The 114,001-nt window shown below is 47.8% G+C and carries 121 protein-coding genes, 1 riboswitch and 1 other annotated feature (2 of these 123 only partly in view); of the genes, 86 read left to right on the top strand and 35 right to left on the bottom strand.

All coding sequences use genetic code 11. The annotated features are described in order from the left end of the window. The 8 genes from AF331_RS08960 to AF331_RS08925 all read left to right on the top strand — a co-directional run. Window positions 1-336: the 3' end of a carbohydrate ABC transporter permease gene (locus AF331_RS08960; protein WP_048004562.1), read on the top strand. Its footprint begins 492 nt before the window's first position; only the last 336 of its 828 coding nucleotides appear in the window; its start codon lies beyond the left edge, outside the window; its stop codon occupies window positions 334-336. A 72-nt stretch (window positions 337-408) separates the two neighbouring features. Further along, the gene (locus AF331_RS08955) at window positions 409-1,677 is read left to right on the top strand and encodes an ABC transporter substrate-binding protein (protein ID WP_053427709.1); all 1,269 of its coding nucleotides are present in this window, start codon (window positions 409-411) and stop codon (window positions 1,675-1,677) included. Window positions 1,678-1,825: 148 nt separating this feature from the next. Beyond that, window positions 1,826-3,622, top strand: a complete 1,797-nt coding sequence (locus AF331_RS08950) for a cache domain-containing sensor histidine kinase (RefSeq protein ID WP_053427708.1) — start codon at window positions 1,826-1,828, stop codon at window positions 3,620-3,622. Then, the gene (locus tag AF331_RS08945; RefSeq protein ID WP_053427707.1) at window positions 3,600-5,177 is read left to right on the top strand and encodes a response regulator transcription factor; all 1,578 of its coding nucleotides are present in this window, start codon (window positions 3,600-3,602) and stop codon (window positions 5,175-5,177) included. The genes AF331_RS08950 and AF331_RS08945 overlap by 23 nt, the downstream gene beginning before the upstream one ends. After that, a complete protein-coding gene (locus AF331_RS08940; RefSeq protein WP_053427706.1) occupies window positions 5,174-5,905 on the top strand; it encodes a ThuA domain-containing protein in 732 nt (243 codons plus the stop codon). The genes AF331_RS08945 and AF331_RS08940 overlap by 4 nt, the downstream gene beginning before the upstream one ends. Beyond that, window positions 5,902-6,924 (top strand): Gfo/Idh/MocA family protein, encoded by a 1,023-nt coding sequence (locus AF331_RS08935; protein WP_053427705.1) that lies wholly within the window; start codon window positions 5,902-5,904, stop codon window positions 6,922-6,924. The genes AF331_RS08940 and AF331_RS08935 overlap by 4 nt, the downstream gene beginning before the upstream one ends. 17 nt (window positions 6,925-6,941) lie before the next feature. Then, window positions 6,942-7,982 carry a Gfo/Idh/MocA family protein gene (locus AF331_RS08930; RefSeq protein WP_053427704.1) on the top strand — a complete coding sequence of 347 codons (1,041 nt, stop codon included), beginning with the start codon at window positions 6,942-6,944 and terminating at the stop codon, window positions 7,980-7,982. Between the two features lie 12 nt (window positions 7,983-7,994). Continuing rightward, entirely contained in the window at window positions 7,995-8,963 is a 969-nt protein-coding gene (locus AF331_RS08925; RefSeq protein ID WP_053427703.1) for a sugar phosphate isomerase/epimerase family protein, read from the top strand. Window positions 8,964-9,416: 453 nt separating this feature from the next. Here AF331_RS08925 and AF331_RS08915 read toward each other — a convergent pair whose 3' ends face one another. Next, entirely contained in the window at window positions 9,417-10,094 is a 678-nt protein-coding gene (locus AF331_RS08915) for a B3/B4 domain-containing protein (RefSeq protein WP_053427701.1), read from the bottom strand. An 83-nt stretch (window positions 10,095-10,177) separates the two neighbouring features. On the opposite strand from AF331_RS08915, the gene queG reads away from it, so the two are divergent. From queG to AF331_RS08860, 13 genes are all read left to right on the top strand, one after another. After that, window positions 10,178-11,311, top strand: coding sequence for a tRNA epoxyqueuosine(34) reductase QueG (gene queG / locus AF331_RS08910; RefSeq protein ID WP_053427700.1), 1,134 nt, complete (start codon window positions 10,178-10,180; stop codon window positions 11,309-11,311). Window positions 11,312-11,381: 70 nt separating this feature from the next. Continuing rightward, a complete protein-coding gene (locus AF331_RS08905; protein ID WP_053427699.1) occupies window positions 11,382-12,245 on the top strand; it encodes an amidase domain-containing protein in 864 nt (287 codons plus the stop codon). 60 nt (window positions 12,246-12,305) lie between these two features. Further along, a complete protein-coding gene (trmL, locus tag AF331_RS08900) occupies window positions 12,306-12,779 on the top strand; it encodes a tRNA (uridine(34)/cytosine(34)/5-carboxymethylaminomethyluridine(34)-2'-O)-methyltransferase TrmL (protein ID WP_053427698.1) in 474 nt (157 codons plus the stop codon). 87 nt (window positions 12,780-12,866) lie between these two features. Beyond that, window positions 12,867-13,616, top strand: a complete 750-nt coding sequence (gene nfsA, locus AF331_RS08895; RefSeq protein ID WP_053427697.1) for an oxygen-insensitive NADPH nitroreductase — start codon at window positions 12,867-12,869, stop codon at window positions 13,614-13,616. Window positions 13,617-13,945: 329 nt separating this feature from the next. Continuing rightward, a complete protein-coding gene (locus tag AF331_RS08890; RefSeq protein ID WP_048004489.1) occupies window positions 13,946-15,841 on the top strand; it encodes a PrkA family serine protein kinase in 1,896 nt (631 codons plus the stop codon). A 109-nt stretch (window positions 15,842-15,950) separates the two neighbouring features. Then, window positions 15,951-16,118: a hypothetical protein gene (locus AF331_RS22745; protein WP_162838956.1), complete on the top strand. Its 168-nt coding sequence runs from the start codon at window positions 15,951-15,953 to the stop codon at window positions 16,116-16,118. Between the two features lie 63 nt (window positions 16,119-16,181). After that, the gene (locus AF331_RS22350) at window positions 16,182-16,352 is read left to right on the top strand and encodes a hypothetical protein (RefSeq protein ID WP_156183351.1); all 171 of its coding nucleotides are present in this window, start codon (window positions 16,182-16,184) and stop codon (window positions 16,350-16,352) included. A 415-nt stretch (window positions 16,353-16,767) separates the two neighbouring features. Further along, window positions 16,768-17,928, top strand: a complete 1,161-nt coding sequence (gene yhbH, locus AF331_RS08885; RefSeq protein WP_370296723.1) for a sporulation protein YhbH — start codon at window positions 16,768-16,770, stop codon at window positions 17,926-17,928. Between the two features lie 166 nt (window positions 17,929-18,094). Further along, a complete protein-coding gene (locus AF331_RS08880) occupies window positions 18,095-18,580 on the top strand; it encodes an STAS domain-containing protein (RefSeq protein WP_053427696.1) in 486 nt (161 codons plus the stop codon). A gap of 86 nt (window positions 18,581-18,666) precedes the next feature. Continuing rightward, complete coding sequence (locus AF331_RS08875) at window positions 18,667-19,398, top strand: alpha/beta fold hydrolase (RefSeq protein ID WP_053427695.1); 732 nt, start codon at window positions 18,667-18,669, stop codon at window positions 19,396-19,398. 87 nt (window positions 19,399-19,485) lie between these two features. Beyond that, the gene (locus AF331_RS08870) at window positions 19,486-20,505 is read left to right on the top strand and encodes a phosphotransferase enzyme family protein (RefSeq protein WP_053427694.1); all 1,020 of its coding nucleotides are present in this window, start codon (window positions 19,486-19,488) and stop codon (window positions 20,503-20,505) included. Between the two features lie 186 nt (window positions 20,506-20,691). Beyond that, complete coding sequence (proC, locus tag AF331_RS08865; RefSeq protein WP_053427693.1) at window positions 20,692-21,504, top strand: pyrroline-5-carboxylate reductase; 813 nt, start codon at window positions 20,692-20,694, stop codon at window positions 21,502-21,504. A 2-nt stretch (window positions 21,505-21,506) separates the two neighbouring features. Then, the gene (locus AF331_RS08860; RefSeq protein ID WP_053427692.1) at window positions 21,507-22,025 is read left to right on the top strand and encodes an NAD(P)H-dependent oxidoreductase; all 519 of its coding nucleotides are present in this window, start codon (window positions 21,507-21,509) and stop codon (window positions 22,023-22,025) included. Between the two features lie 37 nt (window positions 22,026-22,062). Here AF331_RS08860 and AF331_RS08855 read toward each other — a convergent pair whose 3' ends face one another. The 3 genes from AF331_RS08855 to AF331_RS08845 all read right to left on the bottom strand — a co-directional run bounded on the left by AF331_RS08855 (window position 22,063) and on the right by AF331_RS08845 (window position 24,147). Beyond that, window positions 22,063-22,683, bottom strand: a complete 621-nt coding sequence (locus AF331_RS08855; protein ID WP_053427691.1) for an SIMPL domain-containing protein — start codon at window positions 22,681-22,683, stop codon at window positions 22,063-22,065. 16 nt (window positions 22,684-22,699) lie between these two features. Beyond that, the gene (locus AF331_RS08850) at window positions 22,700-23,137 is read right to left on the bottom strand and encodes a hypothetical protein (RefSeq protein WP_053427690.1); all 438 of its coding nucleotides are present in this window, start codon (window positions 23,135-23,137) and stop codon (window positions 22,700-22,702) included. Window positions 23,138-23,199: 62 nt separating this feature from the next. After that, complete coding sequence (locus AF331_RS08845) at window positions 23,200-24,147, bottom strand: L-lactate dehydrogenase (protein ID WP_053427689.1); 948 nt, start codon at window positions 24,145-24,147, stop codon at window positions 23,200-23,202. Between the two features lie 176 nt (window positions 24,148-24,323). On the opposite strand from AF331_RS08845, the gene AF331_RS08840 reads away from it, so the two are divergent. Then, window positions 24,324-24,863 carry a GNAT family N-acetyltransferase gene (locus AF331_RS08840; protein ID WP_053427688.1) on the top strand — a complete coding sequence of 180 codons (540 nt, stop codon included), beginning with the start codon at window positions 24,324-24,326 and terminating at the stop codon, window positions 24,861-24,863. 15 nt (window positions 24,864-24,878) lie between these two features. Next, window positions 24,879-25,358, top strand: a complete 480-nt coding sequence (locus tag AF331_RS08835; protein WP_053427687.1) for a tetratricopeptide repeat protein — start codon at window positions 24,879-24,881, stop codon at window positions 25,356-25,358. Between the two features lie 53 nt (window positions 25,359-25,411). Here the strand turns inward: AF331_RS08835 and AF331_RS08830 are convergent, their stop codons facing one another. Continuing rightward, on the bottom strand, window positions 25,412-26,713 hold the full coding sequence (locus tag AF331_RS08830) for an NCS2 family permease (RefSeq protein ID WP_053427686.1): 1,302 nt from the start codon (window positions 26,711-26,713) through the stop codon (window positions 25,412-25,414). A gap of 844 nt (window positions 26,714-27,557) precedes the next feature. Further along, the gene (locus AF331_RS08820) at window positions 27,558-27,995 is read right to left on the bottom strand and encodes an Lrp/AsnC family transcriptional regulator (RefSeq protein ID WP_053427684.1); all 438 of its coding nucleotides are present in this window, start codon (window positions 27,993-27,995) and stop codon (window positions 27,558-27,560) included. Window positions 27,996-28,116: 121 nt separating this feature from the next. Between AF331_RS08820 and AF331_RS08815 the strand changes: the two genes are divergently transcribed. The 7 genes from AF331_RS08815 (at window position 28,117) to cydC (ending at window position 36,436) form a co-directional block, all read left to right on the top strand. Then, a complete protein-coding gene (locus tag AF331_RS08815) occupies window positions 28,117-28,533 on the top strand; it encodes a carboxymuconolactone decarboxylase family protein (protein ID WP_053427683.1) in 417 nt (138 codons plus the stop codon). 47 nt (window positions 28,534-28,580) lie between these two features. Next, window positions 28,581-28,786, top strand: a binding site (T-box leader). A gap of 57 nt (window positions 28,787-28,843) precedes the next feature. Continuing rightward, window positions 28,844-30,085, top strand: coding sequence for a tyrosine--tRNA ligase (tyrS, locus tag AF331_RS08810; protein ID WP_053427682.1), 1,242 nt, complete (start codon window positions 28,844-28,846; stop codon window positions 30,083-30,085). After that, the gene (locus tag AF331_RS08805) at window positions 30,082-30,882 is read left to right on the top strand and encodes a MerR family transcriptional regulator (protein ID WP_053427681.1); all 801 of its coding nucleotides are present in this window, start codon (window positions 30,082-30,084) and stop codon (window positions 30,880-30,882) included. Before tyrS ends, AF331_RS08805 begins: the two co-directional genes overlap by 4 nt. 71 nt (window positions 30,883-30,953) lie before the next feature. Beyond that, window positions 30,954-32,156, top strand: a complete 1,203-nt coding sequence (locus tag AF331_RS08800) for a multidrug effflux MFS transporter (RefSeq protein WP_152915559.1) — start codon at window positions 30,954-30,956, stop codon at window positions 32,154-32,156. A 136-nt stretch (window positions 32,157-32,292) separates the two neighbouring features. Further along, a complete protein-coding gene (locus AF331_RS08795) occupies window positions 32,293-32,817 on the top strand; it encodes a DinB family protein (protein WP_235576339.1) in 525 nt (174 codons plus the stop codon). A 233-nt stretch (window positions 32,818-33,050) separates the two neighbouring features. Beyond that, window positions 33,051-34,736: a thiol reductant ABC exporter subunit CydD gene (gene cydD, locus AF331_RS08790; RefSeq protein ID WP_235576338.1), complete on the top strand. Its 1,686-nt coding sequence runs from the start codon at window positions 33,051-33,053 to the stop codon at window positions 34,734-34,736. Continuing rightward, window positions 34,733-36,436, top strand: a complete 1,704-nt coding sequence (gene cydC / locus AF331_RS08785) for a thiol reductant ABC exporter subunit CydC (protein ID WP_053427678.1) — start codon at window positions 34,733-34,735, stop codon at window positions 36,434-36,436. Before cydD ends, cydC begins: the two co-directional genes overlap by 4 nt. 101 nt (window positions 36,437-36,537) lie before the next feature. Here the strand turns inward: cydC and AF331_RS08780 are convergent, their stop codons facing one another. After that, on the bottom strand, window positions 36,538-37,149 hold the full coding sequence (locus AF331_RS08780) for a nitroreductase family protein (protein WP_053427677.1): 612 nt from the start codon (window positions 37,147-37,149) through the stop codon (window positions 36,538-36,540). A gap of 304 nt (window positions 37,150-37,453) precedes the next feature. On the opposite strand from AF331_RS08780, the gene AF331_RS08775 reads away from it, so the two are divergent. The 4 genes from AF331_RS08775 (at window position 37,454) to AF331_RS08760 (ending at window position 41,022) form a co-directional block, all read left to right on the top strand. Then, window positions 37,454-38,407: a LacI family DNA-binding transcriptional regulator gene (locus tag AF331_RS08775; protein WP_053427676.1), complete on the top strand. Its 954-nt coding sequence runs from the start codon at window positions 37,454-37,456 to the stop codon at window positions 38,405-38,407. A 66-nt stretch (window positions 38,408-38,473) separates the two neighbouring features. Then, complete coding sequence (locus AF331_RS08770) at window positions 38,474-38,671, top strand: hypothetical protein (RefSeq protein WP_053427675.1); 198 nt, start codon at window positions 38,474-38,476, stop codon at window positions 38,669-38,671. 66 nt (window positions 38,672-38,737) lie between these two features. Next, window positions 38,738-39,661 carry an ATP-grasp domain-containing protein gene (locus tag AF331_RS08765; RefSeq protein WP_053427674.1) on the top strand — a complete coding sequence of 308 codons (924 nt, stop codon included), beginning with the start codon at window positions 38,738-38,740 and terminating at the stop codon, window positions 39,659-39,661. Between the two features lie 113 nt (window positions 39,662-39,774). Then, a complete protein-coding gene (locus AF331_RS08760; protein ID WP_053427673.1) occupies window positions 39,775-41,022 on the top strand; it encodes an ATP-binding protein in 1,248 nt (415 codons plus the stop codon). Window positions 41,023-41,051: 29 nt separating this feature from the next. Here AF331_RS08760 and AF331_RS08755 read toward each other — a convergent pair whose 3' ends face one another. After that, window positions 41,052-41,675 (bottom strand): HAD-IA family hydrolase, encoded by a 624-nt coding sequence (locus AF331_RS08755; protein ID WP_053427672.1) that lies wholly within the window; start codon window positions 41,673-41,675, stop codon window positions 41,052-41,054. A gap of 241 nt (window positions 41,676-41,916) precedes the next feature. Between AF331_RS08755 and helD the strand changes: the two genes are divergently transcribed. Continuing rightward, window positions 41,917-44,175, top strand: coding sequence for an RNA polymerase recycling motor HelD (gene helD, locus AF331_RS08750; protein ID WP_053427671.1), 2,259 nt, complete (start codon window positions 41,917-41,919; stop codon window positions 44,173-44,175). A 67-nt stretch (window positions 44,176-44,242) separates the two neighbouring features. Continuing rightward, complete coding sequence (locus AF331_RS08745) at window positions 44,243-45,073, top strand: aldo/keto reductase (protein ID WP_053427670.1); 831 nt, start codon at window positions 44,243-44,245, stop codon at window positions 45,071-45,073. Window positions 45,074-45,311: 238 nt separating this feature from the next. Here AF331_RS08745 and AF331_RS08740 read toward each other — a convergent pair whose 3' ends face one another. Next, window positions 45,312-46,208: an RluA family pseudouridine synthase gene (locus tag AF331_RS08740; RefSeq protein WP_053427669.1), complete on the bottom strand. Its 897-nt coding sequence runs from the start codon at window positions 46,206-46,208 to the stop codon at window positions 45,312-45,314. Between the two features lie 179 nt (window positions 46,209-46,387). Between AF331_RS08740 and AF331_RS08735 the strand changes: the two genes are divergently transcribed. Then, a complete protein-coding gene (locus AF331_RS08735; RefSeq protein WP_053427668.1) occupies window positions 46,388-46,783 on the top strand; it encodes a YhcU family protein in 396 nt (131 codons plus the stop codon). 150 nt (window positions 46,784-46,933) lie between these two features. Here the strand turns inward: AF331_RS08735 and AF331_RS08730 are convergent, their stop codons facing one another. Both AF331_RS08730 and AF331_RS08725 read right to left on the bottom strand, forming a co-directional pair. Beyond that, window positions 46,934-47,404, bottom strand: coding sequence for a thioredoxin family protein (locus AF331_RS08730; protein WP_053427667.1), 471 nt, complete (start codon window positions 47,402-47,404; stop codon window positions 46,934-46,936). Beyond that, a complete protein-coding gene (locus tag AF331_RS08725) occupies window positions 47,405-47,830 on the bottom strand; it encodes a disulfide formation protein C (protein WP_053427666.1) in 426 nt (141 codons plus the stop codon). It abuts the gene before it with no gap. 247 nt (window positions 47,831-48,077) lie between these two features. Here AF331_RS08725 and AF331_RS08720 point away from each other — a divergent pair, with 247 nt between their 5' ends. The 5 genes from AF331_RS08720 (at window position 48,078) to AF331_RS08700 (ending at window position 54,023) form a co-directional block, all read left to right on the top strand. Next, the gene (locus AF331_RS08720) at window positions 48,078-49,619 is read left to right on the top strand and encodes a bifunctional GNAT family N-acetyltransferase/carbon-nitrogen hydrolase family protein (protein ID WP_053427665.1); all 1,542 of its coding nucleotides are present in this window, start codon (window positions 48,078-48,080) and stop codon (window positions 49,617-49,619) included. 224 nt (window positions 49,620-49,843) lie between these two features. Beyond that, window positions 49,844-51,595 (top strand): phospho-sugar mutase, encoded by a 1,752-nt coding sequence (locus tag AF331_RS08715; RefSeq protein WP_053427664.1) that lies wholly within the window; start codon window positions 49,844-49,846, stop codon window positions 51,593-51,595. 118 nt (window positions 51,596-51,713) lie between these two features. After that, window positions 51,714-52,823, top strand: a complete 1,110-nt coding sequence (locus AF331_RS08710; RefSeq protein WP_053427663.1) for a GAF domain-containing sensor histidine kinase — start codon at window positions 51,714-51,716, stop codon at window positions 52,821-52,823. 13 nt (window positions 52,824-52,836) lie between these two features. Further along, window positions 52,837-53,478 (top strand): response regulator, encoded by a 642-nt coding sequence (locus AF331_RS08705; RefSeq protein ID WP_053427662.1) that lies wholly within the window; start codon window positions 52,837-52,839, stop codon window positions 53,476-53,478. Between the two features lie 2 nt (window positions 53,479-53,480). After that, a complete protein-coding gene (locus AF331_RS08700; RefSeq protein ID WP_053427844.1) occupies window positions 53,481-54,023 on the top strand; it encodes an NADPH-dependent FMN reductase in 543 nt (180 codons plus the stop codon). A gap of 48 nt (window positions 54,024-54,071) precedes the next feature. Here AF331_RS08700 and AF331_RS08695 read toward each other — a convergent pair whose 3' ends face one another. Continuing rightward, entirely contained in the window at window positions 54,072-54,326 is a 255-nt protein-coding gene (locus AF331_RS08695; RefSeq protein WP_053427661.1) for a YhdB family protein, read from the bottom strand. A 166-nt stretch (window positions 54,327-54,492) separates the two neighbouring features. Between AF331_RS08695 and AF331_RS08690 the strand changes: the two genes are divergently transcribed. The 3 genes from AF331_RS08690 to AF331_RS08680 all read left to right on the top strand — a co-directional run bounded on the left by AF331_RS08690 (window position 54,493) and on the right by AF331_RS08680 (window position 57,695). Beyond that, on the top strand, window positions 54,493-54,792 hold the full coding sequence (locus AF331_RS08690; RefSeq protein WP_053427660.1) for a DUF3889 domain-containing protein: 300 nt from the start codon (window positions 54,493-54,495) through the stop codon (window positions 54,790-54,792). 183 nt (window positions 54,793-54,975) lie between these two features. Beyond that, window positions 54,976-56,154, top strand: coding sequence for an MFS transporter (locus AF331_RS08685; RefSeq protein ID WP_053427659.1), 1,179 nt, complete (start codon window positions 54,976-54,978; stop codon window positions 56,152-56,154). Window positions 56,155-56,282: 128 nt separating this feature from the next. Further along, window positions 56,283-57,695, top strand: a complete 1,413-nt coding sequence (locus AF331_RS08680; protein ID WP_053427658.1) for a SpoVR family protein — start codon at window positions 56,283-56,285, stop codon at window positions 57,693-57,695. 39 nt (window positions 57,696-57,734) lie between these two features. Here AF331_RS08680 and AF331_RS22345 read toward each other — a convergent pair whose 3' ends face one another. Further along, window positions 57,735-57,911 carry a hypothetical protein gene (locus tag AF331_RS22345; RefSeq protein WP_160316503.1) on the bottom strand — a complete coding sequence of 59 codons (177 nt, stop codon included), beginning with the start codon at window positions 57,909-57,911 and terminating at the stop codon, window positions 57,735-57,737. 156 nt (window positions 57,912-58,067) lie between these two features. Here AF331_RS22345 and AF331_RS08675 point away from each other — a divergent pair, with 156 nt between their 5' ends. Beyond that, window positions 58,068-58,412: a hypothetical protein gene (locus AF331_RS08675; protein ID WP_053427657.1), complete on the top strand. Its 345-nt coding sequence runs from the start codon at window positions 58,068-58,070 to the stop codon at window positions 58,410-58,412. 139 nt (window positions 58,413-58,551) lie between these two features. Further along, entirely contained in the window at window positions 58,552-58,734 is a 183-nt protein-coding gene (locus AF331_RS08670) for a Fur-regulated basic protein FbpA (protein ID WP_053427656.1), read from the top strand. Window positions 58,735-59,190: 456 nt separating this feature from the next. Here the strand turns inward: AF331_RS08670 and AF331_RS08665 are convergent, their stop codons facing one another. After that, window positions 59,191-60,093, bottom strand: a complete 903-nt coding sequence (locus tag AF331_RS08665) for an aldo/keto reductase (RefSeq protein ID WP_053427655.1) — start codon at window positions 60,091-60,093, stop codon at window positions 59,191-59,193. 91 nt (window positions 60,094-60,184) lie between these two features. Here AF331_RS08665 and AF331_RS08660 point away from each other — a divergent pair, with 91 nt between their 5' ends. The 8 genes from AF331_RS08660 to splB all read left to right on the top strand — a co-directional run bounded on the left by AF331_RS08660 (window position 60,185) and on the right by splB (window position 66,194). Beyond that, window positions 60,185-61,030, top strand: a complete 846-nt coding sequence (locus tag AF331_RS08660) for a phosphotransferase enzyme family protein (protein WP_053427654.1) — start codon at window positions 60,185-60,187, stop codon at window positions 61,028-61,030. 52 nt (window positions 61,031-61,082) lie between these two features. Beyond that, a riboswitch (TPP riboswitch) is annotated at window positions 61,083-61,192 on the top strand. Between the two features lie 81 nt (window positions 61,193-61,273). Then, a complete protein-coding gene (locus tag AF331_RS08655) occupies window positions 61,274-62,251 on the top strand; it encodes an ABC transporter substrate-binding protein (protein ID WP_053427653.1) in 978 nt (325 codons plus the stop codon). A 6-nt stretch (window positions 62,252-62,257) separates the two neighbouring features. Continuing rightward, window positions 62,258-62,551 carry a thiamine-binding protein gene (locus AF331_RS08650; RefSeq protein ID WP_053427652.1) on the top strand — a complete coding sequence of 98 codons (294 nt, stop codon included), beginning with the start codon at window positions 62,258-62,260 and terminating at the stop codon, window positions 62,549-62,551. Further along, window positions 62,551-63,309 carry an ABC transporter permease gene (locus AF331_RS08645; protein WP_200908240.1) on the top strand — a complete coding sequence of 253 codons (759 nt, stop codon included), beginning with the start codon at window positions 62,551-62,553 and terminating at the stop codon, window positions 63,307-63,309. The genes AF331_RS08650 and AF331_RS08645 overlap by 1 nt, the downstream gene beginning before the upstream one ends. Continuing rightward, window positions 63,306-64,052 carry an ABC transporter ATP-binding protein gene (locus tag AF331_RS08640; protein WP_053427650.1) on the top strand — a complete coding sequence of 249 codons (747 nt, stop codon included), beginning with the start codon at window positions 63,306-63,308 and terminating at the stop codon, window positions 64,050-64,052. Before AF331_RS08645 ends, AF331_RS08640 begins: the two co-directional genes overlap by 4 nt. Continuing rightward, complete coding sequence (locus tag AF331_RS08635; protein WP_053427649.1) at window positions 64,036-64,815, top strand: TatD family hydrolase; 780 nt, start codon at window positions 64,036-64,038, stop codon at window positions 64,813-64,815. Before AF331_RS08640 ends, AF331_RS08635 begins: the two co-directional genes overlap by 17 nt. Before the next feature lie 95 nt (window positions 64,816-64,910). Next, window positions 64,911-65,156: a transcriptional regulator SplA domain-containing protein gene (locus tag AF331_RS08630; protein WP_053427648.1), complete on the top strand. Its 246-nt coding sequence runs from the start codon at window positions 64,911-64,913 to the stop codon at window positions 65,154-65,156. A 9-nt stretch (window positions 65,157-65,165) separates the two neighbouring features. Further along, window positions 65,166-66,194, top strand: a complete 1,029-nt coding sequence (gene splB, locus AF331_RS08625) for a spore photoproduct lyase (RefSeq protein WP_053427647.1) — start codon at window positions 65,166-65,168, stop codon at window positions 66,192-66,194. Between the two features lie 28 nt (window positions 66,195-66,222). On the opposite strand, the gene AF331_RS08620 is transcribed toward splB, so the two are convergent. Beyond that, on the bottom strand, window positions 66,223-66,510 hold the full coding sequence (locus tag AF331_RS08620; RefSeq protein WP_160316502.1) for a low molecular weight phosphatase family protein: 288 nt from the start codon (window positions 66,508-66,510) through the stop codon (window positions 66,223-66,225). 425 nt (window positions 66,511-66,935) lie between these two features. On the opposite strand from AF331_RS08620, the gene AF331_RS08615 reads away from it, so the two are divergent. Further along, complete coding sequence (locus AF331_RS08615; RefSeq protein WP_053427645.1) at window positions 66,936-68,189, top strand: dicarboxylate/amino acid:cation symporter; 1,254 nt, start codon at window positions 66,936-66,938, stop codon at window positions 68,187-68,189. A 540-nt stretch (window positions 68,190-68,729) separates the two neighbouring features. Then, window positions 68,730-70,199 carry a sodium/proline symporter PutP gene (gene putP / locus AF331_RS08610; RefSeq protein ID WP_053427644.1) on the top strand — a complete coding sequence of 490 codons (1,470 nt, stop codon included), beginning with the start codon at window positions 68,730-68,732 and terminating at the stop codon, window positions 70,197-70,199. Window positions 70,200-70,240: 41 nt separating this feature from the next. Here putP and AF331_RS08605 read toward each other — a convergent pair whose 3' ends face one another. Next, complete coding sequence (locus tag AF331_RS08605) at window positions 70,241-71,635, bottom strand: cryptochrome/photolyase family protein (RefSeq protein ID WP_053427643.1); 1,395 nt, start codon at window positions 71,633-71,635, stop codon at window positions 70,241-70,243. Between the two features lie 129 nt (window positions 71,636-71,764). Next, window positions 71,765-72,289, bottom strand: a complete 525-nt coding sequence (locus tag AF331_RS08600; RefSeq protein WP_053427642.1) for a universal stress protein — start codon at window positions 72,287-72,289, stop codon at window positions 71,765-71,767. A 709-nt stretch (window positions 72,290-72,998) separates the two neighbouring features. Between AF331_RS08600 and AF331_RS08595 the strand changes: the two genes are divergently transcribed. Both AF331_RS08595 and AF331_RS08590 read left to right on the top strand, forming a co-directional pair. Further along, complete coding sequence (locus AF331_RS08595; protein ID WP_053427641.1) at window positions 72,999-74,756, top strand: ABC transporter ATP-binding protein; 1,758 nt, start codon at window positions 72,999-73,001, stop codon at window positions 74,754-74,756. Next, window positions 74,753-76,771, top strand: coding sequence for an ABC transporter ATP-binding protein (locus AF331_RS08590; RefSeq protein ID WP_053427640.1), 2,019 nt, complete (start codon window positions 74,753-74,755; stop codon window positions 76,769-76,771). The genes AF331_RS08595 and AF331_RS08590 overlap by 4 nt, the downstream gene beginning before the upstream one ends. Window positions 76,772-76,812: 41 nt before the next feature. Here AF331_RS08590 and AF331_RS08585 read toward each other — a convergent pair whose 3' ends face one another. Then, window positions 76,813-77,406, bottom strand: coding sequence for an NAD(P)-dependent oxidoreductase (locus tag AF331_RS08585; RefSeq protein ID WP_053427639.1), 594 nt, complete (start codon window positions 77,404-77,406; stop codon window positions 76,813-76,815). A gap of 171 nt (window positions 77,407-77,577) precedes the next feature. Between AF331_RS08585 and AF331_RS08580 the strand changes: the two genes are divergently transcribed. The 4 genes from AF331_RS08580 to fumC all read left to right on the top strand — a co-directional run bounded on the left by AF331_RS08580 (window position 77,578) and on the right by fumC (window position 81,339). Then, entirely contained in the window at window positions 77,578-78,384 is an 807-nt protein-coding gene (locus AF331_RS08580) for an amino acid ABC transporter substrate-binding protein (RefSeq protein WP_053427638.1), read from the top strand. Further along, on the top strand, window positions 78,365-79,063 hold the full coding sequence (locus AF331_RS08575) for an amino acid ABC transporter permease (RefSeq protein WP_053427637.1): 699 nt from the start codon (window positions 78,365-78,367) through the stop codon (window positions 79,061-79,063). The genes AF331_RS08580 and AF331_RS08575 overlap by 20 nt, the downstream gene beginning before the upstream one ends. A 23-nt stretch (window positions 79,064-79,086) precedes the next feature. After that, entirely contained in the window at window positions 79,087-79,821 is a 735-nt protein-coding gene (locus AF331_RS08570; RefSeq protein WP_053427636.1) for an amino acid ABC transporter ATP-binding protein, read from the top strand. A gap of 144 nt (window positions 79,822-79,965) precedes the next feature. Next, window positions 79,966-81,339, top strand: a complete 1,374-nt coding sequence (gene fumC, locus AF331_RS08565) for a class II fumarate hydratase (protein WP_053427635.1) — start codon at window positions 79,966-79,968, stop codon at window positions 81,337-81,339. Window positions 81,340-81,371: 32 nt separating this feature from the next. Here fumC and AF331_RS08560 read toward each other — a convergent pair whose 3' ends face one another. Next, window positions 81,372-81,581, bottom strand: coding sequence for an alpha/beta-type small acid-soluble spore protein (locus tag AF331_RS08560; protein WP_142130215.1), 210 nt, complete (start codon window positions 81,579-81,581; stop codon window positions 81,372-81,374). A 268-nt stretch (window positions 81,582-81,849) separates the two neighbouring features. Between AF331_RS08560 and AF331_RS08555 the strand changes: the two genes are divergently transcribed. Further along, entirely contained in the window at window positions 81,850-82,101 is a 252-nt protein-coding gene (locus AF331_RS08555) for a hypothetical protein (RefSeq protein ID WP_048004557.1), read from the top strand. Window positions 82,102-82,150: 49 nt separating this feature from the next. Here the strand turns inward: AF331_RS08555 and AF331_RS08550 are convergent, their stop codons facing one another. Beyond that, window positions 82,151-83,248 (bottom strand): ABC transporter ATP-binding protein, encoded by a 1,098-nt coding sequence (locus AF331_RS08550; protein WP_053427634.1) that lies wholly within the window; start codon window positions 83,246-83,248, stop codon window positions 82,151-82,153. Between the two features lie 95 nt (window positions 83,249-83,343). Continuing rightward, a complete protein-coding gene (locus tag AF331_RS08545; protein WP_053427633.1) occupies window positions 83,344-84,261 on the bottom strand; it encodes a PucR family transcriptional regulator in 918 nt (305 codons plus the stop codon). A 136-nt stretch (window positions 84,262-84,397) separates the two neighbouring features. On the opposite strand from AF331_RS08545, the gene AF331_RS08540 reads away from it, so the two are divergent. Next, on the top strand, window positions 84,398-84,658 hold the full coding sequence (locus AF331_RS08540; protein WP_053427843.1) for a metal-sensitive transcriptional regulator: 261 nt from the start codon (window positions 84,398-84,400) through the stop codon (window positions 84,656-84,658). 41 nt (window positions 84,659-84,699) lie between these two features. Here the strand turns inward: AF331_RS08540 and AF331_RS08535 are convergent, their stop codons facing one another. Together AF331_RS08535 and AF331_RS08530 are read right to left on the bottom strand one after the other, a co-directional pair. Then, window positions 84,700-84,882: a hypothetical protein gene (locus AF331_RS08535; RefSeq protein WP_053427632.1), complete on the bottom strand. Its 183-nt coding sequence runs from the start codon at window positions 84,880-84,882 to the stop codon at window positions 84,700-84,702. Window positions 84,883-84,931: 49 nt separating this feature from the next. Then, window positions 84,932-85,126 carry a DUF5342 family protein gene (locus AF331_RS08530; RefSeq protein WP_048004423.1) on the bottom strand — a complete coding sequence of 65 codons (195 nt, stop codon included), beginning with the start codon at window positions 85,124-85,126 and terminating at the stop codon, window positions 84,932-84,934. Between the two features lie 187 nt (window positions 85,127-85,313). Between AF331_RS08530 and AF331_RS08525 the strand changes: the two genes are divergently transcribed. Continuing rightward, entirely contained in the window at window positions 85,314-85,712 is a 399-nt protein-coding gene (locus tag AF331_RS08525; protein ID WP_053427631.1) for a ferritin-like domain-containing protein, read from the top strand. Here AF331_RS08525 and AF331_RS08520 read toward each other — a convergent pair. The 4 genes from AF331_RS08520 to AF331_RS08505 are packed head-to-tail and all read right to left on the bottom strand — an operon-like array spanning window position 85,697 to window position 90,541. Then, window positions 85,697-86,890 carry a YheC/YheD family endospore coat-associated protein gene (locus AF331_RS08520; RefSeq protein ID WP_053427630.1) on the bottom strand — a complete coding sequence of 398 codons (1,194 nt, stop codon included), beginning with the start codon at window positions 86,888-86,890 and terminating at the stop codon, window positions 85,697-85,699. The genes AF331_RS08525 and AF331_RS08520 overlap by 16 nt on opposite strands. Then, window positions 86,887-88,242 carry a YheC/YheD family endospore coat-associated protein gene (locus AF331_RS08515; RefSeq protein WP_053427629.1) on the bottom strand — a complete coding sequence of 452 codons (1,356 nt, stop codon included), beginning with the start codon at window positions 88,240-88,242 and terminating at the stop codon, window positions 86,887-86,889. Before AF331_RS08515 ends, AF331_RS08520 begins: the two co-directional genes overlap by 4 nt. Next, a complete protein-coding gene (locus AF331_RS08510) occupies window positions 88,242-89,315 on the bottom strand; it encodes a YheC/YheD family endospore coat-associated protein (RefSeq protein WP_053427628.1) in 1,074 nt (357 codons plus the stop codon). Before AF331_RS08510 ends, AF331_RS08515 begins: the two co-directional genes overlap by 1 nt. Then, window positions 89,312-90,541 (bottom strand): YheC/YheD family endospore coat-associated protein, encoded by a 1,230-nt coding sequence (locus AF331_RS08505; RefSeq protein WP_160316501.1) that lies wholly within the window; start codon window positions 90,539-90,541, stop codon window positions 89,312-89,314. The genes AF331_RS08510 and AF331_RS08505 overlap by 4 nt, the downstream gene beginning before the upstream one ends. Window positions 90,542-90,742: 201 nt before the next feature. Between AF331_RS08505 and AF331_RS08500 the strand changes: the two genes are divergently transcribed. The 6 genes from AF331_RS08500 to AF331_RS08475 all read left to right on the top strand — a co-directional run bounded on the left by AF331_RS08500 (window position 90,743) and on the right by AF331_RS08475 (window position 97,725). Then, on the top strand, window positions 90,743-91,879 hold the full coding sequence (locus AF331_RS08500; protein WP_053427626.1) for a DUF445 domain-containing protein: 1,137 nt from the start codon (window positions 90,743-90,745) through the stop codon (window positions 91,877-91,879). Between the two features lie 89 nt (window positions 91,880-91,968). Next, window positions 91,969-92,322, top strand: coding sequence for a YlbF/YmcA family competence regulator (locus tag AF331_RS08495; RefSeq protein WP_053427625.1), 354 nt, complete (start codon window positions 91,969-91,971; stop codon window positions 92,320-92,322). 147 nt (window positions 92,323-92,469) lie between these two features. Continuing rightward, on the top strand, window positions 92,470-93,339 hold the full coding sequence (locus tag AF331_RS08490) for a Cof-type HAD-IIB family hydrolase (RefSeq protein WP_053427624.1): 870 nt from the start codon (window positions 92,470-92,472) through the stop codon (window positions 93,337-93,339). Window positions 93,340-93,458: 119 nt separating this feature from the next. Next, window positions 93,459-94,946 carry a coproporphyrinogen III oxidase gene (locus AF331_RS08485; RefSeq protein ID WP_053427623.1) on the top strand — a complete coding sequence of 496 codons (1,488 nt, stop codon included), beginning with the start codon at window positions 93,459-93,461 and terminating at the stop codon, window positions 94,944-94,946. Between the two features lie 365 nt (window positions 94,947-95,311). Next, complete coding sequence (locus tag AF331_RS08480; RefSeq protein WP_053427622.1) at window positions 95,312-96,928, top strand: long-chain fatty acid--CoA ligase; 1,617 nt, start codon at window positions 95,312-95,314, stop codon at window positions 96,926-96,928. A 2-nt stretch (window positions 96,929-96,930) separates the two neighbouring features. Further along, entirely contained in the window at window positions 96,931-97,725 is a 795-nt protein-coding gene (locus AF331_RS08475; RefSeq protein WP_053427621.1) for an enoyl-CoA hydratase, read from the top strand. 35 nt (window positions 97,726-97,760) lie between these two features. On the opposite strand, the gene AF331_RS08470 is transcribed toward AF331_RS08475, so the two are convergent. Further along, the gene (locus tag AF331_RS08470; protein WP_053427620.1) at window positions 97,761-97,946 is read right to left on the bottom strand and encodes a YhzD family protein; all 186 of its coding nucleotides are present in this window, start codon (window positions 97,944-97,946) and stop codon (window positions 97,761-97,763) included. A gap of 166 nt (window positions 97,947-98,112) precedes the next feature. Between AF331_RS08470 and AF331_RS08465 the strand changes: the two genes are divergently transcribed. The 4 genes from AF331_RS08465 to AF331_RS21825 all read left to right on the top strand — a co-directional run bounded on the left by AF331_RS08465 (window position 98,113) and on the right by AF331_RS21825 (window position 103,537). After that, window positions 98,113-99,312, top strand: a complete 1,200-nt coding sequence (locus tag AF331_RS08465; RefSeq protein WP_053427619.1) for a metallophosphoesterase family protein — start codon at window positions 98,113-98,115, stop codon at window positions 99,310-99,312. Window positions 99,313-99,316: 4 nt separating this feature from the next. Next, a complete protein-coding gene (locus tag AF331_RS08460; protein ID WP_160316500.1) occupies window positions 99,317-102,262 on the top strand; it encodes an ATP-binding protein in 2,946 nt (981 codons plus the stop codon). A gap of 42 nt (window positions 102,263-102,304) precedes the next feature. After that, window positions 102,305-103,246, top strand: coding sequence for a 3'-5' exoribonuclease YhaM (gene yhaM, locus AF331_RS08455; RefSeq protein ID WP_053427617.1), 942 nt, complete (start codon window positions 102,305-102,307; stop codon window positions 103,244-103,246). A gap of 114 nt (window positions 103,247-103,360) precedes the next feature. Further along, window positions 103,361-103,537, top strand: a complete 177-nt coding sequence (locus tag AF331_RS21825; RefSeq protein WP_082346814.1) for a sporulation YhaL family protein — start codon at window positions 103,361-103,363, stop codon at window positions 103,535-103,537. Between the two features lie 62 nt (window positions 103,538-103,599). Here AF331_RS21825 and AF331_RS08450 read toward each other — a convergent pair whose 3' ends face one another. Next, complete coding sequence (locus AF331_RS08450) at window positions 103,600-104,544, bottom strand: peptidylprolyl isomerase (protein ID WP_053427616.1); 945 nt, start codon at window positions 104,542-104,544, stop codon at window positions 103,600-103,602. 185 nt (window positions 104,545-104,729) lie between these two features. Between AF331_RS08450 and AF331_RS21820 the strand changes: the two genes are divergently transcribed. The 3 genes from AF331_RS21820 (at window position 104,730) to AF331_RS21815 (ending at window position 105,194) form a co-directional block, all read left to right on the top strand. Further along, window positions 104,730-104,816, top strand: coding sequence for a YjcZ family sporulation protein (locus tag AF331_RS21820; RefSeq protein WP_048004408.1), 87 nt, complete (start codon window positions 104,730-104,732; stop codon window positions 104,814-104,816). 81 nt (window positions 104,817-104,897) lie between these two features. Further along, a complete protein-coding gene (locus tag AF331_RS08445) occupies window positions 104,898-104,981 on the top strand; it encodes a YjcZ family sporulation protein (RefSeq protein WP_032089274.1) in 84 nt (27 codons plus the stop codon). Window positions 104,982-105,101: 120 nt separating this feature from the next. Continuing rightward, window positions 105,102-105,194, top strand: a complete 93-nt coding sequence (locus AF331_RS21815; protein WP_079515766.1) for a YjcZ family sporulation protein — start codon at window positions 105,102-105,104, stop codon at window positions 105,192-105,194. A gap of 465 nt (window positions 105,195-105,659) precedes the next feature. On the opposite strand, the gene AF331_RS08440 is transcribed toward AF331_RS21815, so the two are convergent. Together AF331_RS08440 and AF331_RS08435 are read right to left on the bottom strand one after the other, a co-directional pair. After that, window positions 105,660-105,848 carry a hypothetical protein gene (locus AF331_RS08440; protein ID WP_053427615.1) on the bottom strand — a complete coding sequence of 63 codons (189 nt, stop codon included), beginning with the start codon at window positions 105,846-105,848 and terminating at the stop codon, window positions 105,660-105,662. A gap of 183 nt (window positions 105,849-106,031) precedes the next feature. Beyond that, window positions 106,032-106,568 (bottom strand): DUF3267 domain-containing protein, encoded by a 537-nt coding sequence (locus AF331_RS08435; RefSeq protein ID WP_053427614.1) that lies wholly within the window; start codon window positions 106,566-106,568, stop codon window positions 106,032-106,034. Between the two features lie 233 nt (window positions 106,569-106,801). On the opposite strand from AF331_RS08435, the gene AF331_RS08430 reads away from it, so the two are divergent. Then, window positions 106,802-107,131: a DUF1878 family protein gene (locus tag AF331_RS08430; RefSeq protein ID WP_053427842.1), complete on the top strand. Its 330-nt coding sequence runs from the start codon at window positions 106,802-106,804 to the stop codon at window positions 107,129-107,131. Here AF331_RS08430 and AF331_RS08425 read toward each other — a convergent pair. After that, window positions 107,115-107,708, bottom strand: a complete 594-nt coding sequence (locus AF331_RS08425; RefSeq protein ID WP_048004405.1) for an HTH-type transcriptional regulator Hpr — start codon at window positions 107,706-107,708, stop codon at window positions 107,115-107,117. The two genes, AF331_RS08430 and AF331_RS08425, sit on opposite strands and share 17 nt — an antisense overlap. Window positions 107,709-107,935: 227 nt before the next feature. After that, on the bottom strand, window positions 107,936-108,310 hold the full coding sequence (locus AF331_RS08420; protein WP_053427613.1) for a YtxH domain-containing protein: 375 nt from the start codon (window positions 108,308-108,310) through the stop codon (window positions 107,936-107,938). Between the two features lie 141 nt (window positions 108,311-108,451). Here AF331_RS08420 and AF331_RS08415 point away from each other — a divergent pair, with 141 nt between their 5' ends. Then, window positions 108,452-108,646, top strand: coding sequence for a hypothetical protein (locus AF331_RS08415; protein ID WP_048004403.1), 195 nt, complete (start codon window positions 108,452-108,454; stop codon window positions 108,644-108,646). 26 nt (window positions 108,647-108,672) lie between these two features. Here AF331_RS08415 and AF331_RS08410 read toward each other — a convergent pair whose 3' ends face one another. After that, complete coding sequence (locus tag AF331_RS08410; protein WP_048004402.1) at window positions 108,673-109,209, bottom strand: tryptophan transporter; 537 nt, start codon at window positions 109,207-109,209, stop codon at window positions 108,673-108,675. Window positions 109,210-109,331: 122 nt separating this feature from the next. Then, window positions 109,332-109,751 carry an HIT family protein gene (locus tag AF331_RS08405; RefSeq protein WP_053427612.1) on the bottom strand — a complete coding sequence of 140 codons (420 nt, stop codon included), beginning with the start codon at window positions 109,749-109,751 and terminating at the stop codon, window positions 109,332-109,334. Between the two features lie 588 nt (window positions 109,752-110,339). Here AF331_RS08405 and AF331_RS08400 point away from each other — a divergent pair. The 5 genes from AF331_RS08400 to AF331_RS08380 all read left to right on the top strand — a co-directional run. Beyond that, window positions 110,340-111,083, top strand: coding sequence for an ABC transporter ATP-binding protein (locus tag AF331_RS08400; protein ID WP_053427611.1), 744 nt, complete (start codon window positions 110,340-110,342; stop codon window positions 111,081-111,083). Continuing rightward, a complete protein-coding gene (locus AF331_RS08395; RefSeq protein WP_053427841.1) occupies window positions 111,076-112,305 on the top strand; it encodes an ABC transporter permease in 1,230 nt (409 codons plus the stop codon). Before AF331_RS08400 ends, AF331_RS08395 begins: the two co-directional genes overlap by 8 nt. Before the next feature lie 81 nt (window positions 112,306-112,386). Then, entirely contained in the window at window positions 112,387-113,070 is a 684-nt protein-coding gene (locus AF331_RS08390; RefSeq protein ID WP_412177712.1) for an EcsC family protein, read from the top strand. Between the two features lie 7 nt (window positions 113,071-113,077). Continuing rightward, complete coding sequence (locus tag AF331_RS08385; protein ID WP_053427609.1) at window positions 113,078-113,593, top strand: GNAT family N-acetyltransferase; 516 nt, start codon at window positions 113,078-113,080, stop codon at window positions 113,591-113,593. A gap of 74 nt (window positions 113,594-113,667) precedes the next feature. Next, on the top strand, window positions 113,668-114,001 hold the 5' portion of the coding sequence (locus tag AF331_RS08380) for a DoxX family protein (protein WP_235576337.1). Its footprint extends 77 nt past the window's final position; the window shows 334 of its 411 coding nt (coding positions 1-334); the start codon lies at window positions 113,668-113,670; its stop codon lies off the right edge, out of view.

Below are 114,001 nucleotides of genomic sequence, written 5' to 3'. Positions count from 1 at the left end.
CCGGTCGAGATCGAGGAGTCGGCCATGATGGATGGCTGCAGCTCATTCGGTGTCTTCTGGAGGATTGTCTTCCCTCTATTGAAGCCTATCACCGTCACCGTCGTCATTCTGAATACGCTCTGGATATGGAATGATTATCTTCTTCCGCTCCTGGTTCTGCAGGATGCAGAGCTCCGGACGATCCCGCTTGCTGCCAGCTCATTCTTTGCACAGTATACGAAGCAATGGGACATGGGACTTGCCGCTTTGGTCCTCGGGATCACACCGGTCATCATTTTCTTCCTGTTCCTTCAGAAGCATATCATTAAAGGGATTGCATCAGGATCAATCAAGTAGATATAAACTTTCTGTATATTCCATGCAGAAAATTATATAAAATTTATAAGAAGAATGGGGAGGTCGAATCTAGTGAAACGTATTCTACTGTTAAGCATGTCGTTGATTCTGGTGTTTGGGATCATTGCAGGCTGTTCATCCAAAGGCTCTTCGGGTTCAGGAGGCAAGAGTGACGGGGATGTGGTGACCCTGAATTTCTTCCAGTTCAAGGTTGAAATCGCCGATCAACTTCAAGAAATGATCAAGGAATTTGAAGCAGAGCATCCGAATATTAAAATCAAGCTTGAGACGGTAGGGGGAGGAGCGGACTACGGTGCAGCGTTGAAAGCGAAATTCGCTTCCGGAGAGGAACCGGATATTTTCAACAATGGAGGTTTCAAGGAGCTTGATCTCTGGAAAGAGAAGCTTGCTGACCTTTCTGGTGAGCCGTGGGTCGATCATGTTCTTCCAATCGGTAAAGTCCCGATGACTGATGAGGATGGCAAGCTATACGGGATGCCGGTCAACTTGGAAGGGTACGGCTTCATTTATAACAAAGATCTTTTCGAAAAAGCAGGTATTAAGGAAACACCAAAAACAATCGACGAACTGAATGATGCAGCAAAGAAATTGAAAGCCAAGGATATCACGCCGTTTTCAGCCGGTTATGGCGAATGGTGGGTCATCGGACAGCATCTGCTGAATATCCCGTTTGCCCAGCAGGAGGATCCCGATGCGTTCATCAAAGGATTATATGATGGAACAGAAACATTCAAGGATAATGACAAGTTTAAAGAGTTTAAGAGTGTACTGGATGCGGAAATCAAGAATGCCAACGATAATCCACTGACGACGGATTATAACACCCAGGTGACGCTCTTTGCATCAGGGGAAACTGCGATGCTTCAGCAAGGGAACTGGACAGAAAATATGATCACCGAAGTCAATCCTGATATCAACATGGGCTTCCTGCCGATTCCACTGGACAATGATGAGAGTGCCGACCGTCTTCCTGTAGGGGTACCGAACAACTGGGTACTCAATAAAAACTCCAAGCATCTGGATGAAGCGAAAATGTTCCTGGAGTGGATGGTTTCATCTGAAACAGGTAAACGTTATATCACAGAAGAGTTTGCCTTCATTCCGGCTTTCGATAACATCGAACCGAATGGATTGGGAGACCTTGGTGAATCCATCCTGACGTACTCGAAGGATGAGAAGACAATCCCTTGGACATGGTTCCAATGGCCGGATGGAGCGAATAAGGAATTCGCTGCTACCATTCAGGAATATGCTGCAGGCAAGATCGATTATGATACAGTCTTGGATCGATTCCAGAAAACATGGGATAACCTGAAGTAAGAGAGGAATGGGAAGCACTGGTCATGGGTGCTTTCCATTTTTTATCCCGTCTATCAGTATTTTAAAATATTTTTTTAGAAAACCCTTTCAAATAGGAGGAGGGAAGATTTATACTATTTTATAAGCAAGTTTCGGGGGGCCTGGACCGATGTTGAAGGGAAGCATCCGCAATAAGCTCATTTTCTTATTGATGATTACGACGATCCTGCCCTTTGGCTCTTCGATCATTGTCACCTATCTCTATACAAAGGATTCCATGGAAGACCAGGTGGTGAAAGAGAGCAGCAACTTGCTTTACCAGGGGAAGGTGAATCTTGAAGGCTATATCGGAGAATTGAATGATTTGTCCCTCTCCCTCTATAACAATCCAGACTTTATCAATTATATGAAATCCCCGGACAAAGACCATGGCTATCTGACCATCGGGATGGTGAAGAATGTAATGCAGACCATCCTTTACACAGGTGATACGATCAACGGGGTCAAGATCTCTTTTCTTGAGGAAGATCGCTTCATCTCGGCGACGAGACGGACCAATGTCGTATTCTCAAGGGGGATACCCGAAGAAGATGAGGTTTCTTTTCTGAAGGCTGCCCAGAGTCCATTCAATATGTATATTGAACCTGCTTATAGCCAGCAGGAGGAGAAAATCAGGCGCTCAAAGGAAATCGTGACGATCCATCGTGCATTCCGGAACATCCCGGATAATGACGTCCTTGCCTACATATCACTCGATATCGCTCCGGATAAAGTCATCGACCTCAGCCGTAATATGTACAATAGTGAATCTGAAGAGTTTTATGTTCTATCACCTCATGGGGATATGATCTACAGTTCCGATGCTGAGATATCGGATAAACAGCAATGGATCCAAGAGGTCATCGGTGAAGAGAAAGAGGCGGGAACCATCGAGTGGAAGAGGGATGACTTCAATGGGGTGATCATGTACGATCGCCTGTCACCTTCTGCAGGAGGGTGGTTCCTCGTCAAACGTGTTGCTTATGCAGATTTATATGAAAGCGCTTTTAATGTAGCGAAGATCAATATCCTCTTTGGGGTCATCGGGCTTGGGCTGGTGGTCCTGGCCACCCTGTTTGTTTCATTCAGGATCACCTCACCCATCCGTGGGCTCCTGAAGTCCATCCAGCAGGTTGAAAGCGGGAATATGCAGGTAAAGGCAGAGACATATAGCGAGGATGAAATCGGGGTCCTGAGCAGAAGGTTTCATCAAATGGTAGACAGGATCAACCATCTTATCAACCGGGAGTATAAGCTTGAGCTTGAGAATCGCACCAGTCAATTGAAGATGCTCCAGTCACAGATCAATCCGCACTTCCTGTACAATGCACTCCAATCAATCGGTACACTCGGCTTGAAGAATCATGTCCCGCACATATACTCTCTTGTGACCCATCTTTCTAAAATCATGAGGTACGGGATGGATATGCAGGAAGACGTCGTTCCCCTTCATAAGGAAATCACCTATGCGACTGCTTATCTTCTCCTGCAGAAAGAACGCTTCGGAGATCAGCTCAGATACGACATCCTTGTTCATGAAGACGTAAAGGAAGTCGCCGTCCCCAAGATGATCCTGCAGCCCATCATAGAAAACTACTTCAAGCATGGTTTCGACGTGAGGAACGGGGCAGGCGTCATCACCCTGAATTGCCGACGTGAAGAAGATCAACTGATCATCATCGTGAAAGATAATGGAGGAGGCATTCCGGAAAAAAGGATTGAAGAGATTGAAAAGCAGTTGTACAACCCATCAAAAAAGACAGAAGGGCATATCGGATTGAAAAACGTGTATGTTCGATTGGATCTGTACTATGGCGGGAAGGCCGCTCTTTTGCTGAAGAACCTGGATGAGGAAGGATTCATGGTTAGAATCGAAGTACCGCTGCAATGGGAGGGTGATGCCGATGAAAGCCATCATCGTGGATGATGAGAAGCACGTGCGGGAGGGGTTGATCCTCCTTGCTGATTGGGCAGTCCATGGAATCGATACGGTCATGGAAGCAGAGGATGGGGAGGAAGCCGTCGAACTGATCCAAAAGCACCGTCCGGAAATCATCTTCACTGATATGCGCATGCCCAAGAGAGACGGAATCAGCCTGTTGAAATGGATCCACACGGCAGGTATCCGAAGTAAAACCATCGTCGTAAGCGGACATGATGACTTTGAATTGATGAGGAATGCCATTCATTATAAGAGCTTCGATTATCTCTTGAAGCCCATCGAGCCCGATATATTGAATGAAACCCTCGAGAGGGCTGTGAAGGAATGGAGAGATCATCGTCGTTCGGAAGCGGAAGAGAAGCAGGCCATGAACGAAGTGAAACCCCGGTACTGGGATCACTTGCTTTCGACTCTGTGCCGTCAATCCTTTGTACCCCCTTCAGCGGAGAAGGAATTTCTCAAGGAGCATGGACGATCGCTGGTGGACTGTGAAAAGCGCATTGCGATCTTTTCAGTGAAACCCATGATGAGACACGTCTTTCAAGGCGATCTGGAACTGACGGTTTTTACAGTGATGAATATTTGCAATGAGTGGCTCAGGAGCAAGGATATCGGTGTCTGTTTCCGCCATACACATTCAGATGATGAGATTGCCATCCTCCTCTGGGAAATAGATGATGCAGAGAGCAGGCTCCGTCAATTGACCGAGCGGATCTATCAATATAGCAGTGTGCAGATCACCATGGCCATCGGGACGATTTCCACCCGAATGCATGAAGCCTATCAAGCGGCACTGGCCATCCACTATGGAAAGGATTTGACCGGGAAGGCGGCGGTTGTATCCAAGATTGAGAGGAAGTCAGAGCCTCCCCACCTTTTCGATTATGCGGCGGAGTTGAAGCTTCTCGTCCAAGCTGGTGATAAAGATAAGCTCTCATCCAAAGTACTGATGATCATGGATGCATTAAGTAAGAAAGAGGGACTTACCCTTGCCCGCCTGAAGGAGTGGGATGATCAGTTCAGCCTCCTCCGGTCAAATTGGCTCAAAGAGTACGGCATATCCCTCAAAAGAAAACCGGTGGAATCGGACTATTGGGGAAGGGACGGATCTTTTTTGGTTGATCGGTTCAAAGAGGATAAAAGAAAAGACTTTCTTGAACTCATCGACTGTCTGTCGAACATCAGGTATCAGAAAGAAAAGAACCCCATGCAGGAAGTGGAGCAATTCTTGATGAAGCATTACGTGGAAGAAGTAAGCCTTCAGGAAATCGCCGACCGATTCTATCTGAGCAGGGAGTACATCTCCCGCAGATTCAAACAGGAATACGGAGTGACCATAACGGATTATCTGACATCGGTCAGGGTGGAGAAGGCAAAGCAGCTCTTATCCAATCCTTACGTGAAAATCTACCAGGTTGCTCACGATGTGGGATTCCAGAATGAGAAATATTTCAGTAAGGTATTCAAGAAGCATACAGGAGAAACGCCGGCACAATTTAGGCAATCGCTTGCACAACGACAAATGGAGGGAATCGAATAATGAATGTTACAGTTTGGAACGAGAACCGTCATGAACAACAGAATCCAGTGGTGAGGGAGATCTACCCTAAAGGGATACACGGAGCAATCGCTTCGTTCCTGGAAGACGCATTCAATGTGAGGACAGCAACCTTGGATGAACCCGAGCATGGCCTGACACAGGAGGTCCTTGATGGAACGGATGTATTGATCTGGTGGGGGCATCTTGCCCACGGGGAAGTGAGTGACGAAGTAGTAGAAAGAGTGAAGCAGCGGGTACTGGATGGAATGGGTCTGATTGTTCTTCACTCCGGTCACTTCTCGAAAATCTTCAAAACTCTCATGGGTACTTCCTGTGATTTGAAATGGAGGGAAGCCGACGAGAAAGAGCGAATCTGGATCGTGGATCCATCCCATCCGATTGCAGACGGGATCGGGGAAAGCATTGAGCTTGAGAAAGAAGAGATGTACGGCGAACACTTTGATATCCCGGCGCCGGATCAGCTTGTGATGGTGAGCTGGTTTGAAGGAGGAGAAATCTTCAGGAGCGGATGTACGTATCAGCGTGGGAACGGGAAGATCTTCTACTTCCGTCCAGGGCATGAAACGTATCCTACCTATTACCATCAAGACGTTCAAAAGGTGATTGCGAATGCAGTGAAGTGGGCTGCCCCAGTGAACCGGAACCGACCTGTCTATGGAAATGCACAGCCACTTGAAACGATTAAAGCGAAGGAGGAAGCAAAATGAAACCATTGAAGATTGGTGTGATCGGATGCGGCAGCATCGCGAAACATCGGCATATTCCTGAATATATGGCCAATGAACACGCAGAAATCGTGGCGGTTTGCGATATCGTAAAAGACCGTGCCCAAGAGATGGCAGACCAGATTGGTGCAAAAGCGTATACGGATTACAAAGACTTGTTGAAGGATGAGTCGATTGAAGCGGTGAGCGTCTGTACGCCGAATGCCCTCCACGCTCCGATATCCATTGATGCATTGAAGGAAGGAAAGCATGTCCTTTGCGAAAAGCCGATGGCCACTTCCACTGAAGAAGCGGAAGCCATGATTGTGGCAGCCAATGAAGCCGGTCGAAAACTGATGATCGGACACAATCAGCGATTTGTCCCATCCCACCAAAAAGCGAAGGAGCTCATCTCCAAAGGAGAAGCCGGAAAGATTTACAGCTTCCGCACCGCATTCGGCCACGGTGGTCCTGAAGGCTGGAGCGTGGATGGAAAGGATAGCTGGTTCTTCAGGAAAGAAGAAGCCTTCATTGGTGCCATGGGTGACCTTGGGGTCCATAAAACGGATCTTATGCGATATATCCTCGGTGAAGAATTCGTGGAAGTTGGCGCATTCGTTGAAACGTCTTCCAAAGAAAATGCCGATGTCGATGATACGGCCGTATGCGTGTTGAAAACGGAGAGCGGGACCATCGGGACCCTCGCTGCAAGCTGGTCCTATCAAAAGGAAGATAATTCGACCGTCATCTATGGTGAAAAAGCCGTCCTTCGACTTGAAGAAGACCCTGTCAATTCCCTTGTCGTACAGTATTCAACGGGCGAGGTCGTCAAATATGAACTTGGCGGGATCCAGACGAACGATGACGGCGGTCAGTCTGCATCAGGAGTCATCGATCGATTCGTGACGTCAGTCGTAGAGGACGTTCCGACAGCTGTCCCGGGTGAAGAAGCCATGAAATCACTTCAGGTGGTCCTGGGGGCTCTTGAATCAAGTAAAACCAAACAGATCATCAGACTGTAAGATAAGGAGTTTCAGCCATGACAAAGCTCAAAATGGGAATCATCGGCGCCGGGGGAATCGCCCAAGGCCGCCATATTCCTGCTTATAAAAAACTGTCAGATATCGTGACCATCACAGCGGTGAGCGATCTTAACCCGGCAACCGCTGCGGGAGTCGCAAAGGAGAACGCCATCCCCCATGTTTTCAGCGACTATCATGACATGTTCAGCGTTGTGGATGCCGTCACCATCTGCACCCCGAATAAGTTCCATGCGGAAATCAGCATAGCCGCGCTGAATGCAGGAGTACATGTTTTCTGTGAAAAGCCCATGGCGATGACCGTGACGGAATGCGAAGCCATGATCGATGCATCCAGAAAATCAGGGAAACTCCTCGGAATCGCATATCACTACCGGTTCATGAAGGATTCCATCGCTGCAAAAAGGGTCATTACTGAAAACGAAATCGGCGAGCCGATCGTTGCAAGGGCCCGTGCAATACGACGTCGGAAAGTCCCTGGCTGGGGCGTATTCACCAACAGGGAGCTTCAGGGGGGAGGAAGCCTCATCGACTATGGATGTCATTTCCTCGACCTTTCCCTATGGCTCCTTGGAAATCCGATCCCTGTTGAAGTGACAGGTACTGCTTACAATAAGCTTTCACGCATGCCTGGACAGGTCAATCAGTGGGGGGACTTTGACCGGGAAAACTTCGAGGTGGATGATCATGTGACAGCCTATATCAAATTTGATAATGGTGCATCCATGTTATTCGAAACATCCTGGTCGGCGAACGTCAAGTCGGATGAAGAGAGCATGAGCATCTCAGGTGAAATCGGGGGGATCGACCTTTTCCCATTCCAGATGAATCAGATGAAGCACGGCATGCTTCTGAATAGTGAGGCGGATTGGATACCCGGTGACGATGATGCTGGCATCCCCCAGGCGATGAACTTCATCAAGAGCTGCTTAGGTGATGAAGAGCTTATTGTAAAACCGGAAGAAGCACTGCAGGTTTCAGCTATTATCGAAGCCATCTATAAAAGCAGCGAAACGGGGAAAAGCATCACATTAAGATAGGAGGAAATATAGATGAAGCTCGGAGTATTTACTGTATTATTCTCTGAAAAGAGTTTTGAAGAGATGTTGGACTATGTGAAGGAAGCGGGGCTCCACTCCGTGGAGATCGGGACGGGCGGTTATCCAGGTAACGCCCACTGTGATCTCGACGCTCTACTCGAGAGTGAGGAGAAACGCAGGGAGTATGCGGAGAAGGTAACATCAAGGGGACTGGAGATCAGTGCTTTCAGCTGTCACGGAAACCCACTGACGCCTGACAAATCATTTGCAGAAGAATCCCATAGAGCCCTTGAGAAGACCATCCGTCTTGCCGGTCTGATGAACGTACCTGTTGTGAATTGCTTCTCCGGTACGGCCGGGGATCATGAAGGAGCCAAGCATCCCAACTGGCCCGTCACTCCGTGGCCGAATGAGTACGGCGATATATTGACATGGCAGTGGGAAGAGAAATTGATCCCGTACTGGAAGGAGATGGGGAAACTTGCAGAAGAAAACGGAGTGAAGATCGGCCTTGAGCTTCATGGCGGGTTTCTTGTGCACACCCCGTACACCCTTCTGAAACTAAGGGAGGAAACGAGTAAAGCCATCGGCGCCAATCTCGATCCAAGTCATCTGTGGTGGCAGGGGATCGACCCTGTTGCCGCCATCAAGATCCTCGGCCAAGAAGATGCGATCCATCACTTCCATGCAAAAGATACGTACATCGACCAGGACAACGTCAACATGTATGGCCTGACAGATATGCAGCCATACGGAAACGTAAGGAGCAGGGCATGGACGTTCCGTTCAGTCGGATGTGGTCATGGGTTGCAGGAATGGTCCGACATGATGAGTGCCCTTCGTACGTATGGGTATGACTACGTTGTCAGCATCGAACATGAAGACCCGATCATGTCGATTGAAGAAGGCTTCCTTCGGGCAGTGAAGAACCTGAAGTCGGTCCTGATCGAGGAGACACCGTCTGATATGTGGTGGGTGTAAGGCCGCTTTGTGTAGGATTCCTCGCTAGCAGGAAGAGTGGCAAACGATGTATATGTGAATAAAGAAAAGAACTCCTTTGTGGAACCATTCTACAAAGGAGTTTTTTATTGAAGACTAGTGTCATTCTTGCAGGGGAAAGTTTGCAGTGTATTATACATAGTAGAGAGGATATGGTAGCAGTGAGGAATTCACGTTTAGCTACTGACTGGTTTCCTAACTTTCGATATTCTTTTGCATCACCAAAGAGTGTATTGGAGCGGAAGGGACTTGACTCCTACGGGAAAAGAGGGATGATCGAGACCCCGCAAGAATGAGGAGGCCCGACTTCCTCCCCGTGTAAAGCAAGTCCCTGGAGCGAAAAGGAACGGGCTCTGTTTCTCCAGTTACCCTATAAAAAAAGACAAAACCAAGAGGCAAAAATCGCCTATCATGGTTTTGTCCAAAGGAGTACTATCAATAATCCGTCGTGACGACCGTATGTGTGGCTTCACCACCGTGGATGCCGGTGAACATTTCCTCGAGGGAAGAAGTAAGCTGATCGCATTCGTCGGATGAGAGGGAAGGTCTCATGTAGATGATCTGAACAGCCTCCGTTGTCGTCTCATCGACAGGCGCACGTGCCGAGTCCACAAACGGACTTCCGAATGGACCCGATCCATCGCAAGCAATGATCAGACCTTCAAGTGAATTGTCCCTGCCGTTCATCCCTTTGTACGATTCACCAGGGCCCCCTACGCGCAGGGTGAGGGAGTTGCCGTCCACCTTGTTCCAGTCATATACTCCGACGGGCACTTGATAGCGGAGGGAAAAGAAATTATTGAGGTCGATGGCCGAATTGATCGTACCTAGATAATTCTGTTTCCCGATTCTCCTGTAGAGCGCCTCAGCTGAATGACGGTAGCGGTTCGGATCTTTTCCGGTCTTCCTGAATACATCTCGCCATTCGCTGATCCCCGGAAAGTCCGTCACGCTTTGATCCTGAAGGTCAAAGTAAATGGACTCTTGAAAAAGCTGAAGACGCCCTTTGAGCATCTGTGGGGATTCCCCGACCTCGATGCCCCTATAGTGAATGATCCCAGCCTTGAAGTCGGGGACCTTTTCTTTCAACGTTGAATCAATGATGATTTCCACTTCATTTCCCTCCACATTTCGTTTGAAATAGTTTATCATAGTACAATGCATTCATGCGAACGAGAGAAAGGAGGCAGATGAACATGGACATGGAACAGTTGAAGTCGGATATCATTTCCTATAGTAAGACGATCGGCATCGATAAGATCGGTTTCACTACGGCGGATACATTCACGGAAATGAAGAATCGCCTCATCCGCCAGGAAATGGCGGGGTACCAATCGGGTTTTGAAGAACCGGACATCGAAAAGCGTGTTGACCCGTCCCTTACATTCGACCAACCAAGATCCATCATTGCCATCGCCCTTGCCTACCCTTCGAGGATGAAGGACGCCCCAAGGAGCAAGAGGGGTGAACGTAGGGGGATCTTCTGCAGGGCTTCCTGGGGAACGGACTACCATCATGTCCTAAGGGATCGGTTGAAGAAGCTCGAAGAATACATCGTGTCCCGAATTCCTGAGGCACGGTTCAGGTCCATGGTGGACACAGGAGAACTCGTGGACCGGGCAGTGTCAGAACGGGCGGGTATCGGATGGAGCGGGAAGAACTGCTCGATCATTACACCTGAATTCGGTTCATACGTCTACCTTGGGGAGATGATCACCAATCTTCCATTTTCACCGGACAAGCCCATCGAAGACGGCTGCGGCACCTGCAATAAATGTGTGGATGTATGTCCGACCGGCGCCCTGATAGAAGGGGGCAGGCTCGATGCTCAGAAGTGCATTGCATTTCTTACGCAGACGAAAGGCTTTTTGAAAGATGAATACCGTCTCAAACTCGGGAACCGGATCTACGGGTGTGATACATGTCAGACGGTATGTCCTGAGAATAAGGGGAAAGACTTTCACTTCCATGAGGAAATGGAGCCGGATCCGGAAGTGGCGAAACCACTCTTGAAGCCGCTCCTGACGATTTCAAACCGGGATTTCAAGGAAACATACGGTCACATCTCCGGTTCTTGGAGGGGGAAGAAACCCATCCAGAGAAACGCCATCATTGCACTTGCACATTACAAAGATGAAACCGCGATCCCAGATCTGATCGGGGTTTTGAAGAATGATGTCCGTCCCGTCATGAGAGGGACCTCAGCCTGGGCCCTCGGGAAAATCGGTGGCCAAGAAGCGGAAGAAGCGCTGAAACATCAGATAGAGAAGGAAGTGGACCCTGAAGTACTGGAAGAAATTCAAAAGGGTCTTCAATTAATGACAGAATAGGAGCCGCCCTGAAGGGAGCGGCTTCTTTTTATTTCCTTCGACGCATACCCATTAGGGAGGAGGGGAGCGCATGATCAGAAGGGTATTAATGGGGAACATCGGGGTCGTGATCAATGATTTCACTTCAAGCGGTCACTCGGAGTTCGAGAAGGTCAATCGCAAGAAGGAGTCCTTCAGGAAGCGTGAGGCAATGCTGCTCAAGGTGGGAGCGACTGGAAGGATCCATACCATCGACAAACAAAGAGACGATACAGAAAAGGTCACTTATTCTGTTCACTATACGTATTTCATCAAGCATGGCGACCACTACTACCTTGAAGAGGAAGTGGAAAATCGGAGAGCTGTTCATTATGGCGGAGTGATCTATGAAGACGTGGAAGAGCCGATTCAAGCCATGGAGCCTGGTGTAGATGAGGAGGAGTCGGGAGAAGGGGAAAGGCTCGAATATCGCTATGATCGCCATGCTGCCGTTCAATACGCTGAAAAATGGTGGAACAGCTATAACCCTGCCTTTAAAAAGTTCGAGAACGACTGTACGAATTTCATTTCACAATGCCTTCATGCAGGAGATGCTCCCATGAGGGGATACCCGACCAAGGGAAAAGGATGGTGGATGAGGAATCAGAGCTGGAGCTACAGTTGGACCGTCGCCCATTCCCTTCGTCAGTATATCCCGAATTCATCCGTGGGACTCCGAGGAAAGCTGGTGGACTCTCCCGATAAGCTGAAACTTGGGGATGTGATTTGCTATGATTTCGAAGGGGACGGACGGTTCGATCATACGACCATCGTGACGGGGAGGGATGCAGACGGGATGCCGCTGGTGAATGCCCACACGTATAATTGCCGCATGAGGTACTGGAACTACGAGGATTCCACTGCTTACACCCCCAACATAAAGTATAAATTCCTGACGATCATGGACGATCGCTGACAACCTTTTTATAATAGTGGTATAATGTCATCTATAGTTTTAAGAATGAGGTGACAACACTTGGGAGTACATGTTGTTTTATATCAACCGGAAATCCCCGCCAATACGGGGAATATCGCACGTACGTGTGCAGCCACTGATACGACGCTCCACCTGATCCGTCCACTTGGTTTTTCCACGGACGATAAGATGCTGAAGCGTGCAGGGTTGGATTATTGGGAATTCGTTGAGATCATCTATTATGATTCCTTGGAGGAATTCTTCGAAAAGAATGCTGATGGGGAGTTCTTTTATCTGACCAAATACGGTAAGATCCCCCATACAACGTTCGACTATAGCGATGTAGAGAAAGATCATTATTTCATCTTTGGAAAAGAGACGACTGGTCTTCCCGATGAGATAATCGAACAGAATATGGACCGTGCGCTGCGGATTCCGATGAATGGGAATGTGCGCTCATTGAACCTGTCCAATACTGCGGCGATCCTCGTGTATGAGGCCCTTCGTCAAAAAGGGTACCCCGGACTCGATTGATGCGGGATGAATGAAAGGAATGAAAATCAAATGATTTTCATTCCTTTTTTCGTTTGGTTTATACTAATAATCAAGGAGATGATACCAATGAATGAAACAATAGAAACGATACTCAAGCACCGTTCCATCCGACAGTTTACGGATCAAACCTTGACTGATGAGGAAATCCGTACGATTGTAGGCTCTGCTCAGGCTGCAAGCACGTCTAGCTACATACAGGCATATACAATCATCGGGGTGAAGGACCCTGAGAAGAAGAAGAAACTCGCCGAGCTCGCCGGGAATCAATCCTATGTAGAGCATAACGGTCACTTCTTCGTTTTCTGTGCCGACCTCCATCGACATGAAAAGATCGGTGAGTGGGAAGGAGCCGATGTGGTTCCGACACTTGAAAGTACCGAAAAATTCATGGTGGCCCTCATCGATGCGGCACTTGCCGCGCAAAACGCATCGCTTGCTGCAGAATCCATGGGTCTTGGTATCTGCTATATCGGCGGGATCCGCAACGATCTTGAACAAGTAAGTGAAGTACTGAATCTTCCCGACAGGGTCGTTCCGTTGTTCGGTCTTGCAGTGGGACACCCTGCACATGAATCCGACGTGAAACCGAGGCTTCCTTTTGAAGCCATCTACCATGAAGATGGATATGAACGGGATGAAGAGAAGATGAAGGATACATTGAAAGAGTACGATGATACCATTTCTTCCTATTACCACGCCCGTACCGCTGGGAAACGATCCGACCGCTGGAGCGGCCAGATGGCCAATATGCTTTCGAACAGACCCCGCATGTATATGAAGGAGTTTGTGGAGAAAAAAGGATTCAATAAGCGATGAAACAAAAAAACTGACCGATGGGGTCAGTTTTTTTGTTTAGTTGGAGCCGGGCTTGTCATTGTAGCCTGCAGTGAAAATCGCAGTCAAGAAAGCCAGGGATACTCCGAGAATCAATAGAAAATTCATTTCCAGACCTCCCAAGATGAACTTGTCTTACAGTCTGGTTTTAGTATAGCCTATTTTACAAATGTTGTGAACTTCTTTTTGAAAACGTGTTCAATCGCATTCCTTAATTCCCCTTGATAAATCCCATCTTCTTAACATGTTCAGAGGAGGATGAGCATAGAGTATATTAATCGTCTCTCAACAAGTGACAAGGGGAGGTCCTTATGGATATCTTAAAAAGAATTGAACATTTTCGAGAAGAAGAAGAAAAGCTGAAATGGGAAGGGACGTTTGCACAGTACCTGGATCTGCTGAAAGAAAAACAGTGGGTCGGTCAGTCAGCACATTCACGGGTTTTTAATATGATCAAAGACGCAGGCGTGGAGGATATAGAGGGCAAGCGTAAGTACAATTTCTTCAGTGATCAATTATTTGGTCTCGAGGAAGCACTCGAACGCCTGGTAGAAGAATATTTTCATCCGGCAGCGAAGCGGCTGGATGTCCGTAAGCGGATCCTTCTTCTGATGGGTCCTGTCAGTGGAGGGAAGTCGACCCTGGTGGCGATGTTGAAGCGGGGTCTGGAACAATACTCAAGAACCGATCGCGGAGCGGTCTTCTCCATCAAAGGTTGTCCGATGCATGAAGATCCGCTCCATCTCATTCCCCAGCATCTCCGGGAGGAATTCTTCGAGGAATATGGCATCCGGATCGAGGGGAATCTATCCCCACTCAATACCATGAGGCTCGAGAAGGAGTACCACGGACGAATCGAGGATGTGCAGGTGGAAAGGGTTTTCTTCTCTGAAGATAAGCGTGTCGGCATCGGGACATTCAGTCCGTCAGATCCAAAATCCCAGGATATTGCCGATTTGACGGGTAGCATCGACTTCTCGACCATTGCAGAGTATGGATCGGAATCTGATCCGAGGGCGTACCGGTTCGATGGGGAGCTGAACAAAGCGAACCGTGGACTGATGGAGTTCCAGGAGATGCTGAAATGTGATGAAAAGTTCCTATGGCATTTATTATCCCTGACACAGGAAGGGAATTTCAAAGCAGGACGATTTGCGTTGATCTCTGCAGATGAACTGATCGTGGCCCACACGAATGAAACGGAGTACCGCTCCTTCATCGCGAATAAGAAGAACGAAGCCCTTCACTCAAGGATCATCGTCATGCCGGTTCCGTATAATCTCAAAGTCACACAGGAAGAAAAAATTTACGAAAAAATGATCAATGAGAGCGATGTGAATAACGTCCATGTGGCCCCGCATACTCTGAGGGTGGCAGCCATGTTCACGATCCTGACGCGCTTGAAAGAACCGAAACGCGGCGATATCGACCTCATCAAAAAAATGCGCCTGTACGACGGGGAGAGTGTCGAAGGATTCAACTCGGCCGACGTGGACGAAATGAAGAAGGAGTACCAGGACGAAGGCATGAGCGGGATTGATCCTAGGTATGTGATCAACCGGATCTCCTCTACCATCATCCGGAAAGAAGTGCCGACGATCAACGCGCTGGATGTCCTCCGTGCACTCAAAGAAGGGCTGGATCAGCATCCGTCCATCACAGCCGAGCTTCGGGAAAAATATCTGAACTTCATATCACTTGCCAGAAAAGAATACGATGATATCGCGAAGAAAGAAGTACAGAAAGCCTTTGTGTACTCGTATGAAGAATCAGCCAAGACCCTCATGGATAACTATCTCGATAATGTCGAAGCGTACTGCAACAAAGCGAAGCTCCATGATCCGCTCACCGGTGAAGAAATCAATCCGGATGAAAAACTCATGCGCTCCATCGAAGAACAGATCGGGATCTCTGAAAATGCGAAAAAAGCGTTCAGGGAAGAAATCCTCATCAGAATTTCCGCCTATGCCCGTAAAGGGAAGAGATTCGACTATAATTCCCATGATCGCCTGCGGGAAGCCATCCAGAAGAAACTCTTTGCCGATCTGAAAGACGTTGTGAAGATCACGACATCTTCCAAGACGCCTGATGAGCAACAGTTGAAAAAGGTCAATGAAGTCGTGGCGAGACTCATCGATGAACACGGATATAATTCAACCAGTGCCAATGAGCTCCTCCGCTATGTAGGAAGTCTCCTTAATCGTTAAAAGGTGAGCCGTCGGTCAAGTGCCGTCGGCTTTCTTGATTATCCGGATGTACACCTCATCGGTTTAGAAACCACCATTACGGGAAATTTAGTAATAGAGGTGAAAACGGATGAAAAAAAATCATGAACAAGAACCTGAGAATGGTTCAATGGCCGGTAACATGGAAGAGATGGAGCAGCTCGGGAAGCAGATGGAGCGTCTACGTACGAATGAAGAACTGAAAGAAGATAAGAAGCAGCCCGATCCCGTACAATTCAAAGAAGAAGATAAAAGTTGAAAGAATAATCAGAATATAGTAAGCTGAATTCAAAGCCGGTATTCTTCGAAGGAAGGTGAAGGGATGTCCACACATGACAAACCGATCTTGCAGGAAGAACCTTTTAACGGTACGATGGCCAACAATCTGGATGAAGTCATACGACTTGGAAAACAGATGGAAAAGCTCCGTTCAAGTGAAGAACTCAAGCTGAATAATCGTCAGTCAGACCCGGCTCAATATGAAGAAGGATGAACAGGTGAGAAAGTACACCTGTTTTTTTGTTGCTTGTAGTAGGGGTGAGGGGGTTTGCATAAGTATGGAGTAGGGGTGCTTGTACGTGTGCTTGTCGCCTCAGGGCAAGCCCCCTCCGCTTTTCTCGATGTCCAGCTCCGGCGGGTTGCCCCTCGAGGTCATAAGCCAAGCAACCCAAAAAGGCAAAGAACGCCTTTCCGGGTTCCTCGTCTTATGCTTGTCGGGTCAGATCGACCCGCCTCCGCTTTTCTATCATTGTCGAAATTATTTGTAAATTTATCGATGCTTTTGCATAGGATAGAGTAATCCCCGTTTCTCTTATGACGGGAAAAATGAGTGCGGGCAGCCATCATAGTGTATGCACCGATACTGCTATATGTGAGAAAAAGATAAGGAGGGGAAACGTTTGAGCCAGATGGATAATCATCAATTTGTCATTTCCAAAGAAGATTGGGCCCTCCACCGTAAAGGTCATGACGATCAACAGCGTCATCAGGAAAAGGTACAGGATGCAATCAGGAATAATCTTCCGGATTTGATTACAGAAGAAAACATCGTCATGTCTAATGGAAGAGACGTTGTGAAGATACCGATCCGGTCATTGGATGAATACAAGATCCGCTATAATTATGATAAAAACAAGCACGTCGGCCAGGGTGATGGAGAAAGCCAGGTGGGGGATGTTGTCGCCAGGGATGGGAACCCTCAGCAGGGGCCCGGAAAAGGGAAAGGGGCAGGGGACAAAGCGGGTGAAGATTACTACGAAGCCGAGGTCTCCCTCATGGAAATCGAAGATGCCCTTTTTAAACAGCTTGAACTGCCGAACCTGAAGAAAAAGGAGCAGGACGTGCAGACGGTGGAACATATTGAATTCAACGATATCCGCAAGACGGGCCTGATGGGCAATATTGATAAAAAGAAAACCATGATGTCGGCATTCAAGAGGAATGCCATGACGGGGACACCTGGATTCCATCCGATTACAAGGGAGGATCTGAAGTTCCGGACGTGGAATGAAGTGCTGAAGCCCGAGTCCAAGGCTGTTGTACTGGCCATGATGGATACAAGCGGATCCATGGGGGTTTGGGAAAAGTATATGGCCAGAAGTTTCTTCTTCTGGATGACACGATTCCTAAGGACGAAGTATGAAACGGTGGAGATCGAATTCATCGCCCACCACACAGAGGCCAAGGTCGTTTCTGAAGAACACTTCTTTTCCAAGGGGGAAAGCGGAGGGACGATTTGCTCGTCCGCCTACCGGAAAGCTTTGGAGCTCATTGACTACAAATATGCACCGAGCAGGTATAATATTTACCCATTCCACTTCTCCGATGGAGATAATCTCACATCTGATAACGTCAGATGCGTCAAACTGGTGGAGGAGCTTATGAAGGTATCGAGTATGTTCGGGTATGGGGAAGTGAATCAGTATAACCGCCACTCAACCTTGATGTCGGCATATAAAAACATTAAGAACGAAGATTTCCGTTATTATATCTTGAAGCAGAAAGCGGATGTGTTCCATGCGATGAAAAGTTTCTTTCACAACTCAGGTGACAAAGCAGCACTTGCTTGATCGAAGACCAGCCGGGCTGGTCTTCTTTTTTTGTCGAACGTTCAATCATGGATCTTTTCCTAAAGTAGAAATTTCCCGAGCTCCCGGTACATTTGGATAGAAACTTTACATAGGGTAGTGCTACACTAGTCATAGCGTAAAAAATATGTTCATGTGAGGTTACAGTATGAGTGTGGAGACACAGGAAATCGTTCAGCTAAAAGAAGAGGTCCAGGAATTGAAAAGAAAACTGGAGGAAACAGAGCGCGAAATCACGGATATTTCGGCACCGGTCATTCCTTCCATCGTTCCTGAAACCATTCTCATCCCAATCATGGGAAGACTGTCCCAGGAAAGGTTTGAGGCCATCATCACCAAAATCCTGGATGTGTCCTATAATCAGGACATCAATACGATTATCGTTGATTTCTCCGGTATAAGGGATAAGGACATGGGTGATACGGACGTGTTCGGCATGAATATCAATAATATGGCAAAAGCAGTGCAGCTTATGGGAATTGAAATCATTTTCGTGGGATTTACCCCGTCCCTTACCCAGATCGTCATCCAATCAGATGTAAGGGAAGTCGGGCAAATCAAAAGCTTCCTCAGTTTTAAAACGGCTCTGCAGTACCTGATGAGTGAAAAGAGTCTTTCCTTCCAAGAAAAATGATGCGAACCAGCCGCGGCTGGTTCTTTTTAGTGGATGGAGTCCTGACAATGGTGGGACAATAAATCTTGAGAAAGAAGGGGTTCAGCATGAAACGGTTTTTTAAATGGGCAGGAATTCTTCTGCTCGCCTTGATTGTCATAGGAGGTCTATCCTTTTATGTATGGTCCCAGCAAACCTACTCGGCCACTTCATCGCTTAAGGAAAAAGTGGACCTTCAAAAAGCCGAAGCAAAGGATGGCAAGTGGCTGGTGTTTGAAGGAGAGGGGGATAAGGGCGTGATCCTTTACCCGGGGGCCAAAGTGGAAAAGGAGGCCTATGCCTATATTGGGGAGGAGCTATCTGAGCGGGGGTATACCGTGGTGATTCCGGATGTACCATTGAACCTTGCATTCTTCGGGGTGAACGTACCGGATGAGATCATGAAAGAATATAAGGGTGTGAAGGAATGGTACTTATCGGGACATTCTCTAGGAGGCGTTGCTGCATCAAGCTATGCTGCTGACCACCCGGACAAGGTGAAAGGTATCATTTACCTTGCTTCGTACCCTGCCGAGTCCACAGACTTTTCTTCATCCGACCTGTCGTTTCTGAGTATCTGGGCTGAGAATGACGGACTGGCTACTAAGGAAAAGATCGACAAGAGCAAATCCCTCCTGCCTGCAGATACGGAGTTTCATGAAGTCAAGGGCGGGAACCACGCAGGCTTCGGTGTGTACGGTGCCCAAAAGGGAGACGGGAAAGCAACAAAATCAGTATGGAATCAGCAGGATGAAGTCATTAAAACAATCGATGAATGGATTCAGGGAAGGGCCGGATAATCGGCCCTTTTTCCTTTTTGCAGGAAAAACTCCACGTGCAGACGAAATAGTAGAGGAAGATCAGTACTGCAAACAGGAGGAAACAAAATGGAATCTTGGATAGACGCACAATGGACGAAGGAAAGATTGAACGAAGCGGCAGGGATGTTTGATTGTGATGCTTCAGATGCCCGAAAGCTGGGGGATTTTGAAAACTATGTGTACGAAGTGAAAAAGGAAGGAATTCCTTACATCCTGAGGATCACCCATAGCTCCCACCGCAGGCAAATCGAGTTGGAAGCGGAAATGAAATGGATCAATTTCCTCCATGGGCATGGAATGAACGTCTCCCTCTCTCATCAATCCCGTGCAGGCAGCCTTGTGGAAGAACTGGCCGGGGAAGATGGATCCTTTTTTGTCAGCTTATTTGATAAAGCACCGGGGGTGGCTGTAAGAGCGAACTCCGATCACTTTGATAAGAGGCTCTTCGAAAAGTGGGGAAGTCTTACCGGGAAAATGCATACCATTACAAAACACTATCGAGATCCATCTTCAAAGGCAAGGATGGCCTGGGATGAAGATGAAATCCTGAATTTCGAGAGGTACCTTCCCCAAGAGGAAGAGGATATCATAGAACTTGGAAAACAGACAATCGATGAAATCAGGACTTTTCCTCAATCCGAGGATACATACGGTTTGATCCACTCTGATATCCATCATGGCAATTTCTTTTACGATCAAGATGAAGGAGATCTCCACGTATTTGATTTTGATGATAGTATGTGGTTTTACTTCGCAAGTGACATCGCCATCCCCCTATACTATGCAACCTGGTCGAAGCATGGAGGTGATCCCCTTCACGTGCGTTCTGCCTTTGGAGAGGGTTTCCTTCGTTCGTTCCTGCGGGGGTATGAGAGCGAATGCCAGGTTACGAAAGAATGGTTCCTGCGAATTCCTCAGTTCCTCCTCCTAAGGGATTTGACCCTTTACTCCGTTTTCCACCAGAAGTGGGACCTGGCCACTATTCCTCAGGGAGAAAAAGAGCTCCTCGATGGATTGAAGAAGAGGCTTAGGCAAAAGGAACCAATGGTCGATCTCGATTGGGAGGCAATCTACGACAACCGCTAAAATCGATTGATGCTGGGACAAATGTGTTTTAGAAATAGTAAAACCCGAACTTCGTTGCCTGCGATCAAGCAACGAAGTTCGGGTTTTTACTTTGTTTTTGAATATGTCATTGTGTCCAGATGTGAACCATTTTTCCTTTCAGTGGTTTTTTGATATGATTCATAGGTGGAAGAAGAGGTGTAGAGAATGAAACAATCAATCGGCTTTATAGGCTGTGGAAATATGGCGCAGGCCATCATAGGCGGTATCGTCAACTCTGGACTGGTGGATAAAACATCTGTCATGGCGAGCGCCAAAACCCGCGGAACCGTCGAAAGAATAGAAGAAAAATACGGGATCCGCACAACATTGGACAATGGAGAGGTAGCGGCATTTGCCGACTTGTTGTTCCTCGCAGTCAAACCGGATCAACATCAGGAAATTCTCTCATCCATCAAGGAGAATGTGAAGCCGGATACCATCGTCATCACGATGGCAGCAGGGATTACACTCCATTGGATGGAAGCGGTACTAACCCCTCACTCTAAGATTGTGAGAACAATGCCGAATACGCCATCCCTTGTAGGAGAAGGGATGACTGCGTATTGCGTCAATGGCCGAGTAGGAGAAGGCGAGCGTGAGATGGTCCATGCTGTCCTCGAAAGCTTCGGAAAAGCAGAGGAGATGGACGAAAGCCTCATGGACGCCATTCCAGCTGTAAGCGGCTCATCACCGGCTTATGCCTTCATGTTCATGGAAGCATTGGCAGACGGTGCGGTGAAAGAGGGGATCCCTAGAAAGCAGGCATATAACCTGGCAGCACAGGCGCTTCTCGGAGCAGCAAAGATGGTGCTTGAAACGGGCAGCCATCCTGGAGAGCTGAAAGATGCGGTCTGCTCACCGGGAGGGGCTACCATCGAAGCTGTCATTGAACTTGAAAAGAGCGGCTTCAAGGGAAGCATTGTAAGGGCAATGGATGCCTGTACAAAAAAAGCAAAGCAGCTGGGAAGGGAAGATTGAACATGAACGTATTGGTAATCGCTGCACATCCGCGAATGAACGAATCAATCGTCAACAAAGCCTGGGTAAAGAGGCTGGAAGAAGAGGCCGATGTGACGGTCCACGACCTTTACCGCGAATATCCGGATTTCCAAATCGACGTAACGCGTGAGCAGAAGTTGGTCGAAGAACACGATAGGATCGTCCTGCAATTCCCTTTCTACTGGTACAGTGCCCCCGCGCTGATGAAAGAATGGATCGATGCCGTGTTGACCTATGGTTGGGCGTACGGAAGCGGTGGTACGCAGCTTCATGGCAAAGAACTTCTGATTGCGACGTCGACAGGGTCACCGGCAGAGGCCTACCAGGCTGGAGGAAAGAACCATTATGCCATGAGCGAGCTACTGAAGCCGTTCCAGGCAACATCGAATCTGATCGGAACGACGTTTCTTCCGGCATTCATCGAACATGGCGTCAGGACACTGGATGAAGAAGGAGTGGCCCGGTCTGCCGAGAGGCTTGCGGATTATATTAAAAAGTAATAAAAAAACGGCTCCTGGAAGCCGTTTTTTTGTGAAATCAATGCGTAGTAAACGTAACGAGTAGTGATGCCTTCACGGATATTTCACCTGGCAGGATGGCAGATTCCTGAACGGCGAGCTTCATAGGGGAAGGAAGCTCAGTAGATTGACCTTCTTTGATAGAAAGGGGATCAGGAACCAGCTTCTGACCAGATTGCCTGGCAAGGACCGTGGCCTTTGCCAAAGCGTCTCGATAGGCGTGTTCCAAGGCGTACTGATAAAGGGCAGTGGAATGGGAGGAGAGGAACTGGATCCCCTCCACCCGGTTTGCTCCGGCCTTCACGGCATCATCGATGATCTTCCCCGCCTTTTCAATGCTTCTAAGGTGGACGCGCAGGATATTCACGACTTCATATCCATTAAAGATCTGCTTTCCATCTTCAAAGGAATAGCGGGGGATGATCTGATAGTTTGCTGTTTGTGTATCACTGTTTGAAACTCCGTTTGCTTGAAGCGTCCCGACTATGTTCTTTATCTTTTCGTTATTTTCCTGTTGGGCTTTTTGCAGATCGAGGCCTTCGGTCATCACCCCTAATGTGAGCAGGGCTTCATCAGGCGCTCCATATGAGGTGTGTTCTCCTGAAACCGTGATGGTTCCCCGGGAATCGGTTACGCGCATAGATGGATGCATCCTGTTACACACATGTGAAGGATTCGATTTTATCAAGATCGATTCCGAAATACACCCATGTGAATCCGATCCATCTCCATCCTGCTATGGACCTTCTTCCGAGGAAAACAGGATAGAACCAGAAAGCGTCCCGGTTCAGCCAGATATAGGTATAGCGGAACAGGCATCTCCGGATGGAACCCGGGTCCACGGCAAACGTCGACGTTCCTCCAGGGCCGCCCTGCATGACGGTCTTCTGAGGCTGGAAGTTAGGCGGAGGTCCAGGTGGCGGCTGATTTTGTCCACCGCCCTGAGAAGGAGATGGGGGGCCGCTGCTTCCCCCTTGCCCGGGTGGCGGGGACGGCGGGAATACATTTGGAAATCCGGGGATGGAAGGGAAACCACTGCCCCCCGAACCCCCTCCGCCAGGAAAGCCGGGTATGAATTGTCTCTGATCGTACATAATAGAACCTCCTCCATTCATGTTGGTATCATTGTATGAGGAGGAGGTTCGTGTGTGCGTGTCTATAAATCAGAAGGGAAACCGGTACTCATGGCGTGCTTCAACGTATCAATGGATCTTGTGAATTGCTTTTGCTCCGTTTCATCCAGTGGAAGTTCGACCACCTTCCTGATCCCTTGTCGATTGATGATGGCAGGCACCCCGGTATAAACACCGTGCTGCCCGTACTCCCCATCCAGGAGGGAAGAGATGGTGAGGATGCTGTTCTCATCATTCAGTATGGCTTTGGTGAGACGGGCCAACCCCATGGCAATCCCGTAGTAGGTGGCCCCTTTTTTCTCGATGATATGGTAGGCAGCATCCCTGACATTTTCAAAAAGGTCCTGAAGGTCGCTCTGGATTTGTGGATCCGTTAGATCGACCAGGTCACCAACGGAGCTGGCCCCGATGGTGGCATGACTCCAGACAGGGAATTCGGTATCACCATGTTCACCCATGATATAGGCATGGATGTTTCGTGTATCAAGATGAAAGTATTCCCCCAACAGGTAGCGTAGCCTTGCGGTATCAAGGATCGTCCCTGAGCCGATCACCCTTTCCTTTGGGAGCCCGGAGAAAGTCCATGTGGCATAGCTTAATAGATCAACGGGATTAGTGGCTACAAGGAAGATGCCATCAAAGCCGCTCTCCATCACCGAGTCGACAATGGTTTTAAAAATCCGGACGTTTTTATCAATAAGATCCAACCGCGTTTCACCGGGTTTTTGATTGGCGCCAGCTGTGATCACGACAAGATCTGCATCGCGGCAGTCGCTGTATGCTCCTGCACGTATTTTCATTGGGGATGAGAATGCGAGACCATGATTAAGGTCCATGGCGTCTCCTATGGCTTTTTCGACGTTCATGTCGATCATCACGAGCTCGTGGACAAGATTTTGATTGAGAAGGGCAAAAGCATAGCTTGAACCGACAAAGCCTGTTCCGATCAATACGACTTTATTTGTTTTCATCCATCATACTCCCTTTTTAATTGGATTTATGAAAGTGGTGGGTTGATGTTAATAATGTGAAGTATTTCACAAACTTATAGTAGCATACTCCAAATCGAATTTCCAACACGAAATTTCGACAACTTTAAAGGGATTCCACGAAGCTGCGGGGAATAAGTCCATAGGAGGGATGCACGATGCGTTATGAGAAAGGTGATATCAAGGTCCGGCCGTTGAAGGATGAAGATGCCGAATTTCTTTATAACTGGCTGAACGATCCGCGGATCCTTGAGTATTACGAAGGAAGGGACAAACCCTTTACCCATGAGATGGTGGAGGAAGCATTTTATAATGACGATAAAGAGAAAGTTGCCTGCATCGTTCAATATAAAGGGGAGAAGGTTGGTTATCTCCAATACTATCCATTGGATGATGAGACCAAGCTTCGCTACGGATATACGAATCTTGATGAGTTCATCTATGGGACCGATCAGTTCATAGGGGATTCACGGTACTGGAATAAAGGCGTGGGCACCCTGATGATCAAGGCCATGGTGGAATATTTCATGCTTGAAAAAGGCCTGCACCGGCTGGTGATGGATCCCATGACATGGAATCGCAGGGCAATCCGTTGCTATGAGAAATGCGGCTACAGCAAAGCACGGATCCTCCCTCAAAATGAGCTCCACGAAGGTGAATGGCACGACTGTTGGCTGATGGAATACATACCGGATTGAAATGGATGGGTGGATATGGAAGATAGAGTGAACGAAGCGATCGAAGAGAGGAAGTCAGGAAATACAGTGGAGTCGATCAGGATACTGAAAGAGCTGATCGACGAATACCCCGAAAGCGGAAGCCTGCACTATCAATGTGCCTGGAGTCATGATGCATCAGGGCTTGAAGAGGAAGCTGTTGAATATTATGAGAAAGCATTGACATACGGGTTGGATGAAGAAGAGTCGATCGGTGCGTATACGGGACTCGGGAGCACCTACCGTGCCCTCGGGAAGTATGAAAAATCAAAAGAAGTGCTTGAGGACGGGCTTAAAAGACACAGGGACAGGGGATTATCAGTATTCTACAGCATGACGCTCTATAACCTCGGAGAGACGAAGAAGGCCATGGAACTGCTTTTAGGACAGCTGTGTGATACTTCTTCAGATGAATCGATCCAATCTTATGCAGCTGCTATCAACTATTACAGCCGCGACCTTGATCGTACGTGGTAAAGAAGGACTCATACTAAAAAGGCAGCTCCCGACGTGGGAGCTGCCTTTCCTCTTTAATGAGGGATGAATGCCAGCTGATAGAAGAACAGCACGGCAAAGATATAGACGAGGGGATGGACTTCGCGCCATTTCCCTTTTGCCACTTTCAACAGTGGGTACGAGATGAATCCGAGTGCGATCCCTGTAGCGATGCTCGACGTAAGAGGCATGCTGAGGATGATGAGGAATGCAGGGAAGGCTTCATCAAGTTCGTCCCATTTGATCTGGGAGATGCTTCCGATCATCAAGCTTCCTACAATGATCAAAGCTGGAGCCGTGATGGCAGATAATCCAGATACGGCACTCACAAGTGGACCGAAGAATGCTGAAACGATGAACAGTACAGCCACGGTAAGGGAGGTCAATCCTGTACGTCCTCCTGCTGAAACCCCAGCAGATGATTCCACGAAGGCGCTGGTCGGGCTAGTACCGAACATCGCTCCGACAGTCGTCCCGAGTGAATCGGCAAGGAGTGCTTCTCGGGCACGCGGCATTTCATTGTTTTTAAGGAGCCCGGCCTGTTGGGCAACACCGACCATCGTACCGGTTGTATCAAAAATGGTCACAAGCAAGAAGGAGAATACAACAGCATACAAGCTATGTTGAATCACATCGGTGAAGGCGGTGATCGGGTTCGAGATGATCAGTCCTTCAGGCAGATGCGGCATGGCCACAAAGCCTTCCTTGAATGACAGGTCACCAGTGAAGAATGCAACAATGGCTGTGATGATCATCCCGATGAACAGGGCCCCGTGTACGTTCAGGACCATGAGGACAAGGGTGACGGCCAGCCCGATCAATGCAAGGATGGCAGATGAAGAATGAAGATCCCCGAGTTTCACGAGATTGGACGGATCAGCTTGAACCAGTCCGGATAAACGAAGACCGATAAAAGCGATGAAGAGACCGATACCGGCTGTGATCCCGTGTTTGAGATTTTGAGGTATGGCTTCAATCAATTTCTTACGGAACGGAGTGAGCGAAAGGATGATGAAGATGATACCGGCTACGAATACTGCTGCGAAGGCAACAGAGTACGAAATATCTTCATGACCTCCGACAACGGAATATGTAAAGTAGGCATTCAATCCCATACCGGGTGCGATGGCGATCGGATAGTTGGCGAACAGTGCCATCCAGAGCGTACCGACAGCTGCCGAGATGATGGTGGCCATGAATACCTGGTCGAACGGCACCCCTGCATCGGATAGGATGATCGGATTGACGACGACGATGTAAGCCATGGTGAGGAACGTGGTCAGTCCGGCAAGGATTTCTGTCTTGGTTGACGTGCCGTTTTCCTTTAATTTAAACATTAGTGTAATACCTCCAATAAAAACGAACGATTAAAAAGCACAACTACTATAATATTCGGTAATACATCGTTTTTCAATAGGTATCGACAAATTTTTTATATTTATTGTGTTGGTTCTGTAGGAGTTGGATGATGATTGAATCTGTACATGGACATTCCGTTCCGCTGCGGCCGGCCGCTTTCCGTGGGGAGGGAGTCGAGCATCCTCGTGCCTGCGGGGTCTCGATCATCCCTCTATTCCCATCAGAGTCGTCCGGCCTCCGCTGCACTGCACTTTTGGTGATGGGGAGAACGTCTTTTATACACATTTCTCCTTATTGTTTGTGGGAGTGAGTGGTAGTCATCACAGCATTACTTTTTGTGTGTGGATCTGCATATGGACGTTCCGTTCCGCTGCGGCCGGCCGCTTTCCGTGGGGAGGGAGTCGAGCCTCCTCGTGCCTGCGGGGTCTCGATCATCCCTCTATTCCCATCGGAGTCGTCCGGCCTCCGCTGCACTGCACTTTTGGTGATAGGGAAAACGTTATTTATGTACATCTTATTGTTTGTNCCTCCTCGTGCCTGCGGGGTCTCGATCATCCCTCTATTCCCATCGGAGTCGTCCGGCCTCCGCTGCACTGCACTTTTGGTGATAGGGAAAACGTTATTTATGTACATTTCTCCTTATTGTTTGTGGGTGTGAGTGCGGGAGTGCCATTCATTAAAGCCGTTTTTCACTTGGATTTGGGGTTCCGTACGGTTATGTTTGTCCAGCACATTCGAGTTATCATCACTCTGCTGAATGGGCTCGATTAGATGCAGCGTTAATAGTATCTCCAAGTGTTGGGTATCCATGTAGCTGCTTCTTTAATTTGTGAAAAGGGTATGGGTTTCGACTTCTGAGAAGATGAAATGGGTGACGGTGTGGGCAAAGGGATTGATGTGGTCTATGAAGGCTTCTGCTTCAGCGAATGTTGCAAAGTGGAGCTTGAGCATGAAACAGGCTTGCCCAGCGATCCGGTAGCAGAAGTCCACGTTTGGGAACTCAGCGATTTTTTTCTTGAAACCTTTGTAGTCCCCGTTTTTTACGGTAGCTTCGATGATGCATTGAATGTCGTTGCCGAGTTTTCCATGGTTGATCTTCGTAGTATAGGACTCGATGACACCGTGGGATTCCATCTGCTTTACCCTTTCGGAGACCGATGGAGAGGAGAGGTTGATTCGCCTTCCGAGCTCACTCATGGAAAGCCTGCTGTCCTGCATCAGTTCTTTTAAAATTTTCCTGTCGATATCGTCGATTTTCATATAGAATGATCTCCTTTTGATTTGGGTTAAATTCTTAAACCTGAATCACTAATTGCTTTTAGAATTGAATGTAAAATAGTGAATGAGATTGATATGATTATTCTATAAGGAGGAGATGGAAATGACAAGGATTGCTTCAGCTGCAATTGGCGCAACACCGTTCATGCGTTTGCTTGGACATCACGAAGAAGTAATGGAACGATGGGGGCAGCTCTCAGAAACATTGGAGGGGGACGGTCACTTGACGAAAGAACTAAAAGAACAAGTGAGAAGGGTATTGGCATTCCAAAATGGATGCTTATACTGTCAGGCAAAGGGCAGGCCGGATCCTGACGTGTATGATGAAAAAACAGCAGTGGCCGTCGGTTTTGCGGAAGTTTTCGGGGTACAGGGAAGCAACGTTCAGGATGGTCTGTTCAATGTGCTGAAGGAATCGTTCAGTGATGAGGAAATCTCAGAGCTTATTGCCTTCATCAGTTTCACCTCTGCTTCCCAGACATTTGGAGCCCTCATGGATCTTCATCCGGAAGAAAATTAAATTGCAAATATTTTGCGAATCTGGTATGATCAGTTCAATTTAACACATGTAAAGCGATGAGAGGAAATCCAGTAGCGACGATCTCCATGTTTAAGAGAGCCGGTGGGTGGTGCGAACCGGTACAAAGGTCGGGTGAATTACAATCCTTGAGCGTCCCTGCATTCGTGGGGAACGGACGAACCGTTATTCGATTGAGTGGAAGAATCATTGTCTTCAAGAAGGGTGGTACCGCGTGAGCAATCACGTCCCTTTTTGAAGGCAATTTTTTTATTTTTTCATGTGTTAGAAATGATTAAGGGAGGTAACGTCAATGCAAAAGCTGACAGATCAACAAGAACAAGAAGTACAGGAGCAGCTGGCTCTCTACCGGCAGGGTGTGCAGGAGATCATCCCTCTCAAAGAACTTGAAAGTAAAATCAGGACATCCGTCATTGAAAATAGACCCTTGAAAATCAAACTGGGGCTTGACCCATCTGCACCTGACGTCCATCTGGGGCATACGGTCGTTTTGAATAAGCTTCGCCAGTTCCAGGAGCACGGCCATATCATCCAGCTGATCATCGGTGACTTTACGGGGAAGATAGGGGATCCAACGGGAAAATCCGTTGCCCGTAAGCAGCTGACCGAAGATGAGGTGAAACATAATGCTCAAACCTACTTTGAACAATTCTCTAAAGTCCTGGACATGGATAGAGTGGAGCTTCACTATAATTCCAAATGGTTGGGCGAGATGAAAATGGAAGATGTCATTGGACTGGCGGGGAAAATCACAGTTGCCAGATTGATGGAGCGCGATGACTTCGAGGCGAGGATCAAGGAAGGCAAACCGATCTCCCTTCATGAATTCTTCTACCCGTTGATGCAGGGTTTCGACTCTGTACAGCTGGAATGCGATATCGAGCTTGGCGGGACGGATCAGCATTTCAACGTGCTCATGGGTCGACATTTCCAGGAGAAATACAATAAGGAAAAGCAGGTTGTCATTCTTATGCCTCTTCTAGAAGGACTGGATGGAGTGGATAAGATGTCAAAATCGAAACATAACTACATCGGAATCGATGAGAGACCTGAGGAAATGTTCGGAAAGACGATGTCATTACCCGATCACCTTATGATGAAGTACTTTGAACTCATCACTGATCTTCCCCTTGAAAAGATCAGTGAAATCAATGCTTCGTTGGCTGCAGGGCAAATGCACCCCCGTGATGCCAAGATGCTCCTAGGAAGGACGATCGTCAGGATGTACCATGGATTCGGAGCAAGTGAGCGGGCACAAGAGCAGTTCATCTCTGTTTTCCAAAAAGGAAGTATGCCTGATGAGATTCCAGAGCTGCAGTGGAACGGTAGTGAAGAGGTCAACATCCTCGAGCTGCTCGTCAACGTCAATCTCCTTCCTTCCAAAAGTGAAGCGAGGAAGATGATCAAGAATAATGGCGTAAAGATTGATGGCACCAAGGTGGAAGATCCAAACCTTATTGTGAGGGTCCAGGAGGGGATGACTGTGCAGGTCGGCAAGAGGAAATTCATTAAACTCCTGGTCGATGGGGAATGAAGAATCAGTTTACCATCGGACAAATGTCCAAGCTTTATGATATACCTGTGAAAACCCTGAGGTATTATGATGAAATCGGGCTATTCACTCCGTTTCATACCGATAGTGAAACGGGTTATCGGTATTACCGTGCCGAGCAGTTCCAGCAACTCGATATGATCAGCTTTTTGAAAGGCTTGGGTGTCCCTTTGAAGGAAATCAAGCAAAAGATGGAGCACAGTACGCTGGATCAGTTTCTGCATACCCTGGAAAAATACGAGGAAACCACAAGAAGAAAAATGGATGAGTTACAAACGACTCATCGGCATCTCTCGCAAAAAATTCAGCAGCTTCAGCTTGCGAAGACAATGGAACGTGGGCCTATGCTCTCCTCTCTGCCAAAGAGAAGCATCTGGAAAGAAGAACGTTCATTTTCTTCCCTTGATGACATGGAAGTGCTCTTAAGGGAAATCAAGAAAACCGTCAATCATATGACGCCCATCATGGTCGGTTCCGTCGGGTTGTTTGTATCACCTGATAACATGAGCCGTGAAGAAGGGTTTATCTATGACGGGCTGTATATTCTTCTTGAAGAAGAATCAGGATACGACATCCTTCCGGAAGGAACATATGCCACAGTCTATTCCCTCGAGGATCGCAGGAGGGATTCCTTCTATTATAAAATGCTCGTGGACTTTGTATCAAGACTGGGAATGGAAACGGAGGGACCTCTCTATACAAGACAGATTGTCGATTCCTTCATCTCCCACATGAAGGACGAAAGATTGACAGAGTATCAGATCAAAGTTCGTGATTGATTCCTATTGACCCTCCTGTTACTGGAGGGTTTAAAATGATGATGGCTATACAACGTAAAGGAGAGTCATCCATGAAGGAATTAGCACAGACGCAATCAAAAACGTATTTATTCATTTTCATCGTGATCATGGGGTGCCTCAGTGCATTCGGGCCACTGACGATCGATATGTACCTTCCGGGTCTGCCTACTCTTGCCTCTGATCTTGGTACGAACGCCTCCACTGCTCAGCTTAGTCTGACTGCCTGCCTGATCGGACTTGCCGCAGGGCAGCTTATCGTAGGTCCTTATTCGGATATGGTGGGAAGGAAAAAGCCGCTGATTGTGGCATTGATCCTCTTCACCATTTCATCGGTTTTGTGCATGTTCACAGGTTCAATCTGGGGACTTATTGTTCTCCGTTTCATTCAGGGTCTCACAGGTGCTGCCGGCATGGTCATTTCAAGGGCTGGCATGCGGGATCGCTTTTCCGGACAGGAATTGACGAAGTACTTTGCCATGCTGATGCTTGTCAATGGGTTGGCACCCATTGTAGCGCCAGTGGCCGGGGGGCAGCTTCTTCAATTCATGTCGTGGAGGGGGATCTTTGGTGTCCTTGCCCTTATCGGGGGAATCATGCTTCTCGCCGTCTGTTTCGGATTGAGTGAAACGCTACCGGAAGAAAGAAGGAAGACCGGGGGGATTTCAGGCGTTTTCAACACCTTCGGCCACTTGATCAGGAACCGGGTTTTCATGGGTTATGTCCTGGTACAAGGGTTCGCCATGAGTGCCATGTTCGCCTATATTTCAGGCTCCACCTTCGTCCTGCAGGATATTTATGGACTGTCTCCACAAATGTTCAGCCTGATCTTCGCCTTGAACGGCCTCGGTCTCATCATTGCAACCCAGGCAACCGGTAAACTCGCTCCCGTCTTCGGTGAAACATCTTTGCTGAGGTATGGCATCCTTCAAGGACTATCAGCGAGCGTGTTGCTCATTGTCAGCATCTCACTGGAGGCCTCGGTCGTATTCATCTGCATCTTCCTTTTCCTGACGGTATCCACTGTCGGAATCGTGAATACGACCGTATTTTCCCTTGCGATGAGTGATCAAGGAGATAACGCAGGGAGTGCTGCAGCCCTCCTTGGATTATTGCCATTCATTCTGGGTGGTGCAGCGGCACCCCTCGTCGGACTGGGTGACGGGGCTTCAGCGATTCCCATGGCTGTCGTCATTGCCATTTGTGAAGCTGTGGCTGTAGTATCCTACTTTATCATGGTAAGGAAAAAGGGTTGAACCCAAAAAGGGATTCAGAGCATATGCTCTGAATCCCTTTTGCTTATACCTTAAGTATATCATGCCTATATGGAAAATAGCAGTCTGTTTTTCCTGAAAAATCCTGTTAAAATGAGCAAGACAAGGGGGCATGACCGTGATTGATTATAGGATTACAAGGAAAGAAGGCTTTGATCATAAGATTGGTGCAATGATATCCATGTTGGAGCATACCAGGAGCGTGACGATGGAAGAAGTAAGTGGAATCAGCCGGGAAGAGCTTGAGTATATGGACGACCCCGGTGGCAATACCATCGCAAGCCTGCTCATGCATATTGCAGCAATTGAATTTGTCCATCAGATCATCTCTTTTGAAGAAAGGGAGCTGACCGAAGAAGAAGCTGACATATGGGGTAAGGCCCTTAACTTGGGGAATCCGGCCAATCTGCACTATCAGGGGTTGGAGGTGGATGAGTACCTTGAAGCGTTACAAAGGATTCGGAGTGTTACTGTCTCCTCTTTCTCTCAGCTTTCAGATCAATGGCTAGATGAAGAAAGAAGGTGGGGAAACGGGGTTTCCTATAACTTCTTTTATATCTGGTACCACGTGATGGAGGATGAAATCAATCATCGGGGACAGATACGTCTACTGAGAAGGAAGTATAGAGAGCGTTCAAACTAGTTGAAGACAATGGATCACAGGCGAGGTTCCTTGCGCGGTCGCAGTGCAGGGAACGTCTTTTCCCTCCTGCGTTCTTTGTCTTGAATTTGTCAAATTCAATTCAGTGAGAAGAAGGGTAAGTGATGGTATAATAGAGATAAAATAATTTGTGAAGTATTTCACTAACTTTCGGAACGGGAGTGAAATCATCTATGAAAGAATTACATTCAATTGTAAAAGCCAGCAGGTCATTCATGATGACTTTATATAGTTCTTCCATTCTTTTGGGTCTCGCCATTGTCGCTCAGGCGTACTTGATCGCGGGGATCGTTGACCGGGTTTTCCTGAAGGGAGACTCCTTGACAGAAGTATGGCCTCTATTGACAGCGCTGCTTTTGGCTTTCGCATCCAGGGCGATTTTCAGCTGGCTGAACGGCAGAACAGGGATCCGGCTTGCATCATCTGTGAAAGGGGAGGTCAGGAAAAAACTCTTGAACAAATGGGCTCATCAGCCCCTGACTGCTTCTGTCGGCAGTCAGGCGGGAAGGAAGGTATCCGTCCTGATGGAAGCGGTGGACGGGCTTGATGGCTACTATAGCAAGTATGTGCCACAGCGAATTGAGACAACGCTCGTCCCACTGATGATTTTGGTGGTCCTTTTCAAGGAACACTGGTTCACAGGACTGATCATCCTGATTACGGCTCCCTTCATCCCCATCTTCATGGCACTCATCGGGGTTAAAACGAAGGAAAAGTCAGAAGACCAGATGGAGAAGCTTGAATCATTCTCCGGTACATTTCTTGATGTCCTTCAAGGGTTGACGACATTGAAGCTATTCGGTAAAGGCAAGACGAAGAGCTCAGAGATCATGGAAAGCTCGCTGAACTTCCGCGAGTCCACGATGGAGGTGCTGAAGACTGCCTTCCTATCCTCATTGATGCTCGAATTCATCTCCATGCTGAGCATCGGCCTGATCGCCCTCGAAGTCGGTCTGCGTCTGATCGTGTTCGACAGCATCTCATTTTACACTGCATTTTTTGTACTCATCCTGGCACCGGAATTCTATCTTTCCATGAAGCAATTGGGGAGTGCCTTCCATACAGGAAGGGGAAGTTCAGGTTCCGTTAAAGCAGTGAAGGATGAGCTTGAACGGGATGACGGGGAGATCTTCTGGGGAGAGAGTCTCATTCATGCGGAGGATGGACCGCCCTCAATCGATCTGAAAGGGGTCAGTCACGCCTATTCACAAGGTGCTTTTCGTCTTAAGCCCATGTCTGTCCATATTGAACCATTCAGCAAGGTGGCCATCATCGGTGAAAGTGGATCCGGAAAAACGACCCTCCTGCATATCCTTTCAGGATTGATCGATCCAGCCGAGGGAGAAGTGATGGTGAATGGCCAATCTAGAAGACAGTTTACAGAACGTTCGTGGTTCGGGCTCATCGCATATATCTCGCAGAACCCATATATTTTTGCCGGGACGATTGAAGAGAACATGGCGGCCGGGTCCCAGCACACAGCAAAGGAACTGGAGGAGGCAGCTGGAAAAGCAGGGCTGACGGATCTGATCTCCAGTCTGAAGGAAGGATTCCAGACCGTGATCGGTGAAGGGGGCAGGGGACTGTCGGGTGGAGAGAAGCAACGGATCGCCCTTGCAAGGGCCTTTTTACGGAAGCCATCCATTGTCTTGCTTGATGAACCGACCACCGGACTCGACCTGAAGACAGAGTCGATTCTTCAACAGTCGATCCAGGAGCTATCCCGGTCTTCCACCATCGTCACGGTTGCCCATAGATTGCATACCATCCGCCATTCCGATCAGATCCTTGTATTGAAAGACGGAGCACTCATCGGAGAAGGTACCCACGAGGAATTGCTCAAAGATCTGCCTGCATACGAGCGCATGATTGCGGTACAAAAAGGAGTGAACATCATATGAGAGAGTTGACTGAGATCATTCGATTGACTGTAAAAGAGAAAAAAGATGTTGTTCTTTCTGCTGTCTTCGGTGCGGTGGCCGGTTTCACCTCCGTCGGGGTTTTCGCTTTGAGTGGATATATGATTTCACAAGCGGCACTTGAAGTGCCCCTTTATGTCCTGACCATCATGATTGCTTTAATGAAGCTGTTCGGCATCCTGAAGGCAGTGACAAGGTATGCAGAGCGCTACTATTCCCACCGGGCGACGTTCACGATCCTTGCCAACTTGAGGGCATCGATCTTTGACCGGTTGGAAACCATTGCGCCGACGATTTTTCAGCGGTACAAAAGCGGTGATCTCCTGGCTCGGATTGTGGGGGATGTAGAGAGCCTTCAAAACTTCTTCCTGAGGGTATTTTATCCACCCCTGGTCATGATGGTCGTTTTTATTGCCACGATTCTCTTCACTCTCTTTTATTCAGTAACGACAGGAGTATTGCTGATTGTGGGTGTACTGCTCACCGGTTTCTTGATTCCCTCCTTGGTCAGCCTGAAACAAAGGAAAATTGAATCGCGGGTGAGGGATAGCCGCAGTGAGCTATCGTCCGGTACTGCAGAATTTCTGTATGGCTTCAGGGAACTGAAGATCCATCAGCAATTATTCCATCAAGAAGAGACGCTTGGTGGTGCTTCTTCTATGTATGTGAAAGAACAGGAACGCGAAAGCCGTCACTCCTTATTCAGTCATACCATCAACCTGCTCGTTTCGCTGCTGATCACATGGCTGGTGTTGGTTCTCGGTGTGTATGCCGTCGGGGAAGGGAACCTAGATGGTGTCCTCCTTGCCATGCTCGTCATGATTTCACTGACTGTCTTTGATGAAGCGATACCGATGGCGACCCTTCCTTATCATTTAGAAGATTCGAGGAAGGCATCCAAGCGCCTTGGTGAAATTCAAGGTGGAGAGCTTAAGGGCCGAAGGAGTGAAGAGGCTCCCGATCATGCGCCCTCCTTTACGCTTGAAAAGGTGGGGTTCACCTTTGAGGGAGGGGGGAGGTCCTCGATCTCTGACGTCGATCTTTATATACCGGAAGGATCGAAGACGGCTGTCATCGGTGCATCGGGTTCCGGAAAATCGACTTTATTCAATCTGCTTCTAACTTTCTATTCACCTGATGAGGGACAGATTCTAATGGATTCCCGCCCCATTGATGCCTTCAAGCGGGAAAGCCTGTGGCAAAAAGCTGCCGTCATCCTTCAGGAAAACCACTTCTTTCATGGATCAATCAGAGATAATTTACTGATTGCCGGAAATTTCGGTGATGAAGAATTGCAAAGGGTCCTCTCAAAAGTGAAGCTTCCATTCAGGTTGGAGGACACCGTGACTGAAAAGGGCGGGAACCTGTCAGGAGGAGAAAAGCAGAGGATGGCCATTGCGCGGGCGATCTTGAAAGGCGGTCCGCTTTGGATCCTGGACGAGCCGACTTCTTCCATCGATCCCATGCTTGAAGCCGAACTGATGGGCGTTATCCGGAAAGAGTCGGAGAATAGTACGCTTCTTCTCATCAGTCATCGATTGACCGGGCTTGAAGAAATGGATCAAATTGTAGTGATGGAGGAAGGGAAGATCGTTGAAGTCGGCAACTATCAGGAGCTGATGGACCGTAAAGGGTATTTCTATCACATGAAGGAAATTGAAAAGAACGTGATTTTCCAATAGAAGCAACGGTGAAAGAAAGAAAAAATCCGAACGATCAGTCGATTTCCATGGAGGAATCGCAATCGTTCGGATTTTTTATGGTACGGTTTGCGCCTACATGATCACTCAGCCCACTGAATCAAATTCATAGGCTCAAGACGATCAGATTTTCTCGCTTCTTGGAGAGGCTTGCCGACAGTGATCAGCATGATTGGGATGTATCGTTGTGATACATTGAATTCTTTTGCGAGGGCTGCAGGATCGAATCCACCGATCGGACATGTATCCCAGCCTTTTGCCTTTGCCGTCAGCATTAGCTGCATCGCAGCAAGGGATGCATTACTGAACGCGGCATCACGTGCGTACCCGGGACGAGTATAAGCACCGTCAATCTGCCCTTTTAAAACGTCTTTGATTTCTTGTGTCATTTCCCCTTTGGCTACAGCCGGGTCGAATACTGGATCTACATTGCGGTTGGCTTCCAAGTCACCAAGGACAGCGATGACGGCAGAAGCATCAAGAACCTGTTGCTGGTTGAATGCAATCGGAAGAAGTCTCTTTTGAACCTCTTTAGAGTCGAAGACAAGGAAATTCCAGTGCTGCAGATTCCATGCAGATGGAGCTTTTCCCGTTGTTTCCAACAGATGTAGAAGTTCGTCACGGGGAATTTCTACTGTCGGGTCATATACTTTGACTGAGCGTCGCTCATCAATGATCTGAAAGAATGAATCCATGTTTATCCTCCTTGATGTATAGCATCTATAGTATGATAGAAAGCAATACTGCTACTATATCGAACAAACGCTCAGTTAGTCAAGATAAGGACTGCTACATGGATTTCCAAGAAGATGGCCCAATGTTCTTACGCTCCTCTTTATCTAGCGCGAAGTATGAGCAGCAAATGATGATAACGCATAAGAGTGGCAAATACAGGATTCCAAGCATGCAATCAGCTCCTTTTGAGTGGCGGTGAATTCAATGTATGTGATGAAACGCGTTTCAGAGCAAGTGTTTATTTTCATGAAAGGGTGAAAACCTTTGACCAATATTCGCAAAGTGGCCGAGACGGCCGGCGTATCTGTCTCTACCGTATCACGCGTGCTGAATGGGCATCCGTATGTAAGGGAAGACAAACGCCGAATCGTCCTTGAAACCATAAAAGCACTCAACTATACACAAAACGCCAATGCAGTCCATCTTTCAAGGGGGAAGACGAACAGCGTCGGCGTCGTTCTTCCGTATCTGAATCTTCCGTATTACGGAGAAATCCTTCAGGGTATTGCTGAAGAAGCCCTCAAAGCAGGCTATCATCTGCGCCTCTATCAGACGAATTATGATTCGCCTGCCGAACTTGATGCGTTTGCGGCACTGCGGATGAAGGAAGTAGACGGTTTGATCGTTGCATCAAGGACGAATGACCTTGAAGAATTGAAGGGCTTCATGGAGGGAGATCGTCCGATTGTTCTTTGTGAAAATCTCGAATCGGAGTCCCTCCGAAGCGTATATATCGATCACTATCAGGCGATGGGCAGGGCCCTTTCCTATCTTCAGGAAAAAGGCTACCGTAAGATCGGTCTATGCATCCACCGTTTAAGCGGTAAGAATAGCGAAGACAGGATGCGTGCCTTCCGGGAGTATCGGGGAATCGAGATAAGGAATGAATGGATCTTTACGGGTTGTTATCACATGGAGGACGGCTGCAGGGTCTTGCGTGAATGGATGAATCTCAAGGAGCGTCCGGAGACCCTCGTGGTCACGAGCGATCAAGTGGCGGCCGGTCTTCTCAGTGAGGCTGGGAGAAGGGGTGTTAGCATCCCTCAAGATCTCGCCCTCCTTTCATTTGATAATCATCCAATCAGCGAGCTTATGGGGATAACCTCGATTGAAGTTCCTTCCCGATCCCTGGGGAGAGAGGCGTTCCGGATGTTTCTGGAGGAAGGAAGGCATCGGTCCGTTTTACAAACGACTCTCTTTGAACGTGACACAGTTTAAAAGGAATGTGACCATAACCTATCCGATGCCATATGTTATAGATAGGACGCAAGAGGGGGGATGAACATGATGCGGGTGGTGAAGCTGCTTATGGAGCTCGTGTTGGTAGCTGTGGGCGTAGGGCTTGTGGTGACCATGCTTTCAACGGAAAGGACCCGGACGGAAGCTCCGAAGGCAGGAAGGGACATAACCCGATTTCCTGTTACCCGGTTTGGAATGAAAGTGTGGATGAGAAAATCGCGTGAATCAAGCATGGAACGTTAAATCCTACTTTATCGGTAGGATTTTCTATGTTACATTGAAGCTAATCGAAAAATTGAGGTGAAGGAAATGGGAAAGATACATATCATTCATGAAAACAGCGAATGGACAGATCATTTGATTAAGAGGATGGACGAGCTTGGATTGGACTATGAAGAGTGGTTCTTAGATAAGGGAATGGTTGATTTGACTACAGCCCCGCCTGAAGGGATCTTCTACAATCGCATCAGCGCTTCTTCCCACACGCGTGATCACCGCTATGCACCCGAACTGACGGAAAGTGTGCTTGCGTGGCTCGAGCTTCACGGACGCAAGGTGTTGAATGGAACGAGGGCCATCCGCCTTGAAGTCAGCAAGGTCAATCAGTACACGGCTTTGAAGAAAGCAGGGATTGCCGTCCCGGCTACCATTGCGGCGGTAGGAAAAGAGAACATTGTGGATGCCGCCCGCCGTCTGGGTGCTCCTTCCTTCATTACGAAACATAACAGGGCAGGGAAGGGCCTTGGCGTTCAGTTATTCCACTCCATAGAAGCATTGGAGAGCTATGTGGACAGTGCAGAGTTCGATGAGCCACTGGACGGGATCACGCTCATCCAGGAGTATATCAAGTCCCCGGACTCCAGCATCACACGCTGCGAATTCATTGGGGGAGAATTCATCTATGCAGTGAGGGTCGATACGTCCGAAGGCTTCGAATTATGTCCGGCCGATGCGTGCCGCATCGAGGATCTTGCCTGCCCGGTTGGGGAGAGGCCCAAATTTGAAATCATCAAGGACTTTGATGAAGACATCATCGACGCATATAAGGCTTTCCTGAAAGAGAATGAAATTGCCATTGCCGGTATTGAATTCATCCGTGATGGAGAAGGTAACGTCTATACGTATGATGTGAACACCAATACGAATTACAACCGTGATGCAGAAGAGAAGGAAGGGGTGTTCGGGATGCTCGAACTCGCCTCATACCTTGGCAGGGAGCTCCACCAATCATAAGGCGTCCATTTTTTTGATAGGGTCATATGATTCCATAATAGAGTAACCATGATGATGTGGTTGTGGTAAAATTCTCATATACGATACCATTTGAAAGGGAACAAGAGATTCATATGATTATCTTCAATCAAGACGTGGTCAATAATTTTTTCTATATCCTTCTGAGCATCTTCCTCGTCTTTTTTCTTGTAGAGAAGCGATTCATCCGGGGAATCTGTACGAAGATGATCACGTTCCTATCATTGAGCGGTGCGATGATCCTTTGCATGCTGTCACCGATCTATATGAAACCCTACTGCATACATGACCTCAGGATGATCCCATTCGTCCTCGGGATCATGTATGCCGGGCCATACATGGGCCTTGCCCTTTTTCTGTCCCTCCTGGCAGGGAGAACATTCATTTACCAGTGGAGCTGGACATCGTTTGTCATCTATGGACTGATTTATATCCTGACCGTTGCAGCATTGAAGCTTTTCCGATTCGATGCAATGAAAAGCCGGAAACGGATCTTTTTTTCTGTATGCCTGTTCACAATCCATTCCATCGCTGCAGCTTCCATTGCCACGGTGATGACGGAATTCAGGGTGGACGGGTCATACATCTTGAACTTTATCCTGTTGCCTTCAGTCGGGATGCTCTTTTTTACATACATTTGTGAGATCCTGGTCAAACAGGTACAAGTGAAGCATACTCTCATGAAGATTGAAAAGATGGAAGTCCTTTCGCAGCTTGCCGCCAGCATTTCACATGAGGTGAAAAATCCCCTGACCGTCATCAAGGGGTTCCTCCGCCTTCTGCATCAGGAGCATCTGTCGTCCGAGAAGAAGCTGGAATATTTAAGCATTGCTTCATCGGAACTTAACCGCGCGGAAGATATTATCAATGATTACCTTACTTTTGCCAAGCCTTATCCCGAAGTCATCGAAGAGATCTCCGTAGGTGCCCATCTGCAGAAGCTTATGGAAATCATCGGCCCCATGAGCCACCAGCATTCGGTGAAGATCGAAGCAGGAATAGAAGAGGCAGTCATCAAAGGGAATGCACGGACCTTTCAGCAGGCCTTCCTTAATCTCATGAAGAATGCCGTGGAGGCCATGCCGAAGGGGGGGACCCTGACAATCAGGACGGTGAGGGAGAGGGGACATGTATGCATTAGCATCTCTGATACAGGGGTGGGCATGACGAAATCTCAGAAACGGAGACTGGGTGAGCCCTACTTCTCCACAAAAGAGTCAGGCACCGGACTCGGTCTCCTCATTTCATATCGGATCATTGAAGCCATGAATGGGAAGATCGGTGTCACAAGTTCGGTGGGACAAGGTACAGAATTCAGGATCACGTTTCCGACAGCAGACTAAAAAAACGCCATCAGGCGTTTTTTTGTCTATCAGCCCCGTATGTTCAGTATGGGGCGAAGCTCTTGAATCTCACGGATGACGTAATCCGCTTGACTGTCGGATGACGGCTTGTCTGTAAACAGGCAGGCATCGATCCCAGCGTTCTTTCCTGCCATGATATCAAGGTCACGGTCGCCGATCATGATCGCTTTTTCAGGAGCGATGTCATGTTTGGATAGAAGGTGAAGGATGGCATCAGGACTTGGCTTTCGCTCGAATCCATGTTCTTCGGTGATGAAATCTGTAAAGAATTCAGCCAAACCGAATGTCTCAAGCATGGCGACAGCCGATTCCCCCCGGTGGGTGTAAAGGTAGTTATATCTACCGGTTCTCTGGATCTGCCCGCATAGATCGGCGATCCCGTCGAAGGGTTTTGCATCACGCTCCCTTGATTTACGTTCCGCATGGTAGTCATTCAGGAAGGCCTCGTCAAACCTGTGCAGCTCCTGATAATGCTGGATGGCCGTAGACATGGAGATGCGCATGAGGTCCATGATCTCTTCAAGTGGCTTGCTAATCCCATTTTTCTCTAAGGTGACCTTGAATGAATCGGCCATGACCGGATATGTATCGAATAAGGTACCGTCAAAATCCCACATGATATGTTGGTACATCTATTTTCCTCCTCCGCAATATGCGTTGATTCCAGCGTATCACAGTGCATCCCTTTCTTCCATAAAGTAGGCAAGGATCAGGCTGGGATTGAAAATAAGTATTGTGCCGGCATGAATGTTCTGATAATATATATTTCTGCTCCCAACGCCCTACATATATTTCCAGAGTCGGTTTGCAGAGAGTCGTTACCTCTGCAGCACCATTTCTCCATTGCGGATCATAATTTGGAAGGAGATCGCCATGACAAAGGAAAAACCACTTCATCCCGATTTTACAATCGAACAAGAACGACTCGACTTCACAAAAAGGTATATTGACGTAGTCATCGAGACCTCACAAACAAGCAAAGAACAGTATAAAGAGAATATGGAAAAAGCCTTCGGTGACATTGACTGGGGTGAATCCAGTGCGGCTTACATCGATCTACTCACGAATGCAAGCTTCTTTGAAATGTCCAAAGAGGAGCTCGATTCCCTTGAGAAGGCCAGAAGCAAACCTTATTTTGCCCGGATTGATTTCCGCCATGATCACGCCCATGAGTTGGAAAAGCACTATATCGGTAAAACCTCGCTCTACCAGAGGGATAATCAGGAACAGATCATTGTGGACTGGAGATCCCCGATTGCGAACCTCTACTATGAGGGCAGGATCGGTGATGTTTCGTACGAAGCAGAAGGAGAAACTTACAGTGGCGATCTTTCACTGAAGCGCCAGTACATGATTGAGGAAGGTAAGCTCGAAGAAGTCCGCGACATCGACCTGACGACAACGGATGAACTGCTTCAGGACTCTCTTGCCAAAAGCTCAAGCAACCGGCTCACTGAAATCATTTCCACCATCCAGGAGGAACAGAACCGGATCATCCGTGCCGATCTCAATAAACCCATCATCGTGCAGGGGGCGGCTGGAAGCGGCAAGACGACGATCGCCCTCCACCGGATTTCATACTTCATCTACAACTATAAACAATTCTTCGATCCATCCCAGCTTATGATCCTTGCACCAAGCAATCTGTTCATCGATTACATTTCAGAAGCCCTTCCCGATCTAGGGGTGGAGAATGTACGGCAGACGACGTTCACCGACTATGTACAGACGTGTTTGGAACGGAAGCTGACGCTTGCACCTGATGATAAACTCATCCGGTTCATCGAATCGGATTCTCCCGGCAAGGAGGACCTTGCGTGGATCTCCGGATTCAAGGGCTCAAGAACGTTCAGGAAGATCCTTGAACAGTATGTGGAGGAAATCGAAGAGAGATTCTATACGTCCAAGGATTTCTATGTGGATAAATACAAGCTGTTCACGGCGAAGCGTTTCACCCATCTATTCAAAGAGGAGTATACGTATCTGCCGATCTATCGACGGATCACGAAACTCAAGTCCCTTCTTCAAAATGTTGTCAGGTCGAACAAGGCCGAGATGATCACAAAAGTGGAGGACTTCTTCGACGCCCGCATTGAAGCGGCTTTATCCAGACGGAGCGAGAATCGGAAGGCTTATGTCACAAAGGCCCTCGATACGAAGCTTGAGCGCCTTGAAGAACTGAAGAAAGCGATCAGGACAAGCGTCACAGGCTATATGAAGCAGTTTGAACGGAAGCAGCTGGATCACTATTTCAAGGAATTATTTTCAGATCCCGGTCGCCTGGTATCCTATTCAGGTGGTGAACTGTCACACGAACAAGCCGAACGATTATGTGCCTATTCGTTGAGACTGGCCAATAAGAAACGCTATGAGTCAGAAGATCTGGCCATCCTCTTGTTCCTGCAAACCCATCTGTACGGCATCGATAAATATGTGAAAGCGAAGAATATCGTCATCGATGAGGCCCAGGATTATAGCTATCTGCAGCTCTATGCGTTGAAAAAAGCCCTTGGAACCGATATGTTCACCCTGGTAGGGGACCTTGCACAGGGAATTCATTCGTATAGGGGCCTTTCATCTTGGGAGCCGGTCTACCGGGAGATTTTCCCTCGTGCCACGTATACAGAACTTCAGAAAAGCTATCGAACCACGGTGGAAATCATGGAAGAAGCCAATAGGCTGCTCACGCTTCTACCGTACGAGTTCCCAAAGGTGAATCCCGTCGTTCGCCACGGGGAATCTCCAGTAAGAAAGGTGGCCGGCTCAAAGGAAGAAATCGGTGATGAAGTCGGCCGTCTTGTCGCTTCCGGTAAAGCACAGGGATTTCAGACATTTGCTGTCATCTGTAAGAGCATGAAGGACTGCCAAGCGGTCGCTTGTATCTTGGAGGAACGGACGGACTTGGTGGTGAAGCTTCTGGAAGAACAGGAATCGATTCCGAAAGACCGGGTCGTTGTCGTTCCTTCCTATCTTTCAAAGGGACTGGAATTCGATGCCGTGATGCTGGTCGCCCTTGAAGAACGCTATGACCCGTCCAATGAACTGGATATCAAGCTGCAGTACGTGGGCATGACCCGCCCGCTTCACCAGCTATCCTTCCTGAGCACATCATCCGACAGTTTCATAGGGTGACTGACAAGTCGAAATATTCGCTTTCCGAAATAGAGATTTTGTACAATGGAATCAGGAGGGATCACTTATGATTAAAAACCTTGCAAGTACGAAGACGTTACATAATGGCCTGGAAATTCCGTTTGTAGGTCTTGGAGTCTATCAAATGAAAAACCCGGAAGAAACAGTCAATGCCGTGCGGACAGCGATTGAAACGGGCTACCGTTCCGTCGATACGGCTGCCGTTTACGGAAATGAAGAAGAAGTCGGGCAGGGGGTAAGGGATTCCGGAGTCAATCGGGAAGATCTTTTTATCACATCGAAGGTATGGAATGCCGATCAAGGCTATGACTCGACACTAAGGGCATTCGAAGAGAGCCTGAAGAAGCTTCAGATGGACTATCTCGACCTTTACCTGATCCACTGGCCGGTGGAAGGGAAATACAAAGATACGTGGAAAGCACTTGAGCGTCTTCATGGGGAAGGACTGATCAAGTCGATTGGGGTAAGCAACTTCCATCAGCATCATCTTGAAGATCTGTTAGCCGGAAGCAATGAAAAACCGGTCCTCAATCAGATCGAAACACATCCGCGCCTGAGTCAGGAACCATTGAGGGAGTTCTGTTCGTCCCATTCCATTGCCGTCGAGGCGTGGTCACCGATTGCTCAGGGGCGTGTGCTTCACGAACCGACGCTGAATCACATCGCCAAGAAGCATGGTAAGTCAGCGGCTCAGATTGTTCTGAGATGGCATCTTCAAAATGATGTGATCATCATTCCAAAATCGGTACATGCCGAGCGGATCGAAGAGAATGCGAATCTGTTTGACTTTGAACTGTCATTGGATGAAATGAACCAGATCAACAGTCTGAATCAGAATGAACGCTTCGGACCGGACCCGGATCATTTTGATTTTTAATAGTAGGTTGGGATAAAAGCGTAATGGATAGCATGCTCCATGTAGGTTCTGGATTCCACTCACGCAGGAGTATCCTTCTTGCACTCCAATCGACCGCTCAATGGTCATGAAACAAATAAAACCCGAATTGATATGTCTTATCGTAGACAAGTCAATTCGGGTTTACTATGACTAATTCAATTTTGCCTTAGCCTCTCGTTCCTGTCGTTCTTTTATCCTCATGAGCCCGTCTACTGACTCAATCCTCCCAGTTCAGCTCGGCAATGTCCGAACATGATGCATGGCATGAAATCGTTTCCCCGGTCAGTGGGTGGGGGAAGACGATGGAAGAGGCGTGAAGGGCCTGTCTCTTGTAAACAGGTGTGCCATCATAGAGGAGATCTCCAGCCAATGGGTGGCCGAGTGAACTCATATGGACCCTGATCTGATGGGTCCTTCCGGTTTTCAGCTGGAGAGTCAGGAATGTCCTGTCTTGTTGTTTGGAGACGACTTTAAAGTGAGTGATAGCCTCCTGCCCGCTGGCTGACACCCTTCTCCTCGTTGGATGGTGACGATCCCTTCCGATGGGATCGGTGATGGATCCTTTGTTTTTTTTAAGTGAGCCCTGGGCTACTGCATGATAGGTCCTTTTGACTTTTCTCTCTGAAAGGAGTCGGTCCAGGATGGCCTTGCTTAATGGATCTTTCGCAAATAGCACGGCACCGGACGTATCTTTGTCGAGACGATGGACATGAAGCACATTCGCTGATTTGCCCGAAGCCTGGATATGGAAGGCCACGAGGTTCGCCAAGGTGTCAGTGTCATCAGGACCATTCGGATGGGTATCGATGCCGGCGGGCTTATTGACAACAATTACATGTTCATCCTCATATAGAACGTCGAGCTCCCCGTATGTCGGATTCACATTCAGTTCCAAGTCTTTAAATAGAGGAAGCTGCAGGCGGTCTCCTCCTTTTAGGGGCTCATCCCATCCGGCAACCTCACCATTGATTTTTACTTCCTTGCTCATTCGCATGGAGTGGATCCACTTTTTAGGTGAATTCCACTTATCTTTCAGAATCATTTCAATCGTTACATTTTTCCAATTACCAGGGATGGTTAGTTCAAATTGATCACCTATACGTCTTGTTTTCATCAATAAGCTCCTTTGTACGACAAAATTCATGGTTGGTTGTGTGTGTTTCGTCCTATTTCTTTGGGTTTATCGATGTCACCGTGGGTATAATTACCACCTGAGCCTTCATAGAACTATGTTATCCTTAATATAATCCATTACATAAAGATTACAATCATGACAAAAAAGGTGGGCTACAGGTGAAAATCTTAATCGCGTCGACTCCCGAACAAGAAGAGCAGATTCAGGAGCTAATCGAGTATATGTATTGTACCGTGTTTCCTGATTATTTCACAGACGATGAAATTAGACAAATGGATGACTTGAAGGTTCTACATACCCATGTGCATGAAGTGGAGTATGTAGGAACGCTGAAAGAAGCGTTTCAGATCATCTCAAGTCTTCAAACACTGATTGCCATCATTGAAACAGGTAGCGAGGAGAAGGTATACAGGGAAATGTTCGCTCATAATGCCGGGATCCTTAGGGGATTCGGGATATCTTTTCCTTTCTCATTCGATCAATTCACGGAAGGTCATGACTGCGATAATCATATCAGCCTGTATGCAAAGCCGGCTAATCAACTATTGATTTGATTTTATCTGAAAAATCAATTAAATAGGTTTGACATGATCAATGAGGGGTAAACATCTACTACCAGTAATCTTGAGAATTCCTCATATTCTCGATCAGAAATTCCTCCTCATTGAAAGGAGCTGACCCGTGAAGGGTCAGCTCCTCTTTTTTTATTCTTTTGCATATTCATTAAAGAATGCTTCGAAATCTTCCTTCGACTGTTCCCCGACGAGCCTTGCTTCTTCTTTTCCGTTCTTGAACTGGACAAGGGTCGGAGTTGCTTCGATGTTGTAATCATTCCAGCCTTGTTGGAATTCCAATAGATTGAATTGAACCATGTCGACATCCATATCCTTTGCCAATGGCGCAAGGGTAGGAGTGGTGCGTTTGCAATGCACGCAATCGGAAGCATAGAAGTACACGGTCACATCTTCTTTGTTATCGAGTTTTTCTTTCAAATCATCGGGCAGGATGACGTTTTGGTAGTTCGGGTCGTCGAGGAGATCCACGGTGGCCGGTTTTAGTTTATCTTTCTTGAACATATTTCCTTCGGCTTTCTGACTGTTCTGCATGCTCGTAATGATAGCGATCCCTCCGAAGAGTAGAACGATGACGGCAAGAAAAATGATGACTTTCTTCAATTAGTGATCCTCCTTCAGTGTTTTAAGAACCAGCAGGCTCATGATGAAAATGATGATGAATCCAGTTAATGCAAGGAATGGAATCGTGACGAATCCCATCCAGTTGATGTATTCACCCGTGCACGGTACCCTCCCGCAGGCCGGGGCACTATCGGACAGGAAGCTTACTTTTTGAATCGAATAGTGATAAAGGGAGACTAGTGTACCGATGCCGGATAAAATCATGGAATATAAGGCCATTTTGAAGTCTTTCCGTACATAGGCGACCCCGAGTATGATCACCATGGGATACATGAGGATCCGTTGATACCAGCAAAGCTCACACGGCTCGTACTTCATGATTTCAGAGAAGTACAAACTGCCCAGCATGGCAATCAGGGAAGTGGCCCATGCGGTGAAGAATAGAGAATCCGCTTTTTTATTCATCCCTTTCTCCTTTCTTCAAGTATTCTATCAAATTATAGTATGGGTTTATTATAAATGTAAAATGCGAAATTTTTGTGTGGAATGATAAAAAAATCATGTCAATTACATGAATGATCGCATTATGCATATGCAGCAAGGTATTTTTCTTCTCCTTCAATCATGGTATTTGATAGAATAAACATGAAGTTCGTTTAAAACGAGCAGGATATGTGGTATATAGGAAAGATGAAGAAGGAGTCGATCATGAATGGCAGAAAAGCTCGATTTATCCCAATTTGAGAAGAAAATGATTATCCGTCCCATGGAGTACGGGGACATTGAACATATCATCAAGATGCAGGAGGTCTGCTTCCCGGGCATGGATCCGTGGAAGGTGGAACATCTTGAAAGCCATCTGGATATCTTCCAGGAAGGGCAGCTTGTTGCGGTACTCGAAGGCGAAATCATCGGTTCCTGCTCAAGTCTCATCATCAACTTCGATGAGTACGACGATCGTCATACATGGGACGACGTGACGGACAACGGGTACATCACCAATCATAACCCGGAAGGTTATAACCTTTATGGAATCGAGGTCATGGTTCATCCTGAATATCGACGGATGAAGGTCGGTCACCGTTTGTACGAGGCAAGGAAGGAGCTTGCACGTCAGTTGAATCTGAAGAGTATCATCATCGGGGGGCGCATCCCGAACTTCTATAAGCACTCGGAAGAAATGTCCCCGAGGGATTATGTGGATGCGGTAAGCCTCCATAAGATCTACGATCCAGTGCTTTCCTTCCAGCTTCTGAACGGGTTCACCCTCATGCGGATCAACCCGAATTATCTCCCGGATGACAAGCGTTCGCAGAAGTATGCCACCCTCATGGAGTGGAACAACGTAGACTATCGACCGTTGAGTAAGCGACACTTCAAGACGAGCCATCCGGTCAGGATCTGTGTGGTCCAATATATGATGAGGAAGATTTCATCCTTTGAAGAGTTTGCCAACCAGGTTGAATACTTTACCGATGTAGCAAGCGATGCAAAGTCTGATTTTGTCGTCTTCCCTGAGATCTTCACGACGGAGTTGATGTCATTCCTGAACATCAAGTCCCCGAGTCTTGCCGTCAGGAAGCTTACAGATTTTACTGAGGAGTATATCGAACTCTTCACGGATCTTGCGGTACGCTATAATGTGAACATCATCGGAGGGTCCCACTTCGTGAAAGAAGAGAATGATGAAATATACAATATCGCCTATCTCTTCAGACGCGATGGAACGATTGAAAAGCAATACAAGATCCATATCACACCGAATGAGCGCAAATGGTGGGGAATCAGCGCTGGTGACACCGTGCGTGTATTCGATACGGACTGCGGCAAGATCGCCATCCAGATCTGTTACGATATCGAATTCCCCGAGCTTGCCAGGATCGCGACGGATAAAGGGGCCAAGATCATCTTCACCCCGTTCTGTACCGAAGACCGTCAAGGGTACCTCAGGGTGCGCTACTGTTCACAGGCCCGTGCGGTTGAGAACCAGATCTATACCGTCATTTCCGGTACGGTCGGCAATCTTCCACAAACGGAAAACATGGATATCCAATACGCCCAGTCCGGCATCTTCGCTCCATCCGATTTCGAATTTGCCCGTGACGGGATCGTAGGTGAAACCAACCCGAACATCGAGATGGTCATGATCGGGGATGTGGACCTTGAAGTCCTTCGCCGCCAGCGGCAATCGGGAACGGTCCGTCAGCTGAAAGACCGCCGTCATGATGTGTACGGCATCTCTTATAAAAAATGAATGAAAAAGACCCTGCCCTGAAACCGGCAGGGTCTTTTTCATCGTGTAGGATCTTATCATAATAAAAAAGGCATCAGCTCATAGACTTTTTGAAAAATATCCCACTGAACCGGGCCGAAAGTATGCTACTATAGAAAAGCAAACCCTACTCCTCCATTTAAGGAGGATTTACGGGTGAAGGGCTAGAATAATACAAACACAAAGCCTATTAGGAGGGGATTCAGATGAGTTGGAAAACAGCATGGGAAAAGTGGAGTGGATTCTCTGGACTGGATGAAGAGATGGGGAATGCCCTTCTTTCGATCAATGATGATGAGAAGGCCCTTGAAGACGCGTTCTATAAAGACCTTGAGTTCGGTACAGGGGGCATGCGAGGGGAAATCGGCCCGGGAACGAACCGGATGAATGTCTACACCGTCAGGAAAGCATCTGAAGGACTTGCCCGTTACATAGAAGATCAAGGAGAGGAAGCGAAGCAGCGCGGTGTGGTGATCGCCTATGATTCACGGCATAAGTCACCTGAATTCGCCATGGAGTCTGCCAAGACCTTGGCGACTCACGGGATCCAGACATATGTGTTCGATGAATTGGCTCCGACACCGGAGTTGTCTTTTGCCCTCAGGACGCTGAATGCTTTCTCGGGAATCGTCGTCACGGCGAGTCACAATCCCCCTGAATATAATGGCTACAAAGTATATGGCGAAGACGGGGCCCAGCTTCCACCTCTTGAAGCAGATGAAGTGATCAGAAGGGTCAATGAAGTAGAGGATGAGCTGGTGATCAAGGTGCTTCCTGAAGAAGAATTGAAGCAAAAAGGGCTGATCAAGATGATCGGGGATGAAATTGATCAATCTTACCTTGAGCATCTTCTCACGATTTCGGAAAAACCACAGATCGCTACGGAAGTAGATCTCAAGATCGTCTTTACCCCCCTTCATGGAACCGGTCTGAAAATGGCAGAACGCGGCCTTAAGGCTCTAGGCTACCAGCATGTCCATATCGTAAAGGAGCAGGCTGTTCCTGATCCGGAATTTACGACGGTTGCTTCGCCTAATCCGGAAGAAAGGAAAGCGTTCGAATATGCCATCCGTTTAGGGAAGGAGATCGATGCCGATATCCTGATCGCCACCGACCCGGATGCTGATCGCTTGGGAGTCGCAGTGAAAGGCGGAGGCGGGGAATATATCCTCCTTACGGGTAATCAGACTGGCGCGATCCTGATGGACTATGTACTGGCAAGGAAGCAGGAGAAGAATCAGCTCCCGGTGAACGGAAGGGTATTCAAAACGATCGTAACGTCCGAACTTGGGCGGAAGGTAGCCGAGCACTACGGAGCTTCTGTCGAGGATGTCTTGACAGGTTTCAAGTTCATCGGCGAAAAGATCAAAGCTTACGAACAATCAGGTGAACATACCTTCCTCTTCGGATATGAAGAAAGCTACGGGTATCTGATCGGTGATTTTGCCCGCGATAAAGATGCCATCCAGGCCGTCCTCATGGCAGCGGAAGCAGCGGCCTACTACAAGGCGCAGGGGAAAACGCTCCAAGATGTACTGAATGAACTGTATGAGCGTCACGGATATTACCAGGAGGGACTGCAAAGCATGACCCTCAAAGGGAAAGAGGGAGCCGAACAGATCCAGGGCATCCTGAAGGATTTCCGTGCTGATCCCCTTAAGGAAATTGCGGGAAGGAAAGTTGTCATTGCTGAAGACTATGCAAGCGGTGAGAGGACCAATCTCCTGACAGGTGAAAAAGAAACCATCGATCTTCCTTCTTCAAATGTGTTGAAGTATTTCTTGGATAATGGATCATGGGTATGCCTCCGTCCATCGGGGACCGAACCGAAAATCAAGTTTTATTTCAGCGTGGTCGGTGCGACCAAGCAGGAGAGCGACGAATTGCTGCATGTCACCCAGGAAGACTTCATGGTGAAAGTCGAAGGGAAGATGCAAGCGGAAGCAGGGAAGGCTTGATGCCTTCCTTCTTTTTTTGTGGAAAGTCAGACAAAAGTCGTAGCGGGCATGGGACCTTCAGCGAATGCTAGTGAGCTGAAAGGAGTTATACTAGAGAGGAGAAGAAAGGACGAATACGATGAACGAAGGATCAAACATCGAACTTTTAAAAGAAATTGCCGAATTATTGAACACCGAGACTGAGATGGAGTCCATGATGAGCGAGGCGTTGAATAAGTTGATCAACGGGACGGTATTCACGAGCGGATGGATCTTTTTCATTGATGATCAAGGGAAACATGAGATGGTCTCTTATCAGAACCTTCCCGCATCTTTGACAGAGCGGGGCTGTGAACGTATGAAAGAAGGCGGGTGCTGGTGCGTCAACCGGTTTATCAAAGGGAAGCTTACCAAGGCGACGAATATCATTGAATGCCTGCGAATAGAAAAAGCAATCGAAGAAGATCCCAATGCGACAAACGATATCCTCTATCATGCAACGGTTCCCCTTCAGTCCGGGCAGGAATCGTTTGGTTTATTGAATATGGCAGCACCGCATAAGACCCATTACTCCCATGAGGAGCTTGCTCTATTGGAGTCGGTCGCTTTCCAAATCGGTTCCGCGATCAAGAGGATCACGTTGACAAAGAAAGAGCAGGAACTTGCCCTGATCGGCGAAAGGAACCGTTTGGCAAGGGACCTCCATGATTCCGTGAACCAGCTCCTCTTTTCCCTCACATTGACGGCAAGGGGAGGGTCGGCTATGACGAATGATCAGGATATCAAGGATACGTTCCAGACGATCCAGGGCATGGCGCAGGAAGCTTTGTCAGAAATGAGGGCATTGATCTGGCAATTGAAGCCTCATGGACTTGAGAATGGACTTGTCCAGGCGGTCAGGGGCTATGCGGATATGCTCGGGCTGAAATTAGATGCGGAGATTCAGGGTCTGGCATGTTTGGACTCCAAATATGAAGAAGCGCTTTGGAGGGTAAGCCAGGAAGCACTGAATAATTGCAAGAAGCATGCAGGTGTCCAGTCAGTGCGATACCGGTTGACGAGAAGGCCAGAACTTGTGGAGCTGATCATCGAGGATTGTGGCTATGGTTTCCATTACGATCCAACCAATTCCCTGCCGTCCGTGGGCCTTCAGGGAATGAAGGAGCGGATCAAGGCGGTCGGGGGCAGCCTCACCATCGATTCAGAACTCGGAAAGGGTACGGTCCTCTCCGTGAAGATACCATGTTAGGAGGTAGAAGGGATTGATCAAGATATTGATTGTTGACGATCACCACGTTGTCAGGAGGGGGCTTGCCTTCTTCTTGAAAACGCAGAAGGATATGGACATCATCGGAGAAGCGAAAAACGGGAAGGAAGCTGTTGAAATGGCATCAGCCCTTGATCCAGATATCATCCTCATGGATCTTATGATGCCGGAGATGGATGGAATCGAAGCAACTAGAAGAATCAAGGCTGTCCATCCTGGAATCCAGATCATGATGCTCACGAGCTTCTCAGATCAGGATCAGGTTGTTCCCGCCATCGAAGCAGGAGCAGGAGGATATCAACTCAAGGATATTGAGCCTGATGAACTGGTGAAAAGCATCAGGAAGCTCTTATCCGGTGAAAATTCCCTTCACCCTAAGGCGACAAATCATCTTCTGACCAGGATCACCAAAAAAGAACCGCCCAATAAAATCCATGAGCTCACACGAAGGGAATCAGAGGTGCTCAAGGAACTGACCAAAGGGAAGAGCAATAAAGATATCGCCTCGAGCCTTTATATCACAGAGAAGACGGTGAAGACCCATATCTCCAATATCTTCTCTAAGCTTGAGGTGACAGACAGGACGCAGGCAGCCCTCTACGCCGTTAAAAATCAGCTTGCATGGAAGGATGAATGAACTTGAATATCACCGTCATCAACGGAACACCCCGGAAACAGGGAAGGACAGGCATCGTAGCCCGTTACATAGCAAAACAATACGGTTGTAGCATGATCGACCTCAGTGAAGGGACCATCCCTCTATACACAGGGGAACGAGAACAATCCGAGCTTAAAGTGATACAGTCGTTGAAGCAGAAGGTCCAGGAGGCGGATGCTGTCATCCTTTGCTCCCCCGAATATCACAGCGGAATGAGCGGTGCCCTCAAAAACGCCATGGACTACTTGGGTAGCGACCAATTCGCCCATAAGCCCGTCGCCATCATCGCATGTGCAGGTGGTGGGAAGGGGGGGATCAACTGTTTGACGAATCTCCGAACCGTGAGCAGGGGCGTGTATGCCAACGTTATTCCGAAGCAACTGGTTCTGGATCCTCACTGTTTTGACCGGGAAAAGGATACGCTGTTACCAGATCCTGAAGTATTGGTGAAAGACATGATGAAGGAACTGATGGTTTACGCAGAGGCTCATGTATCCATCCGGGAGAAGCTCATTCAGCCTTAAAGAAAAAACCGGCCCGTAGTGTCAGGCCGGCCGGTGGAATTCCCTTATTTACATTTTGACAACATCGACTTCGAGTGGTTGCTCTTCACTGTAGGTGATGTTGGCATGTTCGATATAGCGTAAAAGCGTATACAGGTTGCGTTCGACAACCGTATAGTCGTGCGAAAAGTGATAAGCATGCAGGAAATGTTCAATCCTCTTTGAGAGAAGATCATCCTTCGTCCTCACCATCAAGATCAGGAGGTTATCCCATTCCGATCGATGAGTGTAGTACAACGCCCTGTCGTAGTCCACTTTATCCACTCCGGTTCCCTCCTTCTGAAGGGGTACTGTTAGTGTATGGAGAGATGCAAGGAACTTCCTCAGCAAAACTTGGCACTGTGGATTCTTCTGGTTCTCCTTATATTGGGTGAATAAAGATGCCTTCCTACCCTCATTCTAAAGGGAAAAGGAACAAGAGGTGAAACACATGAAGAAGCCCTTTCTCATCCTATGCCTTCTGTCTCTTCTGCTTCCGAGCGTAGCGAATGCAACAGAAGTGGATTATAAAAAATTCGGCAGGATCGCAACCGTCGTCGTCAAAGAAGACTACCCGGGTCAGTCCGTCAAAGATTATCTTTACTTGGGCAGGAAGCAGCTGACGAATGAAAAGGTCTCCGATACATTCGAGTTCACCGTACAGGAAAATAACAGGGACAAAAGGGTACTGATCATCATCGTACATGACCTTGCGAATGAGAAAACACTAAACATCACGGTCCATGAATGAAATTCCTCCCATTTCGGGAGGTTTTTTTGTGTCTCCAAATAGTCAATCAGGAAAAAAAATCCTGCATGGAGAATAGAATGTCTGATATAATGGTTGGTATCGATAAAAGAAGGGAGATTGGCAATCCGATGTGAGTTCAGCTTTTTTTCTAGCCTGAAAATTGAATAATGGGAGGAAAAAAAGATGAAATCCATCGCATTTCGACATCTCTGGTTCGGTCAGGCGTTGGCCAATCTTGGCGACGTCTTATATATTGTGGGACTGATTTCGGCCGTCTATACCATGACGGGTTCGGCCGTATATATGACGGCTGTTCCACTGATCATCACCTTTTCACGTTTCGTCAGTTCAGTGGTGGCTCCGCTCCTTATGAACAGGGCCACGCTCAGGACACTTCTTGCCTGGTCGCAGGCAGGGAAGACAGCATTGTTGTTCACTGTTCTGTTCGCCCTGCAAAGTTCTTCCGTTTGGCCGCTGCTCTTGCTGGGGGCGGGAATCGCTTTTCTGGATGGATGGGCGCTCCCGGCGCGGAATGCCTTCGTCCCCTATCTAGTCAAAAGGGAAGAACTGATGGGGGCAAACGGTTTTTTATCCACCGTCGATCAGATCATCCAGTTCTCGAGCTGGGCCCTTGGGGGAGTGTTGCTCTCGCTTATCGGGGTTGATTATCTCTTTGTCACCGTGTTCATTCTGTTCCTTGTCAGTACGGTCTATATGTTCCGGCTCCCTGCAGCCCTGAGGACCAACCTGGAAGAACGAAAATCATGGTGGGCGCAGCTCGGTGAAGGCTGGGTCCTGGTGAAAGAGAAAAAAGGTCTTGTATCAGTGTTTTGTGTGTACGCCCTTGAGTCCGTCGCCGCCACCGTTTGGATTGCGGCTGTTCTCTACCTGTATGTCGATCGTCAGCTTGGTAAGGGGGAAGAATGGTGGGGATTCATCAACAGCGCCTTCTTTATCGGCCTGCTACTAGCATCCATCGTCATCTTCCGCTATCACGGGCTGTTCAGTAGAAAGCGGGCGTCGATTCTTCCACTGACCATCATAATGACATCGGTCATCACCCTTTTCTTCGCTTGGAATGAACTGGCCGTTTTGGCCCTCGTCCTTTCTCTGTTGTTCGGTTTATTCGATCAGCTGAAAACGATCATACTCCAGACGTATCTTCAGGAGAGTGCACCACCTGATGAACTGGGCAAAATCTATGCAGCCCAGGGAACGTTGACGACCTTGCTGTTCGGCCTTTCTTCCGCAGGTGCTGGTTTACTCGTGGAGAGCTGGTCGATCCCGGCGGTCTTCACCGTCTCAGGCATCCTTCTTGCTCTTTCAATCATTCCGATGATGGTATTCTTGAAGAATGAATAAGCGTCAACCACGTGTCGTGTCGGCACGTGGTTTTTTCGTCTGTCAGAGGTCAATTGCTCCCAGTTCCTTTCATCAAATGGCCGACCTTATCATACAGTTAGATAAGAGTGATATTAAGGGGGATGGCGATGAATTTAGAGGAACAGCGACAGTTGCAGTATGCAATCGCTGAAATTACCGAGATTGCTTCTGGATTTGGATTGGACTTTTACCCTATGAGATACGAAATTTGTCCTGCCGACATCATTTATACATTCGGTGCTTACGGGATGCCGACCCGTTTCTCCCATTGGAGCTTCGGCAAGCAGTTCCATAAAATGAAGCTTCAGTATGATCTGGGGCTGAGCAAAATCTATGAGTTAGTCATCAATTCGGATCCATGCTATGCCTTCCTGCTCGATTCGAATGCTTTGATACAGAATAAATTGATTGTGGCTCATGTCTTGGCACACTGTGATTTCTTCAAGAACAATGTGAGGTTCCGAAACACGAAGCGGGATATGGTCGAGAGCATGTCGGCGACGGCGGAGCGCGTGAGACAGTATGAAATCGAACACGGGAAGCAGGAGGTCGAGAACTTCCTTGATGCAGTGCTTGCAGTGGATGAACATATCGATCCTTCCCTCATGCGGCCAAATCTTTCATGGACGATGGATGATGTGGAATGGGTAGAGGAAGAATCGGCCCCTGTCACACCTTACGATGATCTTTGGTCCCTGGATGAAAAGCCAAAAAAGATCCAGACGAAAAGGGTGAAAAAGAAATTCCCGCCTCAACCCGAAAAGGATATCCTGCTCTTCATCGAACAGTACAGCCGTGAGCTTACCGATTGGCAGCGTGACATCTTGACGATGATGAGGGAGGAGATGCTCTACTTCTGGCCACAGCTGGAAACGAAAATCATGAATGAGGGCTGGGCTTCCTATTGGCATCAGCGCATTATCAGGGAAATGGACCTCACATCGGGTGAATCCATCGAGTTTGCCAAGTTGAATGCAGGGGTCGTCCAGCCGTCACGGACTCAGATCAACCCTTATTACCTCGGCTTAAAGATCTTTGAAGATATCGAGGACCGCTATGATCATCCGACAGAGGAGATGAAGAAGCGGGGCGTGAAGGAAAACTCGGGAAGGGAGAAAATGTTCGAGGTGAGGGAGATCGAATCCGACATCTCATTCCTGAGGAATTACCTTACGAAAGACCTCGTGACAAGGGAGGATATGTATCTGTTCCAAAAGCAGGGTAAGGACTACAAGATCGTAGACAAAGAGTGGACCCATGTAAGGGATCAGCTTGTCGGGATGAGGGTGAACGGTGGATTCCCATACATCACCGTCGATGACGGAGATTATATGAAGAGCGGCGAGCTGTACCTGAAGCACTGGTTTGAGGAAGTGGAACTCGATATTAAATATCTGGAGAAAGTCCTTCCCTATCTTCATCAGCTTTGGGGAAGACCGGTCCATATGGAAACCCGGGTGGAAGGAAGGAATATGCAGTTCACCTATGATGGTCGGAGCGTACAGAGAAAATACCTATAAGAGATTGGCACAAAACAAAAAAGGTCATGATTAACAATATCAGTATGGCTTCTTTACACCGCTCATGATTTCCGTGCAAGACTTCGCTTTCCGCGGGTAGCCCGTGAGCCTCCTCGGCAAGCCTGCGGGGAGCCACTCTTCCCGCTGGAGTCTTCGTCTTGCACTCCAATCAACCGCTAGGAACAAGTAAATCGTAATGGACATGAACCAAATCAAAAACCCGAACGATCTCAGGCAAGATCGTTCGGGTTTTACTATGACTAAAACACTCTTGTCCCAGCCTCTTATTCCCTATCATCATGCATAGACCGACCTGGATTTTTGTTCTAAAACCAAGTCCTCCTTTATAAAATGAATCAAGGAGGCGATTGTATGGCTGAAGTCGAAGTATTCATTGGAGACCTGGAAGATCCCGCTTTTCAGTATGAAGGCGGTGATTGGAATCATAATTATCCGAAAAGGATCAGTCCGTTCCTTCCTGATGGATCCGATCTTTTCTATAAGATCCTGGATGGTATTTACAAAAAAGAGTTGGTGGGAAGACAAACGGATTGGGGAAGCCACACGTGCCTGCTCTATCCTTATGAAATGATCCAGGTGCTGTCGGGTCATTACGCCCATAGGAGAAAAGGGGAAGATGTAGAAAGGCTATTCAGGATGATACTGGATCTTGATCCGGGAATCCAATACGGGCTGGTAGCCTGTGAAATGGGGTAGGGTGAATCTTTTCACCCAGTGGAAAATCAACCTCTAATAAGTTCGGAAAGATGAAAGGATATTTTACTGCACCAACCCATATTGCCTGGTTTGAAACCTTCCATAATTGGGGTATACACCTCAATTGGAGGGGTTGAAAATGTTACACCAAGAAAATGAACTGAGTACAATCAAAAATTCAAAAAAAGATTTCTACATTCAACAGCTCTTACGAATCGGAGTTTATAAATATAAAGATAAACAGCTGTATGAATTACCAATGGGAGAGCTTCAGGAAGTGTATCTAGACTTCTATGTGGCTCCTGATATTAGGAGGAAATAAAAATGACGATCTGTAGAGATCGTCATTTTTATTTTGGGTTCTCGTCTTATGCTTGTCAGGTCAGAACAACCCGCCTCCGCGTTTCTTTATGTCCAGCTCCGGGGGCTTGAGGCTCGAGGTCATAAGCCAAGCCACCCAAAAAGGCAAAGAACGCCTTTCCGGGTGGCTCGTCTTATGCTTGTCGCCTCAGAACGAGCCCCCTGCGCTTTTCTTCATGTCCAGCTCCGGCGGGTTGAGAGGTCATAAGCCAAGCCACCCAAAAAGGCAAAGAACGCCTTTCCGGGTGGCTCGTCTTATGCTTGTCGCCTCAGAACAACCCGCCTCCGCTTTTCTTTATGTCTAGCTCCGGCGGGTTGACCCTCGAGGTCATAAGTCAAGAACCCCAAAAGGCAAAGAGCGCCTTTCAGGGTTCTCGTCTTATGCTTGTCGGGTCAGAACAACCCGCCTGCGCTTTTCTTAAGGTACTTCGTGGCCCATTGAGGCGTGGAGGATTTCGAACCACTGGTCGTGGTTGAGGGTGATGTTCAGTGAGTTGATGGCTGATTGGATTCGTTCTTTTTTGCCCGAACCGACGATCGGCATGATGCGGGCAGGGTGGGTGAGAAGCCAAGCATAAAGGATTTCATCGATGCCGTTGGCACCTGTTTCGCCCTGTACTTTTTCAAGTGCAGCACGCAGGCGGTCGGCTTTTTCATCGCCTTGCTTGAAGATGGCGCCTCCAGCAAGAGGTGACCAGGCCATAGGCGGAACCTTTTTCTCCTGACAAAGGTTCAACGTGCCGTCTTCGATGTTTTCAAGCTCGTAAGCAGATAGTTCAATCTGGTTGGTCACGAGTGGGAACGGAAGATGTGCCTGTAGCATGGACCATTGGTGATGTTTGAAATTCGAGACACCGAAATGTTTGACCTTACCGGCGTCTTTTAACTGAGTAAAGGCATCTGCTACTTGTTCGGGGTCCATGAATGGATCGGGACGATGAATCAACAGGACATCGATATAGTCAGTTGACAGGTTCTTGAGTGACTGATCCACAGATTCAAGGATATGGGATTTCGACGTATTGTAATGGTGGGTACGATGCTGCGGTCGTTGTTCGGAAGGAATGACGATTCCGCATTTTGTGACGATCTCCATCTGGTCCCGCAAAGAAGGCTTCAGTGAAAGGGCCTCTCCGAACAGCTCTTCACATTTGTACGAACCGTATAGATCTGCGTGATCAAATGTCGTAATGCCTTGTTCAAGATCATGCTCAATCAATGAAAGGGTTTCTTCTTTTGTATAATCCCAGTCTGCAAGTCTCCAGAAACCATGGATGATCCTTGAAAAACTAAGGTCTTCTGTGATTTTGATTCTTTCCATCGTGCATTCCTCATTTCATGCAATTGGTATGTATGGTGGTTAGACAGTCATACTAATGAATATCTTACTACACAGACGGGTGGAACACGAAATGCTAGAACTTATTACCGCATTTTTTTCTGAAGAAGATGCAGAACGGTTCAAGGTGAAAAAGATAAGTGGAAGCGTGTGGGTTGCTCATGGTCCCGAGGGCATCTTTTATATCAAGCGGAGGACGGAGATGGAGTTTGAAGAGAGGCTCACCTCCTATCTTCATGAGCGATCCATCCGCGTGGAGATGCCTCATCCTGTAAGGCATGGAGGAAACATGTTCTGGAAGGATGGATGCGGGTACGCCTTATACGCATGCATTCCCGGAATCCGACCGGGATGGGAAGTTCCGATCATGTCGGCTGTCGGAAACACGTTGGCCAAGCTTCATTCAGGTTTCATGCACTTTCCTTTGGAAGGAGTCAAAACGTGGGATATCTCCCTTCATACGTGGGAGTGGATCCTTCAATGCAGCCATTCTCCTGATGCCAGGTGGGCGCGGTCCGTTGTGAAGAATTTTTGCAGTCCGGACCTTGAAGGAGGAAAGCAGCTGGTGCACGGTGATGTTCATCCCGGGAATCTCCTTGTCGATGAAGAAGGGGATGTTGGCATCATCGACTTTCAGCGGCTCCGTGTCGCCAACCGCATGGCTGACATTGCCTATTTCTGCGCACACCTCATCATTCACAACGGTATATCGATATCGTTGATCACCGCATTCTTAAAGGGGTACGGTTCTGAGTCCACGTTCAGGGAAGGAGACGGTGCACGATTCATGCATCATCTTACCATGTTCATCGTTCAATATACCTTTTATCTCCGGAAGGAACCCTTCGCTGCATTATCCCAGCTCATAGAGGTATCCCGAGCGGTTGAAGATCTGATTTCCCCTTCAAGAAATGCTTGAAAACCATAAGATACTATGGCAAAGTAGGAATGAAAGATAACGCCCGATATCGTGATTATTGTAGGGGGACCGGTGTGGCCGGTTGAGAGTGCATCCATCAGATGCTGACCCTTTGAACCTGAACTGGCTCATACCAGCGTAGGAAACAGATCGTAGACAGAATTCTTGTTTAATGATGCGTCCTAGGCCCATGAGCCTCGGGCGTTTTTTTCTGTACATATTTAGTGAAGGGACGTATGCATCTTGAGAAAATGGCTCATGGTCGTAAGTGCAATCCTCCTGCTGACTGCATGCAGTTCAGGCGGAGCTGAAAAAGAAAAGCTCAAAAAGGTATCGGTCGTCCTTGATTGGACCCCGAATACAAACCATACCGGTTTGTATGTGGCAAAAGAAAAAGGATATTTTGAAAAGCAAGGACTGGATGTCGACATCATCATGCCAGGAGAGGCTGGTGCTGACCAACTGGTGGCATCGGGAAAGGCGGATTTCGGTGTGGGGTATCAGGAAGGCGTCACACAGGCGAGGGTACAGGATGTTCCAATCGTCTCGATTGCGGCCATCATACAGCATAATACATCCGGATTCGCAGCTCCGAAGGACAAAGGGATCACCAAGCCTGAAGATTTCGAAGGCAAGACCTACGGTGGATGGGGTTCTCCCGTAGAGGAAGCCGTCATGGGCTCGATCATGAAACAGGAAGGGGCCGACGTGAAGAAGGTGAACTTCGTGAATATGGGGGACACAGACTTCTTTACGGCTGTAAAAAGGGATATCGACTTTGCCTGGATCTTTTATGGCTGGACGGGAATCGAAGCCGAACTCCGGGGGGAAGAACTTGATATGATGTATGTCAAAGATTATTCGGATAAGCTTGATTACTATACTCCTGTCCTCACGACGAACGAATCCCACATAAAGGATGACCCTGACACGGTCAAAGCATTCCTGAAGGCAGCAACGGAAGGATATGAGTACAGTATCGAGCACCCTGATGAAGCAGGCAAGATCCTTCTGAAAGAAGCCCCCGACCTTGATGAAGAGCTCGTCATGAAGAGTCAGGAATGGCTTGCGCCGAAGTACAAAGACGACGCGGAGAGATGGGGAGAGCAGAAAGCCGAGGTATGGAAGAATTACGCTGATTGGATGTTCGATAATGGACTTCTTGAAAAGAAACTTGATAGTCAAAAAGCCTATACAAATGAATTTTTACCTGGAGAGTGAGCATAAATGGCAAATGCATTGGTCAGTATTCAAATCATCCCGAAAACAAAGAATGGTGAAGATGTCATCCCTTATGTGGACGACGCCATCGCAGTCATCGAAGAATCGGGAGTGAACTATGAAGTGAATCCTCTAGAAACGACAATGGAAGGTGAACTCAGCGACTTGTTCAAGATCGTGGAGCGCATGAATGAGAAGATGATCGCAAGGGGAAGCGTGAATGTCATCTCTCAGATCAAGGTTCTCTATCAGCCTCAAGGCATCGAAATGACGGATCTTACCGGTAAATACCGCTCGTGATGAACGGAATCAGGAAGGGATGGAGGCCGGTTTCGGCCCTCATCCTTTTGTTCGTCTTCTGGCAGGTGGCAGTGACGGTGTTCACCATTCCCCAATGGCTACTGCCATCCCCTATGAAGGTCATTTCCGAAGGCTTGGCCTCCTGGGACTCCTTCCACATCCATCTTACTTCGACAGTCGGGCTATCCGTTTCCGGGTTTTTGATCGGATGTGCGGCGGGTATCGCTGTGGCCGTCACACTGCATCTTCTTCCAGGGGTGAGGGAGGCAGTCTATCCGCTGATGATCTTATCGCAAAACGTCCCCATCATCGTCCTTGCCCCTCTACTGGTCATATGGTTCGGTTTTGGCCTGCTGCCTAAATTCCTGGTAATCACGCTTGTGTGCTTCTTTCCGATTGCGGTTTCCACCATGGACGGGTTCAGACAGACGCAACGCCAATATATTCACTATATGAAAATGGCGGGTGCCACCAAGGGGCAGATCTTCAGGAAGGTGGAGTGGCCACATGCCCTACCATCCATCTTTTCAGGTCTGAAGATTGCGGCTACATACAGCGTCATGGGAGCCGTCATTTCTGAGTGGCTCGGATCCCAGAAAGGAATTGGCGTGTATATGACGCTTGCTTCCTCGGCATTCAGGACCGATCGTGTATTCGTGGCGATCTTCGCCATCATGATCTTGAGCTTGTTGTTTTTCAGCATCATTGTCCTGCTGGAACGATGGTGGGTGAAAGGGAAGAAGGAGGAATTGAAATGAGCAAGCTTCACATCACGTCATTATCGAAACACTTCGATCACCAACCTGTCCTTCAAAATCTATCCCTTCAGGTTGAAGAAGGGGAGTTCGTCTCCATCCTTGGCCCTTCAGGCAGCGGAAAGACTACCCTCTTCCATTTGATCGGTGGGATGATGGAGCCGGAAGAAGGCTCCATTGTTCTCGACGGGGAGAAGATCAACGGTAAGAGGGGCTCCATCAGCTATATGCCGCAGGATCACGCGTTATTACCTTGGAGAACGGTTCTTGGAAATGTGATCCTGGGTCAAGAGATTCATGGTAGGAAGGACGAGGCACGGGCGAAGGAGTGGATCGTGCGCGCCGGCCTTTCAGGTTATGAGGGGGCGTATCCCGATGAGCTTTCCGGGGGGATGAAGCAGAGGGTCGCTTTCATCAGGGCCCTGATGAGTCCACAGTCCCTGCTGTGCCTTGATGAGCCATTCTCCAGTCTGGATGAGTTCACGAGGCTCGACATGCAAAAGTGGCTCATGGATATTTGGGAAGATGATAAGAGATCCGTCCTCTTCATCACCCATAACATAGACGAAGCCCTCTTCCTATCAGATCGGATTATTGTTTTATCAGGTAAACCGTCAAACGTCCAGAAAGAATTCCGGCTGCCCTATCCACGCCCTAGGGATGAGAAAATGATCTTGAGCAAGGAATTCCTTCAACACAAAAAAGAAATTTTCCGGGAGCTGACGAAGCATGTTCAACATGATTGATGCGCACATCCACTGGGATGCCTATTCACCGCCTCAGCGAAAGGAAATCCTTCATTCCCTCGGTGTCCATGGAGTAAGGGCGATGATTGCAGTGGGGATGAACTTGAAGTCGAGCCGGGAGACGCTGGAACTATCAATGAGAGACGAACGGGTGAAGGCAGCAGCCGGGTTCCACCCTGAACAGGAAATCCTCTCCCAGGGTGAGATCGAGGAAATATTCACCTTCATAGATCAGCATGCCGGATCGCTGGTGGCCGTGGGGGAAGTGGGTCTTCCTTATTACAGGATGCAGGAAGACGTCGATCTTGAGCTCAAACCCTATGAAGAATTACTGGAGAGGTTCATTGTGAAAGCGAAGTCCCTTAAAAAGCCCATTGTACTCCACTGCATCTACGAGCATGCCGGCATTGCTTGCGATCTGCTGGAACGTCATTCTGTCGAGAAGGCGCACTTTCACTGGTTCAAAGGGGACGAGGCGATTCTTGAGAGGGTGCTGTCCAATGGATATAAAGTATCGGTCACACCGGATGTGATGTATGAAGATGAAATTCAAAAGGTCGTGCAAAAAGCTCCGCTTGATGCCATCATGGTGGAAACCGACGGCCCCTGGCCGTTTGAAGGGCCATTAAAAGGGCAGATGACCCACCCTGGCATGATGGGCCGGACCATCAAATGCATCGCTTCAATCAAAAATATGGACGAAAGCGAAGCTGCCGAGAGGATCTTTACCCAAACAAAACGATTTTACGGGCTCTCCATTTAAATGGAGAGCTTTTTTGGCATAAGCAGGTATTACCAACATATTTGATCCCGGGTAGGAAAAAATGAAAAGGAATACGAAGGAAATGGGTGAACCCTATGGAAATCAACAATCAGGATTCCGTCTATCAGGCGGGGGATGTTGTCTATGTGATCTACCGCAATCCCCATACTCAAAGCGTGGCCAATGTCCAGGCTGCAGCTGTGGTGAATGATCCGGACCATCCCGAAGAACTTGCTCTGTTCATGTACGAAACTTATTATCCTTTGACGAATGAAGTTGCAGTTTACGCATCGGAAGCAGATGCTGAAGCGGCCTACACACAATCATTCGGTCAGATGTAGGAGGACACGATGCTGAAACCATTCATGCCCCAGCTGGTCTACTTTGAACCAGGCGCACTGGAGTACCCCCTCGGGAAACAGCTTAAAGAGAAATTTGAGAAATTGAACGTGGAAATCCGCTACACCACTTCCCACAACCAGGTGCGGAATTTGCCGGGGGATAACCACTTCCAAAAATACAGAATCGCTAAATCCACCCTGGTAGTCGGGGTAAGGAAGACCCTGAAGTTCGACACCTCGAAACCTTCCGCAGAATATGCGATCCCATTTGCCACAGGGTGTATGGGGCACTGCCATTATTGCTATCTTCAAACGACGATGGGGAGCAAACCGTATATCAGGACCTATGTGAATGTGGATGAGATCTTTGACGCGGCTGATCAATATATCAAGGAGCGCACGCCTGAATTTACCCGCTTCGAGGCGGCATGTACGTCGGATATTGTAGGGATTGACCATATTACACATACATTGAAGCGCGCAATCGAGCACTTCGGGAAATCGGAGCATGGCAAGCTGCGCTTCGTGACGAAATTCCACCATGTCGATCATCTACTGGATGCGAACCATAATGGGAAGACGCGCTTCAGATTCAGCATCAACGCGGATTATGTAATCAAAAATTTTGAACCTGGTACATCGCGATTGGATCAGCGCATCGAGGCTGCAGCGAAAGTGGCGGAAGCAGGGTACCCGCTTGGCTTCATTGTAGCGCCCATCTATCTTCACGAAGGATGGGAAGAAGGGTACAAAACCATGTTTGAACATCTTGAAGCCACTTTGCCTTCGTCGGCCAAAAAAGATCTCACGTTTGAGTTCATCCAGCATCGCTTTACAAAGCCGGCTAAACGGGTGATCGAGAAAAATTACCCGATGACGAAACTTGAACTCAATGAAGAAGAACGTCGCTATAAGTGGGGGAAATATGGCATAGGGAAGTATATTTATCAGAAAGACGAAGAACAGGATATCAAAGATCATTTATACGGCTATATGGAAAAGGCTTTTCCTCAAGCAAAACTGGAATACTTCACATAAAAAATGACTGCCATGATCATCATGGCAGTCAATTCATTCTGATGGAAGGGAGAAGGGATTCAAGATCCCTTACCTTCATGGCAATCTCGTCACAGATCTCCTGGAAAAATACCCACTCTTCCAATTCAGAGGTGGAACGTTTCTCCGGGTTGGGGAGATTCCAATGGATGACTTTTTCCTCCCATTCTTCCGGGAACTTGATGGCGTCGTCCAATTCTTCGTCGTAGATCGTGACGATGAGGGATGCACCGGCGAGTTCGTCGATTTGAATGGGGTCCCTTTTAAGGGTGTTTATATCAATGTTATATTCCTTCATGGCGAGGGTACTAAAGCTTTTTTTGTGATGCTTTCTCATTAATCCAGCACTTTTAAAGGCCCAGCCGGACATGTCAAGCCTTCCAGCCCAACCTTCAGCGATGGAACTTCGATCCTGGCCAGGTGAAAGAAAGTAAACGGTATTTTTCATTCTATCATGTTCCTTTCTCGAATCATCATGCTGTTACTTATTATCTACCCCGATATGCTCGTTTTAATCATGATTTGTATTAGTATTTATTGTGAATTCGCTTCAGCATCCACTTCCAGACTGGTATCATACCTGTCTCCTCCTGATTCTAGTAAATTAGTAGAGTTTCTTCCAACGAGTAAGAAAATCCTAGATTAAAAAAACGGTTTCATATAAAATTGTATAGGGTAAAGATTACGAATTATCTTTATATATTTTTTTTAGGGAGGTACCATATGAAACTGAACCTGACAACAAAGATTATCTTGGCCCTGATTTTGGGTGCCATAGTAGGGTTGCTGCTCAATTTATTTGCTAAGGACTGGTTCGACGTCCTTGACCCATATCTATTGACCCCGCTGGGACAAATCTTCCTAAACTTAATCAGCATGCTTGTCGTACCCATCGTATTCCTTTCCATCGTCCTTGGGACAGCCGGATTGGGTGATCCAAAGAAGCTTGGAAGGATCGGAGTCAAAGCCGTTTCGTTCTTCTTGATCACTACTTGCATCGCCATCGTGATCGGACTTCTCATGGCCTACGCGATCGATCCCGGAATGGTCGAGGGTATCGATAAATCACAGGCAGAGGGGTATAAGACAGAGGATGCGCCTCCTGTAGGCGAAACCTTATTAAACATTATTCCGAAGAATCCGATTGCCTCAATGAGTGAAGGGAATATGCTCCAGATCATCGCATTCGCTATCTTCGTCGGGCTCGGTCTGACCGCTCTTGGTGATAAGACAAAAGGAATATTGAAGCTTTTTGAACAAGGGAATGACCTCATGATGTATCTGGTGGGGATTGTCATGAAGTTTGCCCCGTACGGTACATTCGGCTTGCTCGCTTCTGCCATCGGAAGCCAAGGACTGAGCGCACTGAAAGCCATGTGGCTTTACTTTGTGGTCGTCCTTCTCGGCCTCATTGTCCATGGTGCGGTAACCTATGGTTCTGCCGTAGGCTTCCTTGCGAAAAAGAATCCAATCTGGTTCTTCAAGACATTCAGCCCTGCCATGAGCGTAGCATTCGGGACGTCCAGCAGTAATGCCACGCTGCCCGTTTCCATGGAGGTTGCCCAAGATAAGCTGAAGGTATCGAAATCGGTCAGCTCCTTCGTGCAACCTCTGGGTGCGACGATCAATATGGACGGGACTGCCATCATGCAAGGGGTGGCAACAGTATTCATTGCACAGGTCTATGGGATTGACCTAACCTTGGAACAACTGGTCACCGTTGTACTTACCGCCGTTCTTGCGAGTATCGGTACGGCAGGTGTGCCTGGCGTCGGGCTCATCATGCTTGCCATGGTATTGAATAGTGTCGGCCTTCCGGTAGAAGGGATCGGGTTGATCCTGGGTATTGACCGACTCCTTGATATGGCGAGGACGGCGATCAACATTTCTGGTGATGCTGCATGTGCCTTATACATTTCAGAGTCTGAAAAGAAGCGCACTATCAAAGAACAGCGCGGCGAATCTGCCAGATCATAATAGATGCCAAAACAAAAAATCCGGACTATGTCCGGATTTTTTGTTTTATTATTAGAAAAGACACAAAAAGCGTTTAACTCCTGTTGAAAAAGGTTAAGGAAAAAGTACTATGACAAATGAAAGAACTCATACTTTATTTTGAATAAAAACCCTCCATAATCATCCACTATCACTACGCAATTCGTCACAATTTGAAATAAATTTAAATAATTCGACATGAATATTTATCGGCTATTCAAAAAAAACTCACTTGTATTACGCGTTTTTTACGCATAATTATACAAAAAATGAATCTCGTATGCTTCTCGAAATTTTAATTATTCCAGAAATGTGTTAAGATTTATCTTGTGTCTCCGTAAGAGGAGATTATTGCAGAGGAGATTTAAAATTGCATACGTGATTCAAAATTTTGAATAAGGAGGAAGCGTGATGGCAGACAGCTTAACAATGGCAACCTGGCTTTGGCTTTTGATACCAATGCCTCTATTGATTATTTTTTCAATTATCACTTTATTAACCGAAAAGACAAAGGAGTAGATTATGGACATTAATATCGAAACATTGACAGCGATCATCATTTACCTTGTAGGGATGCTGATCATCGGGTATTTAGCAGCAAAATTAACTAGTGATCTATCAGATTATGTTTTAGGTGGAAGACGTTTGACCGCAGGTGTGGCGGCGCTCAGTGCAGGATCATCGGATATGAGCGGTTGGCTCATGCTAGGTTTGCCTGGGGCGATTTATGCATCCGGAATGGGATCGATCTGGCTCGCAATCGGGCTGGCAATCGGTGCATATCTCAACTGGCAGTTCGTCGCGAAACCTTTCAGGGTGTATACGGAAGTAGCAAAAGATTCAATCACGGTTCCGGATTACTTCGAAAATCGTTTCCGCGATCACAGCAAGGTCCTTCGAGTTTTTTCTGCAATAATCATCCTCATTTTCTTCACATTCTACACATCTTCAAGTTTGGTAGGTGGAGCCATCCTCCTGGAGCAATCCTTCGGGATGAATTATCAGCTGGCTCTTTGGGTTGGAGCAGGTGTCATCCTCTCCTACACGTTCTTTGGTGGATTCCTGGCGGCAAGCTGGACGGATTTCATTCAAGGTATCCTAATGTTCCTTGCTCTCATCATCATTCCGATCGTAGCCATCAATGAGCTTGGCGGTTGGGGTGAAACGGTCAGCAAGGTTGGAAGCATCGATCCATCCCATCTCAACGTCTACACGGGGGCAACGTTTGCATCTGTTGTGTCTCTACTAGCATGGGGTCTTGGGTATTTCGGTCAGCCTCATATCGTTGTTCGATTCATGGGGATCAAATCGACCAAAGAGATACCTAAAGCAAGATTGATCGGGATGACATGGATGGTTGTTTCCTTATTCGGGGCCATCTTTATCGGATTTACTGGTTTTGCATACTTTGCCGATAATCCACTAAGCAATCCAGAGACGGTTTTCATTACGTTCTCACAAGTGCTATTTAATCCTTGGGTAGCAGGATTCTTGCTTGCGGCCATCCTTTCCGCCATCATGAGCACGGTGGATTCGCAATTGCTCGTATCTTCAAGTGCATTGGCACAGGACTTTTATAAGGCCATCTTCCGGAAACAAGCGAGCAAGAAGGAAGAAATGCTGGTCGGACGTATTTCAGTGGTAGTAATTGCAATAATTGCTATTTTCCTAGGTTACAACCCAGACAGTTCAGTACTTGCACTTGTCAGCTATGCCTGGGCAGGATTCGGGGCTGCATTCGGTCCGCTGATCATCTTCAGTCTTTTCTGGAAGCGAATGACGCGTAATGGTGCCCTTGCAGGAATGCTAGTCGGTGCTGTAACGGTCATCCTTTGGGCCATTCCGGAAGGCAGTTTCCTAGGTATCTATGAGCTTCTACCAGGTTTCATTTTCTCCTCATTGGCGATTATCATCTTCAGTTTGACAGGAAAAGGACCGGACAAAGAAGTTGTAGAGGAATTCGAACTAGTACAGACAAAATTGAAGCAATAGGATCAAACAAAGGAGACCTGGCAAGTGGCAGGTCTCCTTTGTTATTTCTTTATTTCGTCAAAACGTGCCAATGCACGCTGTCTAGCTGCTTTATGATCAACCATCGGTTCTGGATAGTCTTTCCCGAGCGTAATCCCGGCCGTTTCCAATATAGCAGCGGGGGCCTTCGAAGGTTCTTGGATATACTTGTCAGGTAACCCGCTGATTTCAGGTACCCACATCCGGATATAGTCACCATCTCCATCGAATTTCTCTCCTTGCAGTGTCGGGTTGAAAACCCTGAAATAAGGAGAAGAGTCCAGTCCCGATCCGGCAACCCACTGCCAGCCCATTGAATTATTAGCAAGATCTGCATCGATCAGCGTATCCATGAACCAATCGGCGCCTTTTTGCCAAGGAATGAGCAGGTGTTTTGTCAGGAAGGAGGCTGCGACCATCCTGACTCTGTTATGCATAAAACCGGTTGCCCACAATTCTCTCATCCCGGCATCGACGATAGGATACCCGGTGACGCCCTTTGTCCATCGCTCGAATGCTTCCTGGTCCGACTCCCATCTGAACGTTTTGAATCGGGAGTCAAGCGGTGTCGACGTGGAGTCGGGGAAATGGAGGAGGACGGAATAAGAGAACTCCCTCCAGACCAACTGCCTGATAAACGGCTCGGGTGATACGGAATGTTTGAGAAGGGAGTGGTACATACTCCTGGCGGAAATCACACCAAGGGCTAGGTACGGAGATAGGGTGGAATGAGATCCGTTTGCAGGATAATCCCGCCGGTCGGTATAGCTCGGGAGCCTGTTCTTCGTAAATGAGCGGAACCTCCTGATCGCGGCTGCTTCTCCCGGATCCCAGATGGATTCCATCACATGATACCACGGGATTTCAGGGATAAGGGCCAATTCTTCCAATGAAGCACCTTTGTCAATGTCCGGCACGTTCAATTCTTTTACCTTCGGCAGCGGTTTAGGAATGCTGTTCGTTCGAAACGACTTATAGAATGAAGTGAACACTTTATAAGGGGTGTCATCTTCCTTTTTGACCGTCCAAGGAGGGAGCAACAAGGTTCCTTCAAATGTTTTCACTTCGATCCCTTCAGCATCAAGCTTCTTCGCAAGCTCTAGATCCCGTTCATAGATCCCTGGCTCATACACCCGGTTCCAGTAAACGGCATCGGCTTTCCATTCCTTTATCCATCTGAAAATTGTCTTTTCCATATCACCTTTGTCATACCACAACCGGCCACCTATATCAGAAATGGCCGATTCGAGGGCTTCCAGATTTCGATGAAGCCACCACTGCTTTGCTCCCCCGAATGGACGATCGTTATCAAGGATATAGAGGGGGAGGACGGTTCCGGCGGTAGCGGCTTCATGAAGTGCGGGGTGATCATGAATTCTCAGGTCGTCCCTGAAGAGGACGATGATGCGCTTGTTCATATATTTGTACCTCCTGCTGAATCTCAGGGGATCCATTTTTCATTCAGTATAGGGAAGAATCCATGATGAGACAAAGAAAAATGCGCTACAAAATAAAAGGAATGGGTCTAAGCCCATTCCTGAAATAGCTTATTTCACGACCAATACATTGGTTTCGCAGTTCTTTACGACCTTTTCACTTACGCTTCCCAGCATAAGCTTCTTCATGCCGCTTTTACCGCTTCTTCCTAAAATGACAAGATCGACTTCATTGTCGGTTGCGTACTCACATATCCGTTTTTCTTCAGATCCGGCAAGGTGAATGTATTCAGCTTCGATCTTGTGGGGATCAAGTTTTTCCTGTACGTGTTTCAGCACCGGATGGATTTCTCCCACTTCATTAATCGATTGCCTTTCCTCTGCACCATCATATACATGGGGGTCGCGCTGCAGGGCTGTATCACCCACGATCTGCTGATCCAGGCCAGGAGAAGTAGCCGCCATGGCGTGGGGAGGAGTGAAGTGATCAACTGCCTGATTTGGTGTCTTCTCATCGGTTACATATAAAATGGTCATTTTTGTATCGAGTGATTGATTCTTCAGCTTCAGTGCTTCATCAAGTGCTTTCCTGCTGCCGTCCGTGTCGTCATATGCGACTAAGATATGTTTGTACATCGATAATCACCTCTAGTAATGGAATAGTATCCATTTACCCTTTTCAGAATAGTTTAATCCTTTTGTTCAGGCAAAAAAAGAAGCAGGGTGGGTTTCACCTGCTTCATACTGAAACTTATAGAAGGCTGATGATCCAGCCGATTACAACGATTGCCCCGATGACCATTAAGATCGTGCGTACCATGGATGTTCACCTCTTCGTATGTGTTTTATCATTTCGCTTACCGTTAAGATACCCCAACGTGTACAAATGAAACATAAAGGATACATCAAATAAGAACAAAAATAATATTGACATTATTCTGAAAATAGAGTAGGGTATAGTAAGGTTAAAAATGAAAAGTTTCTGTCTACGAAGACTGAACTGAGAAGGGAGTGGCTGTGATGAAGAAGGTTATGATCGATTCCGCTATGAACAAGAATAAGCGATCTTCATCACATATCTGCTGATCCCGTTTTCATAAACGAGTGAGGGCACAGGTGATGGTTGATCACCTGTGCTTTTTTTGTCCCCGGATGGACGACTGAAAGGCGCATTGCCTTTGGTCGTCCATCTTTTTGTTGTTTTCAGGGTATCCCTGTGACATAGAATCACAACTTGATAAAGGAGGAATTTCTAATGATTCACAATCACCAATCGGTAGTCCCATCCCTGGCGGAGACCGAAGGAGGCTAGTTAGGGAGCAAAAGCAAGAATGGAGGCAGGAGCATGTTCATCATTTTTAAGAAATTATCATGGTTTTTCAAAGAAAACTGGAAGAGATATACCGTCGCCATCATTTTATTGACCATAGTCGGCATTTTGGATGTGGTCCCGCCGAAGCTGGTGGGTGACGCCATCGATGAAATCCAGGTTGGCTCACTCACGAGGGAAGCAATTGTGCATTATTTGTTGCTGTTGACAGGAACAACCGTTGTTTCGTATGGCATGACCTATATTTGGATGTATCAGCTGTTCGGGGGAGCGTTCCTTGTAGAGCGGAAGCTCCGTTCACGCTTTGTCGGTCACCTTATGAAAATGACGCCCACTTTCTTCGAAAAGAATCGTACAGGGGATCTCATGGCCAGGGCTACGAACGATCTGCAGGCCATTTCGGTCACGGCAGGCTTCGGTGTGCTGACGCTCATCGATTCAAGTATTTTCATGCTGACGATCCTTTTTACGATGGGCTTCCTCGTCAGCTGGAAGTTGACACTGGCGGCAATCTTACCCCTTCCATTGATGGCCCTGCTTATGAAGATCTACGGGGCAAGGATCCATGCGCGTTTCACGGAAGCTCAGGATGCTTTCGGGGAACTGAATGATAAAGTCCTTGAGTCGGTCTCAGGGGTCCGTGTCATCAGGGCCTATGTGCAGGAGAGGGCAGATGAGAATCGATTCTCCGATATGACGGAGGATGTGTACAGCAAGAACATCGCCGTAGCGAGAATCGATTCGTTGTTCGATCCCACCATCAAAGTGCTGGTGGGGCTGAGTTATCTGATCGGGCTAGGGTACGGTGCGTATCTTGTATTCCATCAATCCATCACCCTCGGCCAGCTTGTTTCATTCAATGTCTACCTCGGAATGTTGATCTGGCCGATGTTTGCCATAGGTGAACTCATCAATATCATGCAGAGGGGGAACGCTTCACTCGATCGCGTTCAGGAAACCCTTGCGTATGAGCAGGATGTGAAAGACGAAGATATCCAAGAAACGGTTCCTGAACCGGATGGGATCGGATTCCATCAATTATCATTCCGCTATCCATCCTCTGAAGGAATGAATCTCAAAGATGTGGATGTAACGGTACCAAAGGGAGCCACTCTCGGAATCGTCGGGAAAACGGGGAGTGGAAAGACGACGTTCATCAAACAGATCTTACGGGAGTATCCGGTAGGAGAGGGAACGTTGGAGATCGGAGGCATCCCCATCGATAAGCTGCCGATGGACCGTGTCAGGGAATGGATCGGGTACGTTCCTCAGGATCATATCCTCTTCTCCAAGACGGTGAAAGAAAACATCCTTTATGGAAAAGAAGGCGCCACAGATGAAGAGCTTGAAAGAGCGATGATCCAAGCAGATTTCATGAAGGATCTCAGCACCCTTCCCCAAGGACTCGAGACGATTGTCGGTGAAAAGGGCGTGGCGCTCTCAGGAGGACAGAAACAGAGGATTTCCATTGCAAGGGCTCTGATCAAAGACCCTGACATCCTTCTACTTGATGATGCGCTATCGGCGGTGGACGCAAAGACGGAAGCCACCATCATACGGAATCTCAGGAATGAAAGAGCCGGGAAGACGACCATTTTGGCCACCCACCGTATTTCCGCCGTTGAGGAAGCAGATTGGATCCTGGTGTTTGAAGGAGGAAAAGTCATCGAAGAGGGCACGCATTCGGATCTTCTTACTACAAAAGGATGGTATAGACAGCAATATGAGCGTCAGCAGGCTGCAGATCCTGCACGGAAGGGGGTGGGGGCATGAGCGTAGGAAAACGATTGGTTCAGTATGCCCTTTTATATAAAAGCATGATCATTGCGGCCCTTCTCATGCTCACTGTTTCAGTAGGAGCAGAGCTAGCGGGTCCCTTCATCGCCAAGAAGATGATCGATGACCATATACTTGGAATCGAAGACCGGTGGGTGGAGTCCGGCCAACAGGAAGATGCTGTAGCTTATCAGGGCAAATGGTATATCCGTGAAGAATATCGGTCAGATGGAGAAAGCGGAGGGAATGAGGTAAGGGTCTTCCAGGTCGGAAGGTCTTTCTACTTCATCCCGGAAGATGTCCCGAGTGATGGGGAACGTGCCATTACGGACGGGAAGCTTTCCATCCGCAAGAATGGGGAAACATCCTTGTATGAGGCTGAAAAATTATCCGGCTCCGAGCTGTTGGCTTTTTATCAGCCGGAAATCCCAAGGATCATCAAACTGATTGCCTTTTATTTCGGATTGCTGCTATTCGCATCATTTTTCCAATACGGTCAGCATTTCTATCTTCAGAAGGCAGCAAACCGGGTCATTCAGAAAATGAGGAATGACGTTTTCAACCATATCCAGCGTTTGCCCATCCAGTACTTCGATAATCTGCCCGCGGGGAAGGTCGTGGCAAGGATCACCAACGATACGGAAGCGATCCGGAACTTGTATGTGACGGTTCTGTCGACGTTCTTCACCAGTGCCATTTACATTGTCGGCATTTATATCGCCCTTTTCATTCTGGATCCGTCCTTGGCTTCGATCTGTCTCATCCTCATGCCTATCCTTGTCCTGTGGACTTACCTTTATAGAAGATACGCCTCTTCCTATAATAAAGTGATCCGAAGCAAGGTAAGTGAGATCAATGCGGTCATCAACGAATCAATCCAGGGAATGCCGATCATCCAGGCTTTCCGGAGGGAAAAGAAAACAAAAGAGGAATTCGAAGAACTGAATGAGATGCACTACCGTTATCAAAACAAGCTACTCAACTTGAATTCCCTTACGTCCCACAATCTTTCGGGAGTGCTGAGGAACATTGTGTTCGTCGCATTCATTTGGCATTTCGGCGGCGGGTCACTCGAAGTGGGATCGGTGATTTCACTTGGTGTGCTCTATGCGTTTGTCGATTATATCAATCGGCTTTTCCAACCTATCACAGGGATTGTCAATCAGCTGTCCAACCTGGAGCAGGCCCTGGTCGCAGGGGAGCGGGTCTTCAAGCTCCTCGAAGAGAAAGGGACGGACGTGGAAGATGAACGGATGGAGCGCTACCGGGGGGATGTGAGCTTCGAGCATGTGTCATTCGGGTACAAGAAGGATGACTATGTGCTGAAGGATATCCATTTTTCAGCCACACGCGGGGAGACAGTTGCCCTTGTCGGACATACAGGCTCCGGTAAGAGCTCCATCATGAATCTGCTATTCAGATTCTACGATGTAGATGAAGGGTGTATCACGATCGATGGAAAGGATATTCGGGAACTGCCGATTCAAGCAGTCCGTGAGCATATGGGGATTGTCCTTCAAGATCCATACCTTTTTACAGGGACCATCGCTTCCAATGTCAGTCTGGGCCAAGAAGGGATATCTCGTGAAAAGGTAGAGGCGTCACTCAAGGCAGTCGGAGCAGAAAAAGCATTCGCAGGGCTTGCGAAAGGATACGATGAGCCGGTGATCGAGAAAGGGAGCACCCTATCCTCAGGTCAGAGGCAGCTCATTTCATTTGCGCGCGCCCTTGCCTTCGACCCTGCCATCCTGATCCTCGATGAAGCGACATCCAGCATCGATACGGAGACGGAATCGATCATACAGGAAGCGATGGAAGTGGTGAAGAAAGGGAGAACCACATTCATCATTGCCCACCGCCTTTCTACTATAAAAAATGCAGATCAGATCCTGGTACTTGATCGCGGGTCCATTGCGGAAATGGGGAACCATGACCAACTGATGGAGCGTAAGGGTAAGTATTATCACATGTATCACCTTCAATCCGGCGCAGCCGGGGAGGAGGCAGGATAAGATTAAAGGCACCTGGAATCCGTCCAGGTGCCTTTTGGTCGTCAATAGCAGATCCCGACGCGCTTCCGTATATGGAGGCCTTCATCCAGGACTTTGAGCATGTAGTCTGCCGTGTCATGTGTCGAGATGCTCCTGCCGCCTTCAGGCAGGACCTGTTCTGACGTCCGGAAGACACCGGTCCGTTCACCGTCGGGAAGATACGTCGGGCAGACGATCGTCCATTCCATTTCAGAAGCTTTTAGCATCAGGTAAGCGGATAGATGATCCTCCGCAGCCGTCGTGCTCCTCCGCTTGGACTCATCCGACTGAAAGCGATAGAGCCCGGTGGAATGTGATGCATCCAGGATGCCTGCGGTTCCGCATGTGATGATCCGCTTTATGCCGTGTCTACGCATCCCATTCAGGATGAGGGGCATGCTTCTTGACAATACATCTGTTTTATCGGTGTTAAGAGTGCTGATGACGGCATCGCATCCCTCCAGTACGAGATCGATATCCTTTTGGTTCAAGACGTTCCCTTTGATCTCCACGCCGTTTCCCGTAGGTGTACGCACAAGACGATTTGCTTTCTGTCCCAGCTGACCGGCTATGATGCTTCCGACTCTTCCGGTTGATCCGAATAGTGCAGTATTCATTCCATCTCCCCCTGATCCTTCGATGTGAATATTGTTACATGATAAACCATTCCGCGTCCAATACTAAGAAGGGACGAATGCCTGAAACATTTCCGTTGACTTTTCAGTCATAGCGTTTTATGATGACATTCGTACAGAAGTAAATCCGATAAGATTAGTGGGGGTTATCATATGAAAAAATGGAGAATTTCCATCGTTCTGATTGCCGTGCTCAGCCTGGTGCTGACAGCGTGCTCTAGCGGTGATTCGAAGAGCGGTTCAGACGAAGAAGCGCTTTATAACAAAGTGAAGGAAGATGGGAAAATCCTCATCGGGACAGAGGGTACATATCCACCTTTCACCTTCCATGATGATTCAGGCAAGCTGACAGGCTTCGACGTCGAACTTGCACGTGAAGTGGCAAAACGCCTCGGCGTAAAAGCAGAATTCCAGGAAACACAGTGGGATGCCATGTTTGAAGGTCTTAACAGTAAACGGTTCGATATGATTGCAAACCAAGTGGGAATCAGGGAAGATCGCCAAAAGAAATATGACTTCTCAACTCCGTATATCGAGTCAAGTGCTGTAGTGGTAGCAAAAAAAGATAACAAGAAGGTAAAGTCATTTGAAGATATCAAAGGGTTGAAATCTGCACAGTCCCTTACAAGTAACTATCGTGACATTGCCGAGAAAAACGGTGCAGAAATTCAAGGTGTCGAAGGTCTTTCCCAATCGATCGAGTTGATCGAGCAGGGACGGGTGGACGTAACAGTGAATGACAAAATCTCTGTTCTTGACTACTTGAATAAGAAGAAAGGCGCCAATGTGAAAATTGTTGCTGAAGCGGCAGAAGCAAGCGAAAGTGCCTTCATGTTCCGCAAAGGCGACGACAAATTGGTGAAAGAAGTAAACAAAGCGTTAGAGGATATGAAAGAGGACGGAACATACAAGAAAATCTCTGAGAAATGGTTCGGAGAAGATGTATCTCCTAAGCACTAGCATTTACCAGGATCCTCAGGCAATGATTGATATACTACAAAGCTCCCTGCTTCCTTTGATCAAGGGAGCTTTGTATTATTCCATCCCTCTGACGCTCATATCATTTGCCGTGGGTATGATCCTGGCCATCTTGACTGCATTAGCCAGACTTTCAAAGTACAAAGTGCTTCAAATTATCGCAAGGGTCTATGTATCTGCAATCCGGGGTACACCTCTATTGGTGCAATTATTCATTATTTTTTATGGACTGCCGAATCTTGGAATCAGATTCCCTGCCTTCTTGGCAGCAGTCATCGCCTTCTCCTTGAATAAGGGGGCATATTCATCTGAAATTATCCGTGCTGCCATCCAATCAATACCGAAGGGTCAATGGGAAGCAGGATCGTCCATCGGCATGACCTATGGTCAGACGTTGTGGCGCATCATCCTTCCCCAAGCAGCTAGAGTCTCGATTCCACCGCTTGCGAACTCATTCATCTCACTTGTGAAGGATACCTCTCTTGCGTCGTTGATCCTCGTGACTGAGATGTTCAGAATCGCACAGCAGATTGCAGCCACGAACTATGAGTTCCTGCTGATCTATATGGAAGCGGCACTCCTATACTGGGTATTGTGCTTCATCCTATCAGTCATACAGGGACGCATCGAGAATAGGCTCGATCGATATATAGCGAAATAATTGTTAGATAAAGGAGATTTATCATGATTTCCATAAAAGGATTAACCAAACGATTCGATGATCTTGAAGTGCTTAAAGGCATGAGCGCCGAGATTAACAAGGGTGAAGTCGTCGTACTTGTAGGCCCATCGGGGTCAGGGAAGACGACATTCCTTCGCTGCCTCAATGCCCTTGAGATACCGAATGAAGGAGTCGTATCCATCGGGGGGACGACCATCGACTTCAAAGGTCGCGTGGCCAAAAATGAACTCCTTGAAATGAGAAGAAGGACCGGTATGGTCTTTCAAAGCTATAACCTTTTCCCACATAAAACCGCCTTGGAAAACGTAATGGAAGGTCCGGTGGTCGTTCAAGGGAAAAGCCGTGAGGAAGCAAAAGCACAGGCTGTAAAACTGCTTGAGAAGGTAGGATTGGGAGATAAGGTCGACTTCTATCCTTATCAACTCTCAGGCGGTCAACAGCAAAGGGTCGGGATTGCAAGGGCTCTCGCAATCGAACCAGAGGTCATGCTTTTCGATGAACCGACTTCAGCGCTTGATCCGGAGCTTGTAGCCGATGTTCTTGCCGTCATGAAGGAGCTTGCTGAAGAGGGTATGACCATGGTGGTCGTCACGCATGAAATGCGATTTGCCAAAGATGTGGCTGACCGGGTCATCTTCATGGATGGTGGCCATATCCTTGAAGAAGGTCCTCCTGAGCAGGTACTTGACAATCCGAAAAATGAACGGACGCGTCAGTTCTTGAATCTGATACATTGATACTCATCCGCTCTCTGTCCGCTATAGACAGGGAGCGTTTTTTTGTGCAGATGGGAACGATAATTCATCAACCTTGTCCATAATAGGTTAGTTCGTTGAAATTAGTGGAAATATGAATATATGACGAGAAAAGGAGGAATCATGATGGATTACAGGATCGAGAAGGATACAATCGGGGAAATGAAGGTACCCGCAGATAAATACTGGGGGGCCCAGACCCAACGGAGCAAGGAGAACTTCCCCATCGGAGGGGAGAAGATGCCCCTTGAAGTTACATATGCTTTCGCCCATCTGAAAAAAGCCGCAGCGAGGGCGAATCATGCATTGGGAAAATTATCGGCCACCAAGGCTGACGCCATTGCAAGGGCGTGTGAAGACATCCTTTCGGGGGATCTTGATGAACACTTCCCCCTCGTGGTCTGGCAGACCGGAAGCGGCACCCAGTCGAATATGAATGTCAATGAAGTGGTGGCGTACAGGGCGAATGAAACTTTGGCAGGGGAAGAGAGGGTTCATCCCAATGATGATGTCAACATGTCACAGAGCTCCAATGATACGTTCCCGACGGCCATGCATGTTGCGGCATTAATGGAACTGGATAAACGTCTCCTGCCATCCCTGGATCAAATGATTGCAACGCTTAGGGAAAAAGAAGAGAGGTTCCAAGATATCATCAAGATCGGTCGGACCCATCTCCAGGATGCGACTCCCTTGACCCTGGGACAGGAGATCAGCGGCTGGAGGGCCATGATGGAGAAATCCAAAGGGATGATCGTGGAGTCATCACGTCATCTGTTGCCCCTCGCTATCGGGGGGACCGCCGTTGGGACGGGCATCAATGCGGACCCGACATTCGGAAGCCGGGTCGCACAGGAACTGGAATCACAAACGGGGTATGCCTTTCAGTCGTCGGATAATAAATTCCATGCGCTCACTTCCCATGATGAGCTCGTCTTCGTCCACGGTGCATTGAAGGCACTCGCTGCAGATCTCATGAAAGTGGCCAATGATGTCCGGTGGCTTTCAAGCGGTCCCAGAAGCGGGATAGGGGAATTGACCATCCCTGCAAATGAGCCGGGAAGCTCCATCATGCCTGGCAAGGTGAATCCTACTCAGAGTGAAGCCGTCACCATGGTAGCAACACAAGTTTTCGGGAATGATGCAGCTATCGGATTTGCAGCCAGCCAGGGAAACTTTGAATTGAATGTATTCAAGCCGGTCATCATCTATAATGCACTGCAGTCCATCCGCCTTTTGGGAGATGGAATCCAATCGTTCAATGACCGGTGCATCGAAGGATTAGAGGCGAATCTTGATGTGATTGAAGGATTTGTATCCCGTTCCCTGATGCTTGTGACCGCCCTAAACCCCCATATTGGATATGAGAAGGCGGCAGAGATCGCCAAAATAGCCCACCAGGAAGGATGGACCTTGAAAGAATCTGCTCTGAGAAGCGGATATGTGACGGAAGAACAGTATGATGAATGGATCAATCCTGAAGACATGGTGAACAAATAAAAAAACCCCCGGAAAATCCGGGGGACTGTGCATTATTTGTAGCTTCCGCCAAGTTGTTGTTCAGCCATTTGAACAAGGCGTTTCGTGATTTCTCCACCTACAGAACCGTTAGCGCGTGCAGTAGTGTCTGCTCCTAATTGTACGCCGAATTCTGAAGCGATTTCGTACTTCATTTGGTCGATTGCTTGCTGAGCTCCAGGAGCAACCAGTTGGTTAGATGAGTTGTTACGAGATTGTGCCATGTTGTTCATCTCCTTAAAGTATAAGAATTTTATTGGCTGGGTCAGCTGGGTTTGCACCAGCTCGCATTCCATGAGCGACCATCTGGTATGGTTTAACCCAATGAAGTAATTCATCCCGTTACTTGTATTATGGTTCAATCACAATTTTCTATACGGAAAATAAAAAAAGAAATCTTTTCCTTTTAAACTCCCTTTAATTTCTCCTCATAAAAGCATGCTTTTGTTTGAAGGCTAACAGTATACGAAGACTGAAAGTATGGTGAACCACATGAAAGCTTGTGCTTTATGCAATGGAATCGTCTCCTATAAGGGAATGTGTGCAAAATGCGGTGATACAACGGTGGATCAAGGCAGATACCATGACTACTATGATGAGTACAGCCCATATATGGACATTCAGGAGATTCAGCTTGCCGACGGGATTCCGAACAGCAGCTGTACGGATACATGCCTGCATCTTTTCACTTGTAAGAGGTGTGGGGAGGAGGAAGGAAGAAGCATTGATATGGTGGAGTTTTGACCATTGAAAAAGGAGTCCCTGATAAGGGGGACTCCTTTTTGTGTTGTTTTTATCGAATGCGTTCTTCAGATTCTGCATCGAAGAAATGCGCTTTATTCATGTCTAGTGCGAGGGTGATCGTTTCCCCAGCTTGGATATCTGTGCGGGAATCCACCCTTGCGACAAAATCCTGTCCTTCGAGCTGGGAGTACAGCATCGTTTCTGCACCAGTCAGCTCTGATACTTCAATCTTGACTGATATCTTTGCACCCTCTGCAGTATCGATGAAAAGGGGCTCATCATGGATATCTTCAGGACGGACACCCAGGGTGATGGACTTTCCTACTTGACCCTGTTCCCGGAGGACTTTCATTTTCCCTTCAGGAACGAGGACTTTTGTCTTCCCGCATACGAAATAGTTTTCTTCCAGTTTCCCTTGGAAGAAGTTCATGGCCGGTGAGCCGATGAAGCCGCCTACGAATACATTCTCAGGCTTATCATACACTTCTTTAGGTGAACCGACCTGCTGGATGACCCCATCCTTCATGACGACGATCCGCGTTGCCATGGTCATGGCCTCAGTCTGATCATGCGTCACATAAATGGTTGTCGTTTGCAGGCGCTGATGGAGCTTTGCGATTTCTGCACGCATCTGCACACGCAGTTTTGCATCAAGGTTGGATAACGGTTCATCCATAAGGAAGACCTTGGCATCACGGACGATGGCACGACCCAATGCGACACGCTGGCGCTGACCGCCGGACAATGCCTTCGGCTTACGGTCGAGGAGGGCTTCGAGGCCGAGGATCTTGGCAGCTTCCTGGACGCGTCGGTCAATTTCCTTCTTGTCGAACTTTCTTAGTTTAAGGCCGAACGCCATATTATCATATACACTCATATGTGGGTAGAGGGCATAGTTCTGGAATACCATGGCGATATCGCGATCCTTTGGTGCAACGTCATTCACCCGTTTACCGTCGATGGAGAAATCTCCTTGAGAAATTTCTTCCAGTCCGGCAATCATACGAAGGGTCGTCGACTTTCCGCAACCTGATGGACCGACGAAGACGATGAACTCCTTATCCTTGATATGTAGATTGAAGTCGGTGACCGCTGTCACCTTTTTATCATAGATCTTATAGATATTGTCCAGTTTCAATTCAGCCATTTTCAATCTCCCCTTTTCTTTTTGTAATCGTTTTCAACTTACTATTCATTGTAGGTGAATTGAGGGGGGATCGATATGGTCAATGTGCACAAAATTCACTCTTCTTCCTTGTTCACCTTGTCATGGAGATGGTCCAGGCAGGCAAGATAGGCAAGGATCGCACCCTGAAAGCTTCGTATATCGATACCTGTCTTGTCAATGAAACGTTCGATACGGTACTGAACCGAATTGCGGTGCATGAAAAGCTTCTTCGCGGTCTGACTTACATTGGCCTGATTTTCAAGGAACACCTTGATGATCTGTGTCCAATCAGGATCTTCTTCCAGTATGGTGATCACATGTCCGAGGAGATGTGTTTTCCACTCAGGTGGCATGCAGTGGAGCAGGAAGGATGGCAGGAGTGATTCAACCGAGTGAATGACGGAATGACTAAGAGATGCAGGCATGGTGAACAATTCCCGCTCGAAGGAAAAAGCTTCAGGGAAGCCCGGTCCAAGCGTATGGAACTGTCCCGTGAAGAACAAGGTTGAGACGAAAAAATCCGACTCAATCACATGGGAGATCGTGAACAGCTGCTCATGATCCAGCACTTCGTTGCTTTTTCGTTCAATGAACAGACCCGTCCCGTCACTGAACAAGACCGACTGGACTCCTTCGGGGAGGAGATGGTAAAAGGCTTCCTTCATCATGGAGTGCTCGATCTCACCGTTCATAGAGAATTGGATGATCCTGTATTCATCCTGGGAGATACGAGGTTGATGTCCACCTTCATAGAGGAAAGAAAACCATTCCCTGGCTTCGAATGAGCCGTTGAGTAGGGTGACGGGGGAGCCGACTTCGATGAACAAACATTTCAGGAGCTCCACTTCTTCTTCGGTGATTTTATTTCGATCGATTCCGATAAACGTGTCTTCTTCTTCATTAGTAAACCAGGCCTTCCCGAAATCGAGTGTACCCGGTCGGGAGGATCTGACAGCTGCTTCAGGATACTTTTTGAGTAGGGATGTCAGCATGGGGAATGTACCGTCCTTTATTCAGTATATTCCCATTGTACTGAATAAAAAGGACGATGCAAAGAGTCGTGAATTGCAAATATTGTTTGATTGGAATACTATTGTAAGAGGAATTTATCGTGATGAGGTGTACACAATGGAATATACAAAAGAAGTCACAAATCGAATGAAACGCTTGGAAGGACAAGTACGCGGTGTATTGAAGATGATGGATGATGGGAAGGATTGCAAAGAAGTCGTCACTCAGCTTTCCGCCGTCAGGACTGCCGTGGACCGCACGATCGGACTTGTTGTCGCAAAGAACCTTGAAGCATGCATCAAGGATTCAGAAGAGAAAGGTATGAATACGGAAGAGGCCATTCAGGAGGCAGTCAACCTTTTGGTGCGAAGCCGCTGATCATCAATGAAAGCTGCCGTTTGAAAAAACGGCAGCTTTTTTTATGGTCTTGGAGGTTCCTCATGGCTGGGCATATCGATCGCTTCTTCAATGTTTGCGATCTGATCGCGCAGGTGAACAGATCCCCCGGACATCCCTTCATTGATGAAACGGTCCACGTCCACAAATGCTTTATCGCGTCCTTCATTCATGCTATCCGGAAGAAATTCATGTTTCTTATCCATTAGATCGCCTCCTATGGATAGTGTTTAAAAAACGGATGAGAATTATGCATCATTCATAGACGTGGAAAAGCATGAGATCGTGGATCTGTTTGGCACTTTTTTCATCCAGAGCAGGCTTGCAGTCGATCCGGCCGTCTTTATGGTAGATCCCTTCATGCTTGACGCCGCCGTAGAAAAATGAAATATACCAACCCGGTAACTCTTTGTTTTCATACATGCTCCTGTATTGAAAATGTTGAATCATGCAGCATCACTCCTTAATGATAGTGTAAACGGTTTCTATTGTACTGAAAAGAGTGAAATGGAAATGAGGCGTCCAGACCAGTCAGGGAAAGGAGAGCCTGTCCGTCCCCGTGATCCTATTCACACGACTCATAAATCCACCTGAGTCTTAATACACTTTATGGAATGGACAAAGGAGGTACGGGAGCATGAATGAATTTCTCCGGGATATACAAAAAGCCATAAGCGACGAATGGACAGCCTATCATTTCTATAAAGAATTGCAGAGTCGAACGAATAATCCATTATTTGTGGAGTTCATCAGCTCAGCCCGACAAGATGAGAAAAAGCATTATGATCTATTTCAGTATCTGCATTATCTGCTTACAGGAGAATATTATGAACATAAAAAAGAAAAGGTCGAGTTCACAACCTTTAAAGAAGGGATTCTGCGTGCACTGAAGGACGAGCTGGACTGTGCTTCCTACTATCGGGATCTTTTGATGGATATACCGAATCAGCAGGCGTATAAACCGCTCTTTATAGCCATGACTGATGAGACGGCACACTCGACCCGTTTTCAAACGATTTATCAGTCCTTGCGTTGAGGACGGGAGGAGGCAAGGGAGAAAAATGTATCCACAAGCTTCTTGCGTCGGGTGGTTTCGATATCTAGTTCATCGAATATCATCGGCTTGGAGTTGATTTCAAATAAAACGAAGCCTTCCTCTTTCCTTGGAGCGATATCAGCGGAAAACTCCCCAATGAACCCCAGTGACTCGGTGAGCGTTTCCCCGCAGATCTTCATGATGGAAGCGAGCATCAGCTTTGTGTCCTCTTTGGCAACATCGTCCAGGGAAATGATCGTTCCCCCCGAGGGGACGTGTGTGGTCACTTCCTGTCGGTGCGACATCCGCACCCCGATGCCCGTCACACTGAATCCATCCTCCGAAGAGAGGACAAGCACCCTGTAGTCATATCGGTGTCCGTTCAGTGACCGACACTGAATGGCCTCCTGGACGATCCAGTCTTTTTCTCGGAACCATTCGGGGTACGCATGCGCCAACCGCTCAGCAGAGGAGAAGTGCTCGATTTTTTTGATGCTTCGGCAAATCACCCTCCCATCTTCATGGACCTCGACCTTGCGGATGCCTTTACCTTTGGAAGAAAGGGAATGTTTGATATAGATCTGTTTATGTTCTGTCAAAAATTCCTTCAGATGGACGGAATCTCGGATCTGTTCGGTAGCGGGGAGATGGGGACGTAGTTCTTCCCTTTCCCGGAGGATCTGATAAATCTCCCATTTGTTAAAAAAGTGGGGATTGAAGAAAGGAATCTTATGATCTTTACTCCATGAGGTTACGTTCAGAAACGCTTCATTTTGTTCACCCGCCGGAGTGGGAACCCGGTTATAAATGACGTTTGGAAGGGGAAAGTGGCAGGTCACCCATCTGTCCAGCGTATCACTAAAGGCGATGCCGGAAACCGTGTTGCACTCGATATCACCGGGTGAAAAAACAAAACACATGGCCCCAGCGTCCTGGATGATTTCCTGAAGGGTTTTAAAGAGTTCGAAGTTTCCCCGGTAGCGATTCGCGCGGTCCTTATCTGCCAGGATGCCTATGAGGGGGATCACGCCACCTTTTGGAGAGCCTATGGGAAAGGCGTAGGAGTCTCCGGATTTTTTTGATTGCAAAAGAAAGGAATCCAGACCGAACGCATAGGTGGATATACTCCTTTCGTCATGGCAGAAGATCCTTCTCCTTCGATCATACAGGATTCTCATGGTACTAATTCCTCGATGGTTTTGCGAGAGAGGAATACACCAAAGGAGAGGGCAAGCTTTCTTGTGAGAATATCTTCGGCTTTCAGGGAGGGATGGGTGAAGATCGAGCGGCCGGGTTTTGAATTGGCTTCGAACATCCAGATCCTTCCGCTCGCGTCGGCTCCGAGGTCGAACCCGATCTCTCCCACATAGCCCTCCATATTTGCTTCGATGGAATGCGACAATCGAATGGCTGCATCCTTGAGCCGGGTTTCCATCACATGCCTTTCATCTTCCGCAAAGAGCTCGCTCAGTACCTTCACTTCCCCTCCGGCTTTTGCGTGGGTTGTCACACTCCCGGAGCCTGCGACTTTGGCTGCGATGGCCGATACGTGCCACCGTCCTTCATCATCTTTATTCGTATGGACCCTGAAGTCCAGCGGGCGATGGTCATCTTCAATCAGATCGATTCCCTGCTGAATGATGAAGGAATCGAATTTCCGGCCCTTCAGGACCGAATGCACAAGGGATTCAAGGTTCTTAAACCGGAGTAGTCGAACCTGCTGATCGCCGTCCTTGAATCTGCAAAAATACCCATCCTTCCCCCGGTCATACGTGATTTTATGAATTCCGTTCCCGAGACTTCCATTTGCAGGCTTCACGTACACATGTCGGTATGTTGCAAGCATCCGCTCAAGATCACTGATGGATTGGAACTGATGGGTTTCCGGGAGGAAGGATGCGGCTTCTTCATCCCCTGCCAATCTCTCGAAAAGATCAAGTTTGTTGAAAAAGCCGGGATTATACCACGGAATCCCGTATTCTCCTTGAAGTCGCTCCTTTAATGAAAGGAAGGAACGTTTTTTTTCGCTCCTGCGGTTGGGGAGTCGGTCGTAGATGACGGTAGGGAACGGGATAAAGTGCCGCTCCCATTGATCACCAAAGTGAAAAAGGCCATGGATGAGTCCATCCTCCCACTGGATGTCATGTTCCCCGAACACAAACGGTATGACTCCGAGCGTACCCTGTACAGCAAGCAATCGCTGAAACATCCGCGAGCGTTCCCCGATGGGATTCATCTTGAACTGTGTGAATCCGGCCGTGAATACACCGATCAATGCGCCAAGGTAAAGTTCCTCCTCCACCTGATGAAGGTGGAGGCTGCCCACTCCGCTAGGGAGATGCAGGGCATCGGCAAGGGGGGAGCTGATGCCGATGACATTTCGTCCATTGGGATGTGTCCTGCATTCTGCTTCGACCTTCCTTGTTCCGAGAGTGATGCTTCTCGGTATTGAATCCCTATTGAAAGAAACAGGAAGGTAGAGGAGGAGACGCTCTTCTTGAAAAACTTCAACTTTAAAAGGTTTCAACATCAGTGATCACTCCTCGTGGGTGCAGACTGTGATGATAGATTCATGCAGTGGTCTAAGGGGATGCGGGATAGCTCGGAAGAATCGATCCCGCCGGTCTGCATGAGTTTATGTCCAGGCTTTGAATTGATATCGAGCAGCCAAATGGAATGATCAGCACCAATCGTGATATCGATGCCCAGTTCCAGCAACGGGGAGAACCGTTCTTCCAATTCCAGGGGCAGAATGGACAGAATTTCTTTCAGCTCTTCTTCCATGACTGCCCAAGGCGGTGCGGGATGCGCTGCTTTCCACTCATCATAGGGAACATATTCGGCGCCGGAGGATACGTTGGTCAAGATGCCTTCAGGATGTCCGTATCGGAAGGCGCGGTGATATTCCTGCCAGTTTCCATTTTGATCTTTCGCCATGTGGATCCGCAGATCATAAGGTCGGTCTTGAACTTGATTCTCCAGGCGTCTTTGGATCAGAAAGGTATGTTTCTTCATTAAACGAAGGGTGAATCGCTTGAATTCATCCCTGTTGTGGAATGTATGGGAAAGGATTCCATCCTTTTTCGTCGTTCTGACGATAATGGAAGGACCGTTAGTACGAAGGTGATAAATCCCGAATCCATGGGCTCCATCCACAGGCTTGATGATGGCTTCTTCTTCGCGATTCAGGAAGGCGGTAAGGTCCTCGACCTCCTTTAGAAGACGGGTGCCGGGGAGATACGGTGCAAGAGGCCCCTTTTGAAGCTCCTCATAGAGGACCCATTTGTTCGGCAATCCGTAGCCGAGGAATGTAACGTGGGGCTGTTGCTTCAACCATTGAACCACAGCCTTTGCCTGCTGTTGCTTTCCTGCTTGATAATAGGTGCGGTCATATAAGTATTCCGGGATCCGAAAGGCATCTTCCTTCCATACTCCGGATTCCCGGCAGTACGTATAGCCTTCAATTCCTTCTGTGAAAGGAGAGAGGTCCTCCGGAGAAAACAAGTGCAGGCAAATCGGATAAGACAAGGATTCCTTGCCTATCCCCGAATAAAACGGATTGGTGGGGTCGGGATTCAACGTCAGGATGCCAAGATGATTCATTTTTCTTCCTCCTCTTCTTTCCATATGGAAAAGCTATGTTGATACAATCCACGAACCGAGGGTCTTACCGCTTCAGAATGCTGACTGGTGAGTTTACTTGGTTTGGAGTTCACTTCGATGATCCATGGTTTACCATCAGCATCGATGCCGATGTCGATGCCAAACTCGGAAAAATGGCCATCGAGCACCTCGGAAAGATACACAGCTGTACTCAGGCTGATCGCCTTCATATTCTCATAAATGCCTATAGAAAGAGGCAGGATGTCGTTCAGGATGGTACGTGGTTTCGCCGTTTGTCCCCCACGATCGACATTCGAGACGAATTCTCCGTCTCCGGCAACCCTCGCAACCGATGAGAGGACCGTCCACTCCTGACCGATGCGGTGGCAGAGGAAACGAAAGTCCAAGGGCCGGTCATTGAACTGACAGAAAGGGATCGTCTCCTGGATGAGATAGGTGGAATTCCTGCACCATCCACGAACTTTTTTCTCCAGGGAGCGGTAGTTCTTGAACGTCTGGCGGCTGTCTCCCGGAAATGAATTCTGCCTTACTTCCCATCCGTCCCCTGAGGTCACCCTGATGATGTTCCTTCCCTTGCTGCCATGAATGTTCTTGATGAACACATCTCCATATGTTGAGAGCATTGCTTCCAACTCATCAACACCAGTGGCAGAAGCGGGGATATGATCCTGCAGGTGCGGATGATTGCCCAGCGCTTGATCCACTTCTGACTTTGAGAGGAATCGTGTATTGAAAATAGTCCCCCCCGCTTTTTCCAAGCAGGTGACAGCGCGCTTGAAGAGGTCTGTTTTCTCAAGCTGCCTGGAGGGGATTCGATTGTATAAGACGCTTGGGGAAGGAACAGAACAAGCCTCCCAATCACCTTCTGAATAGAGTAGCCCGGTCCCGTCCTTTTGGAGGAAAGAGGAAACAGGCAGCAAATAAAGCAAGCCTCCATTTTGATGGAAGAAGCGTTGGCATTCATGGATGTAGTCACCGAGAGCCCCGGCTGTTTTGTTGATGAGGATTGCTGTAATCGGCCCAATCCCGATCCCGGCACGGCGCCGATCGACGAGTATATGAAAGACCCGGTCATGTAAGGCGTGCGACCAGGGCAAGAACGAGGGAAGAATCAGGTCGTCCGTCGGGGAGGGGAGGCATTCCACCATGGTGGATGTCGTACCAACTGTAAGCGTGATCCCATCTTCAAGCATCCAGTCCTCCAAAAGAGTGTCAGGGATGTATACATGAGGTTCCTTCTTTTTTTCACAAATAATGCGGCATTTCATCCATATCACCCATTCCTCGTTTGCATAACACGTCAAAATGCCCCTATAATGATTTATTGGGCTATTGCTGATATAGCATACTATGTAGGCAGTCACAAAAGGTTCAAATGAACAGGAAAAGGCAGGTGCATATATGAGATGAATGCGTTCATCCTCATTCTTTTCATGGTGGCAGTGGGTGCCCTGATCGGTGGAGTCACGAACCATCTGGCCATCAAGATGCTCTTCAGACCGTATCGGGCTTATTATATCGGGAGATTCCGTATCCCTTTTACTCCAGGTCTCATTCCGAGGAGAAGGGACGAACTGGCCGTATCAATGGGGAAAACCGTAGTGGACCATCTTCTCACTCCGGATAGCCTTCAAAAAAAGCTTCTCAATCCGGCTTTTAAGGGAGAAGCGGTCAAGTATCTGAAAGCTGAACTCACCCCGATCTTCCAATCTGAGAAACCGATTGGAGAATGGATCGAAGAGTTCAATATTCCAGTGAACACCATCATGATCCATGATTACCTTGATAAATGGATTGAAAGGAAAGTAATCGATACAAGGCTAAGCTATGCGGACCGTTCCTTAGGGGAGGTTATGCCTCTTGAATGGAAGGAAAAGGCAGATGAGAAGATTCCTGCGATTGTGGCGATGATTGCAGGGAAGGCCGAGGACTATTTTACAAGTCCCGAAGGAAAAGCAAAGGTCAAGGTGATGATCGATGACTTCCTGAAAGAGAGGGGGAGGCTCGGGAATATGATCGGGATGTTCTTGGGGAACACGTCGGTTGCCGATAAAGTGCAGCCAGAGATCGTCAAGTTCATCAAACATCCCGGTACACAAGAGATCCTCTTGAATCTGATAAGAAGTGAATGGGAGAAACTCCAAGAAAAAACCGTTGGTGAATTGACCGAAAGCTTCTCAGATGAGGCCCTGGTCTCATCAGTTCAAAGCTTTGCAAAACGGGTCCTGAAGGTGGATGAGTTCTTTTCAAGCCCCCTTGGAAGTGTCCTGTCCCGCCATGAAGAGACATTTTTCACCAAGCTCCTTCCTGCATGGGTGGATCAAGGTACCGATCTTCTCGGACGCAAGCTCCCAGGGGTGATGGAGAAGATGAATCTTCAGGAAATCGTTCAGGAACAGGTGTCGTCCTTCTCAGTAGGAAGGCTTGAGGAACTGGTCCTTGGCATATCCAAGCGTGAGTTCAAAATGATCACGTACCTCGGTGCCCTGTTGGGTGGGGTCATCGGAATCATCCAGGGAATCTTTGCTCTGTTGATTGGATGACGGAAAAAGGGTCATTCCTAGTATTCGGACACATAGTTTGTTATAGTGGGGATGAAGAAAGACAGACAGATATTTTAGGAGGCTAAACCTTGGCTATCAACTTATACGATCAAGCAAATGAATTGGAGCGTGCACTCCGTCAAAGTGACGAGTTCCAACAGCTGAAAAACATGTATGATGAAGTGAACAGTGACGAATCTGCCAGCAAGATGTTCGAGAATTTCCGTAACATCCAGATGCAGCTTCAACAAAAACAAATGAGCGGTGAAGAAATCACTCAAGAAGAAGTAGAGCAGGCTCAAAAAGCGGCCCAGCTCGTCCAGCAGCACGACAAAATCTCAAAACTCATGGAAGCAGAACAACGCATGAGCATGGTGATCACCGATTTGAATAAAGTCATCATGAAACCATTGGAAGAACTATACGGTTCCGTACAGCAATAATATACATGAAATCCCGCCGGGTCTGCCGGCGGGATTTTTCTGTGAGTGGATGCAAATTTCAGGCCTCCTTGACCTCCTTGTCATAATTGTCTATTCCTCTTCATAAATGTAAAGAAAGCAGTAGACAACACTTAGGAGGACATCATGATGATCTATAGAATGCTTGCTCTCAATATCGACGGTACGATCGTGAATCGAAGCGGAAAGATTGCAAAGGAAACGAAGGAGGCAATTGAATACGTTCAACATAAAGGGGTTCCTGTCACACTTGTGACGAGCAGGAGCTTCAACTCGGCAAAGAAAGTGGCTAAATCTCTGAACCTCACAGGTCCCATCATCACTCATGGGGGTGCCTATATCGCCGCTGAACTCGAAAAGCCACTCTATGTCAAAAAGATATCCGAGACCATCACCTATGAAATCGCCCATTTCCTTGAAGGATTCCCTTGTCAGATCCAGATGGCCCATGAAAGGCAGTCGATCATCGGGAAAACCAATTCGCCGTCCAAGGAGCTTGCCCGCTTATCGTGGCAGCGGGAGTCACGTCTTCTTTACAGTAAGCAATATGTCGACTCCATCAGTGAGCACCTTGCAGCAAATCCGATGACCGTTCCGAAAATCTCCGTGGTCCTTGAGCGGAAGGACGATGTGTGGGATATCATCGCCGCACTCACAGCCATGTATGATGAGGTAGATGCCATCCCGACTTCGGAAAATAGTCTGGACATCGTTCCAAAAGGCGTGTCAAAACTTCGCGGTCTCATGTATCTGACCGAACGCTATGCGTTGAAGAAGGAGCAGGTCGTCATGGTCGGGGCGGGAGTGGATGATATGGATGCCATGAGGTGCTGCGGTCTCGGTGTCGCCATGGGAGGGGCTCCTGCAGAAGTGAGGAAGGCAGCGGACTGGGTGACGAGGAGCCAGCATGAAAAGGGGATCCCGTACTTCATCAGTGAGGTGTTCAGGAAGCAGCATCCGATTCCGTTCCTTAAGAAGATGAATATCATAAAATCTTGATTGCCAAGGCCGGTTCCAATAGGGATCGGTCTTTTTCGTACCATCAACGACATTGACCATTCCCATCCCGTTCTTGTACACTTATAAATGCTTATCCAATTGTGAAAGGTGATTACAACGTGAATGTGTTAATTAAAGGCATCGAAGACGAACGATTTGAACGGCCTCTTCGATTGATTGCCAATTTATTTTTCGAAGAAACCAAAATCCATTTTGGTGAGTGCGATAATGCCGATCTGGAGATCCATATACATGTAACAGATACGGAGTCGATCCACGCCAGTGCGGAAATCAAATCTGACTATTCTCCGAAAGCGGTTTATGAAAAAGACTGGTTACCGTATGACACGGAGAAGGAGCGATTCAGACAGCTCAAAACCGCCGTTTCCCATGTGTACCTGAACGTCCTTCAGGAGATGACAGGCATCCAACAGAAATGGGGGATCCTGACGGGAATCAGACCGACGAAATTGATCCACAAACAAAATATGCTCGGGCTTCAGGCAGAAGAGATCCATCATAAGCTGAAGGAAGAGTATTTGATCACCGATGAAAAGATCGATCTTATGCAAAACATCGTGGATCGCCAACTGTCCGTCGTTCCTGACCTTTATGACGTGAGGGATGAGGTGAGCATATATATCGGGATCCCTTTTTGCCCCACAAAATGCGCTTACTGCACCTTCCCGGCCTACGCCATCCAGGGCAAGCAGGGCAGGGTGGATTCGTTCCTCGCTGGACTTCATTATGAAATCCGGGAAATGGGGCGGTGGATGAAGGAAAAAGGCGTGAAGATCACGACGATCTACTTCGGAGGCGGCACTCCTACTTCCATCACAGCGGAAAAGATGGATGCCTTGTATGAAGAAATGTACGACTCCTTCCCGGATGTGGACAAGGTGCGGGAAGTGACGGTGGAAGCAGGAAGACCCGATACCATCACGCCTGATAAACTGAAGGTATTGAATAAATGGAATATCGACCGGATCTCCATCAACCCACAATCCTACACCCAGGAAACGCTGAAGGCGATCGGAAGGCATCACACGGTGGAAGAGACGATTGATAAGTTCCATCTGGCCAGGGAAATGGGCATGAATAACATCAATATGGACCTCATCATCGGGCTGCCGGGCGAAGAGCTTCCTGAGCTGCAGCATTCCCTTGATGAAACCGAGAAGCTGATGCCTGAATCGTTGACCGTCCACACCCTTTCGTTCAAACGTGCATCAGAGATGACGAAGAATAAGGATAAATATAAGGTGGCCGATCGCCACGAGATCGGACGGATGATGAATCTCGCCGAGGAGTGGACTTCTGCTCACGGATACGAGCCTTATTACCTGTACCGTCAGAAGAACATCCTTGGAAACCTTGAGAACGTCGGTTATGCCCTGCCGGGTCAGGATAGTATCTATAACATCATGATCATGGAGGAAGTGCAGACCATCATCGGGATCGGCTGCGGGGCGGCAAGTAAATTCATCGACCCTGAAACGGGGAAGATCACCCACTTTGCCAATCCGAAGGAACCGAATGCGTATAATCTGACATTCAAAGAGTACACAGACAAAAAAATCGACATCCTCGATGGATTGTTTTCTTGAGAGACTGGAACAAACGTGTTTCAGTCAAGATAAAACCCGAATTCATTTGCCTGCGATAAGGTATATGAATTCGGTTTTTTTATTTGTTTCACGAACAGTGTATTCCCATGTCCAGCGGTCGATTGGTTCATGTGCAGTATAAAGAAGCTGCGTGGACGTGTCCGTCATGAAAGGATCCCTTTTTTGCTTTGTCCCACCCCCTTTGGTTTTAGAGAATTGTCGAAATCATGGGGGAGAAAGAGGATTCGGATCAAGGAAATCGAATAAGTAAGAAGGATGGTTTTGTAAGCGATTACTTCGTCGTGACGATCCTGCATTCGCTTCACCTGTACCAGTCCATATAAAGACAAAGGGGAGATACGTTTATGATGCAGACGCCTTTACTTCTAACAGCGATGATGGAACGAGCAGAAAAGTTTTATCCCAAAAAGCACATCGTTTCAAGGACCGAATCGGGCATTCACCGCTTCACCTATAAAGAATGGGGAAAAAGGACGAGGAGACTCGGCAGCGTCCTGACGAACCTAGGGGTCAAGGAAGGAGATAAGGTGGGGACCCTTGCGTGGAATCATCACCGTCACCTCGAAGCCTATTTCGCAATCCCATGCATGGGCGCAGTGCTTCACACCATCAACATCAGGCTGTCCCCTCAGCATATCGTGTATATCATCAATCATGCTAAAGACACTGTTCTTCTTGTGGATTCCGATCTTCTACCACTGGTGGAAAAAATCAGGGATCAGATCCCCCATGTCGAGTCCATCATTGTCATGACGGACGGCGAAATGCCTGATTCGACCATCGAAGATCTGCATCATTATGAAGAGCTGCTCGAGAAAGGTGATCCGACATTCTCTTTCAGGCATGATCTCGATGAAAATGCGCCTGCCGGTATGTGCTATACTTCTGCGACAACAGGGAATCCGAAAGGGGTCGTATACTCCCACCGGGGCATCGTCCTCCATGCCATGGCCCTCGGACTTGCCGATACAACCGGGATCATGGAGAGGGATGTGGCCTTGCCTGTCGTACCGATGTTCCATGTGAATGCATGGGGTCTCCCGTTCGCAGCCGTATGGTTCGGAACGACGCAAGTGTTGCCTGGCCCTTACTTCACCCCTGGGCTCATCGCCCAACTGATGGAAAAAGAAAAGGTTACCGTTGCAGCCGGTGTACCCACCATATGGCTGGGACTCTTGAGAGAACTCGAAGAGAACAGCTATGATCTATCTTCCGTCCGTTACCTCCTTTGCGGCGGCTCCGCAGCGCCTAGGGGAATGATCAAGACCTTTGAAGAAAAGCACGGAATTCCATTCATGCATGCCTACGGGATGACTGAGACCAGCCCCCTCGCCGTCGTGGCATCGATGAAGAGTCAGCATGAAATGTTATCGAATGAAGAGCGGTACGATGTCAAAGCCAAACAAGGAATCCTTGTCCCGGGACTGGAGATGAAGATTCTCGGGAAAGACGGGGAAGTGGAGTGGAACGGCCGGGAGATGGGAGAACTTGCCCTCAGGGGGCCATGGATTGCATCCGAGTATTACGAGGATGATCGGACAGAGGATGCTTTCAGGAATGGATGGCTCCACACTGGAGATGTGGTGACGATCGATGAAGAAGGGTATATCAAGATCGTGGATCGGACGAAGGATCTGATCAAATCAGGAGGAGAATGGATCTCATCTGTTGACCTGGAAAATGCACTGATGTCTCACGAAGACATCTTTGAAGCTGCAGTTGTTGCGGTACCTCATGAGGAGTGGCAGGAACGTCCTGTCGCATGTGTCGTCTTGAAAGATGCCGAGAAGAGGACGGTCACAGAGGAAGAAATCATCGACTTCCTGCGTCCGCAGTTCGCGAAGTGGTGGCTGCCAGACAAAGTAATTTTCATGAAGGAAATTCCGAAGACATCGGTGGGGAAATTCCTGAAGATGGCCCTGAGAGATGAAATTCAAAATAAAATAAGCCAGGAGGAGTAATCATGAGCGTACAAAAACAAGGTGAATTAGTGAAGGTTCATATAGAAGGAAAAGTGGCGAGAGTCGTCTTGAACCGGCCGGAGTCGTTGAATGCACTCGACCTCGGCCTGATGAACGGGCTGTTGTCTGCCCTGAAGGAGATCAGGAGGGACCCCGATTTGGCGATTGTCGTACTGACCGGGGAAGGGAAAGGCTTTTCATCTGGAGGAGACATCAAATCCATGCTTTCCCTTGGGAATGAAGGCGATTTTTCCGAAGTGATGGATGTGATCAATGAGCTTGCCATGACCCTCTACACCCTTCCGAAGATTGTCGTGGCGGGTATCCATGGTTCAGCCGCGGGCCTCGGGTTCAGCTTGGCGCTGACGGCCGATTATATCCTTTGCGAGGAAGACAGCAAGCTTGCCATGAATTTCATAGGAATCGGACTCATCCCCGATGGCGGCAGCCACTTCCTCCTTCAAGAGAGGCTCGGCACCCATAAGGCGAAAAGGATGATCTGGAATGGAAAAGTGATGCTCGGTCAAGAGGCCCTGATGAAAGGACTGGTAGACGAAGCACTTCCATCCGGGAAACTGGCAGAAGGACTGGAACGATATATCGAACAGTGTCTTCAATCCCCAGTGAAGGCACTCTTGAAAACAAAGGAAATCTATACCGAGTTGAATAAAGAGAGGCTTCAGGAAGCATTGCTCAAAGAAAAAGATGGTCAATGGCTTATGAGACAGACATCAGATCATCAAGAAGGAATCAAGTCATTCATCGAAAAGAGAAGGCCGTCATTCAAAGGGGAATAACGGAAAAGAGGGTGCCGCATGGCGCCCTCTTTTGTTTATACGTGGAATAATAGAAGCTTTCCCAGTGGGGAAGTGAAACGATGGGTGTGATCCAGATACCCCTTCTCTGCCAACATACTTTCCCCAACCTTCTTCGCTTCCTCATCCGTTGCAGCCTGGACACTCTCATCCAGAAGCTTTGACCCGTTCTTCTCGAATACTGTAAGTTTATACGTTTTCATCTCTCTACCCCTTTGCATCATGATCACTTTTATTTTTTCATATTTTTCAAATAATGAAAAGTGGAATATTCCTATACCCATAAATAATTCACAGATGAAATGATAGCGTACGTTGGGGTATAATGGGTAGTATTAGAACATATATTCGTAATTTTGGAGGGGAACCATGAAGAAAATCCGGTTTCTGCATGCTGCCGATCTGCATTTGGACAGTCCGTTCAAAGGGTTGAAGAACTTGCCAGCAGCGCGGTTCAAACACATACAGGGAAGCACCTTTGCTTCTTTTGAAAGACTGATTGATGAGGCACTTAAAAGGGAGGTAGACTTCGTGCTCATCAGCGGGGATCTCTTTGATGAAGAGGATCGAAGTATCCGGGCGCAGGCGAGGCTCGTGCAACAGTTCGATCGTTTGAAGGAGAAGGAGATCCCCGTTTTCATCATCCATGGAAACCATGATCACCTTGGGGGATTCAGGGTTCAGCTGGACATGCCTCCCCATGTACATATCTTCTCTGAACGACCTGAGTGGAAACAGGTAAGGACGAAGGATGGGGCAGATGTCTCAATCGCGGGATTCAGCTATGGAAGCCGTCATATTCACGAGAGGATGATTACAGAATATCCAAAAGCCGAAGGCGGCGGCTACAGGATCGCTCTTCTTCATGGAAGTGAAGGGAGCATCGAGGCGGACCATGAACCCTATGCCCCCTTCACCATCAAGGAACTGCTAGATAAGGGATATGATTACTGGGCACTGGGTCATATCCACAAGCGGCAGATCCTCCATGAAGATCCTTACATTGTGTATCCGGGGAATATACAAGGAAGGCACCGGAAAGAAACCGGCCCTAAAGGCTGTTACGAAGTCGAGATGGAAGGGGACCGTACCGAACTGACCTTCATACCCGTACAGGAAGTAGAATGGATACAAAAATCTGTATCACTCGATGGGGTCACCCGTTTTGGTGAGCTGTACAATCGGATCAGGGAGGCCGTGGGTTCGTGCGGGGAAGATATGATCGAACTCCGTCTGGAAGGAAAGGGCAGCTTGGGGGAAGAGGAATGGAGGAGGATCCAGAACGGTGAGTTACTGGATACGATTCAATCGGCAATGGAGGATGAACAAGGGATCAAATGGGTCCATCGTGTGTCCTTTGCAGAAGAGAAATGGGTTCTTGATGAGCGCGACCCATTCAGCCAAATCATGTTTGAGATGGTTGATGAGCTGGAGCAGGGCGACTGGGCATCGTCCCTGTCAGAGCTGATGGATCATCCGTTAGTCTATAAACATGGTCTTCAGGTGGATCAGGAGGTCTTTCACGATGTCAGAAAGCTCCTCGGCACCCCGAGCAAGGAAGGAAGGTGATCGCATGAAGATTAAGGGAATCCATATCTATGCCTATGGAAAACTGATCAATCAGCACTATACCATGGAAGAATTACAGGTGATCTTCGGACAGAACGAGGCAGGGAAATCGACGATCATGTCCTTCATCCACAGCGTCCTCTTCGGCTTTCCTACCAAGCAGCATTCACTCCCGCGCTACGAACCGAAAACATCTTCGGACTATGGAGGAGTTCTCAGGGTGTGCACTCCTTCCGAAGCGGAGATCCGGATTGAAAGGAAGAGGGGGGGACCAGCCACGGGGACTGTGACTCTTCAATATGAAGATGGAAGGGTAGAAGGAGAGGAAGGACTTCAGCGGCTACTCGGTACCATCGACCGAAAAACCTACGGGAACATCTTTTCCTTTGACCTTGAGGGTCTTCAGGGAATCCACCGTTTGAAAAAGGAAGACCTTAACCGCTTCTTATTTTCTGCAGGATCCACCGGAACGGATGCCCTCATGCAGATGGAGCAGGCATGGCAAAAAGAACAGGAACAGCTCTTCAAACGCTCCGGGCGCAAACCTGTGATCAATCTACTATTCTCTGAGCTCACGTCACTTGAAAAGAAACTGAAAGAAGCGAAAGGTCGCAATGACCGCTATGCTCCCCTTCATGTAGAAAAAGGGCAAATCGGTAAAAGACTGGAACGTCTTGAACATGAGCTGAGGATCCTGCAGGAAAGAAAACATACCCTTTTGCAGATCCGGGAAAACTGGGATGCTCTCAGTGAAAGAGTGTACACATTGGATAGGATCGGACAAATTGGTGACTTCCCGTTTCCTGAAAAGGGTCTGCACCGCCTCGATGAGTGCAGGCGGGAGATCCGAAAAGTGGAAGCCCAACTTGAAACCCTGCAGCTCAAAAAGGATACCTTTTTGGAAAGGGTGGAACAGGACGCGGAAATCGATGAGGAAGAACGGAGCTTCCTGGAAGAAAAGTTGGCGTCTCAGGGGAACTTTCAAAAATGGATCCATGATCTTGAGGATCATCGGACGGAAGCCGAAGCGATTGAAAGCGGCATCCGTGGAATCAGAAGGGAGCTCCAACTGAGTTTGGAAGGAAAGGACGCTGCCTCTGTCAACATCAGCTTCTCGATGAATGAGAGAATCAACGACGCAATCGAAGAAAAGACTGAAATCCTTCATGAACGGGAGCATAATCGGAAGAAAATGGCGGAAGCACAAGCAACCAGAGATCGAACCGAGCGGGATTGTGACGCTGCGGAGAATCGATTGATGGGGGAGGAGGCCTTTCAGGATCTCCAGCGGAAAATCAAAAAAGGGATGTCCGAGGTCCAGAGAAACTGGTTCGGGGACCGATTGGAAGCAGAGGAGAGGATGCTTGCGAGCGATCGTAAGGCATTGGGCGGACAGAAGAAGATCACGTTATCCGTTCTTTTGATCGGACTGATCCTGACGCTATGGGGGATCTGGACGGGAACATGGATCATGGGCCTTGCCCTGCTGCCGGGCGTCATGAGCATATTATCCTTTAGGCAGTCCCGATCGCGCTTGATTGAACGTGAAAATAGGATCCAATCCATGGAACGACCCGAAGGAGAGGTATCGTCCGACTCCCAGCGACTCTATGATGAACAGCTTGAGTACCGCAGTCAATGGAAGCAGCTCATCCTGAAGCTTGAAGAGACGGAAGGTACGCTCGCAGGTATCATGGAAGAGGAGAGCCTGCTTGTGAACAGGCTGCAGGATGTAGATGACAGGATTGCCGCTATCGTTTCAGAGCTTGGACTACCTGTTGATTTCCAATGGAAATGGCTGAAAGAAGCCTTTATAAGGCTGAAGGAACTCGTGAACCTTCATGACAGGTTCATCATCCTCCATGACGAAATCCGCGGAGCTGAGACCAAGATCGAAGCCTATATAGGGGAGTGTCGGGAGTGGTTCAATCGCCACGGAATCGAAGCTGTACCACTGGAGGAAATCCACAGTAAGATGAAGGAGCTTCTGAAGGAGATGGATAAAGAAGATCTGAAGAGGAATCACGCCAAGGAAGAGCTCAACCAGATCCGGATGGATATGCAAAGCCTTGAAATCGAACGAACCAAGCTGGAAGATGAGGTGGAGGGTCTTTTCTCCTTTGCAGGAACATCTTCGGAGGAAGCCTATAGGAAGACAGGTCAGCTTGCCGAAGAGAAACGGGAGCTGTTGCATGCCTATAGATTTATGGAAAAACGATTCCAGCCTGATATCCTGTCTGCTTTTACGGAGTTTCAATCTAAAGATCTTGTGGAAAAGGAAATCCTTCTTGCTTCCACTGATATCGACGAATGCTCCCGCAGTATCTCGACCCTGCAGGAGGAGGCAGCGACACTTGCATATGAACTTCACGTTCTAGAGGAAGGAACCGAATATTCTGTCCTATTGCAACAGTTCGAAGGGAAGAAAGCCGAAATCCACGAAAAGATCCAGCGATGGTCAGCTGTCACCCTGGCGAGGAAGGCTTTGGAAAATACGATGGAGCACTATCAGCAGACTAAGATGCCGAGGCTGATCGGGGAGGCAGAGCAATACTTCCTTAAACTCACGAATGGGCGATATCGTAAGATCAACGTAACCGATGACGAAATGATCACGGTTGCCAGGGAAGACGGTCAGGTGTTTCAGGCTGTGGAACTCAGTCAGGGAACGAAGGAGCAACTGTATATCGCCATCCGTTTCGCCCTGATCTCTTCCCTGAAAGAAATCTATGATCTTCCCGTCATCATCGATGATGCGGCGGTGAACTTTGATGAAGACAGAACCAGGGCATTCATTGAAGCGCTGGATAAGCTGTCGGAGAATCATCAAATATTGTATTTCACCTGTCATCAGGCTGTAGTGGACACCTTCCAGGCACCAGAAGTGATAAATTTGGATGAGCAGACAATTGAGACGGGTCTCGACGAGTCAAGTCGGGTGCCTCTGTGATATACTTGAAACAGTAAACTGAAAGAGAACGGGGGAACAACCATGTCCGGAATTACGACCTATGCAGTCGGTGAGACCATCGATTTGCATTTATTGATCAAACAGATGACAAAAGGCACAACCAATACAGGCAAGCCATTTCTGACCATCATCCTGCAGGATAAGAGCGGGGATATCGAAGCGAAGCTGTGGGATGCCTCAGATCAGGATGAAAAAGCCTACCAGCCGGAGACGATTGTCAAGGTAGTCGGGGATATCCACAACTATCGGGGGAAGAACCAACTGAAAATCAAACAGATTCGTCCCGTGTCACCGGGTGATGGTTTTTCCATTGCTGATTTCCTGGAGACTGCTCCGGTAAGCATAGATGAAATGAGCAGCAAGATCACCCAATATATCTTTGAAATGCGCAACCCGAATATTCAGCGGATCACCCGTCATCTGATCAAAAAATATCAGAAGGACTTCCTTGAATATCCTGCTGCAACGAAGAATCACCATGAATTCGTATCTGGCCTTGCCTATCATGTCGTTTCCATGCTTGATCTTTCAAAAGCCATCGCAGGATTATACCCGACGCTTGATTCCGACCTGTTGTATGCAGGTGTGATCCTCCATGATCTTGGCAAGGTGATTGAACTGTCCGGCCCGACTTCGACCACCTACACAATCGAGGGGAACCTGATTGGGCACATCTCCATCATGGTGAATGAAATCGGGAAAGCGGCCGATGAGCTTGGCATAGAAAGAGAAGAGGTCATGATCCTTCAGCATTTGGTCCTTAGCCACCATGGTAAGGCGGAATGGGGCAGCCCGAAACCCCCACTGATCCGTGAAGCAGAGATCCTTCACTATATCGATAACGTGGATGCGAAGATGAATATGCTCGACAGGGTCCTATCGAGGACGAAACCAGGGGAGTATACGGAGAGGGTCTTTGCCCTTGACAACCGCTCCTTCTATAAACCGACCTTCCATGAATGAACATGAAGTCCGGTCCTTCGACCGGGCTTTTTGCTGTCTAAAAAAAGATTGTCATAAGCAGGCAGTTCTCTTCATATGGTGAAGTAAGGACAAACCTATAAGGAGTTGAAGCAGATGACATTACCGATTTGGATGTATTTCATTGTGGCAGGGATCTTTGTCAGTGCGTTCATGACCATCAAGTCGGCAAGGCAGGAAAAGGTCCAGGAGGATGAATGGATCGCGAAAGAGGGCGAGGTCTATATGACCCGCATGGAAGAAGAAAAAGAGCGGCGGCGCGTGTCCTCTTGATCGAATAGCCATTAAAGAAAAAAGACAGTCGGAGGATAATCTCCGGACTGTCTTTTTTGGGTTCATTCTTTTGTATCGGAATCGGTCGTTGCGTTGCCTTCAGGGGCAGCAGCATCCGGTGCTGGAGTACCGTTCAGTACTTGTTCGAAGGCATCTTTGAGATCTTTATCCTTGATCTTAAGATCTGCTTTTTCGATTTCGTCCTTCATGGATTCCTGGATTTTAGACTGGTCCACTTTTGAAAGTTTAAGCTCTTGCTCAAGATCTTTTTTCATATCTTTGAACGGTTTCTTTTCTTTCGTATCGGTCACTTCAATGATGTGGTAGCCATAATCTGTCTTCACAGGTTCGCTGACCTCACCTTTTTTCAGGGAGTCAAGGGCTTTTGAAAACTCAGGTACAAAGCTTTGGCGTCCCGCATTATCAACCCATCCAAGGCTGCCTCCGTTAGCTGCAGAAGCGGTATCGGTTGAATACTCGCTTGCAAGATCTTCGAATTTATCACCGTCGGCCAATTTCTTTTTGACTTCCTTCGCGGTCTTTTCGTCTTCCACGAGGATGTGCCTTACTTCAATCGGACCTTTCCAATTTTCGTAATAATCCTTGAGCTCCTTGTCAGTGACTTTTATATCTGACGTAGCCGCCTTCTCTTGAAGGAGCTGAAGCTTCAAATACTCTTTAAAGGATTTTTCATCAAGATTGTACTGTTGAAGGAACATATCGAATTGATCACCGAGCTGTTCTTTCGCTTCGTCCATCTTTTTGTTGATTTCATCTTTAGAAACATCATACTTCTCATCAAGAACTTTTGTATAAACGAGTTCCTGCAGGGCTTGTTCCATTTGTGGAGTGAACTTTTGTTTCGCTGAATCATACAGTTCATCCTTGGTGATATCCCCGGCTTTCGTTGTTGCAACTACATCTTTATCGTCTGCCCCATTACCGCTGCATCCTGCTAGTCCCACGGCACCGGCAACAAGTGATACGGAAAGGATCCACTTCTTCATGGTGATCAACTCCTAAGCTATTTTCAGTCATGCTTGGCTAAAATCTACAACCCATACTATATCACACTTTTTGGATGAAAAAAAATAATTTCCAAACTATTCTTGATAAAAATAGGCAGATAACATACCCAATTCCCAGATTCGTTCATATGATATCAGCGAAGAGAGAAAAGGAGGTAATGATCATGAGCTGTGGATACAATTCAGGATTTGCATTGCTTGTTGTATTGTTCATCTTATTAATCATCGTTGGTGCCGCGTTTATTTGCTAATAAGAAATATGACAATAGCCTAAAACCATTAGACGTCTACTTGAATATAATGCATTAGCGCTTCAAAGGAGGTGGAACGTAATGGGTAACGCATACGGCGGAGGTTTCGCGTTAATTGTTGTACTGTTCATCTTGTTGATCATTGTAGGTGCAGCTTGGCTATAAGATAGCCAAAAATACTAGGAATTGACGGATCAGGATCAAAGAGGGGGCATTACCTGCAGCAACGTCCCCTTTTTGCCTATCTCATCCGATGCTTCTCATACATGAAAGGAGGAAGCGCATATGTCAGGTGCTTGCGGGTATGGCGGAGGTTTCGCTCTAATCGTTGTTCTATTCATCTTGCTTATCATCATCGGTGCAGCATACGTTTGCTAATAAAGTGAATTGAACCGAAAGGGCTTGTTAGGCTGCTGTGAATATTCACGGCAGTTTTTCATAAGAACGGAAGCACGCAGAAGGAGAGAAAATTCCTTTTGCAGGCTTCTTTTTTTTTGCTGAAATAAAGAAAGCCCTCTGAAGGGCCGTTGAAGGCGATCCGGAGGGGTGGTCGGATTCTTTAACCAGTGACCCCTCGAGGTCATAAGAAAAGACCTCAAAAAGGCAAGGAGCGCCTTTCCGAGGTCTTTATCTTATGCTTGTCGGGTCAGGTCGACCCGCCTCCGCTTTTCTTTCTGTCCAGCTCCAGGGGCTTGAGGCTCGAGGTCATAAGCCAAGCCACCCAAAAAGGCAAGGAACGCCTTTCCGGATGGCTCGTCTTATGCTTGTCGCCTCAGGGCAAGCCCCCTCCGCTTTTCTATTTGTCCAGCTCCGGCGGGTTGACCCGCCTTCGCTTTTCTTTGTCTATGTAAATAATATTTCCACATAAGATGAAATCAGCAGTATGGTGATGAGGATGTTGATGGTTGCGTATACTTTTGGCTGACGTTCTTCGGGTATTTCTTTTTGTGCACAGAGTGCGAATGTCATTCTGTTGATATTGAACAAAATGAACAGAGCGAATACGATAAACATGATAAATACGGTGATCATCCAGGTCCCTCCCCGTTCTCTCCTATATGCTATACAATACCAAATTAATGGGGTGATTGGTAGGGCGAGTATTGACGAAAAATTGGAAACTAAGCTCTTTTCGTATTCGTGTTCGTGTATAAAGCCTCTGCTTTCGATGAAGAGCAGGAATACGAAAATAGCCTAGTGAGGGGGGACGACCCCTCATTGTTCAATCAATATCTCATATCCATCCTCATTTTCCTCGATCATCGCCCTCCTCGGAGAAAAGAGCAGTGTCCTTACACAGAGAAAATCGATTAAGCAGATGCCCGTATGGAAGGCAGTCAGCATGATGAAGTAATGGGAGTAATGAGGAAAATGGAAGCAACCGAACATCAGGAATGAATTGAGTACAAAGAATGGGGCGGTCAATGCCATCCCGTATCTCCATTTGGTGATGGGCACATTCAATCTGAGCGTTACGGTCGGTAAGATCCCTATCTGTCTTCTCAGCGTGCATGTCATATTCCGTGCACAGTGCAAGACCGGCAGTGCGTGGCAGATCTTATGCAAGGGATAGATGCTCAACAACCCTGCAAAAAAGAGCAGGATATGATGATCATAAAATACACGATGATTCAATACATTAATCGGCACGTATATAAATGAGAATACCATCATCATCACGATGGATGAAAGTAAAAAGACTCGATGATATCCGAAATGTCTCTCTTTATCAACGGATTTCCAGCAGTGCATTACGTGTTTCCTCCAAAAGGCGTTAGGTATGGTGAAAAGCGCCTTACATACTGTATTATGATTAGTGCTGAAAATCAATACTTTTTTAGGGGAGGAAAAAAATAAAACCGTGATGCCTTCAGGGTAGTCTGCATGGGCTTGTTTAGAGGGGATGTGACGATTAAAAGAGACAAGTGTACGGAATGTCTTGTACAATGGAAAAGAGAAACTATGCATATGGATTGGTGATTGGAATGGATGATTTGTTAAGAAGAGTGGAAAAGCTGGAATATTATCAAAGGCTCATGTTGGAGCTGATGCCGGGGCATACCACTTTATTTTACAGGGAGGTCATGAAGGCAGGTCTTGATGAGGAGGATGTAAGAGCATTCTTCCAGTTATGTGAGGGATTGAACAATAAATGCCAAAAACAAAAAGCGGAAGGGTTTGTCTATTTTACTCCGCTTTTTAAAGAATTTGAACGTCGGATCGACCGCAGGCTTACTGTCGAGCGGGTCATCGAGGGGTGCCTCAACCAAGGATTATATCCTTCTCTCATGACCCAGCTCAGGAAATGTCTTTAGAACTCTCTAAGTCATCTTCTTCCTGGAAAAGTTCAGTCAGTTTTCCGTTGTCATCGGAGAAGTCATTTTTGATGTTGTCGAACGACTTTTCGAAAATCTCCATAAAATCATTCCCGTAGATGTTGCGCACCACGCTCATCATTTCGATCATTTCCGGGAATTTTCCGTAAAGCTCCCTGAGGGGAGAGACCCCTTGGAAAATAGCGTGATGGTCAGGATCGTAATTCTTCATGGAATCGAGAAGAATGCGTTCTCCTTTCTCCGTCAGCCTGATATACGTATTACGTTTATCGTTTTCCCTTTTTGAAAACTCCAGCAGTTCCCGCTCCTCTAATTTCTTGGAAAAATTAAATGCCGTGGATACATGCATGACACCGAATTTGGCTACATCTGATATGGAAGCACCTTTTAGATGATAAGCGATCCAGAGAATATGGTGTTCATTGATGTTGAGATCATACGGCTTGATCCATTGCTGCCAGTCCTTTTCGATGGCTTTCCACAGCGCTTTACTGAGCTGTGCCATCCGCTGGCTGAAGAGCATTGCCTCTTTTAATGTGAATTCTCTTTCCTTCATCTCTTTCACCCACTTTACTAAAAAATCTTTTCCCCTTTTCTTTTTCCTTTGAAGCACCAGGCTGTTAAAAAGAAAGCGCTTATATTTTATTATGCCAATAAAGTAATGAATAATAAAGTCTAAATTCACAAAATTTTTAGAAGTTCATGCAGGGAATTGAAAAACCCGCATCGCAGAGGCCTTCATGTTTTGGAACATACAAGGTGGATACGGGCTTTCCCTATGGTTTACTTCGATTGGGACGAACCTGGGAGATCGATGGATTTTTCTAGATCTTCAATCGTTTGCCTCACGGTTTCGATTTCTTTTTGAAGGCGTTCGTTGTTTGGGGCGGTCGATATTTGCCACTCTTTAATGGAAGCCTGAAGATCTTTTGAAAGCTGAAGAACGGTTTCCTTGCTTTCCTGAGAGAGCGTTCCGATGGATTCCTTCAGTTCATTTGCCCGCTCTTTTAAGTCTTCGAGTGTCAGCTTCCAATCATTCTGCTTGTCTTTCAGTTTTCCCCTCAATTCCTTCCCTGAAGAAGGAGCTGAGAGAAGGGAGCCTGCACCTGCGACGATGCCGCCCACGATCAAACCGTACATCAATGATTTCACTTTCATGCCCTTCACCTCTGATTGCTTGGTAGTATTATTATTCTACAAAAGATGTAGATATCCTTTTCCCTATTGTAACAGTTTGAAACGGGATTGTTCATAAGTATTCGAATGGACGCATACGAATAAGGGAGAGGAGGGGGAAGAATGGACGGAATCATTTTCGGTTTCTTTGCTCTCAGTGTGATTTTGGTGATCAGTATGGTGTACAATATTATGAGTTTTCAAAGACCGGGGATCTATCCTCCTAAGAGCATCCTGAAGAAAAGGGCGGGAATGATGGGGACGGCGGGAGCAGCTTCCCTAGTGATCGGAAGCATCCTTTGGTGGATAGCTTCATAAAAAAAAGGCCCAAAGGGGGCCTTTTTTCATTGAAGCTGATCTGACGTGACCGCTTCGCTTATGGAAGAACGCTTTAAGATACCATTGATAATCGGATATACGACGAACATTGCACCGGCGTTGACGACTGTAGCAGGCAGTACGACCGCTGCGAACAGGGCGATGAATGCTCCAGGAAGACCGACGATGACTGAAGCTGAACCAAGGAAGATGGCTCCGGAAACGAGCGTTCCGATGGCTGTCAGTACGATTGCTCCCAAAATGGATCGGGAGTATTTTCTTGTAAGCAAGAATAATCCGTAAAAAACAAATGCTGTCACGGGCTTGTCGATCAGGTTCGGGAGGAATCCTCCAGGGAACTGGGTGGTTAATCCGGAAATGACACCGGTCAACAGTCCCACAAGCAGTACATTCTTCTTGGCAGGGAACAGCATGATCCCTAAAAACATCATCGTAAGCATCATGTCAGGCTTCATACCAAGGAAGATCCCAGGGATTACGGCATGCAGTGCGGTTCCTATCCCGATCAATAGTGACAGGGATACAAGCGTTTTTGTATTCATTTTCATCTCTCCTCAACTCGTCTATGCTTTCTCTGCTCCTCCTGATGTGCACTATTGCCATCAGCGAAAAGTTAGGACTATTATAACACATCGACCCCTTATGTCAACGGACCTGTTCCTTCTCAAATATGGCCAGAGATGGATGCGGCGATTTCCTGCAGGTCCTCGGGGGTGTAGTCGTCTGTATGGGTCTTCCAGACGGCGCCGAATCCGTCGCCTTCACCGTAGCGCGGGATGAGATGCAGATGGAAATGAAACACGGATTGGCCGGCTGCTTCCCCCGTGTTGCTGAGGAGGTTCAGCCCGATGGGTTGGAACGCTTCCTTGATGGCGGACGCCACTTTCGGAGCCGCCTGGAACACGTGCCCGGCCGCTTCCGGGGAAAGCTCATAGACGTTTTCCATATGCTGCTTCGGGATGATCAGTGTATGCCCTTTCGTCACTTGGCTGATATCAAGGAAGGCAAGCACGTTTTCATCTTCATATACTTTTGTGGATGGGATCTCCCCATCAATGATCTTGCAAAAAATACAGTCGCTCATTGTATATCCACCCTTCAATATGTAGTAGTTGTATTTTATCACGGGTGCAGATATAAATGAAGAAGAGACGGGAACGAATGTCCCGCCTCTCCACGTAGGGGTTGTGCTTCCTGATGCTTTCGTAAAGTCGGCGATTCCATTCAGCAGGTGAACGGAACGATCCTATCGCAATCGATTTTTAAAAAATCTTGAGCGTCTTGGACAACCACCTCATTTGACGGTTTGCATACATACGAATGACTCGTGCAATGTGACCATCTCCATCTCCTTATATCACGTAAAATGTATAAGTGTTTGGGTATACGTCAACTTGTTCTTTAACAAACACCTCATTTGTCTGAATGAATGGTGAATGAATGTCATTCACTAAAGAAGAGCATAAATGCTGCAACAATTAGTGAAATTCGGATCCTGGTCTTTAACAACCACCCCGTTTTTCTTATTGCCTTACCCCTACAACTATAGGATGACCCATCTGTAGGTATTTATTTGTACTAGATAATGGAAAAGTTGTTGATCAAACATGCCTTCATCACGGAATTTTGATAAAATGAAGCAAAGACTGTGCAGAGAAAGGACGTTTTCCCTTTGGCATTATTGGAAATCAACCATTTGATTGGTGGATATACACGTAAGCCTGTATTAAAAGATATTTCCTTCTCAATCGAGTCCAATGAAATCGTAGGACTGATCGGGTTGAACGGGGCGGGTAAAAGTACGACGATCAAGCATATCATCGGACTGATGGAAGCGAAGCAGGGGGATGTATCCATCAACGGAAAGACCCTGAAGAAAGATCCCGAGCAGTACCGCAAACAATTTTCCTACATTCCCGAGACACCGATCCTTTATGATGAGCTCACCCTTGAAGAGCATTTAAGGCTGACAGCCATGGCATATGGATTGACGGAAGAAGAGTATTCCGATCGTCTCCCCGGATTGCTGAAGGCCTATAGGATGGAAAAGAAGCTGAAGTGGTTCCCTGCCCATTTCTCAAAGGGAATGAAGCAGAAAGTGATGATCATGTGTGCGTTCCTGATCCAGCCAAGCCTGTACATCATCGATGAACCATTTGTCGGGCTGGATCCCCTCGGCATCCAGTCACTTCTTGATTCCATGGAGGAGATGAAAGCAACGGGAGCCGGCATTCTCATGTCCACACACATCCTGGCGACGGCCGAACGCTATTGTGACTCGTTCGTCATCCTGCACGAAGGTAAAATCCGTGCAAAAGGGACCCTTGACGATTTGCGGAGGGAATTCACGATGCCCGGGGCCACCCTTGACGATATTTACATTCAACTGACAAAGGAAGAATCGGATGATGAATAATGTAAATGGGATTTGGAAGCAGCGGGTGACGGAATATACCCTTGAGCTTCAAAAATATCTGAAGTACATGTTCAATGATCACCTTTTATTTGTCTTGATCTTCGCATTCGGCGGAGGAGCCTATACATACAATCAGTGGGTCAAGACATTGGAACCTTCTTTTCCTGCTCCTCTGATCATGGCTGTCATTTTGGGGCTTGTTCTGGCATGGAGCCCGGTATATACCTTCCTCCGCGAAGCCGATGCGGTGTTCCTGCTCCCTCTTGAGAAGAAATTGAAGGGCTATTTCACGAAGAGCCTCTGGGTCAGTTTCGCTTTTCAATCCTACATCCAGCTTATTGTGCTCGCTGCCATGATGCCCATGTATGTTGCAGTGACGGGGAAGGGATTCGGCACCTTTTTCCCGCTTCTGATCATCGTACTTGCCGTGAAATGGTGGAACCTTCTCATGCGGTGGCAGATCCTCCGCTTTCAGGAGAGGAGTGTCCATTTCACTGATTCGTTCTTCCGATTTCTATTGAGCGGCAGCATCATGTACCTGATTCTCTCTGGTGCTCACCTCTGGGTTATTGCAACGATTGCAGTCATCCAGCTCCTGTACGTGGGGTATTTCATGCAGGTGGCCAAAGGGAAAAATCTGAAATGGGACCTGCTGATCACCCTTGAGCAACAGCGCATGCTCATGTTCTACCGCATGGCCAATATGTTCACCGATGTCCCGAAATTAAAAGGAAAGGTTCATCGGAGGAAGTGGCTCGATGCCTTATTGCCGAATACGATGGACCAAGGAAAGTCGTACCGCTATCTCTATATCAGATCATTGGTCAGAACCAGTGAATATTCTGGCCTCTATATCAGGTTGACCCTCATCGGCGCCGTTTTGATCTACAGCAATACGTCCTTGATCTTCAGCGTGATCGCCGGTCTCCTTTTCATGTATTTGACCGGTTTCCAGCTCATCCCGCTATTCAAAAGGTTTGACTATAAGATATGGGTGCTTCTTTATCCGGTTCCCCGGAAGCTGAAGGAGTCATCGTTTCAAACCGTGATCATGCAGGCACTCATCATCCAGGCGTTCGTCTTATCCATCCCATTAATCGTAAGGGGAGAGTGGCTGGGGGGAGTGATCGTGCTCGCTGCAGGATGTGTCTTTTCCCTCCTGTTCAGCCGCCACTATCTGGTGGGGAGGTTGAAGAAAATGCAGGATCCCCTTCACTCGTGAAACCATTTTCATGACCCGGACGTATACTAACCATCATGTGGAGGAGGGATGAGAGTGGAAATAGAAAAGCAAGAGCTTGATATGTGGAAGCGCCGCATCACACGTAAATCCTCCAGGCTGCAGAGAGTATCCAAGAAGGCCCAGACGAAAATGAATACGTGGATTCCCGAGAAGGCCCATAACCTGATAACGGACAGCATCCGCCGCATGGTGGAGATCACGCTGAACAGCGGAGGCTGGCTACCGATGAATCCCGTGACTGCAAAGGGAAACCTTCAGGAAAGGGAAGAAAGCATGAAGGAGCGACTGGAGTTTTACAGGAAGACGGCTACCATAGAAGGTGCAGGCACCGGGGCAGGAGGGCTCTTCCTCGGCATGGCGGATTTTCCTCTGCTCCTGTCGATAAAGATGAAGTTCCTAACAGAATGCTCGATCATTCACGGCTATGATGTGAATGTCTATGAAGAGAGGCTGTTTCTCCTATATGTATTTCAACTGGCGTTTTCAAGTGATGAGCATAAGCGGAAGACCTTGAGTGTGATCGAAGACTGGAATGCGGAGAAAGAACGGGTCAAAGACATGGACTGGCGGACATTCCAGCAGGAATACAGGGACCATATCGATTTGATCAAAATGCTCCAGCTTGTGCCCGGGATTGGTGCGGTGGTAGGGGCATACGCAAATTACCAGCTTCTCGATCAGCTGGGTGAGACGGCGAAATTCGCTTACCGGATCCGTCATTTCCACGAGCATGAAAAGAGGTGAAGAGCGGATGAAAGTCAGTGTACGCCCTTTTCATCGAGAAGATGCATTAACCATTACCGAGCTTGCAGATGATAAGATGCTGGCAGATACGATTGGTTTGCCCCATCCTTATGAATTCTCACATGCAGAGGAGTGGATCCGCTCACATCCCTCCTTGTGGGAAGCTGATGAGGAGTATAACTTTGCAATCGAATACCAATCCGACATCGTCGGTACAATCGTGATCAGACGGAATAAGGAGCATGATGCAGGAGAACTGGGCTACTGGATCGGCAGTCGATTCTGGGGGCGGGGCTATGCCACTTCAGCCGTGGAGAAGATCCTGTCATTCGGGTTCCGAGATCTTGGCCTGAACCGTATGTGGGCGATGGTACGTGACTCCAATATAGGTTCGAGGACTGTCCTTGAAAAGACGGGGTTCGTGGAAGAGGCAGTGTTGCGCCAGGCACGCAGGCGTGGCTCCGATTTCGAAGACTGCCTCCTTTATGCAATAACAAGAAGGGATTACCAATCGCTTGAATGACTGGTAATCCCTTCTTTTGTCTTTCGCTGAGCGAAATACATATAGTATGATGGAGTGGAAAGGTGGGGAAACGTGTGTCACGTCGAAAAAAAGTAGTGAGATGGTTCGGCCTCGTTCTATTCTCTTTCTTCTTCATTACAGCGGGGGTATTCCATTTCATAGAGGCCCAAGGCTTTGCGCGGATGATCCCTTCATTCCTTCCTCTGAAAGAGGAGGCGGTCTATTTGACGGGGATACTTGAGTTCATACTCGCCATCCTCCTTCTCATTCCGAAGACGAGAAGAAAAACGGGCATCGTAACGGCCGTCTATCTGGTCCTGATCTTTCCTGCCAATATCTATGCAGCCGTCAAAGGCATTCCCGCCCCCGGGGCGGAAGAAGCAAATGCTCCCCTGCTTTGGGTGAGGC

The sequence above is a fragment of the Rossellomorea marisflavi genome (genome assembly GCF_001274775.1).
GTDB lineage: Bacteria > Bacillota > Bacilli > Bacillales > Bacillaceae_B > Rossellomorea > Rossellomorea marisflavi.
This window is presented reverse-complemented; position numbering and strand designations above follow the sequence as displayed.

Bases quoted from the DNA above. Each gene is read 5' to 3' on its own strand.
- AF331_RS08445 (WP_032089274.1), top strand. From the start codon at position 104,898: ATGGGTAACGCATACGGCGGAGGTTTCGCGTTAATTGTTGTACTGTTC.
- AF331_RS08490 (WP_053427624.1), top strand. From the start codon at position 92,470: ATGATCTATAGAATGCTTGCTCTCAATATCGACGGTACGATCGTGAAT.
- AF331_RS08475 (WP_053427621.1), top strand. From the start codon at position 96,931: ATGAGCGTACAAAAACAAGGTGAATTAGTGAAGGTTCATATAGAAGGA.
- AF331_RS08715 (WP_053427664.1), top strand. From the start codon at position 49,844: ATGAGTTGGAAAACAGCATGGGAAAAGTGGAGTGGATTCTCTGGACTG.
- AF331_RS08620 (WP_160316502.1), bottom strand. From the start codon at position 66,510: ATGAAGGAATATAACATTGATATAAACACCCTTAAAAGGGACCCCATT.
- AF331_RS08720 (WP_053427665.1), top strand. From the start codon at position 48,078: ATGGCAGAAAAGCTCGATTTATCCCAATTTGAGAAGAAAATGATTATC.
- AF331_RS08615 (WP_053427645.1), top strand. From the start codon at position 66,936: ATGAAACTGAACCTGACAACAAAGATTATCTTGGCCCTGATTTTGGGT.
- AF331_RS08580 (WP_053427638.1), top strand. From the start codon at position 77,578: ATGAAAAAATGGAGAATTTCCATCGTTCTGATTGCCGTGCTCAGCCTG.
- AF331_RS08840 (WP_053427688.1), top strand. From the start codon at position 24,324: ATGCGTTATGAGAAAGGTGATATCAAGGTCCGGCCGTTGAAGGATGAA.
- AF331_RS08855 (WP_053427691.1), bottom strand. From the start codon at position 22,683: ATGCGCGTAACCGATTCCCGGGGAACCATCACGGTTTCAGGAGAACAC.
- AF331_RS08405 (WP_053427612.1), bottom strand. From the start codon at position 109,751: ATGAGCGACTGTATTTTTTGCAAGATCATTGATGGGGAGATCCCATCC.
- AF331_RS08935 (WP_053427705.1), top strand. From the start codon at position 5,902: ATGAAACCATTGAAGATTGGTGTGATCGGATGCGGCAGCATCGCGAAA.
- AF331_RS08645 (WP_200908240.1), top strand. From the start codon at position 62,551: ATGAACGGAATCAGGAAGGGATGGAGGCCGGTTTCGGCCCTCATCCTT.
- splB (WP_053427647.1), top strand. From the start codon at position 65,166: ATGCTGAAACCATTCATGCCCCAGCTGGTCTACTTTGAACCAGGCGCA.
- AF331_RS21825 (WP_082346814.1), top strand. From the start codon at position 103,361: ATGACATTACCGATTTGGATGTATTTCATTGTGGCAGGGATCTTTGTC.
- AF331_RS08685 (WP_053427659.1), top strand. From the start codon at position 54,976: ATGAAATCCATCGCATTTCGACATCTCTGGTTCGGTCAGGCGTTGGCC.
- AF331_RS08605 (WP_053427643.1), bottom strand. From the start codon at position 71,635: ATGAACAAGCGCATCATCGTCCTCTTCAGGGACGACCTGAGAATTCAT.
- fumC (WP_053427635.1), top strand. From the start codon at position 79,966: ATGGATTACAGGATCGAGAAGGATACAATCGGGGAAATGAAGGTACCC.
- AF331_RS08850 (WP_053427690.1), bottom strand. From the start codon at position 23,137: ATGTACGATCAGAGACAATTCATACCCGGCTTTCCTGGCGGAGGGGGT.
- AF331_RS08755 (WP_053427672.1), bottom strand. From the start codon at position 41,675: ATGTACCAACATATCATGTGGGATTTTGACGGTACCTTATTCGATACA.
- AF331_RS08460 (WP_160316500.1), top strand. From the start codon at position 99,317: ATGAAGATTAAGGGAATCCATATCTATGCCTATGGAAAACTGATCAAT.
- yhbH (WP_370296723.1), top strand. From the start codon at position 16,768: ATGGATAATCATCAATTTGTCATTTCCAAAGAAGATTGGGCCCTCCAC.
- AF331_RS21820 (WP_048004408.1), top strand. From the start codon at position 104,730: ATGAGCTGTGGATACAATTCAGGATTTGCATTGCTTGTTGTATTGTTC.
- AF331_RS08770 (WP_053427675.1), top strand. From the start codon at position 38,474: ATGATGCGGGTGGTGAAGCTGCTTATGGAGCTCGTGTTGGTAGCTGTG.
- AF331_RS08595 (WP_053427641.1), top strand. From the start codon at position 72,999: ATGTTCATCATTTTTAAGAAATTATCATGGTTTTTCAAAGAAAACTGG.
- AF331_RS08535 (WP_053427632.1), bottom strand. From the start codon at position 84,882: ATGGATAAGAAACATGAATTTCTTCCGGATAGCATGAATGAAGGACGC.
- AF331_RS08480 (WP_053427622.1), top strand. From the start codon at position 95,312: ATGATGCAGACGCCTTTACTTCTAACAGCGATGATGGAACGAGCAGAA.
- AF331_RS08905 (WP_053427699.1), top strand. From the start codon at position 11,382: ATGATCAGAAGGGTATTAATGGGGAACATCGGGGTCGTGATCAATGAT.
- AF331_RS08680 (WP_053427658.1), top strand. From the start codon at position 56,283: ATGAATTTAGAGGAACAGCGACAGTTGCAGTATGCAATCGCTGAAATT.
- AF331_RS08745 (WP_053427670.1), top strand. From the start codon at position 44,243: ATGATTAAAAACCTTGCAAGTACGAAGACGTTACATAATGGCCTGGAA.
- cydD (WP_235576338.1), top strand. From the start codon at position 33,051: ATGATGACTTTATATAGTTCTTCCATTCTTTTGGGTCTCGCCATTGTC.
- AF331_RS08420 (WP_053427613.1), bottom strand. From the start codon at position 108,310: ATGAAAGTGAAATCATTGATGTACGGTTTGATCGTGGGCGGCATCGTC.
- proC (WP_053427693.1), top strand. From the start codon at position 20,692: ATGAAACAATCAATCGGCTTTATAGGCTGTGGAAATATGGCGCAGGCC.
- AF331_RS08470 (WP_053427620.1), bottom strand. From the start codon at position 97,946: ATGAAAACGTATAAACTTACAGTATTCGAGAAGAACGGGTCAAAGCTT.
- AF331_RS08510 (WP_053427628.1), bottom strand. From the start codon at position 89,315: ATGAATCATCTTGGCATCCTGACGTTGAATCCCGACCCCACCAATCCG.
- AF331_RS08640 (WP_053427650.1), top strand. From the start codon at position 63,306: ATGAGCAAGCTTCACATCACGTCATTATCGAAACACTTCGATCACCAA.
- AF331_RS08740 (WP_053427669.1), bottom strand. From the start codon at position 46,208: ATGAAAACAAGACGTATAGGTGATCAATTTGAACTAACCATCCCTGGT.
- AF331_RS08660 (WP_053427654.1), top strand. From the start codon at position 60,185: ATGCTAGAACTTATTACCGCATTTTTTTCTGAAGAAGATGCAGAACGG.
- AF331_RS08780 (WP_053427677.1), bottom strand. From the start codon at position 37,149: ATGGATTCATTCTTTCAGATCATTGATGAGCGACGCTCAGTCAAAGTA.
- AF331_RS08500 (WP_053427626.1), top strand. From the start codon at position 90,743: ATGAATGCGTTCATCCTCATTCTTTTCATGGTGGCAGTGGGTGCCCTG.
- AF331_RS22745 (WP_162838956.1), top strand. From the start codon at position 15,951: ATGAAAAAAAATCATGAACAAGAACCTGAGAATGGTTCAATGGCCGGT.
- AF331_RS08440 (WP_053427615.1), bottom strand. From the start codon at position 105,848: ATGATCACCGTATTTATCATGTTTATCGTATTCGCTCTGTTCATTTTG.
- AF331_RS08560 (WP_142130215.1), bottom strand. From the start codon at position 81,581: ATGGCACAATCTCGTAACAACTCATCTAACCAACTGGTTGCTCCTGGA.
- AF331_RS08650 (WP_053427652.1), top strand. From the start codon at position 62,258: ATGGCAAATGCATTGGTCAGTATTCAAATCATCCCGAAAACAAAGAAT.
- AF331_RS08665 (WP_053427655.1), bottom strand. From the start codon at position 60,093: ATGGAAAGAATCAAAATCACAGAAGACCTTAGTTTTTCAAGGATCATC.
- AF331_RS08575 (WP_053427637.1), top strand. From the start codon at position 78,365: ATGTATCTCCTAAGCACTAGCATTTACCAGGATCCTCAGGCAATGATT.
- AF331_RS08930 (WP_053427704.1), top strand. From the start codon at position 6,942: ATGACAAAGCTCAAAATGGGAATCATCGGCGCCGGGGGAATCGCCCAA.
- AF331_RS08530 (WP_048004423.1), bottom strand. From the start codon at position 85,126: ATGATTCAACATTTTCAATACAGGAGCATGTATGAAAACAAAGAGTTA.
- AF331_RS08570 (WP_053427636.1), top strand. From the start codon at position 79,087: ATGATTTCCATAAAAGGATTAACCAAACGATTCGATGATCTTGAAGTG.
- queG (WP_053427700.1), top strand. From the start codon at position 10,178: ATGGACATGGAACAGTTGAAGTCGGATATCATTTCCTATAGTAAGACG.
- AF331_RS08555 (WP_048004557.1), top strand. From the start codon at position 81,850: ATGAAAGCTTGTGCTTTATGCAATGGAATCGTCTCCTATAAGGGAATG.
- AF331_RS08890 (WP_048004489.1), top strand. From the start codon at position 13,946: ATGGATATCTTAAAAAGAATTGAACATTTTCGAGAAGAAGAAGAAAAG.
- AF331_RS08430 (WP_053427842.1), top strand. From the start codon at position 106,802: ATGGATGATTTGTTAAGAAGAGTGGAAAAGCTGGAATATTATCAAAGG.
- AF331_RS08585 (WP_053427639.1), bottom strand. From the start codon at position 77,406: ATGAATACTGCACTATTCGGATCAACCGGAAGAGTCGGAAGCATCATA.
- AF331_RS22350 (WP_156183351.1), top strand. From the start codon at position 16,182: ATGTCCACACATGACAAACCGATCTTGCAGGAAGAACCTTTTAACGGT.
- AF331_RS08425 (WP_048004405.1), bottom strand. From the start codon at position 107,708: ATGAAGGAAAGAGAATTCACATTAAAAGAGGCAATGCTCTTCAGCCAG.
- AF331_RS08815 (WP_053427683.1), top strand. From the start codon at position 28,117: ATGACAAGGATTGCTTCAGCTGCAATTGGCGCAACACCGTTCATGCGT.
- AF331_RS08725 (WP_053427666.1), bottom strand. From the start codon at position 47,830: ATGAATAAAAAAGCGGATTCTCTATTCTTCACCGCATGGGCCACTTCC.
- AF331_RS08830 (WP_053427686.1), bottom strand. From the start codon at position 26,713: ATGTTTAAATTAAAGGAAAACGGCACGTCAACCAAGACAGAAATCCTT.
- AF331_RS08635 (WP_053427649.1), top strand. From the start codon at position 64,036: ATGTTCAACATGATTGATGCGCACATCCACTGGGATGCCTATTCACCG.
- AF331_RS08820 (WP_053427684.1), bottom strand. From the start codon at position 27,995: ATGAAAATCGACGATATCGACAGGAAAATTTTAAAAGAACTGATGCAG.
- AF331_RS08860 (WP_053427692.1), top strand. From the start codon at position 21,507: ATGAACGTATTGGTAATCGCTGCACATCCGCGAATGAACGAATCAATC.
- AF331_RS08710 (WP_053427663.1), top strand. From the start codon at position 51,714: ATGAACGAAGGATCAAACATCGAACTTTTAAAAGAAATTGCCGAATTA.
- AF331_RS08435 (WP_053427614.1), bottom strand. From the start codon at position 106,568: ATGCACTGCTGGAAATCCGTTGATAAAGAGAGACATTTCGGATATCAT.
- AF331_RS08545 (WP_053427633.1), bottom strand. From the start codon at position 84,261: ATGCTGACATCCCTACTCAAAAAGTATCCTGAAGCAGCTGTCAGATCC.
- nfsA (WP_053427697.1), top strand. From the start codon at position 12,867: ATGAATGAAACAATAGAAACGATACTCAAGCACCGTTCCATCCGACAG.
- AF331_RS08550 (WP_053427634.1), bottom strand. From the start codon at position 83,248: ATGGCTGAATTGAAACTGGACAATATCTATAAGATCTATGATAAAAAG.
- AF331_RS08415 (WP_048004403.1), top strand. From the start codon at position 108,452: ATGGACGGAATCATTTTCGGTTTCTTTGCTCTCAGTGTGATTTTGGTG.
- AF331_RS08520 (WP_053427630.1), bottom strand. From the start codon at position 86,890: ATGAGAATCCTGTATGATCGAAGGAGAAGGATCTTCTGCCATGACGAA.
- AF331_RS08450 (WP_053427616.1), bottom strand. From the start codon at position 104,544: ATGAAGAAGTGGATCCTTTCCGTATCACTTGTTGCCGGTGCCGTGGGA.
- AF331_RS08390 (WP_412177712.1), top strand. From the start codon at position 112,387: ATGTGGAAGCGCCGCATCACACGTAAATCCTCCAGGCTGCAGAGAGTA.
- helD (WP_053427671.1), top strand. From the start codon at position 41,917: ATGACAAAGGAAAAACCACTTCATCCCGATTTTACAATCGAACAAGAA.
- AF331_RS08515 (WP_053427629.1), bottom strand. From the start codon at position 88,242: ATGTTGAAACCTTTTAAAGTTGAAGTTTTTCAAGAAGAGCGTCTCCTC.
- AF331_RS08675 (WP_053427657.1), top strand. From the start codon at position 58,068: ATGGCTGAAGTCGAAGTATTCATTGGAGACCTGGAAGATCCCGCTTTT.
- AF331_RS08925 (WP_053427703.1), top strand. From the start codon at position 7,995: ATGAAGCTCGGAGTATTTACTGTATTATTCTCTGAAAAGAGTTTTGAA.
- AF331_RS08760 (WP_053427673.1), top strand. From the start codon at position 39,775: ATGATTATCTTCAATCAAGACGTGGTCAATAATTTTTTCTATATCCTT.
- AF331_RS08385 (WP_053427609.1), top strand. From the start codon at position 113,078: ATGAAAGTCAGTGTACGCCCTTTTCATCGAGAAGATGCATTAACCATT.
- AF331_RS08410 (WP_048004402.1), bottom strand. From the start codon at position 109,209: ATGAATACAAAAACGCTTGTATCCCTGTCACTATTGATCGGGATAGGA.
- AF331_RS21815 (WP_079515766.1), top strand. From the start codon at position 105,102: ATGTCAGGTGCTTGCGGGTATGGCGGAGGTTTCGCTCTAATCGTTGTT.
- cydC (WP_053427678.1), top strand. From the start codon at position 34,733: ATGAGAGAGTTGACTGAGATCATTCGATTGACTGTAAAAGAGAAAAAA.
- AF331_RS08800 (WP_152915559.1), top strand. From the start codon at position 30,954: ATGAAGGAATTAGCACAGACGCAATCAAAAACGTATTTATTCATTTTC.
- AF331_RS08765 (WP_053427674.1), top strand. From the start codon at position 38,738: ATGGGAAAGATACATATCATTCATGAAAACAGCGAATGGACAGATCAT.
- AF331_RS08540 (WP_053427843.1), top strand. From the start codon at position 84,398: ATGGAATATACAAAAGAAGTCACAAATCGAATGAAACGCTTGGAAGGA.
- AF331_RS08870 (WP_053427694.1), top strand. From the start codon at position 19,486: ATGGAATCTTGGATAGACGCACAATGGACGAAGGAAAGATTGAACGAA.
- putP (WP_053427644.1), top strand. From the start codon at position 68,730: ATGGACATTAATATCGAAACATTGACAGCGATCATCATTTACCTTGTA.
- yhaM (WP_053427617.1), top strand. From the start codon at position 102,305: ATGTCCGGAATTACGACCTATGCAGTCGGTGAGACCATCGATTTGCAT.
- AF331_RS08590 (WP_053427640.1), top strand. From the start codon at position 74,753: ATGAGCGTAGGAAAACGATTGGTTCAGTATGCCCTTTTATATAAAAGC.
- AF331_RS08945 (WP_053427707.1), top strand. From the start codon at position 3,600: ATGAAAGCCATCATCGTGGATGATGAGAAGCACGTGCGGGAGGGGTTG.
- AF331_RS08690 (WP_053427660.1), top strand. From the start codon at position 54,493: ATGAAGAAGCCCTTTCTCATCCTATGCCTTCTGTCTCTTCTGCTTCCG.
- AF331_RS08805 (WP_053427681.1), top strand. From the start codon at position 30,082: ATGAAGAATCAGTTTACCATCGGACAAATGTCCAAGCTTTATGATATA.
- AF331_RS08600 (WP_053427642.1), bottom strand. From the start codon at position 72,289: ATGTACAAACATATCTTAGTCGCATATGACGACACGGACGGCAGCAGG.
- AF331_RS08630 (WP_053427648.1), top strand. From the start codon at position 64,911: ATGGAAATCAACAATCAGGATTCCGTCTATCAGGCGGGGGATGTTGTC.
- AF331_RS08465 (WP_053427619.1), top strand. From the start codon at position 98,113: ATGAAGAAAATCCGGTTTCTGCATGCTGCCGATCTGCATTTGGACAGT.
- AF331_RS08525 (WP_053427631.1), top strand. From the start codon at position 85,314: ATGAATGAATTTCTCCGGGATATACAAAAAGCCATAAGCGACGAATGG.
- AF331_RS08395 (WP_053427841.1), top strand. From the start codon at position 111,076: ATGAATAATGTAAATGGGATTTGGAAGCAGCGGGTGACGGAATATACC.
- AF331_RS08845 (WP_053427689.1), bottom strand. From the start codon at position 24,147: ATGAAAACAAATAAAGTCGTATTGATCGGAACAGGCTTTGTCGGTTCA.
- AF331_RS08835 (WP_053427687.1), top strand. From the start codon at position 24,879: ATGGAAGATAGAGTGAACGAAGCGATCGAAGAGAGGAAGTCAGGAAAT.
- AF331_RS08875 (WP_053427695.1), top strand. From the start codon at position 18,667: ATGAAACGGTTTTTTAAATGGGCAGGAATTCTTCTGCTCGCCTTGATT.
- AF331_RS08950 (WP_053427708.1), top strand. From the start codon at position 1,826: ATGTTGAAGGGAAGCATCCGCAATAAGCTCATTTTCTTATTGATGATT.
- AF331_RS08880 (WP_053427696.1), top strand. From the start codon at position 18,095: ATGAGTGTGGAGACACAGGAAATCGTTCAGCTAAAAGAAGAGGTCCAG.
- AF331_RS08670 (WP_053427656.1), top strand. From the start codon at position 58,552: ATGTTACACCAAGAAAATGAACTGAGTACAATCAAAAATTCAAAAAAA.
- tyrS (WP_053427682.1), top strand. From the start codon at position 28,844: ATGCAAAAGCTGACAGATCAACAAGAACAAGAAGTACAGGAGCAGCTG.